A 115,343-nucleotide genomic window follows, 5' to 3' on the forward strand; every position below is an offset into this window, starting at 1 on the left:
ACGGCCAACTACCGCACCATCAACGCGGCTGGGGTCGGTTATTTCGATCAATTCGATTCGCGTCGCCAGACGTTCATTGGATCCAACTGACAGAGCCCCTTTGCCCTGTATAACAAAAACCTGCCTTAAGGAGATATCAGTGAAAAAGTCTATTGCCCATGCAGCGTTGCTCGCTACCCTGCTGGCGGCGCCGGCTGCGTTCGCCCAGACGTGTGCGGCACCCGGTCCAACGATCACTGGCCCGGGTACCTTCAATGCCACTTGTACGAGCGCGGATGAGTTCAACTCGATTTGTTCTGGCAGTGTGACTGCGGTCGGCACCAGTGCGGTGTATCCGGTCCAGGTTGGTAATCCGAACAATTTCAGCATCACTGTTACGCCATCGGTTAACACGTACGATCACGCGATCTTCCTGATCGGCCCGAACAGCTGCTTGCAGACGACTCCGTGCGTGGCTGAGGATGACGCTGCCCCCGCCGGGCAGCCTGAAACCATCAACATTCCCGCGAATACCCCGTCCGGCACGTACTATCTCGTGATCGATTCGACGGCCTCCGCTGTTGGGTGTGTCCCGTCGTCTATCGTTGTAACCGGCACGGTTCCGGTTTCCCTCAAGAACTTCAGCATCGAGTGATTCACTGGCTAGATTGCTGATTCCGGTGCCAAAGAAGGCCTGCCTAGTGCAGGCCTTCTTTTTTCGACCCCTGGAAATGAGCCGATGAGTAGTCGGAAGGCTAGGAAGTTCGCCTCTGGAAAGAGAATCTGCTTGTTCGGATGACGGCGATTCTCGTGCACCACGTGGATTGCAAGGACGAGTCCGTGAGCTGACGCTCTTCGGTCATCATTGCTCGTCCGGATTTTTTGCCTGCAAGCGAAGATGAAGAGTGAGTTCGTCCCAGAATTTGCGAATCGATACGCTGGGGCGGATCCATTGCTTGGGTGCGTCTTTTCAAGGCGGCGACCGAATAGCGCGACGCTTCGTCGACACCGCGTTCAATAAAAAGATTCTCGTGTGTTGAGTCGGGTGGCGTTGTCGCAGTCGTCGTGCCGCGATGTCGTCAGGGAGTTGGGGCCCGATGCAGTCTCGGCAATCGGAGCACCCGCTGTTGGAACTTCCTCCAGGTTTTCGCGTCTGTGCAGATGCGTTAGATTTCAGAGCGTGAGATCGACGACGGAGCGGTTGAAATCGATCGCGAGAGACGGCAACGGTTCCTGTCGAATGGCAACGGGTTAGGAAGGGGACTGATGTCGTTCCGCTTCCCGATGCTCGACTCGTTATTCAATGTAAGGACTGATGATGCTCAAACTGATCGGTTGGTGGCTCTGTTTGCTTTGGCTGCCAGGACTGTTCGTGTTCCACCCCGCTGCGTCCTTCGCTGAGGACTCCGCGCAGAAAGGCGCGGTTGTCATGGATTCTCAGGCAATCGATGCGGGCGTTGTGTTTCCATTGGCCGATCTGGAGGTAAGCGGCCGATTGATCAACACGACCACCACGGCTATCAAGATCGTTCGCATAGCTCCGAGAACGGCGTCGAGGGGAGATGAGGTCGTGTTTACCCCTGCTCTTCTGCAGCCAGGCCAGTCGATGGACCTGAAAGTGAAGACGAATCTCGGTGAACACGTTGGTCGATTCTCGCTTGGCTATTTCGCGTTTTCCGATGATCAGGCAGCACCTGTGGCGAAAGTAGTGGTTCGTGGATTTGTCGATTGGATTGTCGATCCTGAATCCACACGATTCGATGCCGGCATCGTCAAGGCAGGCGCTGAGGTTCGTCACGAGTTTGCACCGGTAGCTAGGCCTGGTGTCGACGTTCGGTATACGGAAGTTGATACGACAGCGGGCACATTCAGTGCGACCATAAGCGCAGACGGTCGATCAGTCACGGTCTTTTCGGTGCGGAAGTTGCCGTGGGGACCATTTGATGAGCGCGTTGTGGTGCGCACTGACAATCCAAGCCAGCCAAAGGTTTCATTCAGGGTTTTCGGGCAAATCCGAGGCGCGGTAGTACCAAGCCAGGAGTCGATTCAGTATGGATTGATTCGAGAGGGTGAGACGACCGAGCAAATCGTGAGATTGACCGACGCCACGGGCCGTGCACTTGAGGTTGGCAACGTGTCCGTAGCCGGAGCGCATGCGCAGGTAAAAGTCGAGCAATGCGTCCCCCCCAACGATTCGTGTCGGCACGTCCGTGTGTCGATGCTGGGGCCAAAAATTGGCACATCCGAGCTGCGCGGTGTTGTGAAGATCGAGTTCCCTGACTACGGTGAAGTTCTCCCCATCGCGTTCGGCGCGGCTCTAATCGGGAAAAACACGGTGATTCAAGACCCCAGCAAAGCGATGGAGGAGTCGAGAACTCCTCAATCGGGTCTTTCATCCTTGCTCCGCGCATCCACGGTCCGGAGTCGCCCGGTCGAGATGCCTGTGCCCGAAGGGCGTGGCCCACTGCTTTCGTGGGAGACTGTGGATGAGGGCGATGTGTACGGATATGAGGTATATCGTTCGTCGTCCGAACGCGGGGTGTTCGAGCGTGTCAACCGGGAAATCATAAAAAAAATCAGCGAAGATCCAGCGGTCGGTTCGATCTATCGCTGGCGCGATACGCAAGTGGGCCCGGGTATTTATTGGTACTACATTGGCACCATCAAGTTGAACGGCAGCAAGGCGCCGTTGAACTCACCGAGCAAGGTTATCGTTCGCGAGTGACACCCAGATGCACACCTGAGCACGTGGGTGCCGAGGCTTAGACCGCCAGCCAGCTTTCCTGTTCGTACCAGTCGCCGAGCACGATGCGTTCGGCCGGCTGGCCATCGAGGTCGAAGCGGTGGGTGGCGGGACGATGGGTGTGGCCGTGGATCAGGCGCAGGCAGCCGTGCGCGCGCATCGCTGCCTGCACGGCGACTTCGCTGACGTCCATCAGGGCCGCGTTGCCGACGTCGGTGGTGTAGCGGCGGCTTTCGGCGCGGGCCTGGCGGGCGAAGGCTTCGCGTTCGTCGCGCGGGCGCGACAGGAAGCTGCGTTGCCAGGCAGGCGTGTGCGATAGCGCGCGGAAGCGCTGGTAGGCGACGTCGTCGGTGCATAGCGTGTCGCCGTGCATGAGGAGCGTCCTGCGGCCGCCGATCGTGATGACGGCGGGATCGGGCAGCAGGGTCAGGCCGGCGCGACGCGCATAGTCTTCGCCGAGCAGGAAATCGCGGTTTCCGTGGATGAAGAAGCAGGGTATGCGCGCATCGCGCAGGGGCTTCATGCCGGTGATGAAGCGCCGGCCGGCTTCGTCGTCGGTGTCGTCGCCGATCCAGGCCTCGAAGAGGTCGCCGAGGATGTAGAGCGCGTTGGCGCGCATGGCCTCGCCGACGATGAAGCGGTCGAAGGCGTCGAGGATGTGCGGGCGTGCGACATCGAGATGAAGGTCGGAAATGAACAGCGTCGGCATGCGCATTGACCGTCTCGCGTGGACTGCCTCACTGGTGCGAGGCAGTCCACGGCAGCGTCACTCGATCACCGAAACCTTCTCGATGACGATGTCGGTCGTCGGCACGTCGCTGCGGAACGGTCCCTTGGGGCCGGTCGGCATGGCCTTGATCTGGTCGACTACGTCCATGCCGTTGACGACCTTGCCGAACACGGCATAACCCCAGGTCTCGGCGCGCTCGTCGCTGACGTAGTCGAGCATGCGGTTGTCGACGACGTTGATGAAGAACTGGGCAGTCGCCGAGTTCGGATCGGGCGTGCGCGCCATGGCGATCGTGCCGCGACGGTTGGACAGGCCGTTCTTGGCCTCGTTCGGGATCGAGGCGCGGGTCGGCTTCTGGCGCAGGTCGGGGGTGAAGCCGCCACCCTGGATCATGAAGTTGCCGATGACGCGGTGGAAGATCGTGCCGTCGTAGAAGCCGTCCTTGGTGTACTGGAGGAAGTTCTCGACGCTCTTCGGTGCCTTCTGCGCATCGAGTTCGACGGTGATGTCGCCGAGGCTGGTCTTGATGAGGACCTGCGGGTTGGCCGCCTTCTCGGCCTGGGGCTCGGCGGGGTTTGCCGTGGCGCTGGACTGGGCGAACGCTGCGAGCGGCAGCAGCAGGGTCAGGAGGAGGGCGCGAGCGATCATGGAAGGACCTCATGGTGGAATGGACTGCGCATGATAGGCGCTCGCGCGCGCGGCAGGAACCGCCTGTGTTTCCGGGAGAAGCTCGCGATCTTCCGAATCACGAATCCTTGGGGATGCTCTGATTCCGCCCTTCGCGACGGAAGTCTGCCCACGAAATCAAGGTCTTGTGGGAGCGGCTTCAGCCGCGAAGGGATTTGATCAGACCTTCCCTGATCGTCCGTCGGAGTTCCATTCAGCCCTTCGCCACCTGCAGCTTGATGTCGAGGTGCTTGAGATAGTCGCGCTCCTGGTCGAGATCGACCCGGCTCAGCGGGTGCTGTTCGAGCCAGTTGCGCGGCAATTCGAGCACTAGCTGGCTTCCGGCAGCGGTGAGGCGCAGCGGCGGCAAGGCGTCATCGCCGCGAGCGCGGTGCAGCAGCACGGCCAGGCGCAGCAGGGCCGTGAGTCGCTGCGCGCCGGGTTGCATGCGCGTCGGCAGTGCGCTCAATTGTTCATTGTCAGGGCGCCGCCGGTGCGAGCGCAGGATTGCGGCGAGCAATGCCTGTTCCTGGTTGCCGAAACCCGCAAGATCGGAGTTGGCTGCGATGTAGGCGCCGTGGATGTGGTGCTGGCTGTGTGCGATGGCGAGGCCAATCTCGTGGATCTGCGCGCACCAGCCGAGCAGGTCGCGCGCCTGCGCATCGAGCTGCCAGGCATCGGCGACCTGGTCGAACAGCAGGGTGGCGGTGCGGCTGACGCGCGCAGCCTGGGCCTGGTCGACATCGTTGCGCTGGGCGAGCGCGCTGATGCTGGTATGGCGCGGGTCGGCTTGACGGGCGCGGCCAAGCATGTCGTACAGCAGGCCTTCACGCATGGCCGTCTCGCACACGCCCATGCGGTCGAGTCGAAATGTGTCGAATACCGTTTCGAGGATGACCACGCCACCGGCGATGATCGGCGCGCGGTCGCCAGCCAGTCCGGGCAGGTCGAGAAGCGTGCTGTCGCCGCAGCGCAGGATCGCTTCGCGCAGCCTTTCGAGCGAGGCGGCGCTGATGCCGCCGTCGCTCCAGCCGTTGGCCTGCACGATGGAGCCGATCGACTTGGCTGTGCCGGAGGAGCCGATCGCCTCGGTCCAGCCGCGTTCGCGATAGTGAGCGCCGAACTGTTGCAGTTCGACGGCTATCTCACCCTTGGCTTGCTGCCAGCGCCGCGCGGTGATCTTGCCGTCACCGAAGAAGCGCAGCGTGCTGGCGATGCTGCCGACCTGGAGGCTTTCGCGTTCGAGCGCGTCGAAGCCGCGGCCGATGATGAACTCGGTACTGCCGCCGCCGATATCGACGACGAGGCGCCTGTGTTCGGCCAGAGGCAGGCCGTGAGCGACACCTTGGTAGATCAGGCGTGCTTCCTCGCGACCGGAGACGATCTCGATCGGGTGGCCTAGCGCGGTTTCGGCAGGCAGCAGGAACGCCTGAGGATGCGCGAGTTGGCGCACCGCATTGGTCGCCACGGCGCGCACGCGCTCGGCGGCAAAGCCGGCGAGTCGCTGGCCGAAGCGGGCAAGGCAGGCGAAAGCGGCCTCGCGCCGCTCGCGCGTGAGCGTGCCGTCGGCACGCAGACCGGCGGCAAGACGCACGTTCTCGCGCAGACGGTCAATGACACGAAGCTCGCCGTGGCTGTAACGGGCGACGATCAAGTGGAAACTGTTCGAGCCGAGGTCGGCCGCAGCGAACAGATCGCCGTCCTTGATCGGCCTGGCAAGGTCAGCGGGCATCAGCCGCAGAGTTTCGTGAGCAGGGCGGCCTGCGCGGAATGCGCGGGCTCATCGTCGTGGCGCAGATGCGCATAACTGCCGTCGGCACCGAGGCTCCATGCCTGTGTATTGTCGGCAAGGTAGTTGTCGAGCGCCTCGTCATGCACGCGCGCGGCCAACTCCGCATCGCGGATCGGGAAACAGGTTTCCACGCGTCGCAGCAGATTGCGGTCGAGCCAGTCTGCGCTCGAGCAGTAGATTTCCGGTTCGCCACCGTTGTGGAACCAGTACACGCGGCTGTGTTCGAGGAAGCGGCCGACGATCGAGCGCACGCGGATGTTCGCGGAGACGCCTGGGATGCCGGGTCGCAGCGTGCAGGCTCCGCGCACGATGAGGTCGATCTGTACGCCGGCGCAGGAGGCCTCGTATAGCGCAGAGATCACTGCCGGCTCGTTCAGGGCATTGATCTTCGCCTTGATGCGCGCCGGGCGGCCGGCGCGTGCGTGCGTGGTCTCGCGCTCGATCTTCTCCATCAGGCCCCTGTGCAGGGTGAACGGAGAATGCAGCAGCTGCTTGAGCTTGATGATCGGGCCAAGCCCGGACAGTTGCAGGAACAACAGATGGGCGTCCTCGCCGATCTCGGGGTCGGCTGTCATCAGGCCGAAGTCGGTATAGGTGCGCGAGGTGACCTGGTGATAGTTGCCCGTCGATAGATGCACGTAACGGCGCAGGCTGCCCGCTTCGCGGCGCACGATCAGCAGCATCTTTGCGTGTGTCTTGTAGCCGACCACGCCATACACGACCTGTACGCCGGCTTCTTGCAGGCGATTGGCCAGACGCAGGTTCGCCTCCTCGTCGAAGCGCGCGCGCAACTCGACGACCACGGTCACGTCCTTGCCCTGGCGCGCAGCCTCGATCAGTGAGTCGACCAGCGGCGAGTCGTGGCCGGCACGGTAGAGCGTTTGCTTGATCGCCAGGACGTCAGGGTCGAGGCTGGCCTGCCTGACCAGGTCGGTGACGATGGCGAACGACTCGAACGGATGGTGCAGCAGGATGTCGCGTTCGCGGATTGCATCGAACAAGGTCGTATCGGCGTTCGCAGCGGGATGCACGCGCGGCGTGAATGGTGCGAACTTGAGGTCCGGACGATCGATCTGGTCGTAGACGGCGCTGCTGCGACTGACGTTGACCGGCCCTTCGCAGCGGTAGATGTCCTGGTCGCTCAGCTCGAAGTTCTGCTTGAGCATCGCGGTGATTGCCTTCGGGCAGTTCGCACCGATCTCGAGGCGAACCGCACGCGCATAGCCACGACCACGCAGTTCCTCGCGCAGGGCGAGGGCAAGGTTCTCGACCTCTTCTTCGTCGACCGACAGCTCGCTGTTGCGCGTCACGCGGAACTGATACGAGCCCTTGACCTGCATGCCTGGGAACAGCTCGTCCATGAACTCGTGCAGCACCTCGGAGAGAAATACGAACTCGTACTGTGCTTCGGCGACTTCGGCCGGCAGGCGGATGATGCGTGGCAGCGAGCGCGGCGCACGCAGCAGGGCCATGTGGCCTTCCCGGCCAAATGCATCCTTGCCCTTGAGCACGACGGCGAGAGTAAGGCTCTTGTTGAGGATGCGTGGGAATGGGTGTGCCGGGTCGAGACCGAGCGGCGACAACACCGGCAGCGTTTCGTTGCGGAAATAGCCCTGCAGCCAGCGGCGCTGCTTGACCGTCCACGCTTCCCGGCGCAGGAACCGGATGCCTTCACGTTCGAGCTCGGGGAGAAGGCTGTCGTTCCAGCAGTCGTACTGCTTCTTGACCAGGGCCAGGGTGCGCTCGCGGATGCGCGCAAGCACTTCACCGGGGGGCATCGCATCGGCTCCTGGCCGCACGTCGCCGAACGAGAGGTGGTGCTTGAGAATAGCCACGCGCACCTCGAAGAACTCGTCGAGATTGGTGCACGAGATGCACATGAAGCGCAGGCGTTCGAGCAGCGGGTTGCGCGCATCCTCGGCCTGAGCCATCACACGCATGTTGAACTCGATCTGGGCGAGTTCGCGGTTGAGGTAGAGCGTAGGGTCGTTGAAATCGGGCAACGTGTGGGCGGCCGCGGATGCCACGACGGCGGATGCTTCGGCATTGGCATCGACATCGAGACTGGCGGCGTGGTTGGTCATGCTCAGGCTTCCTCGCAGAGCGGTTCCGGCGGGAGCAGCCGCTCCGCACCGAAGATACACGCAAACGTGCTGCCGGCGCCGACTTCGCTGTGCACCTCGAGGTGAGCTCCGTGCAGTTGCAGGACGTGCTTGACGATGGACAGGCCGAGACCGGTGCCGCCGGTTTCGCGCGAACGGCTGGTCGAGACCCGGTAGAAGCGCTCGGTCAGGCGCGGCAGGTGCTGGGGCGAGATACCGTGGCCGGTATCGCGCACCGCCAGACGCCCGCCGTTGGTATCGGTTTGCCAGGCGATGGCGATGCGGCCACCAACCGGCGTGTAGCGTACGGCATTGCTGACCAGGTTCGAAAACGCGCTGTAGAGATCCTTCGGCGAGCCGAGCAGATCGTGTTCGCTGGTCGCTTCGATGGTGATCTCGTGGCGGCCGCGGCTCAGGCCCTCGGCGTCGCGCATCAGGGTGCGCAGCAGCGGCCCCATCGCCACGCGCGTTTCGGGCAGGGCGTCCTCGGCATCCAGACGCGACAACGTGAGCAGGTCTTCGACGATCTGGGTCATGCGCCGTGACTGGTTGCGCAGTTCGCGCAGGATCGATTCGTATTCCGGAATCTGCTCGGGTTCGATCAGATCGAGGTAGCCATGCACCACGGTCAACGGCGTGCGCAGTTCATGCGAGACGTTGGCAACGAAGTCGCGACGCACCTTCTCGAGGCGCAGCACCTGGCTGATGTCGCGGCCGAGCAGCAACGCATGGTCGTCGGCGTACGGGATCAAGCGCATGCCGAGGTGCACTTCGGCATCGCCCGGAGCGGTTACATCCGGCAGCGACTCGGCTCCGCCGGATGCGATCCATTCGCGGATCCCGGGGATCGCCACGACCTCGTCGACGCGATGGCCCAGATGATCGGGCCAGGTGAGCCCCAGCAGGCGACCGGCCGCGGTGTTGAACCAGCGGATGCGGCGCTCGTCATCGATGGCGACGAGCGCGTCGGGCAGCGCCGCGGCGGCGTCGCGGAATGCGCGCACCAGGCTGACCAGCGCGGTGCGGCGGCGGGCGGCCCGGGCTTTCACACGTTTGCGGAGAAGCGGTAGCCGGCGCCACGTACGGTCTGCACAAGGCCATCCTTGCCGTGAGGCTCCAGCGTCATTCGCAGGCGGCGGATATGCACGTCGACGGTGCGCTCCTCGACATAGACGCCACCACCCCACACGTGGTCGAGGAGTTGGCTGCGCGTGTAGACGCGTTCCGGGTGAGTCATGAAGAAGTGCAGCAGGCGGTATTCGGTCGGGCCGATCGGCACGGTCTGGTCGCCGGCGAACACGCGGTGTGCAGCGCTGTCGATGCGCAGGCCGGCGATCTCGATGACGCCCTCTGTGTCCGCGCCGTGGGTTCGGCGCAGCACGGCACGGATGCGTGCAATCAATTCACGCGCCGAGAAGGGCTTGACCACGTAGTCGTCGACGCCTGCATCGAGGCCGTTGACGCGGTCGGTCTCCTCGCCGCGCGCGGTCAGCATGATGATCGGGATGTCGCGGGTGAGGTCGTCCTTGCGCAGGCGACGGGCGAAGTCGATGCCGGGAGTGCCGGGCAGCATCCAGTCGAGCACGATCAGGTCGGGGATGCGGTCGCCGATCGCGGTCTGTGCGCTGCGCGCATCAGCGGCGTGGATCGCTTCCATGCCGGCCTTGCGCAGGGCGAAGGCGACCATGTCGCGGATCGCCGGTTCGTCTTCCACGATCAGGACGCGTTTCTGCACGGTATCGTCGGTGATGGCCCCGTCATGGGCGCCTTGTGACGCGATCATTGCAACCCACGATTGTTACGTGGCGATGACATGCCGAGGCAGAGGCGCTCCGGGCAATCCATCGCACTCACACCGTTGTCATCTTTGCCGGCGCCCTTCATGCCGCGCTTGCGCAGGTCCAACACGACCGGCGTCATCGAGGTGATACGTGCCTCGACGCGCGCGCGCTGATAGTAGTCGAGCTCACCATCCTTGGTCAGCGCCTTGAGCTGGTTGAGAGCATCCTCCGGGCGACCGTTGAGGAAGGTCATCTCGGCGAACGCCTCGGCGGCGCGTACCTTGTCACCGCCGAGCTCACAGGCGCGGCCGAAGGCGCGCTGCAACTCCGGGTCGTCGCCGTGGCGCTGCACCAGTGGTCGCAACAGATCCTGCGCCTTGCGTGCCGAACCCTTGTCGGTACCGGCGAGCAGGGCATCCGAATAGGCGAGGGTGATCGCCCGGTTGCCGGGGAAATCGGCGCTGATGCGTGCATAGCGTTCCAGTGCCTCGCGCTTGCGGCCGGCCTGATCTTCGGCGGCGGCGAGGCCGAGTTCGAACACCGACTGGCCTGGATGGGCCGTGACGAGTGCGTCGAATGCTTCGACGGCTTCCTTCGACTGGCGCGCGCGCCACAGCGACAGGGCGTACCCATAGCGGTTCGCTGGTGTGTCGAATGAGGGATTGCTGCGCAGCTCATCGGCGTAGTAGCGCAGGATCGCGTTTACCGAATCGGCGTTGAGCACGCGTGCGCGCTCGCGCATCAGTTCGAAGTAGACCGGTGCTTTCGCATCAGCGCCGCGCGTGCGTGAGCCGAGTGTGCCGGGCGCGGTCGGTACCGCCAGTCTGAGCGGCGCCGGCTGGCAGGCCAGCGTGCGCGTGGGTTCGAGCTCGCCGATGCGGGCGACGCCGGCGCAAGCCTCTGACGCGGCTTGGCCGGTGTGCTCGACGCGACCGAAACTGTTCGCGTGCGCCTTCGACAGCGCTTCCGCGCGCGATTTCGCGTCGGCGATGCGGGTGACGTCGACCGGGTGCGTGCGCAGGAACTCGGGAATGTCGATACCGTTTGTGCGCATGATGCGCTGGAACATGGCGAAGGTATCGGCCATCGCCAGCGGATCATAGCCCGCGCGCGCCAGCGTCTGGATGCCGACGCGATCCGCTTCCATTTCGTCGTAGCGCGTGAAGTTGATCGCGCGCTGCTGAATCAGCGACATGCCGGCCATGATCGCCGCTTCGCCCGTGTCGTCGCTGCGTCCGCTCGCGGCGGCCAGCACGCCGAGCATCGCCAGCGCGATGGGCAGCGAGACCTTTTTCGAATCCTCGAACGCGCGCAGCGTATGCTGCTGTGTGATGTGGGCGATCTCGTGACCCATCACGGCGGCGAGTTCGTCCTCGCTGCCCACCGAGGTGATGAGGCCGATATTGAAGCCGAGATAGCCGCCCGGCGCGGCGAAGGCATTGATGTCGTTGCTGCGCACGACGAAGAAAGTGAACGGCTGACCGGCACCTTCACTGTAGGAAACCAGCCGGTAGCCGAGGGAACGCAAGTAGTCGCTCACCAGTGGATCGTCGAAGATGAGGTTGTACGCGCGCAACTCGCGCAACATGCTGGCTCCATACTCGCGCATTTCGGCAGGCGTCGCTGCACTGGCTGCGGAGCTGCCGATGTCGGGCAGACGCGGCGGTTCCTGCGCACCAGCCAGGCCGGTCAGCAAGCTGGAGAGAACGAGAGGGAGCAGGCGGCGGGCAAGCATGGGACGCTCCGCGATACGGATTGATGGAACAGATGGGCGGTCAATCTATCTGCGGCCAAAGTCGCTCCGATGGAACCAGGGCCTCGCAGGAGCGGCTGCGGCCGCGAATGGGTTCGGTCACGGCGCTCCCGAGTCTAGCGCCACAATCCTTAAGCCGATGTGAGCCGGCTGTGCGCACCGGTTCGGCCCGGGGCGACCAAAGGCGCCAGCGCACGGCATCGATCCTGTGCGCGGCGTCAGCCGCTGATGCCTTGCTGCTGCGAGCCGAATGGCCCTTGCAACATCCTGCCGCGGCCGCATCTCGGGGCGATACCATCACGGCACCTCGGTGCCACAGCGCGAGGTCCGCAATCCATGCCCAAGGTCGAACTCTTCACGACCGCGATCTGCCCTTACTGCGTGGCGGCCAAGAACTTCCTGAGTCAGAAGGGGTTCGACTACGACGAGATCCGCATCGACACCAACCCCGCGCGGCGTGACGAAATGCTGGTCCGCTCGGGTGGGCGGCGCACGGTTCCGCAGATCTTCATCGGCGACACGCACGTCGGTGGCTTCGACGATCTCGTCGCCGCCGACCGCAGCGGCCGGCTCGCCGAGCTCATCGGTAGCTGAAGTCGCAGGTTGCTGGGATGCATGCACCGCGGCTTGAGCGATGCCATCGCCCGGACTTGCCCGTCATTCAGGCAGTCGTATCAGTTCGGCAACGCGCCCCTCGCCGTCGCGCCCCTGCAGGCGGTCCAGTCCGATGCGGTCGAAGTGTGTCGCGGATCGCCCATCGATCCGCAACGTGCAGCGCCGCGGGAACGCGGCGGGGCCATCATCGAGACGGCAGTCGAGTTCTGCCCCGAAGCTGTTGTCGAGCAGGCGGAAACCGTCGGCATCGGACGTGCTTGCGGCGTCGTTGAACTGCATGACTCGGGCGTCGCCATGCACGCCGCCGATCAGCACCCAGCGCCCCTGCCACGCGCTGCCCGCGCGTGCGGTCGAAAATGTCGATCGTGCGAGGGCCAGCGGTTGCAGTTCGATGCCGAGGTCACTCTCGGCCAGGTCGCGCTCGATCCAGGCCTCGGCCTGCGCCGGTGAGGCGAAATGCAGATGCAAGGCCGGGCCGGGCTCGGCGATCGGGGCGGACACGCCTGGAGTGAACGGCGCGTTGCCGCCGCGCATGCGCATGAGCTGCACGTGGGCAACGCTGCCGCGCAACACGCCACTGCCGAAAGCCCATTCCGGCCGGCCGGCATCGTAGCCGAACAGGGTTACGGCGATGCGCTCGCCCTGGCGTTCGAGGCTGATGCCGCTGCCGATGAGTTCCGCTACGCCGTCGCGTTGATTCGCAACCGACCACCAAAAGCCGCTTTCGGGCGTTGCCGGATTGTCAGCCGCGGCATCGAGCCAGCGGAAGGCAATGAGCCTGCCGGAACTGCCGGCGCCGGCCAGAAACAGGCGTACCGCATAGACATCGCGTGGCAGGTGGCTCCAGCCTGAAGCCCGGGCCGGGTTGACCTCGACGGCAAACGCCGTCGGCTCGACCGTGCAGCGGGTGCCGGGCTGGCGCAGGTGCACGTCGATATGTCCCGGCACGATCGTCACCGCCTCGACGGCCGGCAGGCAGGTGTTCGGCCAGGTCGCTTCGATGCGCAGGTCCGGCGGCGCCTGTGGTGCGTGCATTGACGTGGCAACGAGGCTGAGTTTCAGGTCGATGTTGGCCCACGCGAGTGCCGGTGCGACCACAAGAAGGGGCAGCGCGGCGAGGGCAAATCGCCGCAGCTTTGTCGGGATTCTCGTTGTGCGCCGCACGATCATTTCCGCGATAATGCCCTTATTTGCCGCGTGGCGGCAGTCCCTTCATGGAGTCGGTGTTCCTGATGAGCAAGACGATCGCGGTAATTCGGGGTGACGGCATCGGGCCGGAGATCATGGACGCGGTCCTGCGCGTTCTCGACGCCCTGGATGTCGGCTTGGAATATGAATTCGTCGAAGCCGGAATGGCCGCCCAGCAGCACACTGGCGAGCTGCTGCCGCAGGCCACGATCGATGCGATCGCACGTCACAGGATTGCCCTCAAGGGGCCCCTGACCACGCCGATCGGCGGTGGATTCAGTTCGCTCAACGTCGAACTGCGCAAGCGCTTCGATCTATACGCCAACGTGCGTCCGGCAATCACCTTCCCGGGCACGAAGGCGCGCTACGAGAACATCGACATCATCACCGTGCGCGAGAACACCGAGGGCGCCTACGGCTCCGAGGGCCAGACGCTGTCCGAGGACGGTGAGGTCGCACAGTCGCTGATCCGCAATACCCGCCATGGCTGCCAGCGCATCGTGCGCTACGCCTTCGAGATGGCGCGCAGCCAGGGTCGACGCAAGGTCACCGCCGTGCACAAGGCGAACATCATGAAGACGACTTCCGGGTTGTTCCTCAAGACCGCCCGCGATATCGCCCGCGAGTACGAGGACATCACCTTCAACGAGATGATCGTCGACAATACCTGCATGCAGCTCGTGATGAATCCGCACCAGTTCGACGTGATTGTCACCACGAACCTGTTCGGCGACATCATTTCGGATCTGTGTGCGGGCCTGGTCGGTGGCCTCGGCCTCGCGCCGGGCGCGAACATCGGCGAAGGGGCGGCGATCTTCGAGGCTGTGCATGGTTCCGCTCCGGACATCGCCGGCAAGGGCGTGGCCAATCCCTGCGCGCTGCTGCTCGGTGCCGCGCAGATGCTTGGCCACCTCGGTATGGAAGACCGCGCGCGGCACGTGCGCGAGGCGATCCGCGCCACGCTGACCGCTGGCGACCGCCTCACTCCCGACCTGGGTGGCCAGGGCACGACCACGACCTTCACCGACGCGCTCATCGAGCGTGTGCGTGGCGGATAGGGATGAAGCATCGCGACTGTGGGAAACACCTTCAGGCGCGATGCTCAATCCTGGAATGCTGTGCAGCCGAGACATCATGGCTGAAGCCGTGTCCTACGGCTGCTGCCTACGGTCCCTTCGGATCGCCTGCCGCGAGCGGGTCGAGCACGGTCAATCCGCCCCTGCCGGGTCGGAATCCGTGCGCAAGTGCGCGATGGACGAACTCGATGGCGGCGGCCACTGCGTCCTCGAGGGCATCACCGCGCGCCAGCCCGGCGGTGATGGCTGCTGCCAGCGTGCAGCCGGTGCCATGCGCCTCGCCACGCAGGCGGGGATGGCGGAACCAGCGGGTTCCGGCCGCCGAAACGAGCACATCCTGTACCGTGCGCCCCTCCAGGTGTCCGCCCTTGACCAGCACGGCATGTGCTCCGGTGTCGAACAGGCGCTGTGCAGCCGTGCCGAGATCGTCGCGCGTGCGCAGTTCGCGGCCCAGCAGTTGCGCGGCTTCGGGTAGATTCGGGGTCAGCAAGGTAGCGCGCGGCAGCAGGTGGCGGCGGATCGCTGCGACCAGCCCTTCGCGTGCGAGCCGCGCGCCCGAGGTTGCCACCAGTACCGGATCGACCACCAGCGGCCGCGCCCTGTGGCGCTCGAGCGCAGCACACACCGCGCGCACGATGCGCTCGCTGCCGAGCATGCCGGTCTTCATCGCGCCGACTGGAAAGTCATCGAGCACGGCGTCGATCTGCGCTTCGACCACGGCGGCCGGCATCATTTCGATGGCGGTCACAGCGCGTGTGTTCTGTGCCGTCACCGCGGTGATCGCGCTGGTGCCGTGCACGCCGAAGGCCGAGAACGTGCGCAGGTCGGTCTGGATGCCGGCACCGCCGCCCGAGTCGGAGCCGGCGATGGTCAGGGCAATGGGGCGGGGGGGAGATCGGCTCATGGGTGTTGGCTTTTCGCGACAGTCGAGGCTGCGAGGCGATTCTGAAGGGCATGGCTGCGTCCATACAACACACGCACAAGCCATTTGGACGTGTTGTTGCGTACTTGACCCGCTGTTGCGTTTGCGCCAAACTGCGCCCCGCAACAGCAGCACTCCTTCCACCGCGGCAACCAGGGCAATGCAGCGGGTATCCACAGCAACAGCACGCATGTTTGCGGGAGCGATCGGCCTTGCGCTGGCGCTCCCGGCTTCTTTTGCGTCGGCGGCCACTCCCGATCCGAATGAGGCGTCGATGCCGGCGCGTTGGCATGCCTATGCGCTGGCGAGCATCACTCCCGGATTCTCGTGGGCGCTTGTGCAGCAAGCGAGTGCTCCACAAGTGTTCGATGCACCCACCGACGTACGTGCGCTCGCCTTCGCCCTGTCCGCGGCGGGGCAGGAGCCGTCGGCCTATTTCGGTGTCACGTTCGCACGTCGCGCGCTCGACGAGCGGCCGTTGAATCTCTCCCTGCCTGCACCTGATGTGGCCGGTGACCTGCCGCGCCCGGGCTTGCAGCGGCTCGTCGTTACGCCATCCTACATTCGCCCATGGGGCCGGTCCGGTTCATTGGGCGTCACCGCGGTGCTCGCTTACCAGCGTTTCGTCACGCTCGGCTTCGGCGAGGTGGCGGCAACCGATGGCATGCCGACCTGGTCGAGCCTGCCGAGCGAGGGTTCGTCCGGCGGTGGTCTGCGCGTGGATGCCGGGAACCGCTTCGGCGAGCGTCTCGGCTGGAACGTCGCCTACCAGTCGCGCGTCAACATGGACGCCTTCAAGAGCTATCGCGGCGTGTATTCGGAACCGGGCCAGTTCGACATCCCGGCCAGCGCAACCCTGTCGCTGAGTTATGCGCTGACACCCTCGCTGTCGTTCGATGTCGGTGCGCAGCGCGTCATGTACAGCCACGTGCCCACATTCACGAATCCTGCCCTGCCGCGCCGCTTCCTGGTTTTGCTCGGCAGTGGCATAAGCCCGGAGTTCGCCTGGCAGGATCTCGACGTCTACAGTGCCGGCTGGACCTTCCGTCGCCCGGCCTTCGGTGAGCTGGAGTTGCGCTACACGACGCGCCAGCAGCCGCAACCAACCTCGCCACTGCTGCGCAATGCGCTCGACCTTGATCCCGCCGACCACACCGTTGCACTCGGTTACGCGCGCGCGTTCGGTCAGCGCTCGCGTTTGAGCATGCAGGCGGTGTACTCGAGTTCGCCGTACTTCCTCGGTGTCCCAGGCCATCGCGCGCAGGACACCACGACCGGCGACAACGTCGAGTTCGAGGCACTCTGGGCCACGCGCTTCTAGGGATGCTCCGATCATCCCGCAATGACGGGGTGACATCCGCAAGGCCCGCAGCGCGGCGTGCGCAGCTCGCCCAGGCAACCAGCCTGCACTTCGGCACGCCCACCCCGCCGCGAACCTTGCGGATGTCATGACGCCGTTGTGGGATTGATCAGAGCATCCCTCGCCCCAGGGCGCAGGCAACAGGCTCCACAGGGCTGTGCGATCGGGCGGAACGGATTCCGTCCCGATCGCATCTTGTTGCCGCGACCCGCGAAGGCGAAGGCAGGCGCGTTCCACTGCAGGAACCCCTTCAGGGGCGATGCTTCTCCTTCGTTCGTCACCACGCCCGATCGCCCGTGAACGGGCTCCTGCGGCGAGGTGTCGTTACAGCACCTCGGAGGCGAAGTCGGCCAGGCGCGAGCGTTCGCCGCGGCGCAGGGTCAGGTGGGCGGAATGGCCCCACTGCTTGAAGCGGTCGACCGCGTAGGTCAGTCCCGACGTGGTTTCGGTGAGATACGGTGTGTCGATCTGTTCGACGTTGCCGAGGCAGACGATCTTGCAACCCGGGCCGGCGCGCGTGACCAGGGTCTTCATCTGCTTCGGGGTCAGGTTCTGCGCCTCGTCGAGTATGACGTAGCGGCTGAGGAAGGTGCGGCCACGCATGAAGTTCATCGAACGGATCTTGATCCGCGAGGCGAGCAGGTCATTGGTTGCAGCGCGGCCCCATGCGCCGCCTTCCTGTGGCGAGGTCAGCACTTCGAGGTTGTCGGTCAGCGCGCCCATCCATGGCGTCATCTTTTCCTCCTCGGTGCCGGGCAGGAAACCGATGTCCTCACCAACCGAGACGGTCGCGCGGGTCATGATGATCTCGCGGTAGCGCTGCTGGTCCATGACCTGGGCGAGACCTGCGGCCAAGGCGAGCAGGGTCTTGCCGGTGCCGGCGGTGCCGAGCAGGGTGACGAAGTCGACCTCCGGATCCATCAGCGCGTTGAGCGCGAAGTTCTGCTCGCGGTTGCGCGCGGAGATGCCCCACACGGTGTGCGATCCACTGCGGTAGTCGTCGACGATCTGCAAGAGCGCCTTGCCGTCGGCGACGTCGAGGACGCGCAGTTCGACTTCGTTGTCGCCGGGCAGATAGAGGAACTGGTGCGGATGCCAGTCCTCGTCCTTGCCGAGGGTCACCTCATAGAACGTGCGGCCGCGCTCGGACCACGAACGCAGTTCAGCATGGCGATCCCAGAAATCGGCCGGCAGTTCGTTGTGACCGGCATAGAGCAGGCTGAAATCGTCGAGTGCGCGGTCGTTCTCGTAGTCCTCGGCGGCGATGTTGAAGATCGACGCCTTGATGCGCAGGTTGATGTCCTTGGTGACGAGGACAACCGGAACCTCCGGATGTGCATCGCGCAACGCGATCACCGAGGCGAGGATCAGGTTATCGGGGATGCCGCGCTTTCGGCCGTTGGCCGATGGTGCATCGGCGGCCTGGGTCTGGAAATAGAGGCGACCGACTTCGGGCGAACGGTCGAGTCGCAAACCCTGCGGCAGGCGCAGGTCGAGCCCTTCATCGATGCGGCGGTTGCGATCCTGTTCGATCAGCTCATTGATGAAGCGACTGACCTGGCGTGCGTTGCGTGAAACTTCCGATTGCCCCTTCTTCGCCGCATCGAGTTCCTCGAGCACCGTCATCGGGATGAAGACGTCATGTTCCTCGAAACGGAACAGCGAAGTCGGGTCGTGCATCAGCACGTTGGTGTCGAGCACGTAGATGCGCTTGCCTCGGGTCATGCACGGGCCTCGGTGGGTGGGAAACGGGGTGGAGCGGCAACGTCGCGTGCTGGCGCGGGTCGCGGGGGCATGTCGTTTCGGGAAATGGTCGTCACTTCCGAGCCAACCACTCCAGCACTTCTGCGGCGTGGCCGGGTACCTTGACGCCACGCCACTCTGCGCGCAGGACTCCTGCGGTGTCGACCAGGAAGGTGCTGCGCACGATGCCCATGTGGCGCTTGCCGTACAGCACCTTCTCGCGGATCACGTCGAAGGTCTTGCACCAGGTTTCGTCGACGTCGGCGACGAGCGGAAAAGGCAGGGACTGCTTCGCGCAGAACTTTGCATGCGAGGCGGCGGAATCACGCGAGACGCCGACGATTTCGCAGCCGAGCGCCTTGAACTTCGGGTAGAGGTCGCGGAAATCCTGCGCCTCGAGAGTGCAGCCCGGCGTCGCATCCTTTGGATAGAAATAGATGACTACGTGTTTGCCGCGCAGGCCGGACAGGCGCAGCGTCGAACCGTCGGCGGTGATGCCGGCCAGCGCAGGTACGCGCTTGCCGATCGCGGTCGTCGGTGTGTCCGTCATGGAGTCGGCTGTTCTCGTCACTTCAGAACTTCATCGGGTCCATGATCGCGTCGAGGTTGAGCCCGTCGCAGAACTCGAGGAAATCGTCGCGCAGCCCCGCCAGGTGCATCGAGCTCGGGATGCCGATCGTGATCTGCGCGGAGAACATGTCGGCGCCGGTCTGCATTGCGCGGTAGCGCGTGGAGTGCAACTGCTCGATGCTGATGTCGTGCGAGGCGAAGAATTCGGCAAGCTGGAACAGCACGCCGGGCTTGTCGGCGGCGATCACTTCGACCACATATGGCAGAAGGTTGGACTGTTGCTGCTTGGCGCTGGTGCGGAAGTGCGAGAGGCGCAGGCCGCCGTCGCGCTCGAGCTTGGCCAGTGCGTTCTCGAGCTTGGCGATCGCATCCCAGGAACCCTGCACGAGCACCTGCACGCCGAGTTCGCTGCCGAGCGAGGCCACGCGCGCCTCGACGACATTGCAGCCGCAGTCGTTGACGCGCTTGCTCACGGCGATGAGCGGCGAATGCTCGGGCGCCGCATAGGCGCTGACCACCAGGTGGTTCTCGTTCGTGGTCGGACGCGGCGCGCGATCGTTCAAGACCTGCTTTCCTGCCTGCTTCACGGCTTCACCGGCGCCCTGCTCGCAGACTCGGCGCCTGCGTCGGCGAGAATACGCGGCACGTCCGAGGGTCGCAAGCGAGCTTCCCTGTGTATCCGGAGTGGCCCCATGAATTCCCGCCTTCGATGGACTTCCGTCCGGGGGCGCCCTACCATCCCGAGTCCCTGTCACGTACGCCGATTGACGCCTTGAAGCTCACTGGAAGCCTCTGCGCACTGGCCACGCCGTTCACGGCCGATGGCACGGCGCTCGACCTCGATGCGTTCGGGCGGTTGATCGACCATCAGCTCGCCGGCGGCACGCGCGCGCTCGTTGTCGCCGGCTCGACCGGCGAAGGCGCCGCGCTCGAAATCGAGGAGTTCGGCGCCTTGGTCGCGCTCGCCGTCCAGCGTGCCGACCGGCGCATTCCGGTGATTGCCGGCACGGGCCTGCAATCGACGGCGAAAACGATCGCGCAGACCCGCCGTGCGGCCGACGCCGGCGCCGACATCGCCCTGGTCGTCACGCCCGCCTATGTGCGGCCGACCCAGGAAGGCCTGTATCGACATTTCAGCGAAGTCGCAGCACACGGCGGCATGCCGGTGCTGCTCTACAACGTGCCGACGCGCAGCGCCTGCGACCTCCTGCCCGAGACCGTGGCGCGCCTGCGTGCGCAGGCCGGCATCGTCGGCATCAAGGAAGCGGTCGCTGCACCGGAGCGCATGCAGGCCTTGCTTGCCTTGCGCAGCGATGGTTTCGTGGTCCTCTCGGGCGACGATCCGACCTGCTCGCGAGCGATCGCCGCAGGCGCCGACGGCGTGATCTCTGTGGCTGCGAACCTGGTGCCGGCTGCCATGCAGGCCCTGTGCGAACGTGCTGCAGCGGGCGACGGAGCCGGTGCCGGTGAGATCGACCAGCGTCTCGGTCCACTTTTCGATCTGCTCGGTGCCGAACCGAACCCGATTCCGCTCAAATGGTGCCTGCATCGCATTGGCTTCGGTGGCGCCGCGCCACGCCTGCCATTGACCACGTTGTCCGCCGCGCGCCAGTCGCAGGCGGACGCGGTGCTGGCGGCGCTCGGGCTCGTCGAGGCGATCCGTGCCACTGCCTGACCGTTCATGTCCACACCTCCTGGAATCCATTCCGTGAAGCGAATCCTCACGCTCGCCACCCTCGTTGCGCTGACGGCGTTCCTGCTTGGCGGCTGCAGTTTCATCCGCAGCAAGTTCGGCAACAAGCCCGATGCCTACAAGTCCGCTCAGCAATCGCGGCCGCTGGAAGTCCCGCCCGATCTGGAAGCGCCCAACACGAGTGGTGCGCTGGCAGTCCCGCAGCAACGTGTCGCGACGAATGTCACGCCGTCGAGCGCGCCGATCGATGAAGTGGCCGCACCACCGCAGGCTGCCCTGGTTGCCGGTGGGGCGCAGCTCGGTGACGAGGGCCTGCGCATCACCGACACGCCAGCCAGTGCCTGGCGGCGAGTTGGTCTCGCCCTCGAACGTTCCGGCGCAGCCGTGATCGAGTCGCGCGATGATGCGGCCGGCACCTACCAGGTTCTCGCCAACGCAACGGTCAGTCAGCGTCCGGGCTGGTTCAAGCGTGCGATCACGTTCGGCCGGGCGGCCGATCGCAAGGTTGGCACACGTGTGCCTCTCCTCGTGCGTGTGCGCGCGGACGGCGAGGCCAGCATGGTGGTGGTTGAGGGCACCAACGACGCCGCCAGCACGAAGGCCGCGCGCGACCTGCTCGCAGTGCTGCGCCAACGCCTGTTGTGAGCACGGCCCGACATTGGGAATCAAAAGTTCGGCGGTGGCGCGTTCCGTTCCCGCGAGGCCTGCAGCGAAAACGATCGGTCCAAGGCCTGTTCAGCGTTCGAGATACTTGAGCTTGTCGGGCTTCCCATCCCAATCCTTGGCATCGGGCGGGGCGTCCTTGCGCTCGGTCAGCACCGGCCAGCCCTTCGAGAGCTCGGCGTTGAGAGCGATGAAGCCCTCCTGTCCGGCGGGCACGTCATCTTCGGGATAGATTGCATTGGCCGGACACTCCGGCTCACACAGGGTGCAGTCGATGCACTCCTCGGGATCGATCACGAGGAAGTTCGGCCCTTCATGGAAGCAGTCGACCGGACACACCTCGACGCAGTCGGTGTACTTGCACTTGATGCAGTTCTCGGTGACGACGAAGGGCATGGTCAGATCAATCTGGGGTCGTTGCCGGGAGATTCTCGGGCGACAGCAAAATCAGGAAACGAAGTCAAAACCAGGAAACGAAGTCCCTACACTACGAAGCCGGATGTTCATCAAAAGTGCAGCCAAGGATGGCCGCTTCTGGAATCCACCCAGGAAGAAACGCCGGAGGATTTCAGTTCCTTGCACTCTCAGCGATCACGGACGATCGCACCAATAATTGGCGCTCCCTACGAGGTTCGAACTCGTGTTCCCGCCTTGAGAGGGCGGTGTCCTGGACCACTAGACGAAGGGAGCGCTGTATGGGACCGCGCGGGGCGCGTAGTATAACGGAATCCTAACCGCCGACAATCCGCCGGTCCGCCATCGAGCCGACCGCGCGACGTACTGAATGAATCCATCCGAGTCGAACACGCACCACGCCTCCGCCTCCGTGCCGCCGGGCTTGCGCATCATTCCCCGCGCCGAGCACGGCATCTCGCGCAAGAACATTTCCAGTGGTGCGCTGCGCGTGCTCTACCGCCTGCATGAGGCCGGCTACAAGGCCTTCCTCGTCGGCGGTGCCGTGCGCGACCTGTTGCTCGGCGGCCATCCCAAGGACTTCGACGTCGCCACGGACGCCACTCCAGAGCAGACGCGCGCGTTGTTCCGCAACTGCCGTCTCATCGGCCGGCGCTTCCGCCTCGCCCATGTCGTGTTCGGTCGCGAGATCGTCGAGGTCGCCACGTTCCGCGGCACCGGCGAGGAGGGCGACGCCGACCGCCACATCGTCGATGGTCGCATCCTGCGCGACAACGTCTACGGCAGCATCGAGGAAGACGCGATCCGTCGCGACTTCACCGTCAACGCGCTGTACTACGACATCGCCGACTTCAGCGTGCGTGACTACGTCGGTGGCATCGACGACCTGCAGCAGCGCCGGTTGCGCCTGATCGGTGATCCCGAGCAACGCTACCGCGAAGACCCGGTGCGCATGCTGCGTGCCGCGCGACTTGCCGCCAAGCTCGGCTTTGAGATCGCGGCCGAGGCCGCCGCGCCGTTCGCCGAACTGGCGCCGCTGCTCGCCGACGTCGCACCCGCACGCCTGTTCGACGAGTCGCTCAAGCTGTTCCTGGCCGGACACGGTCTCGAAAGCCTGCGCCGCCTGCACAACCATGGCCTGCTGAAGGAACTGTTTCCGGCCACGGCGGTGGCGCTGTCCGGCCCGCGTGCGGCGGAATTCGGTCGCCTGCTCGGCTACACCTTCACCAGCACCGACGAGCGCGTGCGCGCCGACAAGCCGGTCACGCCGGCTTTCCTGTTTGCCGCGTTGCTGTGGGAGCCGGTGCGCTCGACCGCGCAACGCATGGTCGCGGACGGTTCCGATCCCGCGGTTGCCTGGTCGATGGCGGTCGACCGCGTCATGCACCAGCAAGCCGCGCGCGTGGCGATCCCGCGCCGTTTCGCCCTGGGCATGGAGGAGATCTGGGCGTTGCAGCCGCGCTTCGAGCAACGCCAGAAGAAGCGCGTGATGCGTCTGCTCGCGCATCCGCGTTTCCGTGCGGCCTTCGATTTCCTGGTCCTGCGCGCGCATGACGAACCTGAACTCATGCCGCTCGTCGAGTGGTGGACGGAGGCGCAGCATCTCGATCCACAGGTGCTCGGTGAGCGTCTCACGCCAGCGCCTGCGGTACCGGCGGAGCAGGGCGCGGCGAGCAAGCGCAAGCGTCCGCGTCGGCGCCGCAAGTCCGCCGCCGCATCGACGGGTACGGAACCGACAGCGGCGCCACAGTGACGCGCGTCCTCGCCTACATCGGCCTGGGCAGCAATCTGGACTCTCCCCGGCAGCACATCCTGCGTGCCTTCGGCGAGATCGACGCGATCACGATGACACGCCTGTGCCGGCGTTCTCGCCTGTACCGCACGCCGCCCTGGGGTGGCATCGTCCAGCCCGATTACGTCAATGCGGTCGCCGAAATAGAAACCGGCCTGGCGCCGCGTGCGCTGCTCGATGAACTGCTCGCGATCGAACGCCGTCACGGCCGTGTCCGTGATGGTGGGCGATGGGGCCCGCGCACGCTCGATCTCGATCTGCTCCTGCACGGCGCTGGTGCTGTGCGCGAGGCTGGTCTCGAACTGCCCCATCCACGCCTGCACGAACGCGCCTTCGTGATCGTGCCGCTGCTCGATATCGATCCAGCGATCGAGATTCCGGGACACGGGGCGGTCGGCGTGCTTGCGGCGACGTTCGACGCCCAGGCCTGCGTTGCGTTGTGAGGCCTCGCCACTGCGGGATTGATCAGAGCATCCCTCACTTGATCCGCCGCGCTACGATATCCGGCCGCGCGACATTCCTGGACGCTCCGCATGTACCCCACACCGCGTGCCGCGCCGGCACGAGCTCCGTTCACCGTGCCACAGTTGCGTCAGCGCAAGCAGGCTGGCGAAAAGATCGTCGCGCTGACTTGCTATGACGCGAGTTTCGCCGCCTGCCTCGATGCCAGCGGCATCGACCTTGCACTGGTCGGTGATTCGCTGGGCATGGTCGTGCAGGGTCATGCGAACACGCTGCCGGTGACGGTCGATGCCATGGTCTACCACTGCGCGGCGGTGGCGCGCGGCCTGTCCAGCGCGCTGCTCGTCGCCGACATGCCGTTCATGTCGTTCCGCGACGTGCCGACCGCACTGGCGACGGCGGCACGGCTGATGGCCGAGGGTGGCGCAGCGATGGTCAAGCTGGAAGGAGCCGGCTGGGTCTGCGAAGTGATCGCTGCACTCGTTCGCCACGACGTGCCTGTGTGTGCGCATCTCGGCCTGACGCCGCAGTCGGTGCACCGCTTCGGCGGCTATCGCGTGCAGGGGCGTGCAGACGACGAGGCGGAAAAGCTGGTCGAGAGCGCCCATCGTATTGCCGAAGCCGGTGCCGAGGCGCTCGTGCTCGAATGCGTGCCGGCCGCGCTGGCCGCACGCATCACGCGCGAGCTGGCGATCCCGACCATCGGCATCGGCGCCGGCCCCGCTTGCGATGGCCAGGTGCTCGTCGTCCACGATCTGCTTGGCCTCACGTCGGGCAAGCGCCCGCGCTTCACGCACAACTTCCTTGCGGGTCGTGATTCGATCGCGGCGGCCTTCGCCGCCTATCGCGACGCCGTGCGCGACGGCAGTTTCCCGGCCGTGGAGCATTCGTACTGATGGATACCGTCACCACCATCGCCGATCTGCGCCAGCACGTGCGCGCGGCGCGTGGGCGCGGCCTGCGCATCGGTTTCGTGCCGACCATGGGCAACCTGCATGCCGGCCACGAGTCGCTGGTTGCGCTTGCACGGGAGCGGGCCGGTTTCGTCGTCGCCAGCGTGTTCGTCAACCCGACCCAGTTCGGCCCGAACGAGGATTTCGCGCGCTATCCACGCACACCCGAACAGGATGCGGAAAAGCTCGCGCGCGTCGGTTGCGACCTGTTGTTCCTGCCCGACGTCGCAACGCTGTATCCGCTCGGCACCGGACGTGCCGTGCGCATGTCGGTGCCGGGCATCACGGAAGTGCTCGATGGTGCGAGTCGGCCGGGGCACTTCGACGGTGTGGCCACGGTGGTCGCGCGCCTGTTCAATCTGGTCCAGCCCGATCTCGCCGTGTTCGGCCGCAAGGACTACCAGCAGTGGCTGGTCGTGCGCGCGCTGGTCGCTGATCTCGGTTTCCCGATCGACATCGTCGGCGCACCGATCGTGCGAGAGCCGGGCGGTCTGGCGATGAGTTCGCGCAACCAGTATCTGGATGAGGCGCAGCGCCGGCAGGCGCAGGTGCTGCATGCAACCCTGCAGTGGATGGTTGGCGAAGTCCGCACGCGCCCATCGGCCTGGCGGTTGATCGAGGAGGAGGCGGTCGCCCGCCTGGGTGCGGCCGGATTCGAGCCGGACTACGCGGTGCTGCGCGATGCCGCCACGCTCGACTTGCCGGATTCAGGTTTCCCGACCGGCGGGGTGGCCCTGTTGGCGGCACGCCTGGCTGGAGTCCGCCTGATCGACAACCTCGAGTTCGACCGCCCCTGATTTGCCGCATGTGGCTTGTCTTCCCTCTCCCATCGGGAGAAAGACCGGAGGTGTGTTCCTACGGCGGCGGATCGAAGCCATTGCGGAAGATGCGGTCGTCGGGCAGGCCGCCGACGGGCCAGTAGCCGGCCTTGGCGGTGAAGTCGCCGCCGCTCATCGCGCCGGTATCGTGCTGGCCGACGGTGGCTGCGACGCGAAAGTCGCTGCCCTGCGCTTCCGCGCTGCCGGCGGCGATGACGGATTTCCGCACCGCGAAATCGCCGCCGCTGGATTGCGCCAGAGCCGCGCCTGCGGCCAGTACGATCAGCACCGGCATGAGCCATCGCGCCGCGCGTTTCATCGCGGTGTCCTCGTCGCTTCCAGCGCGCGCAGGCGTTCGGCCAAAGCGGTCAGTTCAGCGCTGAACACGTCCTTCTGCGCGGCCAACTCTTCGCGCAAGGCCGCGGTCTCGGCTTGCAGTCGCGCGTTCAAGCCCTGGATCGCGGCCAGCGCCACGCCGTCGGCATCGACGGTGCTGATTGACGCAGCTTCCGCACCCAGTCCGAACGCGGCGGCAAAATCCTCGGCCATCGGCCCCAGATGCCGGCCTTCTTCCGCTGAATCGCGATAGACCCAAGTGGTCAGCGGCAGGCGCAGCACGCGAGCGAGGGTGCCTTCCACATCGACCGGAACGAAATCGGTCTTGAGATCGACCGAGGAAGCGTTGGCCCAGGTGCCGCCGCCGGTAAGTGATGCGCCGGTCGAGGTCGTAATAAGGTGACCAGGGTCGAAGGTGGGTTGCCCCGATTTGCCGAACCAGAAGCCGAATTGTGCTTTGACGATGAAGCGATGACTGTAGTCGCTGACCACGTTTTCGGACTCGTGGCCATTCCAGATGAATGTTTTGTGATCCCCTTGTCCTCCCGGATAGGACAGGCTGGAGCACGGTCCGCTTCCCCCCGGATTGCTTCCCGGACGCACCTTGGCGTTGTTCCCGCCAGCGAAGCTGTAGTTGGCGCCGGCACAGTTTTGGGCACCACCGGCTACGAACGAGGCAGTGCCAGCCGCATGGTTGTCGCTGCCGCCACCCACCGTGCTGACGCTGCCATTGGCGCGATTGTAGGTGCCACCAGCCACCGTGCCTCTGCGGTCGGCCACGTTGTAGTAGCCGCCACCTATCGTGCTGAAGTCATAGGCGGTATTGGCGAGCCCACCCGCGACGGTTGCCGCAAGGCCTGGCGCGGAGTTGGATATACCACCGCCGATAGTGCTCCAGTGCCCGCCGGCTACGTTTCCGCCCGAACCGGCATCATCCGCACCACCGCCGCCGATCGTCGCGCGGTCGCCGGTAGCACGGTTGCCGGAGCCGCCGCCGATCGTCGTATGGGCACCTGTGGTCTGATTGTTGTAGCCGCCACCGATCGTGCTCCAGTTGCCGTCGGCACTGTGTCCGCCGGTGGCCACGGACTCTCCACCGCCGCCACCGATGGTTGCGTGGTCGCCGGTGGCGAAATTGCCGGAGCCGCCGCCTATCGTCGTGCGCGGGCCACCCGCCCTGTTGTTGTAGCCGCCTGACACGGTGGCATGCAGGCCCGGTGCGAGATGGCCCTGGCCGCCGCCGACACTCGCGTAGTCGCCCAGCACGTTGTTGTTGGCGCCGCCGGCCACCGTCGATCGCAGGCCTTGTGCCCGGTTGTTCGACCCGCCGCCCACGGTTGCGCTTTCCTGGGTGGCCTGGTTGCTCGTGCCACCCCCGATGCTCGCATTGGCCCCGGACGCCGTGTTGCCAAGGCCACCGCCGATCGTGCCGAAATTGGCGGACACCCTGTTTGCGGAACTGGATACGAATCCGCCGCCGCCGATGGTTGCGCCCGACACGCCGGCCGCTGCCGTGTTGTCGAGGTGCCCGCCGATGATGTTGTTGGCGCCGAAATAGCTTGGGTCGGTGCCCGGAGCGAGTCGCAGGGTACGACTGTTGCGCGCAAACATGTCGAACGGCTGGTCGTCCAGCGTGCCGATGAAGTTCGTCGGCGGGCTGGTGCCGGAATTGCCGCTCAGGCCCCAGCCGGGTGATGCGGTGGGGATCGCTTCGCAGGTGACGGCACCCGACTGATCGACGCCACGGATGGCCTCGCCAGCGGGGCAGGTTCCGCTGACGCGGCTCTGCACCGAAGCCGGATCGGTCTTGGCGGCTGTGACCGCGCCGTTGGCGAGTTTGGCCGTGGTCACGGCGCCATCGGCGAGCTTGGCCGAACCGACCGCGCCATCGTCGAGCTTCGCGGCTGTCACCGCTGCATCGGCAATCTTCGCGCTGGTGACGGCGTTGCTCGCGAGCTTGACGCTCAGCACGGCGCCGTCGGCCAGTTTCGCCGCGGTGACCGCGCCATCGATCAGTTCGACCGTGCCGATGCTGTTGGGCGCGACCTGGGCGGCGAAGTCGGCGTCGTCGGCGTGTTGGGCATAGGGCGTGGGGTGCAGTTTCTGACGCGGCTCGAGCGTGGTGAAGTCGCCGCTTTCCGGGCCACGCCGCACACGCAGTTCGAGCCAGCGGTCGGGACCGATGAAGACCGTGTCCGGTGCATCGATATCCAGCAGGAAACGGCCTTCATCGAGAACGACGTCGTTGAACGTAAACGGCCCGGCCAGCAGGGTGCCATTGTCGGCGGCATCGAACAGGCGCACCTCGAAGTCGTAGCTCGCGGCGGGGTTGGTGCTGACGGTGAGTTCACCCTGGTAGGTGAAGGGCTTGGCATGGACGCCGGGCACGGCGAAAGCCAGCGCCAAGGCGGCGACCAGCGGGTGGAAGCGGCAATGACGGATGGACATGAATGATCCCCTTGGCGAGTCCGACGGAAGGCCGGGACCTGAGGGGATACGCCGTTTCGTGCGGCGAGCAGACAGGCGTTTCTTCAGAAATCGATCCGGGGCATGCCCAAGGAACCAGAACTGGATCACAGGTGGGTGTGTGAAACCTGTGGCACTTCGCAACAAGCTGTGGTATGGTCGCAACCGTGCTCGGGGTTTATGCAACGCGGGGCGTTGTTCACCCAGGCACACCAGGGCGCATTGCAGGTAGTCGTCACTCCAATCTGGACCCTCGCGCGGTTTCGCAGCGAGGGTTTTTTTTGTCCATGCGTTTCCATCCGCCGAGAGCGTTCGTGTTTTATTTCAACAACTTGGATGCGTGCCGCTGCCACGACACGTGGCGGTATCGGCGCACGGGAACGGCGGCGTCGTCGATTCTTGCTGCACTGCGATCTGATAAAATCGCTGCCCGTTGTTTTTCTGCAACATGAGTCGGTGCCCCATGCAGCTCAACATGCTCAAGGCCAAGATCCATCGTGCCACGGTCACTCAGGCCGAACTCCATTACGAGGGTTCCTGCGCGATCGACGGCCGTCTGCTCGATATCTCGGGCATCCGCGAGTACGAACAAATCCACATCTACAACGTCAACAACGGCGAGCGGTTCAGTACCTATGCCATCCGCGCCGAGGAAGGTTCGGGCACGATCTCGATCAACGGCGCCGCTGCGCATCGTGCCGGTCCGGGAGACATCATCATCATCTGCGCCTATGGCGTCATCGCCGAGGCGGAAGCGGCGGCTTTCAAGCCAAGCCTGGTCTATGTCGACCGCCACAATCGCCTGACCCACACCAGCGATTCGATTCCGCAGCAGGCGGCCTGAACGCGTTTCAGGTGGTTGTGGCAGCAGCCTTCGCCGCCTGTTCGGCGAGGGCCCAGGCGACGTGCTCGCGCACCAGTTCCGAGGGATGCGAGCGGCGCGCTTCGAGTGCAGCAACGATTGCCGGCGAATGCGGCGCATTGCCGAGCGCGACGGCGATATTGCGCAGCCAGCCCGTGTAGCCGGTGCGGCGGATCGCCGAGCCTTCGGTGCGCTGGCCGAACTCGGCCTCGCTCCAGGCGAACAGGTCGACGAGCGCGCTGTCATCGAGGCCGTGGCGCACGGCGAAGCCCGACTCGCCGGTTGGCCGCGCGTACTTGTTCCACGGGCAAACGAGCTGGCAATCGTCGCAGCCGAAGATGCGGTTGCCGATCGGGCGGCGCAGTTCGGGTGGGATCGGTCCGGATAGTTCGATCGTCAGATAGGAAATGCAGCGCCGCGCATCGACCTGGTACGGCGCGACGATGGCCTGGGTCGGGCAGATGTCGATACAGCGCGTGCAGGTGCCACAGTGCGCGCCGACCGGCGCGTCGACCGGCAGGGGCAGGTCGGTGTAGAGCTCGCCGAGGAAGAACCACGAACCGGCTTCGCGGCTGATCAGGCAGGTGTGCTTGCCGATCCAGCCGAGTCCGCTGTCACGCGCCAGTGCGCGTTCAAGCACCGGCGCGGAATCGACGAAGGCGCGATAACCGAACGGGCCGATCGCTTCGGCGATGCGCTCGGCGAGTTTCTGCAGGCGGTTGCGCATCAGCTTGTGGTAGTCGCGGCCGAGTGCGTAGCGCGCGACATAGGCACGACTTGCATCGCCGAGCACCTCCCAGCCCTCGCGAGCATCCGCGGCGAGATAGTCCATGCGCACCGAGATCACGCGCAGCGTACCGGGTTGCAGCTCGGCCGGGCGGCTGCGACGCGTGCCGTGCTTTTCCATGTAGGCCATTTCGCCGTGGCGACCGGCGGCCAGCCAGTCGAGCAGGTGGACTTCGTCGGCATCGAGTTCGACGCCGGCGATGCCGACCTGCTGGAAACCCAGTTCGCGCGCCCAGCCGCGGATGCGCTTGGCGAGATCGGTGTAGTCGGTCGGGGGCTGAGGCATCGGTGCTGACATGGGAATGGGAGGATAGCGGCGCCGGTTGGAGGAATCGCGCCCGAAGGCGCTCCTGCAGGAATCGCGAGTCACGGCATCCCTATAATCCCGCCCATGCCAGCCGACACCTCCGCGACCGACCTGTTGACCGTGGCTCAGGTGCGTGCCCTCGATTGCGCGGTCATCGCCGCGGGTATCCCGGGGTTCGAGCTGATGAGTCGTGCGGCGCGGGCCGGTTACGTGGCATTGCGCAGGCACTGGCCGGCGGCGCAGCACGTGCTGGTGCTGGCCGGGCCGGGCAACAACGGTGGCGATGCCTTCCTGCTGGCCGCACTGGCGAAGTCCGATGGGCTGGAGGTCATGGTGTGGTCACCGTTCGGCGCAGCGCAGGGTGCGGATGCGCAACGTGCGCGTGCGGCCTGGGTCGCGGCGGGCGGTGCGTTCGCGCATGGCGACGCGACCGATGAACTGGCTGGAGTCGATGTCGTCGTCGACGGCCTGTTCGGTACCGGCGGTGGCCGCGCCCTCGATGGGGTTGCGCGCGAACTCGTCGCTCGCATTGCCGCGCGCGGGCTTCCGGTATTGGCGCTCGATGTGCCGTCGGGGCTTGATGCCGATACCGGTGTCGCTGCCGATGCCGCCGTGCGTGCCGAGGTGACGGTCAGTTTCATTGCATGGAAGCGCGGCCTGTTCAGCGCCGACGGCGCCGACTGCTGCGGCCGGCGCGAGCTGGCGACGCTGGACGTGCCGGCAGCTTCGCGCATCGCCATTGGTCGCGACGCGGAGTTGTTGACGCGCGCCGCGCTCGACGTGCTTTCGCCTCGTTCAGGCAATGTGAACAAGGGGAATTTTGGCCACGTGCTGGTCGTCGGCGGCGACGATGGCATGGGCGGCGCGGTGCGTCTTGCCGCGGAAGCCGCGTTGCGCACGGGTGCCGGTCTGGTCAGCGTGGCCACGCGCGCGCAGCACGTCGGCGCGTTGAACGCGGCGCGTCCGGAACTGATGGCGCGCGGTGTCGAATGCCCGCAGGCGCTCGCGCCGATGCTCGAACGCGCCAGCGTCGTTGCGCTCGGTCCGGGCCTTGGTCAGGGCGCGTGGAGCCATGCGCTGTGGGACACGACCCTGCGCAGTGCGCGTGCAGCGGTGATCGATGCCGATGCGCTCAACCTGCTCGCGCGCACGCCGATCGACCTGCCGGCGAGCACAGTGCTGACACCGCATCCCGGCGAGGCCGGGCGCCTGCTCGGCAGCGATGCGGCGAGCGTGCAGCGCGACCGTTTTGCCGCCGCGCGCGAACTCGCGCGCCGTTGCGCCCGTGTGGTCGTGCTGAAAGGCGCCGGCAGCCTCGTCGCCGCGCCGGAGGGGCGCATCGCGGTGTGTCCATTTGGCAATCCGGGCATGGCCACCGCCGGCATGGGTGATGTGCTGAGTGGCGTGATTGCCGCTCTGCTTGCGCAGGGCCTCGATGCCTGGGAGGCCGCCTGCGCCGGCGTCGTCGCGCACGCGCTGGCCGGTGATGCCGCGGCCGGATCGAGCCCGCGCGGGCTGGTCGCCGGCGACCTGTTCACGCCGTTGCGCGCGCTGGTCAACGGGTCGACCGCGTGAGCCAGGTCTTCGCACGCAAGGCGATCGACGAAGCCGGCCTCGTCGCTATCGCGCGAGCACTGGCGCAGACGGCGCCACCGGGCATGGTCGTGTACCTGCATGGCGAACTTGGCGCCGGCAAGACGACCTTCGCGCGGGCCTGGCTCGGTGCCGCAGGTGTCGATGGCCGCATCAAGAGCCCAACCTACAGCCTGATCGAGTCGTATCCACTCGGCACGACCGCGGCACACCATCTCGACCTCTACCGTCTTGCCGATCCCGGCGAACTCGAGTGGCTTGGCCTTGCCGATCTGGTCGATGGTCGCAGTTTCATGCTCGTCGAATGGCCGGAGCGGGGCGGCGATGCCGTGCCGCCAGCCGACCTGCACGTTTGCCTGGATCATGCCGGCGAAGCACGCGACCTGCGCATCGTGCCGGCATCGGCCGCAGGGGCGACCTGGGTGGAAGCCGCAAACCTGCCCTGATCCCATTCCCCAGCGGAAACAACTGCAGGAAGCGGCCTGGGCCGTGATGCTCTTTCCATGCGGGTTGCACAGGCGCGGCATCACGGCCCAAACCGTTTCCAGCAATCCATTCCTGTCGCCCCTTCCTGAATCGACACCTGAAGAACATCTCGCAGGCCACGGATTCAAAAGGGAAAACACTTGAAATTCCCTGACGATCTGCGTTTGAATGTGCGCCCATGCACACACGGTGGGCAAAAACGGGTGTAGGGACGGTCCTGCTGGCGGGCTTGCTCGCCTGCCTGATGCCCGTCCAGGCCGCCGAAGTGAAGGCCTTGCGGGTCTGGGCGGGGCCGGAATACACGCGCGCCGTGTTCGATGTCTCCGGCCCGCTCGACTACAAGCTGTTCGACCTTGCCGATCCCGCGCGCCTGGTCCTCGACCTGCGTGCCAGTTCGTTCGCCAACGGGTTCGGCGCGCCCGAGGCCAAGGGCCTGCTCAAGGCAGTCCGCAGCGGCCGCAATGGCGGCAAGGACGTGCGCGTGGTCTTCGACCTCACCGAAGGCGTGCGTGCGAAGAGCTTCCTGCTGCCGCCAGCCGAGAAGTTCGGCTACCGCCTCGTGCTCGATCTCTATCCGCAGACCAAGCCGGCCCCGATCAAGACCGTGCAGGCGGCGTTGCCGGCCGGTGCGCAGCGCGACGTGCTGATCATGATCGACGCCGGCCACGGAGGTGACGATCCCGGCTCGATCGGAGCCGCCGGCACCTACGAGAAGAACATCACCCTGGCGGTTGCGCGCGAACTTAAGCGCGTGATCGACAAGGAACCTGGCATGGCGGCGATGCTGACACGCGATGCCGATTACTTCATTCCGCACAAGCAGCGCTACCAGAAGGCGCGCGATGCCAAGGCCGACCTGTTCGTGTCGGTGCATGCCGACTCGTTCACCAACAGTTCGGCGCGCGGCAGTTCGGTATGGGTTTTGTCGCCACGCGGTGCGACCAGCGAAGCCGCGCGCTGGCTGGCTGATCGCGAGAATCGTGCCGACCTCGTCGGTGGTGTTTCGCTCGACACGCGTGACGACACGCTCGCGGCGGTCCTGCTCGACCTCTCGCAGGGGGCGACGATGGAGGCGAGCAACGCCGTGGCCGGCCAAGTGCACGCAGCGATGCGCCGTGTCGGGCCGACCCACAAGCCCCACGTCGAGCGCGCCAACTTCGTCGTGCTGCGTTCGCCCGATGTGCCGTCGATCCTGGTCGAAACGGCGTTCATCTCCAATCCGGCGGAGGAGAAGCGCCTCAACGACCCGAACGAGCGCACCAAGCTCGCCGAGGCGATCGTCGAGGGTGTCCGCAACCATTTCCGCATGGCTCCGCCGCCCGGTACGCTGTTTGCCGCAAACGCCCGTCGTGACCGCGCGAGTCGGCATGTGGTGTCCAGGGGCGAGACGCTGGGCGTGATCGCCGCCCGTCATGGCCTTTCGGTCGGCGCCTTGCGCAATGCCAACAAGCTCGCCAGCGACAATGTGCGCGTCGGCGACGTGCTCGAGATTCCCCAGGGCTGATCCGCACGGCTGCGATCGGGCGATCCGCTATGATGCGGTGCTTTCCCGGCCATGCTTCCGATGCCGCGCATCCGCCCGCTTCCGTCCGAACTCGTCAACCAGATCGCAGCCGGCGAGGTCATCGAGCGGCCGGCTTCGGTCGTCAAGGAACTCGTCGAGAACAGCCTTGACGCTGGCGCACGGCGCATCGAGATCGACATCGAGCAGGGCGGTGCGCGCCTGATCCGCGTGCGTGACGACGGCGGCGGCATCGAGGCCGAAGATCTGCCGCTGGCGCTGTCGGCGCATGCAACGAGCAAGATCGCGAGTTTCGAGGATCTCGAGCGCGTCGGCACGCTCGGCTTTCGCGGCGAGGCCCTGCCGTCGATCGCCTCGGTGGCGCGTTTCGCACTGACCTCGCGTCCGGTCGCAGCCGAACATGCCTGGCGCATCGAGGTGGACGGTGGCAAACCGCAGCCGCCGCGTCCGGCCCAGCACGCACCGGGCACCACCATCGAAGTGCGCGACCTGTTCTACAACGTGCCGGCGCGGCGCAAGTTCCTGCGTGCCGAGCGGACCGAGTTCAACCACATCGACGATCTGGTCAAGTCGATCGCGCTGGCACGCGGCGAGGTCGAGTTCCGCCTGTCCAGCGACGGCAAGCCGGTGCGCCTGTACAAGCCGGTGCGCGATGCCGCCGATGCCGAACGCCGCGTCGGCGACGTCCTTGGCGAGGCCTTTGTTGCCGATAGCCTGCGCATCGACCATGCCGGCGCGGGCTTGAGGCTCAGCGGTTGGGTCGGCCTGCCGACCGCCTCACGCGCACAGGCCGACCAGCAATATTTCCACGTCAACGGTCGCCTCGTGCGTGATCGCGTCGTTGCCCACGCGGTACGCCAGGCGTATGCCGATGTGTTGTTCCATGGCCGTCATCCGGCCTTCGTGCTGTTCCTTGAACTCGATCCTGCCCTGGTCGACGTCAACGTGCATCCAGCCAAGAGCGAAGTGCGATTTCGCGAGGCGCGCCTGGTCCACGATTTCCTCTATCGCACGCTCAACGAGGCGTTGGCGGCCACGCGCGCCGGCAGCGCGCCGCTGGCAGCAACCGCAGCGTCGTCGCCGGCCATGCCGATGCCGGCCTGGCGCGGGCAGGGCGGGCTTGGTCTCGGCGTACGCGAACCACTGGCCGACTATGCGGCGCTGATCGGTGGCGGCGCAGCGGCGGTCATGCCTTCCATGTCTGCCGACGCAAGCGCTGCGCCTTCGCCGCGCACGGCGGAAGGCAGCGAGATTCCGCCGCTCGGTTTCGCCCTCGCGCAGTTGCACGGTGTCTACGTGCTCGCGCAGAACGCGCACGGCCTCGTCATCGTCGACATGCATGCCGCGCACGAGCGCATCACCTACGAACGCCTGAAGCAGGCCCGTGAAGGCGAGGGCATCCGCTCGCAACTGCTGCTGGTGCCGGTTGGCGTTGCACTCAGCGAGCGCGAGGCCGCAGTCGTCGAGGAGCACGGCGAACGCTTTGCCGAGCTCGGCTTCGATGTCGTGCGCAGCGGGCCGCAGGCGGTGACCGTGCGTCGCGTGCCGACCCTGCTCGCCGACGGCGACGTCGCCGGACTGGTGCGCGACGTCATTGCCGACCTCGTCGCGCACGGCAGCTCGCGCCGCGTCGAGGAAGCCGGCAACGAACTGCTGTCGACCATGGCCTGCCACGGTTCGGTGCGTGCGAACCGGCGCTTGAGCCTGCCCGAGATGGATGCCTTGCTGCGTGAGATGGAAGCCACCGAACGCTCCGGCCAATGCAATCACGGCCGGCCGACCTGGGTCCAGCTCGGCATGGCCGAACTGGATCGCTTGTTCCTGCGCGGTCGCTGACCGTGCACCGATACGGAGTGCCTGTCATGTCGAAGACGAGCCTGTGGCTGGCCGCACTGATCGCGGCGAATGTCGCCACCGCTGCTGCACCGACGCCGGCTGAACATGCGCAGGACGTCGAGGCCTGGCGCGCGCAACGTCTCTCACGCCTGACGGCGCCGACCGGCTGGCTGTCGCTGGTTGGTCTGGACTGGCTCAAGCCGGGGCGCAACACGATCGGCAGTGCGAAGGACAATGACATCGTCATCGCCAAGGCGCCCATGAAGCTCGGCACCGTGCTGCTCGACGGCGATGTGGTGACGATCGAACTCGAAGCCGACGCCGTGGCGACGATAGACGGCGGCAACAGCGCACGCGCAACCCTGCTCGATGATTCGCACGAGAAGCCGACCATCGTCGCGTTCGGCACGGTCAGTTTCTATCTGGTCGATCGCGGTGGCCGCAAGGGTCTGCGCATCAAGGACAGTGAAGCGCCGACACGCACGGGCTTCAGCGGGCTCGACAACTATCCGTTCGACGATTCATGGCGCATCGAGGCGGACTGGGTCGCCTTCGATCCGCCGCAGTCGCTGGAGATACCGAACGTGCTCGGAACGATCGACGCGATGCCGGTGCCCGGCAAGGCCGTGTTCGAGCGTGACGGCAAGCGCCACGAATTGCTGCCCGTGCTCGAAACGCCGGATGCGACCGAGTTGTTCTTCATCTTCGTCGACCGCACCAGCGGCAAGCAGACCTATGGTGCCGGTCGTTTCCTTTACGCCAAGCCGGCGCAGGATGGCAAGGTCGTGCTCGATTTCAACCGCGCCTACAACCCGCCGTGCGCGTTCACGCCCTTTGCCACATGCCCGCTCGCGCCGCCGGAGAACCGCCTGCCGATCGCGGTCACCGCCGGCGAGAAGCGCTATCGCGGTGGGGGTCACTAGACACCGGTGCGTTGTAGGAAACGCCTTTAGGCGTGATGCCTTGTTGTAGACATCAACGCTGTAGGAAACGCCTTCAGGCGTGATGCCTTGTTGTAGGCATCAACGTTGTAGGAAACGCCTTCAGGCGTGATGCCTTTCCGGACATCGATGCGTTGTAGGAAACGCCTTTAGGCGTGATGCTTTTTCGGATATCGATGCGTTGTAGGAAACGCCTTTAGGCGTGATGCTTCTTCGTTGGGGGTTGTACGGCAGGGGCATCGCGGCTGAAGCCGCTTCCTACAGGCGCTTCCTGCGGGGTGGGGTGGGTTTGGTGGCTGTAGGAAACGCCTTCAGGCGTGATGCCTTGTTGTAGACATCAACGTTGTAGGAAACGCCTTTAGGCGTGATGCTTCTTCGTTGGGGGTTGTACGGCAGGGGCATCGCGGCTGAAGCCGCTTCCTACAGCCGCTTCCTGCAGGCGCTTCCTACGGCCGGTTCCTGCGGCCGCTTCCTACGGCCGCTTCCTACAGCCGCTTCCTACGGCCGCTTCCTGCAGGTGCTGCTTTGCGGGCGTTTGTGAGTGCCTACGTGCCGGTAAAGGCCGGCTTGCGGCGTTCGAGGAAGGCGCTGGTGCCTTCGCGCATGTCGGCGGTCGAGCAGCACAGGGCGAAGGCCTTGGTTTCGTAGTCCAGCCCTTCATCGAGCGGACATTCGCCACCGCGCACCACGGCATCGAGGATGCCGGCCAGCGCATGCGGGGCCGAGCCTGCGAGTTGGCTGGCCAGGGCTTCGACTTCGGTATCGAGCGCTTCGGCGGCGACCACGCGGTTGACCAGGCCAAGCGCGAGCGCGCGTGCCGCATCGACCGGCTGACCGGTCAGGCACAGTTCCAGCGTCGCCGCCCGGCCGGCAAGGCGCAACATGCGCTGGGTGCCGCCGAAGCCCGGCAGCAGGCCCAGGGTGATTTCGGGCAGGCCGAGGCGCGCCTTCTCCGAGGCGATGCGCAGGTGGCAGCACATGGCCAGTTCGAGGCCACCGCCGAGGGCGAAGCCCTGCACGCGCGCAATCACCGGTTTGCCGAGCGTCTCGATCGCGCGCATCAAGCGCTGGCCGGCGCGCGAGAAGACCTGTGCCTGCACCGGCGTCAGTGTCGCCAGCTCACCGATATCGGCACCGGCGACAAACGCCTTCTCGCCCGCTCCGGCCAGCACGACCACGCGCACCGCCTCGTCGTCGCGGACGGCCTCGAAGGCGAGCCGCAGTTCGTCGAGGGTCCTGGCGTTGAGCGCGTTCAGCTTGTCCGGGCGGTTGACGGTGACGGTACGTACGCCGGCGCGGTCGGCGATGAGCAGGTTCTCGAAGGTCATCGGAGGGCTCCTTGGGCGATGAACGCCGGTTCAGCAAGGGCGCGGATGATAGCAATGCCCGACCGGGCCACCGGAGCGAACTTTCCGCGCTGCCAGGGTTCAGAATCCGCTGGCCGCAATGGTGGATTGGTGACACGGGCCCGCTCGGTTACACTTGCCGGCCTTTTTTCATGCCTGCGCACGTGCTTCGGCCGTTGCCGCAGTTCCGTTCGTTCCATCGTTTTCTGGAGGCAACATGAATTTGCGTGCGTCTATCGCCCTGGCGGCGTTGCTCGTGACGGCACCCGTCCTGGCGCAGGACACGACGTCCGAGAAGGGCAAGCTGTCGTACTCGATCGGCTACCAGATCGGCAAGGATTTCACCGAGCGCAAGATGGATGTGGATATCAACACGGTCATCCGCGCACTGCAGGACGCCTACGCCAAGCGCAACCCGGCCCTGTCCGAGGAGCAGATGCGCGACACGCTGGGCAAGTTCCAGCAGAAGATGATGACCGAAGCCAAGGCCGAGTTCGACAAGGTCGCTGGCGCCAACAAGACCAAGAGCGATGCCTTCATGGCGCAGAACAAGGCCAAGAAGGGCATCATCGCGCTGCCGTCCGGTGTGCAGTACCGCGTCATCGAGGACGGCACCGGCCGCCAGGTGACGCCGACCAGCGAAGTGACCGTGCACTACCGCGGCTCGCTTCACGACGGCCTCGAGTTCGACAGCTCGTTCGCACGCGGCGAGCCGGTCAAGTTCAAGGTCAATGAAGTCATCAAGGGTTGGCAGGAAGTGCTGCCGCGCATGAAGGTGGGCGACCATTGGCAGATCTTCGTGCCGGCCGACCTTGCCTACGGCGAGCGTGGCCAGGCGCCGCGCATCGGCCCGAACCAGGCGCTGGTGTTCGACATCAAGGTCATCGATTCCAAGTAAGCCTGCCTCGCCAGGCACACCGAACGCCGCGGCTTGCCGCGGCGTTCGCGTTTCAAGGCAGCGCGGCGAGTTCTTCGAGGGCGCGTTCCATGTCGAGTTTGATGCGGTTGATGATGCGCATGGCCGGTTCGGCGCTGGCATCGTCGGCGTTGCCGCCGGTTGCGCTGGCCTGGCCGCGGGCGACGAGATCGGCTTCGTCGTCGGCGACGAACTGGGCCAGGTAGACATAGCCCTGGCGCAGGCCTTCCTTGACTTCCGGGTGGCCGTGCCCAAGGTTCCTGAGCAGGGTGACGATGGCGTAGCGGATCGTCGCGCGCGGATGTGGCAGCAGGCTCTCCGGCAGTCCGTAGACGCCCGGCTCGACGCGCGCGAGCACCTTGCCGTAATCGCTGACCACGCGCGTCGCCATGCCGAGCATGCCTGCTCCCGTTCGAGGATTCGGCGCTAATGTAGCAGCAGCAGCCGCGCTGCCAAGTCGGCACATCGAGGTAATGCGATGCAGATCGAGTTTCCCGCGCCCGTGTTGAGCCCTTGCATCGGCATCTGCCACCTCGGTGACGATGGACTCTGCGAAGGTTGCCTGCGCAGCGGCGACGAGATCGCGCGCTGGCTGGCGATGTCGCCGGCCGAACGCCTGTACCTGATGGATGTGGAACTGCCGCGACGCGAAACGGAGCGCGCGCAATGACGCGCTCGATCGATCTCGGACACCTGCGCCGCGCGCTGCGCGCGATCGACGATCCACCGCAACCGCCGGGCTGGAACGCGAGTGAATTCCCCGAACTGTGGGGTGACGACGTGCCCCTGCGCCGTGCCGCCGTGCTGGTGCCGATCGTCGAGCGCGTCGATGGTTTTGGCATGCTGTTCACGCGCCGCAACGAGCGCATGCGTCACCACGCCGGCCAGGTCAGTTTTCCCGGCGGCGCGATCGAGGCCGGCGATGTCGATGCGGTCGCTGCCGCCCTGCGCGAGACCCACGAGGAAACCGGCATCGCCGGTGAATTCGTGCAGCCGCTCGGCTATCTCGATTGTTTCGACACGATTTCCGGCTTCAGCGTGTCGCCGGTGATCGGCATCGTGCGTGCCGGCTATACGCTGGTGCCGAATCCCGATGAAGTCGCCGAAGTGTTCGAGGTACCGCTCGACTACATCCTCGCCCCGCAGCGCCTGCAGCGGCAGGAAGTGCTCTGGCACGGCCGCCCGCGCGAGATCTTCGAGTTCGACTACGACGGCCGGCGCATCTGGGGCGCGACCGCGGGCATCCTCAAGAACCTGCTGCGCCGTCTGGAGATTCCCGAATGAGCCACTCCACGCTGGTGTCTGCGGACACGCTGGCCGCACGGATCGGTGATCCTGACCTGCTCATCATCGACTGTCGCGCCGACCTCGCCGATCCGGCGCGCGCACGCGCCCTGCATGCCGAGGCGCACGTGCCGGGTGCCGTGCATGCCGACCTCGAACGCGACCTCGCCGACCTTTCCAGGCCGGGCCTCGGCCGTCATCCCATGCCCGATGCAGCGGCTTTCGCGGCGACGCTGTCACGCTGGGGTTGGCGGCCCGGCATGAACGTGGTTGCGTATGACGATGCGCAGGGCGCGCTCGCCGCGGCGCGTTTGTGGTGGATGCTGCGTCTGGTCGGCGCGAGCGATGTCGCCGTGCTCGATGGTGGCCTTGCCGCTTGGCGTGCGGCCGGCCACGCGCTCGAAGCCGGTGTCGTCGAAAGGGCAGGGAGCAAAGTCGCGGTCGACTATGATGGCAGCGCCCTGGTCGACTACGCCGGGCTGGAAGCAGGGCTCGCCGCGGGTTCGCTGTTGCTCGTCGATGCGCGTGCCGAAGCACGCTATCGCGGCGAGGTCGAGCCGATCGACCGCGTGGCCGGCCACGTGCCGGGCGCGCTCAACCGGCCATTCACGCTCAATCTCGATGGTGCGGGCCGCTTCAAGCACGCCGACGCACTGCGCGCGGAATTCGCAGCGCTGATCGGCGGGCGTGATCCGCGCAGCGTCGTGCACATGTGCGGCTCCGGCGTGACCGCCTGCCACAACCTGCTGGCGATGGAACATGCCGGCCTTGCCGGCTCGCGCCTGTTCGCGCCGTCCTGGAGCGGCTGGATCGGCGATCCGGCGCGGCCGGTTGCGTGCGGCTGAAGCGGCTCGCACAGGGTTGCCACACGACAGGCCGCCACGTTCTATACTCCCGCCGCGCCGATGCGTGCGCGCACGCCTGCCGAGGCCGGTTTTCCCTTGACCACGACGAAGAAGCCCGTCCGTACCACCCGCACATCCGCCGCCGGCAAGGCGGTGAAGAAGGCCGCCAGCAAGCCGGCCGCCAAAGCCGCGAAGAAGGCCGGCGCCACGCGCAAGGCAGCGGCGAAGAAGGTCGCCGCCAAGCCCGCGCCGCGCCGCACGAAACCCGCCGTCGAACTGGCCCTGCCCAAGGTTCCGCGCAAGCGCGCCAAGCCCAGCGTCGAAGCCGACGTCGTTGAGCGTCTGCAGCGCGTCGTTGCCAAGGCCCTCGACGACCTCAAGGCCAGGGACATCAGCGAGATCGACGTGCGCGGCAAGACTTCGGTCGCCGACATCATCTTCATCGCCAGCGGCACCTCGACGCGCCACGTCAAGTCGATCGCCGACGAAGTGGTCAAGGCGGCCAAGCAGGCCGGCCTGCCGCCGCTCGGCGTCGAAGGCCAGCGCGAAGCCGAATGGGTGCTGGTCGACCTCGGCGACATCATCGTCCATGTCATGTTGCCGCGTACGCGCGAGTTCTACGGACTCGAACGCCTGTGGACGGTCGGCGCGGACGCCGAAGCACCGCTCGCGGTGTGAACCCGGCGCGGGCATGCGCACGCGCCTGATCGCCGTCGGCGAGCGCATGCCGGGCTGGGTCGCCGAAGGCTTCGCCGAATACCGCAAGCGCCTGTCGCGTGACCTTCCACTCGATCTCGTCGAGATTCCCCTCGGCAACCGCGGCACGCAGCGTGAGCCAGCGCGTGCGATGGCGGTCGAAGGCGCAGCCGTGCTCGCGGCCATTCCGAAGGACGCCCATGTCGTCGCCCTCGACGGCGGCGGCAAACCCTGGAGCAGCGAACAGCTCGCCGCACAGCTTGCCGACTGGCGCATGCAGGGCAGGGACCTCGCCCTCCTTATCGGCGGCCCCGATGGCCACGCCCCCGACGTGCTCGCCCGCGCCAACCAGCGCTGGTCACTCGGCCCGGCCACCCTGCCGCACATGCTGGTGCGCCTGATCGTGGTCGAACAGCTCTATCGCGCCGCGACGATCGTCGCAGGGCACCCCTACCATCGCGCGTGAGGTGCGTGTGCGAAGCCCGCAATCCCCGGCAGGAAACGCCTTCGGGCGTGATGCCATGTTGTAGGCATCAACATTGTAGGAAACGCCTTTAGGCGTGATGCCTTGTTGTAGGCATCAACATTGTAGGAAACGCCTTCAGGCGTGATGCCTTGTTGTAGGCATCAACGTTGTAGGAAACGCCTTTAGGCGTGATGCTTCTTCGTTGGGGGTTGTACGGCAGGGGCATCGCGGCTGAAGCCGCTTCCTACAGCCGCTTCCTGCAGGCGCTTCCTACGGCCGGTTCCTGCGGGCGGTTCCTGCGGGGTGGGGTGGGTTTGGTGTCTGTAGGAAACGCCTTTAGGCGTGATGCTTTTCCGGACATCGATGCGTTGTAGGAAACGCCTTTAGGCGTGATGCCTTGTTGTAGGCATCAACGTTGTAGGAAACGCCTTTAGGCGTGATGCCTTGTTGTAGGCATCAACGTTGTAGGAAACGCCTTTAGGCGTGATGCTTCTTCTTCGTTGGGGGTTGTACGGCAGGGGCATCGCGGCTGAAGCCGCTTCCTACAGCCGCTTCCTACAGCCGCTTCCTACAGCCGCTTCCTACAGCCGCTTCCTACAGCCGCTTCCTACGGCCGCTTCCTGCGGGTGGTTCCTACGGGCGCTTCCTACAGGCGGTTCCTGCGGGCGGTTCCTGCGGGGTGGGGTGGGTTTGGTGGCTGTAGGAAACGCCTTTAGGCGTGATGCCTTGTTGTAGGCATCAACGTTGTAGGAAACGCCTTTAGGCGTGATGCTTCTTCTTCGTTGGGGGTTGTACGGCAGGGGCATCGCGGCTGAAGCCGCTTCCTACAGCCGCTTCCAACAGGCGCTTCCTACGGCCGGTTCCTACGGGCGCTGCCTGCGGGCGTTTGCTGCTTTCATTTCGGGATCTGCCATGCTCTACCTCGCTTCGCAATCGCCGCGCCGTCGCCAGTTGCTCGAACAGATCGGTGTTGCGTTCACCGTGCTTGATGTCGATGTGCCCGAGCGGCGTGGTGCTGGCGAATCGCCCGAGCACTACGTCAGCCGTGTTGCGCGCGACAAGGCGCGGGCCGGGCTGGCGCTGGTCGGCGACCGGGCAGGTGCGGTCGTGCTCGGTGCCGATACCGAGGTGGTGCTGGACGATCGCGTGTTCGGCAAGCCCGCCGATGCCGACGATGCGCGCGCGATGCTGGCGGCGCTGTCGGGTCGCACGCATCGCGTGGTGTCGGTGGTGTGGTGCGTGCGCGAAGGCGCCGAAGCCAGCGAGGTGTCGATTTCCGAAGTGCGCTTCGCCGCGCTCGACGAGCCCACGCTGGCCGCCTATGTCGCCACTGGCGAACCCTTCGGCCGCGCCGGTGCCTACGCCATCCAGGGCCGCGCCGCGGCCTTCATCGAGCACCTGTCGGGTAGCTACTCCGGCGTGATGGGCCTGCCGCTGTATGAGACGGCCCGCCTGCTGGGCCGGTTCCGGGTGCTTCATCACGGCTGATTCAGCCACCGAACCCCCGCCTCGGCCGGGGCGGCTGGCGCCCCGATGCGCGGCAGTCCGCTTCGGCGGCGGGGCGAAGCGCGCGGCCCGGCTGATTTTTACCCTGCCTGTCAGCATGTGACGCAGTTCACATTGGCGGCGTGGCGATGGCGGTGCTCGCTGGGGCTGTTTTCCAGCAGCCGTCACCCGGCCATGCGCTTGCGCGGCATTTGGCCCCGATCTTGCTGACGTCGTCCGTGTGCCTGCCGGGGAGCGGGCGCAAGGGGGGCGTGCCGTCGGCACTGCGGCAGCCGCATAGGGCAGGAAGGGGACCCATGGAATGCGAAGCATCGCCAGGACCATCGTCGGTTGCGACACGGCAGACCGCCACGCGCGCGCCGTGCGGGATCTCCGCGCCGATCTCCGGTCCGGAACGATCGTGTCGCCGTTGCCTCGGCGCGCGGCGCGCGCCGGCCTCGCAGCGGACGCCGGCCGGGGCCCATGCCCGCGCTCATCCAAGCCTCGTCAGTGCCTTTCCATCGGGCCGGGCCATCGCCTGCCCGCGCCGTTCTCGTCCATCACCAGGGAGCTTGCCATGCCTGTTGTCCGGAACCCGTTTCTCGCATCCGCCCCGCGCCATGGTCGCGTCGTCCCGGCGGGCCTGCTCGCGCTGGCACTGACCGCCGCCACCGCCACGGCGCAAACGCCCACGCACCCGCTCAACGACACCGGCCAGGTCACCTGCTACAACGCCAGCGCGGCCACCGGCACGGTCAGCCCGGGCACGCCCGCGCCTGAAGCCACGGGTTTCAAGGGGCAGGACTGCACCCAAGGGCGCGCCGCGGCGGATGCACTGGGTACTCTGGTCAAGGTGGGCGCCTCCAGCACCAAGGGCCGCGACTACACCAAGATCGCCAATGACGGCAGCGTGCTGCCCGCCAGCGCCACGCTCGGGCCGAACCCGGGCGATTGGGCCTGCACCCGCGACAACGTCACCGGCCTCATCTGGGAAGTGAAGGTCAACAACGCCACCCACCTGCGCCATTCCGGGCACCGCTACACCTGGTACGACACCAATGGCGTCATCAACGGCGGCAATGCCGGTACCGTGGGCAACACCAGCACTTGCGCAAACACGCTGGGCGGCCAGCCCTGCAACACCAGCAATTTCCGCAATGCGGTCAACGCGCTCACCGGTGCCAACCGCCTGTGCGGTGCCACCGACTGGCGCCTGCCCACCGCCAACGAGCTGCAATCGCTGGTGGACTACCAGGCGCAGAACCCGGCCATCGACACCACCTGGTTTCCCAACACCCCGGCGGCCCTCTACTGGAGTGGGGAAAATTATGTGCCCGGTGCGCCCTACGCTTGGGTCGTCGACTTCTACGGCGGCGGCCTCGGCGCCAACGGCAAGGACAACGGCCGTCAAGTCCGGTTGGTGCGAGGCGGACAGTGAATTGACCCTTTATTGACGAGGCGATGCCGCATGGCCCGCTGTGAACATCTGCCGATCTGGCGCTGCGCGATGGATTTGGCCCTGCATATGGAGGCTGCGGTGGCCGGCTTCCCGCGCGTGCATCGGTACGCACTGGGTGCCCATCCCGCCCGGCCTGTTCCTTTTTATGCTCAGCGTGGCACCGGCCGCGCGTTCTGTCTGTGAGGTGATGTCATGATGCTGCGAACCTTCCTGATCCTGCTGCTTGCGAGCCTTGCCGCGCCGCTGGCGGCGCAGATCTGCCCAGCGGGCAACCCGCGCGTGGCACCGGACAGCCGCTATGTGGTCAGCACGCCGGATCTATCAGGCCGCCCGAATGAGCGCGTGGTGCGCGACCTGCGCACCGGGCTGGAATGGAAGCAGTGCAGCGAAGGCCAGACCGGCACGTCTTGCACCGGCCCGGTCAGCTACATGAACTGGAGCGCGGCGCTCGGCGCCGCGCAGACCGCCACCTGGGCCGGCCACACGGACTGGCGCCTGCCCAACATCAACGAGCTGCGCAGCCTCGTCGAAACCGGCTGCCACAGCCCGAGCATCAACACCACGATGTTTCCGGGGACGCCGAACGGTTTTTACTGGTCGTCCACCACCTATGTGCCCTATGCGTCCGTCGCTTGGTACGTCGACTTCAGCAACGGCTACCTCAGCGCCAACAACAAGGGCAGCGGCCAACAAGTCCGGTTGGTGCGAGGCGGACAGTGGCTTGACCCTTTGCATACTCTGCACTACAGCGCAGGCGCCAACGGCAGCCTCACCGGCGACACCAGCCAGACGGTTGTGCATGGTTCTGATGGCACCGAAGTAACCGCAGTGCCCAACACGGGCTACCACTTCGTCAACTGGAGCGATGGCGTCACCGCCAACCCGCGCACCGATACCAATGTGCAGGCGGATATCAACGTCACCGCGAACTTCGCCGCCGATCCGGTGATCGGCTCCATCACCTGGGTCGCCAACTCCGCCACCAGCATCGTCTATGACGGCAACGCGCAGAGCGCCAGCGCCAGCGTGGACAGCGGCTACAGCCTGAGCTTCAGCTACAACGGCAGCCCGACCGCGCCCAGCGACGCGGGCAGCTACACCGTGGTGGCGAGCGTGAACGAACTGCCGGGCATCACCCGCAGCGAAACCCTCACCATCACCAAGGTCGCCGGCACGGTGACGTGGGGCACGCTGAACTTCGATTACAGCAACACCACGCACACGGTTTCCGCCACGCATGGCGGCACCAGCGGCCCCTGCACGGTGACCCCCGCCAGCATCGGCCCGGCGGTGGGCAGCTATGCGCTGAGCGCCAACTGCGCGGGCGATGCCAACCACGAGGACGCCAGCGGCATCGCGACCGCCACCATCGGCGGCAGCAAGGCCGTGCACCGCGTGCGCGATCACGCCTACTTCGCCAGCGTGGCCGACGCGCTGGCCGATGCGGGCACGCAGGATGGCGACACGCTGGAACTGGCACCGGGCATCTACAGCGGCGGCATCGAGCTGACCAAGGGCGTGCACCTGGTCGGCAGCACCGGCTTCACCCCGCTGGCCGGCCCCACCGCGCCGCCTTCGGTGGTGATCGACGGCGGCAACATGGTGCAGGACGGCATCACCATTGCGGCAAACGTGACCGGCGCGAGCGTGAGCGGGCTGGAAATCCGCAACTTCACGCGCTACTGCGTGCATGGCGTCAGCGGCAACGACAACCTGACCATCACCGAAAGCGTGCTGCACCACTGCGCCGACAGCGGCGTGTGGATCAATGGCGATGTGGACGATGTCACCATCGACCACAACGAGGTGTACGACTTCGGATTCGGGCCGGGCGCTTTCGGGCGCGGCATCGTGATCTGGAACGGCGTCAAGCGCGATATCACCATCAGCAACAACTGGGTGCACGATGGCGCGGGCTGCTGCGGCATCGAGCTGCAGGACGGCACCGCCACGGGCGCCTGGATCACCGACAACGTGGTCGAGAACGTGGGTGATTCGGGCATGGGCTTCGTGCAGCTCACCTCCGGCTCGCCGACGCCGCGCGCCAACATCATCTCCGGCAACCAGATCACGAACACCGGCCGCTTCGGCATCGAGCTGAAGATCCCCAACGGCACCGGTGCCGCCAGCGGCGATGGCGCGATCATCGTCGAGAACAACACCGTCAATGGCGCTGGCCTGAAGAGCCTGCGTGACCGCGCCGGCATCGCGGTGTTCCGCCGCGCCTTCGCCAGCCTGCCGGGCCAGGTCGATGTGACCCAGGGCGTGGTGGTGCAGGACAACAGCGTCAGCGGCTTCCGCACCAGCCTCACCGGCTACGAGGGCTACGGCATCGTGGTGGAGGGTGCAGGTTCGGTGATCGAAGGCAATGCGCTGGACGACAACGACTTCGGCCTGCAGATCCAGCAGGGCAACCCGGATGGCCTGCCACCCGGCGACGCCAATCAGAACGCGAACAACGACTGGTTCGGCCGCGGCAACGCGCTATCCACCTGCGTGGGTGTGGGCACCAATACCTTCGGTGCCGGTGTTCCCAATGGCACGGACACGCGCTCGATGCCGGTCAGCGCCAATCTCGTCGGCGGCGTCTACAACGAGAACAGTGGCGTCTGGCACTGCAGCATCAGCGCCGCGGTGGCCGCGGCCACCGCAGGCGACACCCTGCGCGTTTCCGCCGGCACCTATGTCGAGAACGTCAACGTCAACAAGGCGCTGACCATCAACGGCCCGTTCGCCGGCGTGGAGGGCAACGATGGCTCTCGCGGCACGGGCGAGGCGGTGCTCAAGCAGACCGTCGCCGGGTCGCCGGGAATCGGCTGCGATGCAACCGCGCCGCTGACCATTAACTCGGCAGATGTGGTTGTCGATGGCATCGAACTGAACGACAACACCGGCGGCTGCGTGGTGCGCTTCAATGCCGGTCCGGCCAGCGGCATCCGTTTCGTCAACAACCGCGTGATCGATTTCACTTCGACATCGGGTTCCGGCGGTGGTTTGTACGTCAGCAGTACCGATGGCGTGGAGATTGCCGGCAACTTGCTGCGCGATTTTGTCAGCAATACGGGCAGCGGTTATTGGGCCATGGGCATCAAGCTCATGAACAGCACCAATGCGCAGGTGCACGACAACGTGTTCCGCGACGTGAGCAGCGTCAATATCCAGTTGTCCTCGACGACGAACGCCTCGGTGCATCACAACGATATCGATGCCGCGGCGCGCGCTGGTATCGGCAACGCCGGCGTCCAGTTGGCGGCCACCAGCAACTCGCTGGTGCGCGACAACACCATCTCGACCATGGATACCGGCATCCTGTGGACGCCGGGCAATGACACCAGCTCGGCGAGCGTGTGCAACACGATCAGCGACAGCACGCGCGGCATCTTCGCGATGGGGCCGCCCTGGCCGGGAACGCGCACCCATGGACCGATCCTGCACAACGCGCTGAGCGCGAACTACAGGGATATCCGCAGCACCTGGAATCTGGATGAACTGGTCATCGGTTCCAACTGGTACGGCGGAGCATCGGCCACGGTGGACGGCCCGGCGCTGGTCGCCGACGCGCTGCCGGCCAGCCCGATCGGCAGCCCCTGTGCGGCAACAATGCTGCGCATGAAATCGTGGCCTATGCCGGCAGCGGCGCGCAGTCCACGCCGGTGGATACCGCGTTCAGCCCGCTGCGCGCCCGCGTGCAGGATCAGCTGGGTGGCGCGGTGGCCGGGCAAACGGTGAACTACACCGTGCCAGGTAGCGGTGCCTCGGCGGTGCTTGGCACCGCGAGCGGCACCACCAACTACAACGGCGAGCTGATCAGCACCGCCACGGCCAACAGCATCGCCGGCAGCTATGCCGTGACCGCGAGCAGCGGCAGCCTGACGCCCGATGCCAGCTTCGCGCTGGAGAACACCCAGGGCACGGCCACGATCACACTCATCGACCCGGCGCCGACCTACGACGGGAACCCGCACGCGGTCGCCGTGACGACCACGCCCTCCGGTCTGGAAGGCGATGTGCAGATCGTCTACACCCAGGGCATGACCACGGTGGCGACCTGCGCCGCGACCAATCCCGCCTGCGGCCCGGTCAACGCCGGCGTTTACACCGCCACCGCCACCATCGTCGGCAATCCGAACTACACCGGTTCCGGCACGGGCACGCTGACCATCCAGCGTGCGGCCACCACGATCGAGTTCCTGCCCAACGCGCCGAGCTTTGTCTATGACGGCAACGCGCACGATGGCGATGTGAGCGCGCGCCTCGCGGCCGAGCCGGGCACGAGCTGCCCGGTCACCGGTGCGATCGGACCGAACGTCGGTTCGTATCCCGTCAACGCGGCCGCCTGCACCGGCACCAACTACGAGGCGCCGGCCGCGGGCACCACCGCCACGGTCACGCCGCAGCCGACCACGATCAGCTTCTCGTATCTGACCCAGGCCTACGACGGTTCGCCCAAGTCGGTGGTGGCAACCACCGCGCCGAGTGCAGGCGTGCCGCTGGCGATCACCTACAACGGCAGCCCCACGCCACCGACTGCGGTGGGCAGCTACAGCGTCGTGGCGACGGTCACCGACCCGAACTACAGCGGCAGCAACAGCGCGACCCTGCAGATCGTCAACGGCCTGGGCGACATCGCGCTGGTGCTCAACGGGCCGGTGGATCCGATCCACGTCGGCGACACCGCGCAGTACGCGGCCACGATGCTGGCCAACCCGGCGCTGCACACGGGCGAGCTGTACGGCTACCACGTGGTGCTGTCCAAGTCCGGCGGAGACCCGCTGGCGCTGAGCGATATCGCCACCATGGAGGTGTACTACGGCGGAGCGTGGGTCGACGCGACCAGCCTGTTCGGCTCGATCCCGTTCACCATCGACGGTGGCGGCAACCTCGTGTACGACTTCCCCGACGGCATCCCGGGCTACCCGGGCGGCTTCCCGATCCTCGATGCAAGCTGGACCTGGAACGTGCGCCTGAGCTTTGCCACGCCGGGTACCTACACGCTTTCGACCACGCTGACCGACGGCATCGGCGGTCCGGCCATCGTGCCGACGGTGGCCGCTTCGATCGCCACGGTGGTGCTCGATGCGCTGCCGGCGACCGACATCCACCTCGCGCTGGGCGGCCCGGCCGAGTCGATCGAGGTGGCGCAGGTGGCCGAGTACACCGGCACCCTGATCGCGGACCCGAGCCTGCACGTGGGCGAGGACTTCTTCGTCAAGGTGTCGATCAGCAAGAGCGGCGGCCACCCGCTGGTGCCGGCCGATCTGGCGACCATGGAGATGTACTACGGCGGCGTCTGGACCGCGCTGCCGCCGGGCGAGATCACCCAGCCGGGTGGGCCGGGCACGGAGCTGCTGTACCACTTCCCGAAACCGGCGATGCCGGGCGGCTTCGAGATCACCAGCCCGACCTGGACCTGGAACTTCCGCTTCGGCTATGCCGACGTGGGCGTGTACACCGCGGTGGCCGAAGTGATCCACGCGGCCGACGAGGGCAATCCGCTTGCCCATGTGTTCGCGACCGCGGCGGTGGCGACGACCGTGGTGGATGCGACGCCGCACCTGCCCGATGTCGGCCTGCTGCTGACCGGCCCGCTCGATGACATCGAACTGGGCGATGCAGCGCAGTACACCGGCACGCTGCTGGCCGAGCCGGCGCTGTACACCGGGCAGAACTTCTGGGTGCGCATCCGCATCAGCAAGTCCGGCGGCAGCCATGCGCTGGTTCCCACTGACCTGGCGATGATGGAGCTGTACCAGGGCGGCTGGCAGGATCACACCGCCACGCTGCAACCGCTGCTCGTGGCCGATGGCGCGGACCTGGTGTACTACTTCCCGCAGCCGTTCGGTGCGTTCACGATCGACAACGCGATCTTCAGTTGGAACTTCCGCTTCACCTACGGTGACACCGGCGTGTACACCGCCACCGCCGACCTGATCGACGCCGCCGACCCGGTGCCGCTCACGGCGCCGGCGCTGGCCAGCGCGAGCGTGGAGACGACGGTGATCGACACGCCCGACATCCACCTGGATGTGCAGGGCGCGGTGACGGGCATGGTGGGCACGCCGGTGCAGTACGTGGGCACGCTCACGGCTGATCCGCTGCCCGATCCCGCCAACCGCTACTTCGTCGAGGTGCGCATCCAGCGCGATGGCGGTCTGGCCGATCCAAGCGACATTTCCAAGGCGGAGATCTTCTGGGGCGGCATGTGGGTCGATCCGGTGGCCGACCTCGGCCTGACGATCCCGTGGACAGTCGATGGCAACGAGCTGGTCTACCTGTTCCCGCAACCGGTGATGCCGACCGGCTTCCCGATCGATGAGCCGACCTGGACCTGGCAGTTCCGCTTCACCTACGCCAACGCCGGCCTCTACACGGCGACCGCGACGGTGGTGACCGCGGACGGCAGCGCCACGCCGGTTTCCAATACCGAGTCGATCCAGACCGCCGTCAGCGTGCTGGCAGAGGACATCCATTTGACGCTGAATGGCCCGGTGGCCGGCGTGGAAGTGGAGTCGCCCACGGCCTACATCGGCCGGCTGCAGAACCTCGGCGGTGACCTGGCCGAGAACGGCTACGTCCACGTGCGCATCGAAATGGCCAGCCAGACGCTGGTGACGGCCGATGTGACGCTGGAGGTGTGGGATGGCAGCGCGTGGGTCACCGGCCCGGTGAGCGAAGTGGCTGGCGGCCTGGAAGTGGCGTTCCCGGATGCCTTGGGCTTCGCCATCCCGGCCGGCTTCGACTTCACCCACCAGTTCCGCATCACCTACCACCGTACCGGCGTGTTCCACGCCACGGCCACGGTGGTTGGCGCGACCAGCGGCGACAGCTACGCCTCGGCGGAGATGTTCACCGAAGTGGTGCCGCAGGCGATCGTGACCGCGAGTGTGCTGTTTGATCCGGCCTCGCTGCTCGCGACGTACAATGGCAGCCCGCACGCGGCCAGCGCGACCACGGTGCCGGCGGGACTCACGCTTGCCTACACCTACAACGGCAGCAGCACGCCGCCGACGGCAGCGGGCAGCTACGTGGTGCAGGCGACGGTCGATGATCCGCTGTTCCAGGGTTCGGCCACCGCGGTGCTGGTGATCGACAAGGCCAACGGCAGCGTGAGCCTCGCGCCGCTCAGCGGTGTGTACGGCAGCGCGCACGCGGTCACCGCGATGCTGGTGGAAACCGACACCAACGTGAGTTGCTCGGTGGCGGGCGTGCCGGCGGCGAATGCGCCGGTCGGCAACTACCCGCTCGTGGCCGAATGCGCGAGCGACAACTACACCGCGACAGCGAGTGCGACCTACGTGGTGACGCCGGTTGCGGCGGGCAACACCGGCATCCTGCTGACAGGCGGCACGTACACCTACGACGGTGCCGCGCATGCCGCCGGCGTGAGCAATCCCAATGGCGTGGCCTATGTCCTGGCCTATGCGCCGGGCGGCGCCGTGGTGCCGGTTGATGCCGGCACCTACGATGTGACGTTGACCATCACCGATGCGAACTACGCGCCCGAAACGCTGACCGCGCAGGTGGTGATCGCGCCGGCCAGCGTGACGCTCGCGTTCGGCAACCTCGCCCAGGTCTACGACGGTGCGCCCAAGGCGGCGAGCGTGACGGCCACACCCGACGTGGGTGGCATCAGCCTGGCCTACAGCCAGGGTGGCGGCGCGGTCACGCCGATCGATGCCGGCAGCTATGACGTGGAGGCCAGCCTGGCCAACCCGAACTACGTGCTCAGCGGTGCCACCACGGCCACGCTGGTGATCGCCAAGGCCACCGGCACGGTCACGTTCGGGCCGACCAGCTACACCTTCGACGGCAGCGGCCACACGATGACGGCGGTGATTACCCAGGAGTCGGGCAACCTCGCCGCATGCGTGTTGACGCCGGTCGGTGATGATCCGCGCGTGCACGCCGGCAGCACCACCTACAGTGCGGCATGCACGGGCGACAACCACGTCGCCAGCGGCAGCACCACGCTCACTGTCGCGCCCAAGCCGGTGACGATCGCGCTGTCCGATCTCGGGCCGTACGTCTACGACGGTGCCGTGCATGCGGCCAGCGCCAGCGTCAGCGGTGAGGTGGCCGGTTTCCCGGCTGCGCTCAGCCTCAGCTACAACGGCAGCCCCGGCGCGCCATCGGCCGTTGGCAGCTACAACGTGGTGGCGGCACTGGATGCGATGGTCACCGACTACGTGGCCACGCCAGCCAGCGGCGTGCTGGTGATCGGCGAGCAGAATGCGAGCGTCACGCTCGGCGACCTCGCGGTGGTGTACGACGGCAACCCGCATGCGGCCAGCGTCGTCACGACCCCGGCCGGGCTCGCGGTTGACGTGACCTACGACGGCGACCCGACCGCACCCACCGACGCGGGCAGCTACAGCGTGGTGGCCACCATCACCGAGGCCGGCTACAGCGGCAGCGCCAGCGGCACGCTGACGATTGCCAGGGCGCCGGCGACGCTGACCATCAGCGACACCACGCAGCCTTGGGATGGCACACCGCGTGCGGTGACGGTGGTGACCAACCCTGCCAGCCTCACGGTGGACGTGACCTACGACGGCAGCGCGACGCCGCCGACGGCGGTCGGCAGCTATGCGGTGTTCGCCACGATCACCGACCCCAACTACGAAGGCAGCGCCACCGCGACCCTGCACATCACCAACGGCGCCGCGGGTCTGATCCAGGCGAACGGCACGACGGTGTTCAGCGGCACTGCCGGTGCACCCTTGACCGGCGCCATGCCCTCGGTGCTCGTGACCGATGCCGGCGGCAATCCGGTGGCCGGTGTCGAAGTGAGCTTCGCGCCCGGTGTCGCCAGCGGCGTGTTGAGCGGTGCCGTGCAGACCACCAACCAGAACGGCATCGCCACCCTGGGCGGCTGGACGCTCGACCCGGTGGCTGGCGCCAACACGGTGACCGCGACTGCGGCCGGTGTCACCGGCGAGGTGGTGTTCACCGCGACCGGCACGACCTCGACAACCGGGCTCAGCGTGACCATCAGCGATGGTCGCACCTACGCCCAGTTCGATCGGTTGCTGACCTGGGCGATCACGGTCGGCAACGCCGGTCCGTCGAGCCTGCAGGACGTCGAGGTCGAAGCGATCCTGCCGGCCGAGTTGTCGGTGCCCGGCGCAAGCTGGCAGTGCATCGCTCTGGCCGGCGCGAGTTGCACGGCAACGGGCACGGGTGACCTGGTCGACAGCGTGGACCTGCCGGCGGGCAGCAGCGTGGTCTACCTGCTGAATGCGATGACCACGCGTGACGGCAGCGACCGCATCGAGCTGACGGTCGAGGCGACCGGTCCGGCCGGCGTGGTCAGCGCGACCGACACGACGGACCTGCTGTTCTTCCGTGACGGGTTCGAGGTTGGCGGCGACGGTATCAGCTGGATCGGCCAGGTCGAGCCGCTCGGCGCGGCTTCGTTCAGCGAAGAGGTCGTGCTCATGCTGGATGTGGCACCGGCTGCATTGAGCCAACTCCAGCGCGTGGTTCTGGCACAGGCCGTCGACCGCTCGTTCCAGGTCGAGGCCATGGCAATCGGCAACGTGGTGCTGGTGCGGCTGCTCGCCGACGACACGGTCAGCGCATGGACCGTGCTCGACAGTGAGCGCGTGGCGCTGGTGCTGGTGGATACGCAACTGGCACTGGTCGGTGCGCGCGACGACGTGGCGGTGGACGTGCGTCGGGGTGGCTCGTTCACCGTCGAGCTGTTCACGCGGCACTGAAGGAACGCGGCGCGGCGGCAGGGGCCGCCGCGCCGGCTGTTCGCTGGATCAGGTCATGCAATTCGTCATCGGTCGCGCCAACGGACCGGTGCCAACCAGGGGAAAGGATATGGGCAGCAGCAGGAACCGGATCGGGATGGCGCGACATGCGCAGGCTCCCGGCCAGACAGCACAAGTGGATCACTGCGTCACGCGGCAGCCGCGGCATGAACCGGCATTGCGCCGGACCCGGTTCGCGCGCGTGCTGCGCCTCGCAATGGGGGGCGCGGTTCTGGCCTGCGCCGGCTCGGCGCTGGCTGCCGACTGGTATGCCGCGCCCACCGGTGGCGGCAGTCTCTGCAGCCAGGCTTCGCCTTGCACGATCCAGGGCGCGATCGACGTGGCCGCGCCGTATGACACCGTGCATGTGGCGCCGGGCGACTACACCTTCACCAGCAACCGCATCCTGATCCAGACCGAGGGCCTGCGCCTGATCGGCGACAACAGCCCGTTCGCCCAGCCTTATGCGACGCCGCCCGGGCCGGGCCAGGTCGCCCACGGCACCCTCAACAACAAGGCGGCCAATGCCTCGGTGCTCAAGGCTGCCAGCGCCAATGTCGCCAGCGGCACCAGCGGCATGATCTGGGTGCGCAATGTGCAGAACGTGCGCATCGAAAACCTGTACATCGAAATGGCGCAGGCGCGCGCCAAGGAAGGCATCGTCGCCACCGGCACGGTGCGCGGCCTGGAGCTGGTCAACAACTACATCAAGACCGTCAGCGGTGCATCGGGCGTGGGCATCAGCATCAACATGGATGCGGGCACCAACAGCTCGGTGCCATCCGGCGAGTCTCGCGGCGCCGGCGAGTTCGTGACCGTGGACGGCAACGTGGTGGAGCCCACGCCGGGCAACATCTTCACCGCATCGGCACCCAAGTACGCAATCGGCATGCAGAACAGCGTGGGCCTGTACCTGCGCAACCAGACTGCGGCCAGCACGATGGACATGACGCTCAAGCCGTACACCAATGCTGCCAATCCGTCGGCGCAGCGCGTGTTCAGGATCGAGGAAAACTGGACCTTCGGCCGGCTCGGCCTGTACATCTCCGGTGGCGCCAACCTGTCCGAGCCGACCCGGATCGCCAACAACCATTTCGTGATGTCGCAGACCTTCGGCGATGATTCGGATACCCATCTGGTCAGCGTGAAAAGCCCCAGCGCGGCGGGCACGGTGATCGAAGGCAACGCCTTCACCGGATTCCGCCAGCAGTACAGCGGCCTGTGGGTGCAGAGCCGTCCGAACGTCACGATCCAGGACAACACCTTCGAGCCGCTGGCCAACCAGAGCGACTTCCGCGCCATCGTGGTTGGCAACTGGGCCTTGCAGACCGGCGTGCCACCGGCACCGCACCCGTTCGACGTCACCATCCGCGCCAATACCTTCCTCGCCAATGGCGCGCCGGTGAACAACAAGGGCAAGGCGATCCTGTTCGTCAACGACAACGATGCCAGCGGCACCTCGAGCTTCACCAAGGCCATCGTCGGCGGCAGCCAACTGGCCGACGCCAATGACTTCGCCGCCGGCATCGGCTGGTACATCGCGCTGGATGACCGCACCTGCACCGGCCGCAATCACGCCAGCACCGGTAGTGGATGCAATGGCGGCACCGGATACGCGATCGGCCAGGGCATCAACTACACCAATGGCACCAACGGCAGTTCGATCAGCCAGAAGCGCCCCTTCCGCTGGGACGTGAATGCAGTCGGCAACAGCTTCGGCGGCATCTACATGCCGAGCATGAGCCTTGCCCAGTTCAATGCGGTCTGGGCCAAGACCTACGACAAGCACAACGCCAGCGACACGGCCGTGGGCAACGTGCTGTACGGCTATCCGCCCATCACCAGCGGCACCATCACGTTCACGCCGACCGCGTTCACCTATGACGGCAACGCCCATCCGATCAGCGCCACGCTGGTGGAGGATCCGGGCGCGACCTGCATCGTGACGCCCGCCACCCTCACCAACGCCGGAACGCACAGCGTATCGGCCACCTGCGTGAGCAGCACCCACTACGTGACCGGCAGCGGCAGCGTGGTGGTGGCCAAGGCTGCCGGCAGCGTGGTCTGGGGCACGCTCAGCTTTATCTACGACGGCAGCACGCCGACGATCACAGCGACGATGAATCCGGGCAACGTGGCCTGCACGGTCACGCCGTCCAGCATCGGCCCGGATGCAGGCAGCTACGGCGTGCACGCCGACTGCGACAGCACCAACTATGCAGCGAGTGACGATACGACCGCGACCATCGCCAAGGCTGCGGGTGCAGTGGTATGGGGCCCGCTGAACTTCACCTACGACGGCAGCACGCCGACGATCACCGCGACGATGAATCCGGGCAACGTGGCCTGCTCGGTCACGCCGTCCAGCATCGGCCCGAATGCAGGCAGCTACGCCGTACATGCCGATTGCGACGGCACCAACCACACCGCCAGCGACGATGCCACCGCGACGATTTCCAAGGCCGCCGGCACGGTGGTGTGGGGCACGCTGAGCTTCACCTACGACGGCAACACGCCGACGATCACCGCGATGATGAATCCGGGCAACGTGGCCTGCTCGGTCACGCCGTCCAGCATCGGCCCGAATGCAGGCAGCTACGGCGTGCACGCCGACTGCGACAGCACCAACTACGCAGCGAGTGACGATACGACCGCGACCATCGCCAAGGCCGCCGGTGCGGTGGTATGGGGCACGCTGAGCTTCACCTACGACGGCAGTACGCCGACGATCACCGCGACGATGAATCCGGGCAACGTGGCCTGCACGGTCACGCCGTCCAGCATCGGCCCGAATGCAGGCAGCTACGCCGTGCATGCCGACTGCGACAGCACCAACCATGCCGCCAGTGACGATACGACCGCGACCATCGCCAAGGCCGCCGGTGCGGTGGTGTGGGGCCCGCTGAACTTCACCTACGACGGCAACACGCCGACGATCACCGCGACGATGAATCCGGGCAACGTGGCCTGCACGGTCACGCCATCGACGATCGGCCCGAATGCGGGCAGCTACGGCGTGCACGCCGACTGCGACAGCACCAACTACGCAGCGAGTGACGATACGACCGTGACCATCGCCAAGGCCGCCGGCACGGTGGTGTGGGGCCCGCTGAACTTCACCTACGACGGCAGTACGCCGACGATCACCGCGACGATGAATCCGGGCAACGTGGCCTGCATGGTCACGCCGTCCAGCATCGGCCCGGATGCAGGCAGCTACGGCGTGCACGCCGACTGCGACAGCACCAACTATGCAGCGAGTGACGATACGACCGCGACGATCGCCAAGGCCGCCGGTACGGTGGTATGGGGCCCGCTGAACTTCACCTACGACGGCAGCACGCCGACGATCACCGCGACGATGAATCCGGGCAACGTGGCCTGCACGGTCACGCCATCGACGATCGGCCCGAATGCGGGCAGCTACGGCGTGCACGCTGACTGCGACAGCACCAACTACGCAGCGAGTGACGATACGACCGCGACCATCGCCAAGGCCGCCGGTGCGGTGGTATGGGGCCCGCTGAACTTCACCTACGACGGCAGCACGCCGACGATCACCGCGACGATGAATCCGGGCAACGTGGCCTGCACGGTCACGCCGTCCAGCATCGGCCCGAATGCAGGCAGCTACGGCGTGCACGCCGACTGCGACAGCACCAACTATGCAGCGAGTGACGATACGACCGCGACCATCGCCAAGGCCGCGCAGGTGATCACGAACTTCGAGAGCAGTCCGGCCGCACCCGTGTTCATCCTCAATGGCACGTTCACGCTCAGCGCGGTCGGCGGCGGGTCGGGCAATCCGGTCGTGTTCGGCAGCCTGACGCCAGCGCTGTGCACGGTGTCGGGCAACACGGTGACGATGCTCGCGGTCGGCACTTGCGTGCTCAGCGCCGACCAGGACGGCAACACCAACTACGATCCGGCGGCACAGGCCACGCTGAACGTGGAGCTGGTACCGGCGCCGGCGCCCGATCTGGCGGTTTCGATCGACGATGGACGCGACTACGTGCAGTACGGCAAGCCGCTCGGCTACACGATCGTGGTCAGCAATGTCGGCAACACCAGCGTGACGGGAGCGAGTGTGAATGCGCTGCTGCCGGCGATCCTGCAGGGGCAGACATGGAGCTGCGTGGCCAGCACGGGTTCGGCCTGTGGCCAGGCCAGCGGCAGCGGCGACCTGATCGACAGCGGCGCCGCACTCGCGATCGGCGGCAGCCTCACCTATCTGCTCGACACCGTGGTGGTCGACGACCAGCAACTGGCCAGCGACGAGATCCAGCTCAGCGCCGGCGTGACGGCCAGCGGTGACGTCAACGGCGCCAATGATTCGGCCACCGACCTCACCCGCGCGGTTCTGTTCCGCAACGGCTTCGAGCAGGGTGGGGACGGCGCGCAGGCACTGCCGCTGGAACTGCAACTGGTCACGGTGGGTGCACTCACCCAGGCCTCGGCGATGACGTTCGCGACCGACGCGGCGCCAATGCAGCCGTGGCAGCGCACCACGTTGGCGCAGGCCAGCGATGGTGCGTTCCAGATCGAGGCGATCCGCATCGGCGCCATGCTGCATGTGCGCCTGCGCAGTGGTGTGCAGGCGAGCGCGTGGAGCGTGGTCGATGACGAGGCGATCGCACTGGTGCTGGTCGGAACGCAGCTCGGCCTGGTCGGGGCGCGTGACGAACTGGAACTGGCGCTGCCGCACGCCGGACCGTACGAGGTCGGACAGCCGATGGCGCATTGAACGCCGGCGGCATGCCGACACGAAGCCCGACCACGGAAGGTCGGGTGCGGCCCGCCACGGAGCACATGCATCCGGACGGAGCGTGCAGGGTGCCCCCGACAGGGCGCAGGTGCCCGCCGTTGGGAATCAAAAGGTTGACATCCGCAAGGTTCGCAGCGGGGTGGGCGTGGCGAAGTGCAGGCTCCTGGCGCCCCAGACCCCGCGCAAGCGCAGCGACCGCAGCGAGCCGGCCAGCCGGGCCGGCCGCAGGGTTGGTCCGGTCGTTTTCACGGAGAATCGCGACTGAAGTCGCTCCCACGGGAGAATGATGGGCGGTTGCAGGAGCGACTTCAGTCGCGATGCTGCTCGCCGCCAATCGACAAGACGCCGTCCGGCCAGCTATAAACCACTTCGACTTTTCGCGCCAAGCCGTTGTCGTGACCGAAGAAATCCTGATCAACGTCACCCCGCGCGAAACCCGCGTCGCCCTCGTCGAAAACGGCATGCTGCAGGAGTTGCATGTCGAACGGGCGAGCCGCCGCGGCTACGTCGGGAATGTCTACAAGGGGCGCGTCAGCCGCGTCATGCCCGGCATGCAGGCCGCCTTCGTCGAGATCGGGCTCGATCGCGCGGCGTTCCTGCATGCCTCCGACATCGTCCGCCCGCATTCGCCGCTGCTCAACGAGAACGGCGATGCGTCGCCGTCACCACCGCCGCCGATCACCGACCTGCTGCGCGAGGGGCAGGAGATCGTCGTGCAGGTGGTCAAGGATCCGATCGGCAGCAAGGGCGCGCGCCTGACCACGCACCTGTCGATCCCGTCGCGCTACCTGGTGCTGCTGCCGTACAGCAAGGTGCTTGGCGTGTCGGTACGCATCGAGGACGACACCGAGCGCATGCGCCTGAAGGAGATCCTCGCCGAATCGCTCGGCGAGGATGCGCCCGGCTACATCGTGCGCACGAATGCCGAGGGCCAGTCGCGCGATGCGCTGGCCGAGGACATCGCTTACCTCAACAAGTTGTGGAACGCCCTGCGCGTGCGCATGGGCGAAGCCAAGGTCGGCACACGTGTCTACGAGGACCTGCCGCTCGCACTGCGTGCGCTGCGTGACCTCATGCGCCCGACCATCGAGAAGGTGCGCGTCGATTCGCGCGAGACGCTCGAGCGCGCCCAGGACTTCACCCGCCAGTTCATGCCCGAACTTGCAGACCGCCTCGAACACTATCCGGGCGAGCGACCGATCTTCGACCTGTACGGTGTGGAGGACGAGATCCTGCGCGCGTTGCGCAAGGAAGTGCCGTTGAAATCGGGCGGCCACCTGGTCGTCGACCAGACCGAGGCGATGACGACGATCGACGTCAATACCGGCAGTTTCCTCGGCGCGCGCAATCTCGAAGACACGGTCTACCGCACCAACCTCGAGGCCGCGCAGTCAGCCGCGCGTCACCTGCGCCTGCGCAATCTCGGCGGCATCATCATCATCGATTTCATCGACATGGTCGACGAGGACCACAAGCGCCAGGTCATCCGCCAGCTCGAGAAGTCGCTGGCGCGCGACCATGCCAAGACGACGGTCTACGACATGTCGCCGCTGGGCCTGGTCGAGATGACGCGCAAGCGCACCACCGAGAGCCTCGAACGCCAGCTCTGCGAACCGTGTCCGGCGTGCAGCGGGCGCGGCTCGATCAAGACCGCCGAAACCGTCACCTATGAAATCTTCCGCGAGATCACCCGCGCGGTACGCCAGTTCGATGCCGAGAAGCTGCTCGTGCTGGCTGCGCCGCAGGTTGTCTCGCGCATCCTCGAGGAGGATTCCGCCGCCGTTGCCGAACTGGAGGAGTTCATCGGCAAGACGATCCGCTTCCAGCCCGAGGAGCACTACTCGCAGGAACAATACGATGTGGTGCTGCTGTAGGGCCCTGCGCGGATGAACACGCGCCGACGCCTGCGTCGCCTGCGCTTCGCGGTCGTCGGCACGCTCGCGGGTCTGGTCATCCTCGTTGCGATCATGGTCGGCGTGATGCGCCTGGCGTTGCCATGGCTCGCGCACAACCCGGAACGCGTCGCCGCCTGGCTGTCGGCGCGCCTCGATCGCCCGGTCACGCTGGCCCACGTCGAGGAGCACTGGACACATGCCGGTCCGCGCCTGGCGCTGAACGGCCTGGTCATCGGTGCCGGTCGCGCCGGCGAGAGCGAAATCCTGCTGCCACGCGCCGAGCTTGCGCTGAACCTGTATGCGCCGTTCCAGCGCAACCGCGCCTGGAACGAGTTTCGCCTGATCGGCCTCGACCTTGCCCTCGAACGTGGCAGTGACGGGGCATGGTCGGTCAGCGGCCTGGCCGCTCCGCGTGAGGGCGCCGATGACAACCTGTCGATGGGCGTGCTCGGTGCCATCGTCCTGGTCGACTTCAAGCTCGTCGTGCGCGATCCGGCGCGCGCCCTCGATGCACGTTTCGAGATTCCCGAGCTGCGCGTGGTCAACCTTGGCCGCATGACACGCGTGCTCGGCCGCATTGGCCGGGCCGGCGCGACCTCGCCGCCGTTCGCCCTGGTCTCCGACTTCGACCTCGAGGCGAAATCGGGCAGCGCCTGGCTGGGCGGCAGCGGCGTCGATCTCGCCGAAGTCGGTCGTGAACACGGCGTGGCCGGTCTCGCGCTGCCGGCCGGGCAGGGTGACATCGAGATCTGGCTCGACTGGAAAGCGAGCGTGGTCGATGACGTGCGCGCGCGCATCGATCTGCGCGACGCCACACTCGCGGCGACGACGGCGGTGGCTGCGGCGCCGGGCGTCGACGTCGAGCCGCGTGCCCTGTTCGATCGGCTGGCCTTCGTCGCGCGCTGGCAGCGCAATGCGGATGGCTGGACCTTCGACCTCGCCGACGGTCGCTTTTCCCGGCGTGGCATCGAAACCGAAGGGCTGCGCGTGCAGGCCGTGCAGAGCGGTGGCGAAGCCGCGCGCGAGTGGCGTTTCGCCGCCAGCGCAGTGCCGATCGAGCCCCTCGGCAGCTTCGCCATGCTGCCGGCAGCGGTGCCGGCAAAACTGCGCGAGTGGTTGTACGCGGCGAACCCAGGCGGGCAGATCACCACGTTCGAAGGGCGCTGGCGCGCCCCCGATGATTTCGCCATCGATGCGCGTGTCGAGGGATTCGCCGCGGAGGACGCGCGCGTGATCCCGGGTGTGGATCATCTGGACTTCCACCTGCGCGGCGATGCAGCCGGCCTGTTGCTGGAACTCCCGCGCCAGGCGGCACGCTTCGATTATCCCTACGCGTTCCCGACACCGTTCGACTTCAGTGCGATCGAGGGTGACATCATCGCCTGGCCCGATGCGGATGGCTGGCATCTGCGTACTCCACAGGTTGCCATCGAAAGTGCGCGCTATGCGATCGACCTGCGCGGCGGCCTGCACTTCGCCGATGACGGCAGCCGTCCGCTGCTCGATGTGCAGGCCTTGGTGCCGCATGCAGAAGTGCCGTCCGCCAAAGGCTTCTGGCCGATCCGCGTGATGCCGCCGCCAGCACGCGCCTGGCTCGACCGTGCCCTGGTCGACGGGCGCGTGCGTGAAGGTCGTGTGGTGTTCCGTGGTGACCTCGACGACTGGCCGTTCGAAAAGCCGACCGGACGCTTCGAGGCCAAGGCCGATCTCACCGACCTGCTGCTCGACTTCCTGCCGGGCTGGCCGCGCGCCGAGCGCATCGATCTGGTCGCGCGCTTCATCAACGCCGGCATGCTGGCCACGGTCAGCGCCGGTCAGTCGAAGGCGCTCGTCATCGACAGGGCCGAGGCCAGCATCGCCCGCTTCGGTGATGCCGTACTCGACCTCAAGGTGCAGGCACACGGCCCCGGTCCGGTGCTGATCGACTACCTGCGTGCGACACCGATCGGTGCGACCTACGTCGATGCGTTGCGTGGGCTCTCGGTCGGCGGGCAGGGCAAGGTCGGCTTCACGCTGCGCGTGCCGTTCGCGGATGTCGACACGCTCACGCTCGATGGCAGCGCCGACCTCGTCGATGCCGATCTCGGCGAAAGCACCTGGGCCCTGGAATTTGCCAAGGCGAGCGGCCGGGTCGCCTTCAGCCAGGACAGCGTGCATGCGGAGAAACTGGCCGTGCAGGTCGATGGCCATGCGGCCGAACTTGCGCTCGCCATCGGCAGCGCGACGAAGGATCGCGACAACGTGCTCGAAGCCGCGCTCGATGCCGCGCTGCCGGTGGCAACGGTGTTCGCGCGGGTGCCGGAGCTTGCGCCGGCGTTCGTGCGCTTTCCGGGCCAGGCCCAATGGCAGGCCAGGCTCGCGGTCGGCGCCGAGCGGGGTGCGGCGCCATCGCGGCGCCAACTCGATCTGTCCAGCGACCTGCGCGGGATCGCCATCGACCTTCCCGCGCCGCTCGCCAAGGCTGCCGCCGATGTTCGGCCGTTTTCGTTGAGCCTGGACATTCCCCCGCTGGACCGGCCGTTCACCGCTTCGCTGGGCAACCTGCATGTGCGCGGACGCATTCCCGGCCCGACCAGCACGCTTGCAGTGCGTGCCGATTTCGGCGATGCGCGGAACTCCGTCGTGCCAGACCACGGCATCGCCATCGGCGGACTCGTGGCCGAGCTCGACCTCGGCGGCTGGATGGACCTCGCCCGTGCTGGCGCGAGTGGCGACAGCAGCCTGCGCGGCGTCGATCTGGAGGTCGGAACTCTCATTCTCGGCGGTCGCGACCTCGGCAGCACGCGCCTGGCCATCGAGTCGGGCGACGATGCCATGCACGTGCGTTTCTCCGGTGCCGCGATCGACGGCACGGTCCGCGTGCCTTCGGCCGATCTCGCCCGCAGCGGCATCACCGCCGAACTGAAACATCTGCACTGGCCGGATCCGCCGCCGGGGCAGGAGAACGCGCCCGGAGCACTCAGTGGCGTCGCCCCCTCCTCGCTGCCGCCGCTGCACCTTTGGGTCGGCGAACTGCGCCTCGGCGCCGCCAACCTTGGCGAGGCGCGCTTCGAGAGCCGGCCGAGCCAGGACGGCATGCACATCGACTTGCTCGAGACCGCTTCAGCAGCACTCGACATGCGTGCACGTGGTGAATGGACCGGTGCTGCCAGCGACAGTCGTTCGCATCTTGTCATCGACATGACCGCGCAAAGCCTCGGGCGCATGCTCGACGCCTTCGGCTTCGCCGGCATCATCGACGGCGGCAAGACGCTTGCGCGCATCGACGCGCAATGGCCCGGCGCGCCGGCCGCGTTCGCCCTCGCCAACCTCGACGGCACGCTCGAACTGTCGGTCGACAAGGGGCGCATCCTCGAGGTCAATCCCGGTGCCGGCGGGCGCCTGTTCGGGCTGCTCTCGCTGACCGAGATTCCACGCCGCCTGTCACTCGACTTCAGCGACCTGTTCCGCTCGGGCATGAGCTTCAACGAGATCAAGGGGCGCTTCGTCCTGCGCGACGGCAATGCCTTCACCGAGGGCCTGCACATCGACAGCCCGGCTGCGAGCATCGATATCACGGGCCGAACCGGCCTGCGCGCGCGCGACTACGACCAGCAGATGGTCGTGACGCCACGCGCCGGTGCGACCCTGCCGGTGGTCGGCGCCATCGCCGGCGGCCCGGTCGGCGCCGCCGCTGGCCTCGTCGTGCAGGGCCTGATCGGCAAGCAGATCAACGAGGTCGCGCAGTCGCGCTACCGGGTCGGCGGTAGCTGGGACAAGCCTGACATCACCCTGCTCGCGCGCGAGCGTACGCCGGCGACGAAACGCGGTGCCGGCGAAGTGTCAGGGCCGCAGCCATAGGGAAGAGGAGTGGCCACGCACCACGCACTCCCGTGCCAGTTGAAGCGTGCGAGCCCGTCACCCTGGTGCGGACGCACGTGCACGGGAGGGCAGATCGCAGCGTCATCCCACGTTCGGGCGCCGATGCGGCGCGCGCCATCGCTTCAGCGGTTGCGTACGAGAACCACGGTGATGTTGTCGGCACCGCCGCCATCGAGGGCGGCCAGCACGAGTTGGTCAACGCACTCCTGCGCCGAAAGCTCGGAACGGGCGAGGACCGCGGCGATCTCGGCGTCGCCGACTTCCTCGGTGAGGCCGTCGCTGCACAGCAGGATCTGCGTGCCGGGGTGGAACTCGCCGCGTACCGTCTCGACACGCAGCGCCTGCGGATCGGTCACGCCGAGCGCCTGGGTGACGACGTTGCGGTGCGGATGGCTGCGCGCCTGCTCGACCGTGATCGCGCCCTGGTCGATCAGTTCCTGCACGTAGGAGTGGTCCTGCGAAATCTGCTTGAGCCCGCCGTTCCACAGATAGATGCGGCTGTCGCCGACCCAGGCGATCTCGAACTCGCGCTCGCTGATCAGGCGCATGGTGGCGATCGTCGTGCCCATCGGCAGGGCTTCGCTGCGGCGGTTCGAGTGCCTGATGATTTCCTCGTCGGCCAGTTGCACGGCACGCACCAAGGGCGTGCCCTTGCCGACCTCGGCGACAAGGGTGTCGCGCGCGATTGCGCTGGCGACTTCGCCATGTTCATGTCCGCCCATGCCGTCGGCGACGAGCCACACGCCGAGGTCGGCATCGGCGTAATACGTGTCTTCGTTGTGCTCGCGGCGCAAACCGACGTGCGTGCTGTGGCCGAATTCGATCATGCGCGCTCGATCAAGAAATCTGGTGGAAGAGTCCGGGTTCCCTGCACGCGACCCGACCCCAGCGGGTGCCGCCGAACGCCGGCATGATGCCGCGTGCCTCGCGGCGGGGCAAGCCGCAGCATCGAAGCCGATGCTGCGTTTCGCCATGCGGGCCATGCGCAAAACGGCAAAGGAAGCCGCAAAGGGCCAGATGGGCCGTTACGACCTCACTCGAAGCCGTCGCTGAAGATCCGGTCCCCGGGCCCGTCAGCCGGCGGGCCGGCCGGCCAGAACCCGCCGCGCGCGGTGAAGTCGCCGCCCTGCATCACCCCGGCATCATGCTGCCCGGCCGTGGCCGCGAGCTGGAAATCCCCGCCGCCGGCCGTGGCCGAGCCGCCGGCGATGACAGATTTCTTCAGGGTGAAATCCCCGCCTGTCGATTGCGCCACCGCTGTGCCGGCCACGGCCAGCATGGCGGCGAGCACGGCGACGCGCAGTCCCGCAGGGCGCATTCGCCAAAGGCGGAATGCGCCGGATGTCGGTGCATGGAGGAGAGCATGCGGCGCAATTGCATTGCGCCCTGTGGCGCTGCACATGTCAGTGCTCCTTGCGCGTCAGCAGCGCGCGCAGTTGCGCCAGTTCCGCGCGCAGCGCATCGACATCGGCGCGCAGGGCTTCATTGCTTTCACGCGCCAGGCTTTCGCGGGCGGCCAGTTCCTGCACCGCGCCGGCCAGCACGGCAGTGAGGCGTTCGTAGCGCACGCCTTCGATCTCACCTTCGGCGTTGCGCGTCACCAGACGCTCGTCAAGTTCGGCCACTTCCTCGGCGATGAAGCCGATGTCCGGCATGCCCGAATCCCTCCATTCGTAGCCCACCGGGCGCAGCCGCAGCACCGCATCCAGGCCCAGGTCGAGCGCCTCGATGGCCTGCTTGTAGCGGGCGCTGGAGGAGCAGGTGGCGATCTGGTTGGAAGCGTTGCGGCACAGCGAGGTGCTGCCTGCGCTGCCGAGCGTGGGCAGGCTGAGCACGCCGCTGCTGCTCAGGGACATGCGCGTGATATTGCCGTTGGTGCGGAACAGCATGCTGTGGGCGGGGGTGTAGTGGATGCCGCCCTGGTTGGCATTGTCGGCATCGCCGAAACGCAGGGCCTTGTTCTCGCTGCCACCGGCGATCAGGTAGAGGCTCGCGCCGTTGTCGTTCTCGAACACGGCCACGGCGGAACTGTTGATCGGGTTGTCGGCCAGCGGCAGGCCGGAATCCCCGCGCACCACATTGAGGTACGCACGCGGGTTGCGCGCTGCCGTGCCTGAACGTTGCAAGGTCATGCCGTCCTGAGCCCGCACCAGGAAGCGGTTGGGGCCGTTGCTGACGAAGTTGCTGAACTGGCGATCGGCCCAGACGAAGGTGCCCGCGTCCCCTGAACTGCTCGGGGCGTTCTCCACGTTGTCGCATCCCGACCCCTCGGGATCGGTGCCGGTGCCGAAAGGTGGCCGGACCTTGGCGCCAGATCCTCCTGCCCAACTTCCGCTAGCGCCCGCGCAGTTGTTTTCGCCACCGCTCACGGTGCTCGATGAATTGAGTGCCGTGTTGTCGCTGCCGCCGCCGACGGTGCTACCTGAAGCGCCGGCCGTGTTGCGGATGCCACCGCCGACAGTGCTATTTGAACCGAGTGCCCTGTTGCCGAAGCCACCGCCGACGGTGCTTCGACTTCCGCTCGCGGTGCTGCCGAAGCCGCCGCTTATGGTGCTATCAGACCCGCTCGCGGTGCTGCCGAAGCCGCCGCTTATGGTGCTATCAGACCCGCTCGCGGTGTTGTCGCCGCCGCCGCCGACGGTGCTTCGTAGTCCGCTCGCGGCGTTGGCCTCGCCACCACCAATAGTGCTTCCAGTCGCGCTCGCGATGTTGTCGCGGCCGCCGGAGACCGTCGCGTGTTGCGCGTCATTGACCGTCCCGGCATCGTCGCCCGCACGATTGCGCTGTCCACCGCCGATGGTGCCAAAGCTGTCGGTGACACGATTGGGGCCACCACCTCCTCCGATCACTGCACCCGCCACGCCCGCAGTGATCGCGTTGATGCTTCGGCCCAGCAGCACATTGACCTCTCCTCCGGCCGTCACCTCCCAGCGCGCCACACGCTGGTTGTTGCTGCGCAGCTCCAAGGGCTGTGCGTTGGTGGTGCCGAGGAATTGCGCCGTGGTCGCCGCATTGCCCGAGGTGGACCAGAAACCGCTGGTGCCGGGTATCGCTTCGCAGGTTGGCGCGGTGCCGGTCTGATCCACGCCACGCATGGCGGAGCCGACAGGGCAGCTGCCGCTGATGCGCCGCTGCACTTGGGTTGCGTCGATCTTGGCGGCGGTGACGGCCGCATTGGCGATGTTTGCCGTGCCCACCGCGCCCGCCGCCAGTTGGGGCGCACCGATGCTGCCGGGCGCGACCTGCGCGGCGAAGTCCGCATCGGAGGCGTGTTGTGCGTACGGCGTGGCGGCGATCTTCTGGCGCGGCAGCAGCGTGGTGAAGCTGGTCTCGCCCGCGCGCCGCACGCGCAGTTGCAGGAAGCGCTCCGGCCCGGTGAACACCAGCGGGCCGGGGTCGATGGAGAGCAGGAAGCGGCCCTCGGTCAGCACCGTGCCGGGGAACAGCAACGGCGCGGGATTGAGCGGCGTGCCCGGGCAGGGCTCGGCCGTGCAGGGATCGGCGAACAGGTCGGCCTGGAAGTCGTAACTGGCCGCCTGCGTGCCGCTGACATCCAACTGCCCCTGGTACGTGAACGCTGTCTGCTGCGCTGCCAATGGCGGTGCCGCGATCAGCCATCCCATCAGCCAGACCACCCGGAACATCCCCGTTTTCTTCGACTTGCCACGCATGTCCTGCTCCCGTGATGGCCATGTTTTGCAGCCTCCTACTTCACATCACGGAAAACGGCGGCGGGTTTTGCCATTCGCGCCGAAAATTTTTCTTCCTCCCGATGTGGCGCGCAGAAAACGCCCGCTTGTCTCCCTCCTTCGCGTGCGAAGGAGGGCCGGGGTGGATGGCGCATCGAGCAACGGGGCGCTGCTTTGGGCTTCGAGGGGATTGCGACTTGAAGCCTTCGAGTCGTGGTGCTGCGTATTGCGTCGCTTGAAATTGCGTAAAATACATATTTTACGTATTCTTCGGGCCACCATGCCGACCATCACCGCCACCGATCTTGCACGCAATACCCGCGCCATCCTCGACCAGGTGGCTGGCGGCGAAGCCGTGGACGTGGAGCGTAACCAGCGCATCATCGCCACGCTTGTTCCCGCCGTGCGCTCGATGACGGCCCAAGAAGCACTGGCCGGCCTGCGCCCCATGCTTTCCCGCACCTGGGCCGGTCAATGGCTGAAAGACAGCCGTACCGGATTCGACGATGGTGTGCGCAACCCGTGGGGATGATCTTCGACAGCAGTGTGTGGGCGGCACTGGCATCCGCCGACCTCGAGCATGAGGCAGTCATCGCCGTTGCCGGCGACATGCAGGTATTCGCGTCAACGGTTTCCCTTGGCGAGCTTCGCTTCGGCGTCGAAATCTGCGAAGACCCGGCGCAGCGCGCCTTGCGTGCGGCCTTCCTGCGCCAGGTCGAGACCCGCCCGGTGCTCGACCTCACCCGTCATACCGCAGCCGCCTTCGGCATGCTGGCCGCCGCCGTGAAGCGCACGGGCCGCTCGCCCCGGCCCCGTTACAACGATCTGTGGCTCGCCGCCCAGGCCATCGAACACGGATATGCCGTGCTCACCCGCAACGCACGGGATTTTGCCGATCTGCCGGGGCTGCGGATCATCGCGATTTGACCGCCGCCATGCCCATCGATCCCAACCAGTTTCAAACCGGCGGCGCGCTGCATGGCGCAGTCGCCGCCTCGCTCGTGCGCGAGTGCGAGGCGGCGGCGGAATTGCAGGTGGGCGATGAAGTGGGCAACTTCCGCGTGCTGCGCGAACTGGGCCGGGGCGGCATGGCGGTGGTGTATCTGGCCGAACGCAGCGATGGCGAATACGAGCAGCGCATCGCGCTCAAGTGGATGCAGGCCGGGCAGAACGATGCCGCCGGCGAGGCGCTGTTCCGGCGCGAGCGCCAGGCGCTGGCCGATCTGGCCCATCCGCATATCGCGCGCCTGCTCGATGGCGGGCGCGGTGCGCAGGGCCAGCCGTGGTTTGCGATGGAATACATCCATGGGCAACCGCTGGATGCGCACTGCATTGCCACAGGGTTGCCGCTGCGGCAGCGCCTGGAACGCTTCTTGGAGGTGTGTTCGGCGGTTGCCTTCGCGCACGCGCATGGCGTGCTGCATCGGGACATCAAGCCCTCCAACGTGCTGGTGGATGGCGAAGGCGGCGCGAAGCTGCTGGATTTCGGCATTGCGCAACTGCTGGGTGACAACGATGCGCTGGCCACACGCGCTTTCACGCCCGGCTACGCCAGCCCCGAACAGGTGGCAGGCGAACCGCTGACGGCGGCCTCGGACGTGTACCAGTTGGGTCGCCTGCTGGCTGCCGTGCTGAGCCGCGATGCCGATGAACGCGACACCGTGGCCCGCGTGCAGGCCACACGGGTACTGGCAGCCGCGGTGGAAGGCACGTCAGAGGCGGGCATCCCGGCCGACCTCCCGGCCGACCTGGCCGCGATCCTCGCCACGGCCTGTCATCTCGAACCTGCACGGCGCTACGCCACGGTGGAGGCGCTGGCTTCGGACGTGCGCGCCTTTCTCGATCATCGGCCTGTCGCGGCGCGGCCGCGCACGGCGACTTACCTGGTCACGCGCTACACGCAGCGGCATCCGCTCGGCGTGGCGCTCGGCGCGCTGGCGTTGGCGGTGCTCATCGTGGCCACCCTGGCCTTCACCCATCGTCTGGCACAGGAACGCGACATCGCCCAGGCCGAACGCGATACCGCACAGCGCGAGCGTGATGCCGCCGAGCGTGCACGCGCGGCGAGCGAGGCGATCAATCGCTTCCTCAACGAGGATCTGCTCGATGCCGCCAATCCGCTGCGGCGCGCGCCGGGCGCGCCCGATGTGACGGTGCGGCAGGCGCTGGATACGGCGGAAGCACAGATCGGGAAGCGCTTTGCCGCCGCGCCGGACGTGCACGCGGAGGTACTGGTCACGCTTGGCGTGGTGCGTTACGAGTTCGGCGAGTACGAGCGCGCCCGCAAGCTCTACGAGGCCGCGTTGCAGGCTGCCGCCACGCTGGAACCCGCACATCCGGCACGGCTGCGGGCCCAGGCGGAGATGGGCGCGCTGGACATCAGCGAACAGGACTTCGCGCGCGGCATTGCGGCGTTCCAGGCGCTGGCCGAACTGGGTGCACGCGAACTGGCGCAAGACGATCCGCGCCGGTGGAACTGGCGTCTGCGCCTGCTCGAAGCACGCTCGCGCCAAGGGGCCGATGTGGGCTTGCACGGTGAGTTCGAGGCATTGGCGCAGGAGGCCGACGCCGCGCTGGGGACACCCAATGCGGTTTCCGGCGAGGCGCGCCTGTTTATCGCTCAGGGCCAGCGCATGAACGGCACGCCGGCGGATGGCGCCGCAGCGGCGCAGCGCGCCCACGACGATCTTTCCGCATCCCTCGGGGTGGATCATCCTTCCACGCTCAAGGCCTTGTCGGTGCTGGCGCACGGGCTTCAGGCGCGCGGCGAGTACGACGGGGCCATCGAGGCCGCGCGGCGTGCCTTCGAACTGCAACGCGCGCGCTACGGCACCGACACCATCGACACACTGTTCCTGCAGAACGAGTACGGCTTCCTGCTCAGCGCCGTGGATCGGATGGACGAGGCCGAACCGGTGTTCGCGGATCTGGTCGAACGCCGCGCCGCGATGTGGGGCGAGAACGCAATCCAGGCGGTGCCGCCGCTGAGCAATCTGGCGCACGCGCGCATGCGGCTGGGGCGCCCTAGCGAGGCGCTGGGCGATTTCCAGCGGACGATGCGCATTCTCGACGGGCTGCCCGATGCGCCTGCGACCATCCGCAGCACCGTCCTGCGCGGCTTGGGCGATTGTCTGCGCGAGCTGGGCCGCTATCGGGAGGCGATGAGCGCGCTCAATGCGGGCGATGAAGTCGCCACCGCCCTCGGCCCGGACGACCTGCGCCGCTTCGCGTTGCAGGCCAGCCGTGGGCGTCTCCTGATCGCGATGGGCGAGCGCGAGCGCGGCCTGCGCTTGCTGGACGAGAGCATCGCCGCCATGCAGGCCCGCACCACCGACGACAATCCCACGCTCAAGCCATTGCTCGCGGCGCGGCGCGCGATGGTCGACACGCCGTAGGTCGGCTCAAGCCGCGAAGCGGTGGAGCCGACGTTTTCCTAACCGACGTTCTCCGCCAGCCACGCCCGCGCCGCATCCCAGTCCCGATGCACGGTGCGCGGCGAGGTGCCCAGCGCCAGCGCGGTATCGGCATCGTTGAGGCCGCCGAAGTAGCGGCATTCGAACACCTGGGCCTGGCGCGGTTCGACTGCGGCGAGGCGGTCGAGCGCCGCGTCGATTTCCACCAGCAGGACGAACTGGCCGGTGTCGGCGACCTGCACATTGGCGACGTCCGTGGCGGGCGCACCGCCGCCGCGCTTGGCCGCGAGCCGTTTGCGCGCATGGTCGATCAACACCTGGCGCATGATCCGCACCGCCAGCGACATCAGATGACCGCGATCGCGCGGCGCGCCGTCGGCACGCTCCAGGCGCAGGTAGCACTCGTGTACCAGTGCAGTGGTATCTAGGGTGTGGCTGTTGCGCTCGGTGAAGGCATTGCGCGCCAGCCGCTTGAGGTCGGGATAGACCAGCTCGACCAGCCGGTTCCACGCCTGGCGGTCGCCACCGCCGGCGAGATCGAGCAATCGGGTGATGTTGGCACCTGGCATGTGCATGTTCCATGCGTTGCGCAGGCTTGCCGGGCCGTCGCGGCGAGCCTTGGTGCCGAAGGTGGGACTCGAACCCACACTCTGTTGCCAGAAACGGATTTTGAGTCCGTCGCGTCTACCATTCCACCACTTCGGCGTGGGGCGTGGAGTATAGCGGACCAGGGGCCGCTCAGTGCGTGCGGTCGAGCGAGAGCTGGCGTTCGTCGCGGTCGTACCAGTTGTCGCCGGCCGGCTTGAACACCGAGCAGCAGGTCATCGAGCCGCGGTAGATGTGCAGGGAGACGGCGACGCCTGCGTCGCTCGGGTTGCGGATGGTGTGGTACTCGTGCGGCGGGATCAGGCTGCCGGCCGAGCCGGGGCCGGCCAGGGTGGTGCCGCGCGGTTCGAAGCGGAATCGTTCGCCGCTGCTTTCGACCAGTTCGTAGGGCGTCACCTCGATCTGGCCGTGCCAGACGCCCTCGACGCACCACATGCCGGCGTGGTCGTGGATCGCCGTGCCCTGGCCGGGGCCCCAGGTCATGGCGATGACGCTGTAGCCGAACTCGTCGCTGCGGTAGATCTCGCGGCGCGCATAGTGGTCGGCGACCGGTTCGAACACGCATTCCGGCAGGCGCACCTCGGGGTCGCGAATCAGCCGGCACAGGCTCGCGCGCAGCGCGTCGGTGATCTTCTCGGGGCAGTCGTTGCGCACGGCGGCGTCGATCTCGTCGACGAGGCGGCGGCAGCCGGGGAATTCGAGGGCGAGCATGGGGGCTCCCGGGTGGGCGATATGACCTTGGATTCTAAGGCGGTGGAGCCGGGAATGGGGAATAGGGAATGGGGAATGGTTGAAGCAGAGCGGTGAAGCGCGCGTCGGTCTTTTCGCTCTGACTATTCCCTAATTCCCAAGGAAAGCGGCAATCGCCCCGCCGAAGCGTTCGATGTCGACGAGGAAGGCGTCGTGGCCCTGCGGGCTGTCGAGCGGGACGAAGTCGACCTGGGCGCCGCCGGCATGCAGGCCGTCGGCGATTTCCTGCTGCTGCGAGAGCGGGAACAGGATGTCGGTTTCGACGCCGAGCACGAGGGCGCGGGCGACGTCGATGCGCGCCAGTGCGGCACTCACGCTGCCGCCGCCGTGTTCGGCGAGGTCGAACCAGTCGCTGGCGCGTGACAGGTACAGGTAGGCGTTCGGGTCGAAGGCGCGGATGAAGCGGTCGGCGTGCTTCTGCAGGTACGACTCGACGGCAAATTCGACGGCGAACGGATCCTCATCGCGATCATCGGAATCGAGGCGGATGCGCGCGAAACGGCCGACCCATTCCATCGCCGAGCGGTAGGTGATGACGCCGAGCTTGCGTGCGATGCTCATGCCTGCGGCCGGCCAGTGGTCGTCGTCGTAGTGCCCGTTGTTCCAGTTCGGGTCGAGACGGATCGCCTCGCGTTGCAGCGAGCGGATCGCGATCGCGAACGGCTGTGCCTGTGGCGCGGTCGACACGCTGACATGCGCGGCGGCACTGCCCGGATGCTGGATGAGGTAGGCGAGTGCGGTCATGCCGCCCATGGAGTTGCCGATCAGGCAGGCCAGGCGTTCGATGCCGAGCCCGTCGCAGATGAGTGCATGGGCGGCATTGGCCGCGTCCTCGAGGGTCAGTTCCGGGAAATTCAGGCGATACGGCTCGCCGCTGGCTGGGTCGATCGAGGCCGGGCCGGTCGAGCCCTTGCAGCTGCCGAGCGTGTTGACGCAGACGACGAACCAGCGACGGGTGTCGATCGGCTTGCCGGGACCGAGCATCTCCTCCCACCAGCCCGGCGAGGGATCTTCGGCATTGGCGGCGGCATGCGCGCTCGGCGACAGGCCGGTCAGGATCAGGATCGCGTTGTCGCGAGCGGCCGAGAGTTCGCCCCAGGTTTCGTAGGCGAGGCGCGCGCCGACCAGGGCGCCGCCGCGCTTCATCGCGAACGGCGAGGGCAGGTCGAACCAGCGGCGCGCGTCGCCCGTCACGGCACCACGCTGTCGATGACGAGGTCGATCGGTTCGCGCCGCTGCGAGTCGACCGGCGCCGACAGCGCCTGCAGGTCGCCGCTCTGCGCGGCGGCGTTGCCGCTTGACGACAGGCGCGCGCCGACGATGACCTTCTCGAACATCGACAGCTTCATGGTCGGCATCATGCCCATCGAATCGTCGAGGGTGACGGTCAGCGGCAGTTCGCGCGCGCCCGCGCGCTGGATCGCGAGCGGCATCGTCGGCCCTTCGGCGGCGCGTGCGAACACGTAGAGGGTGGCGTTCGGGTCGAGGCGCGCGGCGAGCTTCGGATCGAGGCTGACCTTGACCGTCAGGCGCGGTCCCTGGGCGCCGGTGGCCGGGGGAGCCGCAACGGGTGCTGCCGCAGCCGTTGCCGGAGCAGCAGCGGCAGGTGCTGCCGCCTCGCCGAGCAGTCGCGTCGCATCCTCGATCTGCGTGCGCACGCTTCGTGCGATGTCCGAATCGGGCGGCAGGTTCGGCAGCAGGCGGTTCCACGCGCCGATCGCGGCGGCGTAGTCGCCCTGCTGGTAGTCGCTGATGCCGATCAGCCACAACGCGCGCTGATGGTCCGGATCGGCCCTCAGCACGCCTTCGATCAGCGCACGCGGCTCGCCGATGATGCGCCGGCCTTCGCCGGCAAGGGCGGCAGCCTGGGCATATTCGATGGTGATGTCGTGGTTGTCCGGCAGCAGGTCCCGTGCGCGCTTGAGCGCGTCACGCGATTCGGCGAAACGACCCATCGACTGGTAGGCGCGGCCGAGCAGGGCCCAGCCGTCGGCATTGCCGGGGTCGGCTTCGAGCTTGGCAACGAGGCCCTGGATCGCCTGACTCATGTCGATGCCGTGGCCGTCGGCATTGCCGGCCGGAGCGGCGGCCATGCGCGCGGGATCCAATGCGGCGGGTTCGCCAACCTGGCGGTAGAGCAGGATCGCCGCGGCGGGCAGCAGTACGGCGACGAGCACCGCGGCGCGGCGTGCGGCGCGTCCGGCCGGCGCGGCGACGGCGGCATCAGCTTCGTTGCCGAGCGCGGCGCGCTTGGCCGCGTATTCCTGCGCGTCGATGATGCCGGCGGCGAGCGCGTCGTCGAGCGCCTGCAGGCGGCGGTCGCCGCGTGCACTGCCGGCCGTACGCAACGGCAGCAGGGCAAAGGCCAGGGCGATCGCCAGCAGGAGGCCGGCGAGCAGCACGAAGGTCGTCATGTCCACTCGTCCTCGGTGGGGGCGTCGGCGGCAGGTGTGGTGGATCGCGCCCGTCGGCGCACGATCCCGGCGACGATGGCCGCACCGATCAGCAGCACGACCAGCGGGCCGAACCAGAGCACGGCGGTGCCGATGCGCAACGGCGGGTCGTACAGCACGAAATCGCTGTAGCGGTCGGTCAGGTAGCGCTTGATCTGTTCGTCGTCCTTGCCCTGGCGCATCTGCTCGAACACTTCCTGGCGCAGGTCCTTGGCCAGGTCGGCGCTCGAATCGGCGAGGTTTTCGTTCTGGCAGACCAGGCAGCGCAACTGGCGGGTCAGCTGCTGGAAGCGCTGTTCTTCGGCGCGATCCTTGAACGGCAGCGCGTCGATCGCCGCCGCAGTGAAGGGCGCGAGCATGGTGAGCGCGAGCACGGCGAGGCGCACCAGCATGGCGTTCATCGGGCCTCCTTCGCCATCGCGGCGAGACGTGGCTTGATCTCGTTGGCGAGGATGGCCGGCGTGATCGCGCCGATGCGCTTGTAACGAACGATGCCGTTGGCGTCGATGAGGAAGCTCTCGGGCGCGCCGTAGACGCCGAAATCGATCGCCACGCGACCGTCCCGGTCGACCACGATGGTCGAATACGGATCGCCGAAGCGCGCCAGCCAGCGCCTGGCGTCGTCGGCCTCGTCCTTGTAGTTGAGGCCGACCAGGGGCACGCCGAGCCGCTTTGCCTCGGCCATCAGCAACGGATGCTCGTCGAGGCAGGCGAAGCACCAGCTCGCGAACACGTTGAGCAGGTAGGGCTTGCCGGCCAGATCGCGCGAGCCGAACGTGCGTTGCGGGTCGTCGAATACCGGCAGGGCGAAGGTCGGCGCAGGCTTGTCGATCAGCGGCGACGGCACCTCGTTCATGGTGCGGCTGCGCATCAACACGATGCCGAAGCCGAGCAGCGCGACAAGCAGCAGGAAACCGGCGAGTGGGAGCAGGCGGGTGTTCATGCGGTGGCGCCGGGAGTGGAGGATGGATGCGGAGGAATGGAAGTGGCAGGTGTGCCGGAACCCGGCGTGCCTTGCCCTTTGCCCAATGCCGGTTCCGCATTCCCCGTGCCGGCGCGTGCGCCAGCCCGGAACCGCCGGTCGCTCGCGGCGACGAATCCGCCGGCCATCATCAGCAGTGCGCCGAGCCAGATCCAGCGGATCAGCGGCTTGTGGTAGATGCGCACCGACCACGCGCCGTCGTCGCCGAGCGGTTCGCCGAGGGCGACGTAGAGATCGCGGGTGAAGCCGGGGTCGATCGCCGATTCGGTCTGGATCTGCGTGTTGCGCCCGTACTGGCGCTTCTGCGGATGCAGCACGGTGATGTCGCGGCCGTCGCGCGAAACCGTGATCGTGCCCTGGTCGGCGCGGTAGTTCGGACCTTCGGTGTGCTCGACGCCGTCGAAGCGGAAGGTGTAGGCGCCGACCGTGGCGGTTTCGCCACGGGCCAGGCGCAGGTCCTTCTCGACGCTGGTCGCCTCGGTGACGAGCACGCCGGCGACGAACACGCCGATGCCGAAGTGGGCGAGGATCATGCCGAGCGTTTCCGGGGTGTAGCGGCGTCCGGCCGGCGCATTGCGCCAGCGTGCGAGTGCGTACAGCAGGATGCCAGCGCCGACCCAGATCGCGCCGGCGATGCCGGCCAGCCCCTTCAGCGGGATGTCTCCGCCGAGCAGCCAGGCGGCGAGGCCGGCGACGATGGCCAGGGCGAGCGCCGGACGCAGTGCGCGCATTGCTTTCGCTGCGTCGCCGCGCCGCCACTGCACGAACGGGCCGAATGGCAACAGCAGCACCACCGGCAGCATCAGCAGCACGAACATGAAGCCGAAGTACGGCGGTCCCACCGAGATGCGGCCGAGGTCGAAGGCTTCGCCGATCAACGGATACAGCGTACCGAGCAGGACCATCGAAGCGGCCACCGCGAACATCAGGTTGTTGACCAGCAGCAGGGTCTCGCGCGAGACGCCGGCGAATGGTTCGCCGCCGGCAACCTTGGGCGCGCGCAGCGCGTAGATGAGCAGCGAACCGCCGACCGTCGCGCCGAGGAAGGCGAGGATGAACAGGCCGCGCTCGGGGTCGCTGGCGAAGGAATGCACCGAAGTCAGCACGCCCGAACGCACGAGGAAGGTGCCGAGCAGGGACAGCGAGAACGCGAAGATGGCCAGCAGCAGGGTCCAGGCACGAAAGCTGCCGCGTTTCTCGGTCACCGCCTGCGAGTGGATCAGCGCGGTGCCGACCAGCCATGGCATGAACGAGGCGTTCTCGACCGGATCCCAGAACCACCAGCCGCCCCAGCCGAGCTCGTAGTAGGCCCACCAGCTGCCGAGCGCGATGCCGAGCGTGAGGAAACCCCAGGCCACATTCGTCCACGGCCGCGACCAGCGCACCCAGCGCAGGTCGAGCGAGCCGCCGAGCAGGGCGGCGATGGCGAACGCGAACGCGACCGAGAACCCGACATAGCCCATGTAGAGCATCGGCGGATGCACGATCAGGCCGAAATCCTGCAGCACCGGGTTGAGGTCGTTGCCGTCGGCGAGCGCGGGTACATGGCGCGCGAACGGATTCGAGGTCAGCACGGTGAACAGCAGGAAGCCGAGGCTGACGAAACCGAGCACGCCGAGCACGCGCGCGATGAACTCGTCAGGCAGGCTGCGGCTCAGCGCGGCAACCGCCAATGTCCAGATGGAAAGGATCATCACCCACAGCAGCAGCGAGCCTTCGTGGCCGCCCCACACGGCCGAAAAGCGGTAGTACCACGGCAGGGCGAGGTTCGAATGCTGGGCGACATAGGCAACCGAGAAATCCTGGGTGACGAAGGCCTGCGTGAGCAGCGCGAACGCCAGCGCGACGAACACGAACTGCCCCAGCGCCAGCGGTCGCGCACTCGCGATCAGGGCGCGGTTGCCGATATGCGCACCGACGATCGGCAACACGCACTGCACCGCGGCGAGCAGCAGGGCGAGAATCAGGGCGAATTGACCGAGTTCGGGGAGCATGGAGTTGGAGCCGGGATTGGGGATTGGGGATTGGGGATTCGTTCAAGCGGGGATTGGGGATTCGGGATTCGGGATTCGGGAAAGCAGAGGTCGAAGCACGGGCTGTTGCTTTGACCAATCCCGAATCCCTAATCCCCGATCCCGGGTTTCACATGCTTCGCATGCGCCTTCTCCATCGCCTCGGCGACATCGCGGGGGATGTAGTTCTCGTCGTGCTTGGCCAGCACTTCGGTGGCGACGAAGCGGTCACCCTGCATGGTTCCGGTGGCGATCACCGACTGCATCTCGCGGAACAGGTCGGGCAGGATGCCGTCGTATTCGACGCGCATGTCGCCATCACCGTCGGTGACGGTGAAGGCCACGGTCAGCGACTGGCCGCGTTCGATGGAATGTTCCTTGACCATGCCGCCGATTCGGAAGCGGGCGCCGGGCGGCACCTTGCCGGCGAGAATCTCGCTCGGCGTGTACAGATAGGTCATGTTCTGCTGCAGGGCGAACACGGTCAGTACGGTGGCGAGCACGACCGCGCCGAGGACGAGGCCGACGGCGATCAACCGGCGTTTGCGCGTGGGCGTCATGGTGACGGGTTCTCCTGGGTCTTGCGTTGCTGGCGGCGCAGGCGCCCGCGCAGCTCGGCGAGCACGCGCCGGCGACGCAGGCGCGGGGCAATGAAGTCGATGGCGAGCAGGACGAAGAACACCGCGTACGAGGCCCACACGTAGACGCCGTAGCCACCCATGGCGAGGAAATCGCTCATGCGCCGTCCCCTTCGCCGAGTGCGACCTTGCGCGCCCAGTCCTTGCCGGCCTCGAGTTCGACCAGATCGTTGCGCGCGCGCACGAACAGGCTGGCGAAGAACCACAGCTTGGTCGCCAGCGCCATCACCAGCAGCGGCCAGAGCATGCTGGAATCGATCGCCGAAGGCCCGAGCAGGCGCACCGTCGAGCCTTGGTGCAGGGTGTTCCACCACTTCACCGAAAAATGCACGATCGGCACGTTGACCACGCCGACCAAAGCAAGGAAACCGGCTGCGCGCGCAGCCTGGCGGCGGTCTTCGATCGCGTGGTACAGGCCGATCACGCCGAGGTAGAGGAACAGCAGTACCAGCTCTGCGGTCAGGCGGGCGTCCCAGGTCCACCACGTGCCCCACATCGGCTTGCCCCACAGCGCCCCGGTGGCCAGCGTGATCGCGGTGAAGGCGGCGCCGATCGGCGCACTCGTCATGGCGAGGATTTCGGAAATCTTGATGCGCCAGACCAGGGCGATGAAGGCGTTGGCCGCCATGAAGAAATAGATGAACAGGCTCATCCATGCGCAGGGCACGTGGATGAAGATGATGCGGTAGGCGTCGCTCTGCTGGTAGTCGGCCGGCGCCAGCACGAGGCCGCCATAGAGGCCGACGGCCATCAGCACCAGCGCCGCCGCGAACAGCCACGGCGCGAGCAAGCCGCCGATGCGGTGGAACACCGGCGGCGAGCCGAACTTGTGGAACCAGAGGGTCAGCTTGTTCATCAGGTGATCGAGATGCGCAGGGCAGCCGCACATGCGAGCGGGGCAAGGACGAGGGCCAGCACGAGTGCCGCACCGAGCCAGAGCAGTGGTGCGAGATACGGCAGGCCGGCCTGGGCGGCGTCGCAGGCGCCGGCGGCAAAGATCAGCACGGGGACGTACAGCGGCAGCACGAGCAAGGCAAGCAGCATACCAGAGCGACGCATGCCGACCGTCAACGCGACGCAGACCGCGCCGAGCAGGCTCAGCAACGGCGTGGCCAATGCAAGTGCCGCGAGCAGCACCGGCAGCACCGCGTGTTGCAAGTGCAGCATCTCGGCGAGCAGCGGCGCGGCGACGATCAGGGGCAGCGCCGTGGTGGTCCAGTGCACCAGGATCTTGCAGGCCAGCAGCAGCGGCAGCGGATGCGGTGACAGCACGAGCTGTTCGAGCGCGCCATCGTCGCAGTCGGAGCGGAACATCGAATCGAGCGCGAGCACGCCTGCGATCAGGATGGCAACGAAGACGATCCCGGCGGCGATGCGGGCGAGTTGGTTCGGCTCGGGACCGAGGGCGAATGGGAACAGGGTGACCACGACCAGGGCGAACAGCACCGGGTTCAACGCATCGCCGCGTCGGCGCCATGACAGGGTCAGGTCGCGGCGAATCACCGCCAGGCAGGCGGCACCAAGCGTGCCGGGCTTCATGCCGCGCTCCGCAGCGGCAGGCGACGCGGCGTGCCCGAAGTGAAGGCGTAGGCGCCGTGCGAAGTGACGAGGGCGGCGCCACCGCGACGTGCGTGGTCGTCGAGCAGGCGGTTGACGAGGTCGATGCCGCCGCGGTCGAGATTCGCGTAGGGTTCGTCGAGCAGCCACAGCGCGGCCGGTACCAGCAGCAGGCGGGCCAGTGCGACGCGCTTGCGCTGGCCGGCCGAGAGTTGCCGCACCGGCACGTCCTCATAGCCTTCGAGACCGACCGAACCGAGTGCGAGCGACGGCGTGATGCCGGGGCGCATGCCGCCGAGGCCGGTGGCAAAGCGCAGGTTCTCGAGTGCGGTCAGGTCGCCCTTGAGGCCGGTCAGATGGCCGAGCAGGGCGACCTGGTGCGACAGCCGCGCCAGGGTCAGTGGCTCGCCGTTGAGCACGATCTCGCCCGCGCCCGGTTCGAGCAGGCCCGAAAGCACCTTGAGCAGGGTCGTCTTGCCGGCACCGTTGTCACCCTCGATCAGCACGACCTCGCCGGCGAACAGGCGAAAGTCGAGCGGCCCGAACACCGGCTCGTCATTGCGCGCAAACGCGAGGCCACGCGCCTCGAGCAGCGGGATCGGATCATGGTCGGGGGAGGTTGCCATCGAACCGGGGATGCTAGCCAACCCGGCGCGGTCACGCCACGCCTTGCGCGCATCGGCCGCATCACGGTGCAAGAAGCGACTGGCGCAAGCGGGGCGCATCGAAGCGGGCACAGGCGCGAGCCGCGCTGGATGCGCAGGTGGAAGCGGAGTTCAAGCCACCGGCATCGCGCAATGGCACCTCATCACCGGCAGCCGCCAGCTTCATGAACCCTACGGCCTCGTGTCGGTCGGCACGCCGACCCAGGGCCCCGGCTTCACCGGCCACGTCTACGATGCCCAGACCGGCATCTACTACATGCAGCAGCGCTACTATGATCCGGTCGCGGGCAGGTTCCTGTCCGTCGACCCGGTCGGGCCGGAGGCGGCGACCGGGGCGAGCTTCAATCGGTATTGGTATGCCAACAACAATCCCTACACTTTTACTGACCCGGATGGGAGACAAGTACAAGTCATCTATGGAGTAACGCCGGGCCAGGTTCAGGCAGCAATCGGTCAACAAATGGCAGCGAAAGCGTACACTCAGGCAGTAGGAGAAGCTATGCAAGCCGTGGGACACGCGATGCCAAAGGCAGCTTTTATTCAAGCCGGAGCTCATGGCAACGCGGGGAATGGATTAATGGGCGTTGCAGTCCAGGCATCGGGTGGGCTTGCATATAGCAGTGGAATTACTACTGGTACTGTCCCAGTCCCGGATGTGGGCTTCGTAAGCGGAGGCGCTATGGGGCAATTGGGGAGCGCCACTACTTCGACACCGGTACCTACTTCTGGGAATCCTCAGTTCGTTCTCGGCTTGTCGACGGGTGTCGATTTAGCTGTCGGACTTACCAATGATCCCTCAGGGCCATCTTCGGGGTCTGTTCTATCCATCAATACTCCGGTCGGCTCTGTTCAAGGCTCATATTCATCAGAGTCAGGAAATTGGTCGATTTCGGTCGGGATGCCATCAGTTGGTGCGAGTGTTTCTTCTCAAGAAGTCAGTACTCTCAAGAAGGAACTATGATGGTATGCGAGAATGGCAGTTTCGCAAATTTCATATTCTTGCTTGGAGCTATTCTATTCTTGTCTGTTTCCATGCTCCTGATTTTCAGAATCATAACTATCTCTGCTCTTAGCGATATCGGAAGTGCGAAATCAATAATCCCAAGGAGATTGTTCGTTCTTGGGGATATGTTTGCATTCAGGGCTGTAATTTATAGTTTTGGCTCTCGCGAACTTAGCAATGGGAAACGGGTACTGATTTTCATTAATGCCATTTCATACGTCTCCAGTTTTGCTTGTGCAATTGCTTTAGGTGTGGCCTTTTTGAGGGGCTGTAATTAGTTTGGTTACGGGGTCCTTCCCCCGTAGAGTGAGTCCACGGATTTCTGGAAACTTCCCCAAACGGAGGGGTGAATTCAACTCCGAAGTGCACCGCGATTGAAGGATGCTTCGAAGAGGGGCCGGGCTTTGCTTCAGACTTTTTCAAACGGGCGTATGTGAACCTGGAACCGTTTTTGTTCTAGCGTCAGACGGACGGATGGATGGCCAAATGCAAAGCCCGGCGCGGGGCCGGGCTTTGCAAGGTAATTAGATTAGACGAGAAATTCGACTCTGACCACATCTTTTTCAGCCTACGCCTATAGCCCGTCATCTCTTTCTGATAACCATAACGAGAAATGCTCTCTCGCCTTCACCAAACTAAAATGCGAAGAAAATATTAAATCAGCCCCTCCATCATAAGGAGCATAAGCGCTACCAGCTGGCACATTGGCGAATAGGACAGGGCAAGCTCTGTCATTGGCTATTTCAACGACCAATTCTTCATACCTAGCTGCATTCCATACAATGCGAGAAAATATAATTTCAAAATCGCCATGATCATCTGAATTATTAATGTAAGTATTAAAATCAATATCCTTAGGAAAAATTTTAATAAATTCAGATTTCAAGCCTCGATCAAATATAGAGGCGAATAAAATACATTCACTCTGATCACCAAGAACGTAGTTTGAAACACTTCTTTGCCGCAACAATACCTCGTGGCGCTCACAGTCAGTGCTTGCGTATCTTTTGGCGCCTGGAAGGCTATGAATTCTCAGCCATCGATCGGAAAGCAATTCTCTACATGAAAAGCCAATAGGTAGTGAATTGCCGAATGATCGATGCCATTCCTCTTGTAGAGATAAATTATCCATTGGGCGCCTCTGAACCGGCGCCCAAGCTCCAACAGCAGCTCGAGCGCATCAGCGCGCTACCCAAGGCCCGCCAGCGCGTCGTCAGCGAAGTGCTCGACTCGCTGCTCGCTCAGCCGGCCCGCTGAGCGAAATCCAAGCCGCCGAACGCAGCGAGGCCCGCGGATGCGGGCCTCGGCGTTTTCTCGTTTTCTGGGTGTCCTCGATCTTCTCGTTCAACCCGCCTTGCCGCGTTGGGATTCGACATCCACCAACGGATGCTCGCAGTCGACGGTAGCGTCAGGCTCCGCCTGTCGATGCCGCTCGTGACGAACGACCAGGTTAGTACTCGCATCTCCCGCGATGATGTAGACACTGCCGCCGACCAAGAATCGATCGGAGTCTCGCGTCTTGACCGCGACGCGCTTCCCAGTGTCCGCGAAGAAACGAAAGCATCGGTCGTTGGTGAGCGCCTGACGTTCCTGCATCACGTACGAGCCAGGAGCGAGAAAAGATCCCCGATGAAAATGATGAAGCTCTGCATGAATGCAGTGGTTGCCGACGGGAGGACTCGCAGCCTCGACGCAACCCGAAATCTCTGAGGTTGCGTTGCTTCGAGTACTCGCACATCCGGACATGAGCACCGCAGACAAGACAAACACGGCAGCCCTACTGGATTTCATCGCGATTCCTCAACAATGCCGCTTCAACGATATTAACGTGATTGACGCTCAGGTCCCCGGTGAAGTCTTGGCCGCCGACTGGCACCCCACCGATAGTTACCGGCCTACCAAGAAATGGATTCAGTCCAAAAATGCTTGTTTGCGGATTTCTCTGGAAGTAGTTCAGCGCATCGGCGACGTTTCCACCACGCACCGCGATGGTCGCGTCATTCAAGTCATGTGGATCGAAGGTCGTAAGAGTCGCGACACCGACTCCCTTCTTGCCAAGGTTGTTAGCCACCTCGACGGCAGCTCGCCCGCCTCGACTGTAGCCAAGAAGGTGAACTTCGCCGTCCGGGTGCTTCTTCTTGAACTCAAGGATGTCCTTGGTCGCCTGGGCTCTACCTCGCGGCCCATGCGCATAGACCTTACCGGTAAGCTCCTTCTCAACGAACGGCACAAACGTCTGGTTGTCTCCGCCGGCATCGCCAACCTGAGCGCCGCGAAATCCAACGACGATCTTGCTGTGATCTCCCTCGCGACAAATTCGAGTGCCCGTTGGTGCCGCACATCGACCATCTGGGTCTGTGTAGCGGTAGGGGTTGTTATTGGCATACCAATACCGATTGAAGTTCGCCCCGGTCGCCGCCTCCGGCCCGACCGGGTCGACGGACAGGAACCTGCCCGCGACCGGATCATAGTAGCGCTGCTGCATGTAGTAGATGCCGGTCTGGGCATCGTAGACGTGGCCGGTGAAGCCGGGGCCCTGGGTCGGCGTGCCGACCGACACGAGGCCGTAGGGTTCATGAAGCTGGCGGCTGCCGGTGATGAGGGTGCCGGTGGCGTCGGTCTCGGCCGTAGGGCTGCCGACGCCATCGGTATGCTGGTAACGCACCGTGGTCGTGCCGCCCGCGCCGGTGATCCGCTTGGCGACCAGGTGCTTGCCGAGATAGACGTACTGCTCGGTGCCGACGGCACCGGTCGCGCCGACCTGCAGTAGCTGGCCGCCCTGGCTGTAGATCTGGTACTTCTTCGGGCCTGTGCCGAGCTGGATCGTCGTGCGGCGGCGGTGGCCGTCGTAGCTGTAGGTCTCGTTGAAGGTGCCGGTCACCTGCAACACCCGGTTGCCGAGGTCGTAGGTGAAATGGCTGCTCGGCGAGGTGTCCCTGATCCGGGCGGTCACGTTGCCGCGCTTGCCGGCCGCACCGGTGTACTGGTACTGGAACTTGAGCACCTGGGTGTCGGTGTTGCGGATGCCGGTCTGGCGCCAGGTCGCCGGGTCGTATTCGTGGAGGTAGGGTCGATAGCCCGTGGTGTAGCTGCGCAGGTTGTCGAGCGGGTCGTAGGTGAAGGCCAGTGGCGCCCCGCCGAGGGTGCTGAAGTAGGTTTCCGTCAGGCGGTCACGGCCGTCGTAGGCCATGGTCCGCGAGCGCAAGTCGCCCGGCGCGGTGCTGGTGATGGCGACGACGTTGGCGTTCTCGTCCCAGTCGTAGTTGTCGGCGAGGATCGTCGTGCCGCCCTTGGTCTCGGTGATGACGTCGGGCAGGCCACGATGCAGGGTTTGCGTGCTGTCGTGATAGACGCCGTTGCCGTAGCTGAACGCCTTGAGGGCGCCGTTGACGTGGCGCTGGACGCCGGTGGCGTAGCTGCCCGACTTCGTCGGTTCGCCCAGGCCGTTCGGGGCGAAGTCGACGCTACTGCCATCCGGATAGGTCAACGAGGCTTCGTGTCCGTTGGCGTTGTAGGCGTGGCCGATCGAGAAGCTCGAGGTGCCGCTGCTCAGCAGCTCGCTCGTCAGCAGGCCGCGGCCGTTGTAGCCATAGGTCCAGGTGTGCCCGCCCGAGGCGACTGTCCACGGCAGGCCGTCGGCGTGATACGTCGTGTTGATCGGCGAACTGCCGTCGCCGAACGTGGTGTCCTTCAGGCGGTTGCGCGTGTCGTAGACGTACGAGGTCTTTTGCGCGGCCGGCACGTTGGCCTGATGGCACTGGTTGGTCAGGCCGTAGCCACTGAAGTCCTGGCCGGATGCCCGCCATTCCACGTTGCCCGCGGCGTCGTAGCCCACGATCGTCGCGTAGGTCTCGGGATCGATCGTCTTGCACAGGCGCTTGTTCGAATCGTAGACATAGCTGCGCATCGACGAGATCGTCGTCCCGCCGTACGGGCCGTAGCGTTGCATCGACACCGGCAGGGCGAACTCGTTGCGCGCGATCACGGTCGTGGTCGACAGCGGTTCTGAGATCTTCGTCGGCCACTGCTCGGTCGGCTCGTCGAAGGCCATGTACTCGGTCGTGGTCTTGTAGTTGCGGGCGTTCCAGAACTCCGTCTTGAAGCCGGTCACGTAGTGGGTTGCGGTGTTCAACGCACCGAGTTCGCTGTCGAGAGAAGTCCACGTCTGGCGGCCGAGGGCGTCATAGCCGGTCGAGAGGCCCGCGGTGATCGTGCTGATCGTGCCCGACGCCTTGGGGTGCGAGGCGAAGATCTCGCGTCCGGCATGATCGAAGTTGCGTACGGTGATGCGCTGCGTGCCGTCGCCGGGCTCGACGACGGTGACGCGGGGTTGCCAGAGGGCATCGAGCACGGTGCGCTTCGTGCCGGTGCCGGTAGTCACGGTCTGGGTCCAGTGGCCCGCCGCGACGCCGTACTCCGCGCCGGCAGGCTGCAGGGCGATCGAGGTGGTGTTCCAAGCCTGCGTGTCGCCCAGCGGGTGGCGGATCTGGTAGAGCCGCCCATCGCCGCGATAGTCGTAGTTCGTCGTGTAGCCGCGTTCGGTCGTCACGGCGGTGATCTGGCCGTGATCGTTGACCTGTGCGCTGGTCGCGCTCGAGTCCGGATACGTGATCGATTGCGGGATGCCACGGTGGAACACGCCCAGGTTGGTCTGGTGCGTGGTCAAGCCGGCCTGACGCACCCACTGGAGAGTGCCATCCGTTCGATACTGCATGGTGCGCACGAGGCGCCCGAAGCTCCACTCGCCCGTGCGCGCCAGGGTGGTCGGGTGATCACTTGGGCTACCTCAGCCCGGAAGAGTTCGAGCTGTCCCATGTCGCTTAGCAGGGTGTCCGCGAAACGGGGGCAAGATCAGGGGGCCAGTCGCCCCCATCAATCGAAAAACGAACCTGACCCCTATTCGGATTTTTCAGCACCCTGCTAACAGGGTGCTGAAAAACTCGGACATGAGCCCCAAGGGTGAAAAACTGCGGCGGACCGAGACGCTAAACCACTGATTCTATTGGTGCGCAACAGAGTAAACATATACGACATTCGTCAAGATTCAAGGTAACGCGGGTTTTTCAGCGCACTGCTAATCCTTTCTCTTGTTCGTTCGACCTGAAATTTCCTCCGGCGTTCCAGAAAGATATTTATCTTCCGGAGCTTCCGGCCGAGGCGAAAGCGGATATGCATCGATAAGCACTGAAATATAACCAATCCCCGGTTGATCACCAATTATTTTGTATTTGAATAATCCTACTATTCTAATATTCTTACGATTAAAATCTCTCGCCAGATTTTTGCGCTCATCAAATGGTATCTTTATATTAAGTGAGTCCTGTGAGATTCCGAAATCATAAGAAGATTGGGTTGGGTATACAGCAAGCCTACCATTATCTATAGCCATATATCCTTTTACGGAAATATATTTTCCATCGTACCTGCTCGGGCTGGCAAGTAACTTGTAAAAAGATATTTCACACACGGCAACCGAGCCAACGGTAAATGAGCACTCCTCATCTCGCGCATGACTTATGGTGGCCATCGAAGATAGAAGCACTGCCAGTAAAAAATGCCCGTGGCTGATGAGCTTAGAACTCATAGGAACTCTGGTTTTTGTATGCATCACTTGGTGCCACTCTATTGTGGCGATACTTTCCATAATCAAACGATCTGGAAGTCTCGTCGGGAAAAATTACGTATCCGTTCGTCTGGCGATCTATGAGCATTTGTATATCAACTCTACTAAATCCACCATCATTTGCCCAGTGCGTATGTACGAAACCCCAATAAGATGGGTCCCCGGGCCTCCCAGGGATCGGAACTCCGGCTCCGTACCCGGCGAACTCACCTGATAGAAGAAACTGCGCAGAAATTTGGAAATCGGTTAATACATACGCCATCCCCTTAGACGCGATCTGCGTAATTATATTAGCACCGAACTCCACACCAAGTTCTTTGGATTTTCTCGCAAAGGATCGCCCAAAGGCTTTCTTAGCATCTCCGGAAGTGGAATATGGATTAGAAAGCTTCGCTTCTTGACTGCGCATATAGGTTTGAGCCTGCGCGAATCTTTCGCCCGCAGTCGCCGGATTGATAGAAAGAGTTCCGCCTCGCTCGCCTTGAGCTAGTCTACAAGTAGTGTCTTTTCCACACGCGCGCCTGCCATCCGGATCAATGTTTTTGTAGGGATTGTTATTGGCATACCAATACCGATTGAAGTTCGCCCCGGTCGCCGCCTCCGGCCCGACCTGGTCGACGGACAGGAACCTGCCCGCGACCGGATCATAGTAGCGCTGCTGCATGTAGTAGATGCCGGTCTGGGCATCGTAGACGTGGCCGGTGAAGCCGGGGCCCTGGGTCGGCGTGCCGACCGACACGAGGCCGTAGGGTTCATGAAGCTGGCGGCTGCCGGTGATGAGGGTGCCCGAGGCATCGGTCTCGGCCGTAGGGCTGCCGACGCCATCGGTATGCTGGTAACGCACCGTGGTCGTGCCGCCCGCGCCACCAGCTGGGCAAGACACGCAGAGTGTGCTACCGAGGTGAGGGCGTCGACCGTTCATGCCGGGAAGACCGCTCGGCAGGAACTGCGGACGCACCGCCGCCGCCCGCGCCACCGTACGGAACAGCGCGCAGCCCTTGTACGCGTTGCATCGTCCGGGGTCGTCGCTCAGGCACTGGTCGGCAACGGTGGCAGGGATTTCCTCACGCGCGCATCGAGGGTGTCGGCGTCGATGCCGTCGAGCGAGCTGCGCCCCGATGCGGCCTCGCGCAGGATCGTCGCCTGGATTTCGCCGCGCGCGAATGCCTCGGCATACGCGACGCGCGTGAACGTGACCATCGCGTAGCGCGGCACCCAGCGGCCCGGATGGCGTTCGGCGAGGCGGCGGTCGAGTTCGCGCAGCAGCAGGTAGTCGCTGTCGTCGACGCGGTCGCGCATCTCTACGTAGTTCTCGAGCGCCATTGCCGCGATCGCGTCGCTGTTGGGCTTGCGCCGGCGTGCGAACTCGGCGAACACGTGCTCGCTGCGCTCGGGCTCGGCGGCGAGCAGGTCGGCGAGTTCGACCGCATCCTCGAAGCCGGCATTCATGCCCTGGCCGTGGAACGGCACGATCGCGTGTGCGGCGTCGCCGAGCAGGACGGCGCGGCCATCGAGGTGCCAGCGTTCGAGGTAGAGCGTGCCGAGCAGGCCGGTCGGATTGCCGTCGAAGTCGGCTTCGAGGTCGGGGATCAGCGCCGATGCATCGGCGAAGTCGCGCGCGAACAGCGCGCGCGCATCGCTGCCGGTGCGGATGTCGGTGAAGCTCGGCGAGCCCTCGTTGGGCAGGAACAGGGTCACCGTGAAACTGCCCTCGGCGTTCGGCAGGGCGATGCACATGTAATTGCCACGCGGCCAGATGTGCAGGGCATTCGCTTCGATCGCAAAGCGCTCGCCGCGTGCGGCGGCTTCCACCAATGCGGGCGGCAGCTCGTCTTGCGGGAAGGCCGACAGCGCAGGGATCTCCAGTTCCTTGTAGCCGTGGCCGAGCGGTTCGAAGCGCTCGCCGAGGTCGATGATCTGCCCCATCGCCGCGCGCAGCGCGGAACCCGCGCCGTCCGCGCCGATCATGAGCCCAGCCGCATGCGTGTGCGTGCAGCCATCCTCGCCGGCGAGATGCAGGGTGGAAGTATCCCAATCCACGCGATCGAGGCGGCGGTCGAAGTCGATGCGCGCGCCGGCTTCCTCTGCGGCATCGAGCAGCACCATGTTGAGCGCGCCGCGGTTGACTGACCAGATCACTTCGGAGTCGTCGCGGCCGTAGCGTTGCAGATTGGTGCGGCCGTCGAGGTCGTGGACCATGCGTCCGCGCATCATGACCGCCAGTGGCTGCATGCGCGCGGCGAGCCCGGCGACACGCAGGCCATGCCAGCCGCGTTCGGCGAGGGCAAGGTTGATCGAGCGCCCGCCGAGGAAGCCGGCGCGGCGCGGGTCCTGGCGCCGTTCGAACACTTGCACGGCGAAGCCGCGCTGGGCGAGCAGTGTGGCGAGCAGGGCGCCAACGAGGCCGGCACCGACGATCGTGACCTTCGCTTTCATCGCGTCGCACGGCTCCAGGCGACGATCGACTCGACCAGGCGCAGGCAGTCGATGTGGCGGTTGTAGAGCGGTGTCGGCGCGGCGCGGATCACATCCGGTTCGCGCCAGTCGACGACGATGCCGTCGTTCTGCAGGTGCTCGAACAGCGCACGTCCGGCGGCGCGCGGACCTTTCACGCGCAGCGAGAGCTGACAGCCTCGGCGGCCGGGTTCGGACGGCGTGGCGATGTCGATGATGTCGGCGGCATGTTCGCGCAGCAGGCCTTCCAGATACGCGGTCAGGCCCAGTGACTTGGCGCGCAGGTGTGCCATGCCGGCTTCGCGGAACAGGCCGAGCGAGACGCGCAGCGGCGCCAGGGCGAGGATCGGCGGATTCGACAATTGCCAGCCGTCCGCGCCGGGCGTCGGCACGAAGTCCGGGCCCATGCGGAAGCGCGTGCTCTTGTCGTGACCCCACCAGCCGGCGAAGCGCGGGTGCGAGGTGCGCGCGTGGCGCTCGTGCACGAAGGCACCGGCGACCGCGCCTGGGCCGGCGTTGAGATACTTGTAGCTGCACCAAACGGCGAAGTCGCAATGGCTGTCGTGCAGGGCGAGGTCAAGGTTGCCGGCGGCGTGGGCGAGGTCGAAACCGACCACGCAGCCCTTGCGGTGCGCGGCCTCGGTGATCGCGCGCAGGTCGAAGGCCTGGCCGCTCAGGTACTGCACGCCAGGCATCATGACGAGCGCGATGCGCGCTCCGTGCTCGTCGAGCACGCGCTGGATCGCCGCGTCGGAGATCGTGCCGTCGGCCGCGTCGCCCTCGAGTTCGATCAGCGCCGTGGCCGGATCGAACCCGTGGAAACGGATCTGCGATTCGACCGCGTAGCGATCCGAGGGAAACGCACCCTTCTCGATCAGGATGGCCGGACGCTCCGGGGTCGGCCGGTAGAAGCTGACCATCAGCAGGTGCAGGTTGACGCTCAGCGAGTTCATTGCCACGACTTCGGACGGCAATGCGCCGACCACGGAGGCGAGGTCATCGCGCACGAACTCGTGGTAGTCCATCCATGGCAGCTTGCCGCGGAAATGGCCCTCGACGGCGAGCTTTGCCCAGTCGTCGAGTTCGGCCTCGAGCGCCGCGCGCGTGTCGCGCGGCTGCAGGCCGAGCGAGTTGCCGCAGAAATAGGCGATCTCGCCGTCGCCGTGGCGCGGGATGTGGAAGCGCTCGCGGAAGCCGGCGAGCGGATCGGTGGCGTCGGCGGCGAGGGCGCGCTCCTCGCGCGCGGCGAACGTGGTCACGCTCAATGCACCGATGCCGTGACGCTGCTGCACCCGCTGTCCCAGGCGGCGGCCCAGTCTCGGCTCGTTGCATCGAGCAGCGGGCGCTGGCAACGCACCTGGGCAGCGATCGTGCCGATCAGCACGAAGCGGTCACGCACTTCGTAGCGTGTCTTGCCGCGCAGGACGTAATAACGATGGTTACCGCTGCCGTCGGAACCCGGCTGCACTTCGTAGCCCGCCTGGGATTTCGACAGCAATATCTCGTTCTGCACGGCCTCTGGGTAGTCGGCGGGCGACTTCAACTGGCGGGTCTTCACCGTGATGGTGGCCGCGTCGTCGGTGCCCTGCGCGGCCGGATCGTGCACCTGGAACACGATCGCCTGCGGATTGCCGTCGGACTTCTCCATGATCGCAGTCCATGCCGACGGCACGCTGAAGTGCACGCTGCCGTCGTTGAGCGTGAACATGTTCTTGTCCTGGGCAGCGATGGTGCCGGTGCAGAGCAGGAGGAGCAGGGGGAGGGATTTCATCGGGTCACTCCGGGTGGGATGTGAAGCGTGTCATGGGCAGGCCGAGCCATTCGAGCGCGGTGCCGTGGAACAGGCGGGCCTCGGCTTCGGCATCGAGGCCGAGCGCACGGATGCCGGCGCCGGGTTCCTGTTCACCGAGCGGGAACGGGTAGTCGGTGCCGAGCATGACCGTGTCCGCGCCGGCCACCTCGATGAGGTAGCGCAGCGCTGCGGCGTCGTGCACGCAGGAATCGAAATAGATGCGGCCGAAGTATTCGCGCGGATTGCGCGCGTTGTCGGTGGCGACGAGGTCGGGGCGCATGCGGAAACCGTGCTCGATGCGGCCGATCGAGTACGGGAACGAGCCGCCGCCGTGGGCGAAGCACACGCGCAGCTTCGGCAGGCGTTCGAGCACGCCGCCGAAGATCAGGCAGCAGGCCGCGCGCGACTGTTCGGCCGGCATGCCGACCAGCCACGGCAGCCAGTATTTCGGCATCGTCTCGCGGCCCATCATGTCCCAGGGATGCACGAGGATCGCCGCGCCGAGGTCGGCGGCGGCCTCGAAGAACGGGAACAGCTCCGGCGCGTCGAGGTTCCAGCCCTCGATGTGCGAGCCGATCTGCACGCCCTGCAGGCCGAGCTGGTCGACGCAGCGCTCGAGTTCGCGGATGGCCAGTGTCGGTGATTGCAACGGCACCGTGCCGATGCCGGCGTAGTGGCGCGGATGGTGCCGACACAACTCGGCGGTGTGGTCGTTGAGGAAGCGGTGCAGTTCGAGTGCCTGGCTCGGCTTGGCCCAGTACGAGAACAGCACCGGCACGGTCGAGACGACCTGCACGTCGACACCGAACTTCGCGTAGTCGGCAATGCGCACTTCGGCGTCGAAGGCGTTCGCCCAGACCTCACGGAAGAACTTGCCGTCCTTGTAGATGCGTCGCCGGCCCTCGGCGTTGACCATGACCGGGAAGCGGTCGTCGCCGTACTTCTCGGCAAGGTTGGGCCACTGCTCGGGCAGGATGTGGGCGTGGGTGTCGATCTTCAGCATCCGGCGATTGTAGCGCGCCGTCGCTTGTCCGCCGGCCCTGCTTTCGTGGGAGCGGCTTCAGCCGCGATCGGCCGAAGCAAGGGTATCCGTCGCCTCGGCATAGCGTGCCGGTGCCGGGTTGAGGTGGCCGCAGGCCTTGCAGGTGCGCGCCTCGCGCGAACCGTAGAAGCGCGCGAACACGGCCGGGAAGTCCTGCTCGATGTCGATCAGGGTGAAGAACTCCTCGTAGAGCATGTGGTTGCAGGTCTCGCAGAACCAGAGCAGGCCGTCCAGCTCGCCGTCGCGACGCTTGCGTTCGATGACGAGACCGATCGAGTCCGGGCCACGCTGCGGAGAATGCGGCACGCACGGCGGCAGGTAGAACATCTCGCCGGCGCGGATCGGCACGTCGCGCACGCGGCCGTTCTCCTGGATCTTCAGCACCATCTCGCCCTCGAGCTGGAGGAAGAACTCCGGACCCTCTTCCCAGTGGTAGTCGGTGCGCGCGTTCGGTCCGCCAACCACCATGATGATGAAGTCGCCGTCGACGATGCACTTGTTGCCGACCGGCGGCTTCAGCAGGTGGCGGTGCTCGTCGATCCATTGCTGGAGGTTGAAGGCGGGCGTCAGCATGGGCGGCTCCTGGGGCAAGGCGTTGGACGGGTGATCAATCGCCGCGGAGATCGCGCGGCGGCGGCTGCACGCGGCGGGGCATGACGACCGAGGTGAGCCGGGCGAGAAGTTCAGATCCGCTGCTCCAGTTGCCATGACGGATCGCGTGCACGAGCATCCGGATGATGACGATGCCGATGATGAGCAGACCGCCAATCACGAAGCATGCGAAGGCCAATCTCCAGGAATCGCCTCCGGACATCAAGCGTTCATCCTCGTATGGGCCCCTTCAGGGGCGATGCTGTTCATCCTGAATCGGTTGTCCGTTTACGCGCTCCCACGACGAACGATCCGGGAACATGGTGCTCTCGATCATCGTGGCGGTGCAGGATGCGGTCAAGCCGGCGGCTGGTCGATGAAGCGCGCGGCGTGTTCGGGGTCGGGCGGAAAGCAGATATCGTGGCGGCCGAACCAGCGTTTGCGGTTGCGCGATCCAGCGGTACAGCGCATCGCGCAGCGGGGCCGGGGTCGGCCACAGCAGCCGGGGGAGCCGCCACGCACCGCCGAGGGTGTTCAGCACTTCGCTGACGGCGCGGCTTTGCGTCTAACAACGGTCGCCGTCGACGAACAGCCATGTATCCGGTGTGAGCGCGTCGATGCCGGCCGCTTCGAGCAGGCGGTGGCCGACGTCGCCCTGCACGGTGGCGGAGCGCAGGCGTGCGCGGCGGTCATGACGCAGCAGGAACTGCACGGACGTGCTGCACAGCAGGCATTCGGCGTCGAACACGACGATCATCCCAAAGGCTTCGCGAGGTCCAGGCGCAGGTATCCGCGATAGGCGACCAGCGTGCCGAGCGCGCCGAAGCGCACCTCGATGTCGAAATGGAAGCGCTCGCCGTCGCCGTGCTCGCGCGCGTGCACCGTGGGGAATGCGCTGCGCGGCCAAGGCAGGCCGAACACGCGGACGCCGTCGAGTTTCATCGAAAGGGCGCCGTCGTCGACGTCGAGACGGAAGCGCAGGCGTGCCGGACCGAGGCGTTCGCCGAGCTGTCCGTCCGTGCTGGCGACCAGGCGCGAACGCATCGTGCGGTCGGGAAATCGGCGCGTCCAGGTTTCGCCCTCGGGTCTGGCTTCGAGGTCGAAGCGAAGTTTCGCATCGGCACATCCGCGCGGCAGGCCGAGCACGCGTGCGAGCAGGCGTGCGAGCGGATGCGTGGCGCCGGAGATCGTGCAGCGACCGGGAATGCGCCATGCGCCATCCAGGCGATGGAATCGCTGCACGGCACGGTCGAGGCGGTCGAAGCGCGCGCCGAGGAGGCGTGGATAGAGCGGGGTCGTGTCGTCCCGCTCAGGCATCGTCATTGACGACGGCGATGCACTTGAGTTCGATCGCGATCGGCGTCGGCAGCGCGCTGATGCCGAGCGTGGTGCGGCAGGGCTGGGCGTCGGTGAAGTGTTCGGCGTAGAGGCGGTTGTAGGCAGCGAAATCGTGCTGCATGTCGGTCAGGAACACGGTCACGTCGACGAGGTCCTGCCAGCGCGCGCCGCAGGCCTCGAGCACCGCGCGTACGTTGGCGAACACCTGTCGGCATTGCGCCTCGATGTCGTAGGCAATGAGCTGCCCATCGATGTCGTACTCGTTGCCGGGGATGCGGTTGCTGCCGGGTTCGCGTGGACCGACGCCGGAGAGGAAAAGCAGGTTGCCGACGCGGCGCGCATGCGGATAGGCGCCGACCGGGGCGGGCGCCTTGTCGGTGGACACGCTGCTGGTCATCGATTGCTCCGTGGTTCGCGCACGGTGATGGTGCGGCGGTTGCGCTTCTGGTCGGTGATGTCGCGGGAGATGACGCGGTAGCGTCCGGGCCGCAGGTACAGCTCGGCCAGCGGGATGTTGTCGCTGCTCTCGCGCACGATGTCGCTGGCGACGGAATGCCTACCCATCCATTCGATGAATACGCGGTCGGCGGGGATCGCGTCGTCACCCTCATTCTCGTAGCGGGCTTCGACGAGGCAGGGATAGGTGTCACCACAGAACGAGCCGGTGACCAGGTAAGGTTGACGCAGGCCGCCGATCGAGGCCCAGGTCGGTCGCCCGCGCCGTCGCGTTTCCTGTGGAAAGACCACGCTGAGATCGTAGGCGTCCCTCTTCAGCGACCACGGTCGGCCGCTGCGGTCACGGAACACGATTGGCTCGGTGGGGGACTGCGCGGCGATGATCGCGGTGTAGTACGGGTGGTCGCTGGCCGGCTTGTCGTGCGGCACCATCATGGTCTGCTCGATCGTCAGCGGATCAATGCCGGTGAGGCGACGGAAGTGCTGGGCCATGGCCACGCCACTGAAATAGCGGCCCGATTCCTGGATGTGCGCGTAGCCGGCATTGAGCACGAGACGCGCATCGGGATGGCTTTTGAATACTTTGCGATGCAGATTGCGCGCCTGCTCGGCTTCGCGTGCGTCGCCGGTCGCATCGGAAAGAGCTTCGTAGGCGACGATGCGGTAGCCGAGGCGGAGCGCCTCGCGCACCATCTCCGCGTAGATTGGCTCCTCGGTGTAGAAGCCGGTTCCGGCGACCGGATAGCCGCGTGTCGCAAGCGCGCCCTCGACATCGTCGTCGTAGAGCGTTTCTGCGGCAAAGGTGTCGAAGCCCTCGGCGCGCAGCGTGGCCAGCATCCGCACGGTCAGCGTGCGGGTCAGCGCATGGCTGTGGTTCTCGTTGAAGAACACGGCCTGGCGGCCCTTGGCAAGTTCGGCGATGGCTTCGCTGGCCGATGACGCGGTGTAGTCGTTGCCCAGCGGCGAGGGCGCATCGTCGGCCGCACTTGGCTGGGCGATCGAGAATGCATCGCGTGCGGCCACATAGTCGCCGATCCATGTTTGGTACCAGCTCAGGTACTGGTTGAAGATCAGGCGGAACGGCACGCTCGCGTCGGAGGTATAGGCGTCGCGCATGTGGAGGTATTGCGCGACCAGACCGGGCCGCTTCTGTGCCTCGGCCATCACGCGTTCGGACTTCTCGACGGCGGCGCGCTGCTGGGTGATCGCATAGCCCTTCGGCATCGTCAGGTCGCCTTGGGCGATCGCGCCAGTGCCGGCAAGAGCGAGTCCTGCGAGCAGCGCATGCGCGGTACGGCGGTGGATTCCGTTCATGGCGTTTCCTCCGCAGGAACGAGGGGTCGATGGTAGTCGTGCGTGAGGTGGTGCGGAAGCCGCCATCGAAGATTCATGGTTCAGGGTTCGTCAACGGCATTTGCGCCACCCCTGCCGGGGGCGACCACCCATCGCCAACCAGGCCGCGTTCTCCCTGTCTCGCTTCGATGCCGGCGGCATCGAGGCCGGTCGGCATGCTGTGCTGCCGCGGGGCAAGCGCGCATTCGTGCAGGGTCGTGGCTGTCAGGGTGCGTGCCTTGGCAATGCAGGGATGACGGGGCGGCGCGATCGTTCGCTGGTGACGGCGGCAAGATCGATGATCAGGCCGGTGGCGCGATGCATACGTTCTTGGTTTCGGTGAAGAAGCGAAGGGCATCGACGCCGCCTTCGCGGCCGATGCCGGAGTGCTTCACGCCGCCGAATGGCGTACGCAGGTCGCGCATCATCCAGCCGTTGATCCAGACGATGCCGAATTCGAGGCCGGCGGCCATGCGTTGCGCGCGGCCGAGGTCGCGCGTCCACAACGAGGCGGCCAGACCATAGCGGGTGCCGTTGGCGATGGCGAGTGCCTCGGTTTCGTCCTCGAACGGGATCAGGCTGACCACCGGGCCGAAAATCTCGTCCTGGTTGGTCGCGCAATCCGTGGCCAGGCCTTCGATCACGGTCGGTTCGACGAACCAACCGCCGGCACAACGCCCGGCCATGTGCACGATGCTGCCACCGCAGGAAATTCGGCCGCCTTCTGCTTTCGCTCGTTCGATCGCGCTGACGACCTTGTCGAAGTGTGCCTGCGAAACCAGCGCGCCGAGATCGCTGGCCGCGTCGCGCGGGTCGCCGACGCGCAGCGCGCGCACGCGTTCGAGGTAGCGCCCGCGGAACTGCGCGTAAATCGAGCGCTGCACGAGCAGGCGCGAACCGCACAGGCAGATCTCGCCCTGGTTGGCGAAGCCCGAGCGCACGATCTCGTCGAGACTCACGTCGCTGAAATCGAAATCGTCGAACACGATGGCAGGATTCTTGCCACCCATCTCGAGCGAGAGCTTGCGGAATCTTGGCGCGGCGACGGCGGCAATCGCCGCGCCGGTGCGCGTGCTGCCGGTGAACGAGACCGCCTTGATGCCGTCATGTGCGACCAGAGGGGCACCTACGTCCGCGCCTGTGCCATGCACGATGTTCAACACGCCGGGCGGGAAGCCGGCCTCGGCGCACAGCGCGCCGAGGCGCGCAGCCGTGCACGGCGTCACTTCCGAGGGCTTGGCGACGACCGCATTGCCGGCGGCGAGGGCTGGCGCGATCTTCCAGGTGAACAGGTACAGCGGCAGGTTCCACGGCGAGATGCAGGCGACCGTGCCGAGCGGCTGGCGCAGGGTGACGTTGAAGCCGGCATCGCCAGCATGCGCCTCGCTCGACCATTGCGTGATCGCCGCGGCGAAGAAACGCAGGTTGCTGATTGCGCGCGGGATGTCGACGCGGCGCGCGAGCGCGACTGGCTTGCCGCTGTCCTGCGATTCGAGTTCGGCGAAGGCGTCGAGATCGGACTCGATCAGGTCGGCGAGTCGTTGCAGGCAGCGTGAGCGCTCCGCGATCGGCGTCGTCGCCCAGCCGGGCGCGGCGCGATGGGCCGCGGCGACCGCGGCATCGACGTCGCGTGCGTTCGAGGCCGGGCAATGCGCGAACACCTGGCCGGTGGCCGGTTCGTGCACCTCGAGCCTGTCGCCGTCGAGCGCGGCGACGGGCCTGCCGTCGATCAGGTTGTCGATGTCCATGCGCGGAGCTTAGCAAGGCCCGGCATGGGCGCGCTCGATCGTTCCGGGCGTGCGTGCTTTCGTGGGAAACGCCTCCAGGCGTGATGCTTGTCTTCGTTGGGATTTGTACAGAAGGTGCATCACGTCTGAAGCCGTTTCCTGCGCTATCTCAATGTTTGACGTTGAGCCCACGCCGTTCGAGCAGCGTCTCGACGTTGGGCTCGCCGCCGCTGAAGTCGCGGAACAGGCTGAGCGCGTCGGCGCTGCCGCCGCGCGAGAGCAGGGTGTTGCGGAAGTGGTCGCCGTTCTTGCGCGTGAGGCCGCCATTGGCCTTGAACCATTCCACGCTCGTGGCGTCGAGAACCTCACTCCAGATGTAGGCGTAGTAGCCCGCCGAGTAACCACCCATGATGTGCGAGAAGTACGTGGTGCGGTAACGCGGCGGCACTGGAGCGAAATCGACACCGGCCTTCTTCAGCGCGTTTGCCTCGAAGGCAAGAATCGAATCGGCATCCGGTGCCTGGCTTGCGTCGATCTGGTGATAGGCCTGGTCGAGCAGGGCGGCACCGAGATACTCGGTGGTGGCGAAGCCCTGGTTGAACTTCTCGGTTGCCTTGACCTTGTCCACCAGCGCCTGCGGCAACGGCGCTCCCGTCTGGTAGTGCTTGGCGTAGTTGGCCAGCACTTCCGGCCAGGTCATCCACATCTCGTTGACCTGCGACGGATACTCGACGAAGTCACGCGGCACGCTGGTGCCGGCGAAGCGCGGATATTTCACGTTCGAGAACATGCCGTGCAGGGCGTGGCCGAACTCGTGGAACAGCGTGTTGGCTTCGTCCCAGGTCAGCAGGGTCGGCTCGCCGGCCGGTGGCTTGGGCACGTTGAGGTTGTTGCTGATGACCGGCTTCGTGCCGAGCAGGTGCGACTGCGGTACGTAGGCATTGGCCCAGGCGCCGCCGCGCTTGCCGGCGCGGGCATACAGATCGAGCAGGAACAGGGCGAGGGGCGAGCCGTCCTCGTTGAACACCTCGAAGACGCGCACCTCGGGCGCGTAGCCGGGAAGGTCCTTGCGCTCCTTGAACGTGATGCCGTACAGCTTCGTGGCGGCGAAGAACACGCCGTTCTTCAGCACATTGTCGGCCTCGAAGTAGGGGCGCAACTCGGCGGTGTCGAAGTCGTACTTGTCCTTGCGCACCTTCTCCGTGTAGTACGACCAGTCGGCTGCGGCGACCTGGAATTTGCCGCCTTCGCGGTCGATGATCTTCTGGATGTCGGCGGCTTCGGCGCGTGCATTGGCCACGGCAGGCGGGGCGAGCTGGGCGAGCAGCCTGTTGACCGCGGCAACCGAGCCGGCCGTTTCATCGGCGAGCACGTAGTCGGCGTGGGTGGCGTAACCGAGCAGTTTGGCGCGCTCGGCGCGCAACTTGACGACCTTGGCGACGATTGCGCGGTTGTCGAACTCGCCGCCCTTGCTGCCGCGCGTCAACGAGGCGTCCAGGAGTTTCTGGCGCAGGGCGCGATCCTCGAGCGAGGCCAGCGCCGGCTGGCCGCTGGTGTTGAGCAGCGGAATGACGTACTTGCCGTCGAGGTTGCGCGTCTTGGCCGCTTCGGCCGCGGTCCTGATCGCCCCGTCGGACAGGCCCTTCAACGCATCCTTCGAATCGACCACGAGCGCCGCTGCATTGGTTTCCTTGAGCAGATTGTTGCTGAACTGCGTGCCGAGCGTGGCCATCTCTGCGTTGATAGCCTTGAGCCTGGTCTTGTCCGCATCGGCGAGCTTGGCGCCGGCGCGCACGATATCGGTGTAGTAGCGCTCGACCAGGCGCTTCGACTCGGCGTCCAGACCGAGCGAGTCACGCTTGGCATGGATCGCCTCGATGCGCGCGAACAGCTTGCCGTCGAGCACGATCTGGTCGTTGTGCGCGGCCAGCTTTGGCGCAACCTCGGCCTGGATCTTCTGCATGGCGTCGTTGGTATTGGCGCCGGTCAGCCCGAAGAACACGCGCGAGACGCGGCCGAGCAGGGCACCGCTGCGCTCCAATGCGACGATCGTGTTGTCGAAGCTCGGCGCTTCGGGATTGTTCGCGATCGCTTCGATCTCGGCGCGGTGTTCGGCCATGCCCTTCTCGAAGGCGGGCAGGTAGTCGGCGTCCCGGATCTTGTCGAACGGCGGGAATTGGTAGGCCAGAGGGCTCGGCTGGAACAACGGATTGGCCGTGTTCTTCACGGCCGTTTCGACCTTGGTATCCGCGGCGGCGGGCAACGGCTGGGCGAGGCCGAGGGTCACGGCGATGGCGGCGGCAAGGGTGTAGGCAGGGCGCATGGGCAGAGGTTTCCTGGCGGGTCGAGGCCGGGCAGGGTAGGCGAAAACGCCGGCCCGCGCCCCTGACGAAAGTCAGCGCGGGCAGGCCGGGGTGCGGGCACGAGGAGGGCGTCCCGCTCAGCACGGGCACCCGGAACGGGCGCGATGATTCTGCCGGTGCGCGGCGAATGCGGGCCTGCGGTTGCTCAGGTTTCGAATCCGTGCGCGAAGATCGCGTCGCGCTCGATGATGGCGCCGATCGTCGGCGGTGTCTGCACGGGACGCGTGAGGGCCGAGCCGGGCGCGATCCACTGGCGGATCGGCGGCAGGAAGGCCGGCAGCAGGGTCGGCGCCGGGAATGGCCAGGCAGGCGGACTGGTCGGGTTCGAGTTGCCGGCGCCGAGCAAGGGACTGCCGGCGGCCGGGCGATAGTCATGCGCGGCGGCATTGACGAAGCCGGGCGCGCTGCCGCTCAGCGTACCGGTCCACTCCGGCGGCACGACGCTGGCGCTGGCGTTGATCCAGTTGTTCGAGCCGGCGACGCGCCGGCCGGACACCCATTCGGCTTCGACCGTGCGTTCGATATTCAAGGTGCCGTTGCTGCTGCGCCAGATGACGTTGTTGTGCGCCTCGACCGATTCGATGCCGGAGAACAGACGGAACACCGTGTAGCTGGAGCCGGTGCCGTTGACCACGATCGTGTTGTTGGCGACGCGGTAGCGGCCGCGCGACTCGCCGGTGCCGTCACCGCCGAAGCGCATGACCGCGCCGAACGTGCCCGAGTGCACGATGACGTTGCCGAGCACCTCGGAATCCTCGCGCTTGAGTTCGACCGTCCAGCCCGGCTGCTGGGTGTACTGGTCGGGGCCGATCAGCTCGAGCTCGTGGTAGAACGCGCCTTCGAACCAGTTGTAGTGGATCTCGTTACGTTCGAACCGGCTTTTCAGCAGATTGCCGCCGACACCCGAGTGCACGTAGTTGTAGCGCATGCGGAATACCGAGTCGGGGAAGGCGACCTCGTCGGACTGCATGTACAGGGCATGCCGGCCGCTGCCCTCGCCGGAGTTGCGGATCTCGCTGTACTCGAGGGTGATCGAGCCCGAAAGCTGGTCGGCGCTGAGGATGCCCATCTGCGGACAATCGCGCACGAGCAGGTCGCGCAGGGTGATGAAGGCGGCCGGAATGAACACGCAGCGCGAACTGCCGCCAGTGATCTCGAAGCCTTCGAGCACGACGTGGTTCGATTGGCGGAACTCGATCGTGTTGGTGCCGCCGGCGAGCACCGGGCGCTGGCCGTTGACGCGCAGGCCGCGCACCGTGATCGGCTGAGCGGCCGTGCCGGACTGGCGCAGGATCACGCCGCCGGGATAGGTCGCGCCGCCGTCGACTTCGACGACATCGCCGGGTTGCAGGGTGACACTGGTCAGCAGCGCCTGCAGGCTCGCATAGGGGCGTCCCGATCCCACGGCGTAGGTGGTGGCATCGGCGAACGGAGCGGCGGACGACAAGGCTAGGCAGGCAAGGGCAGGCAGGACCTTCAAGAGCAAACTCCCCGATGGTTTCGGTGGCGCGCAGCCTGCGGGTTCGTACCCGGAAAGTCCGCGACGGTTGTCGCAGATGACGATGTGCAGCGGCTCGTGTCAGCATGCGCCCGGCCACGATCCGCGACAGCTTGCCCGACACCCATGCGACTCAACAAGCACATAAGTGACAGCGGGCTCTGTTCGCGCCGCGAGGCCGACCGCCTGATCGGCGCGGGCCGCGTCAGTGTCAACGGCCGGCGCGCCGGGATCGGTGACAGCATCGCCGAAGGGGACGAGGTGCTGGTCGATGGCGAGGCCCTGCGCCAGCGCCCGGTGACGCGGCCCGGCGCACGCCGTCACGTCTACATCGCCCTCAACAAGCCGGTCGGTATCACCTGCACGACCGAGCATGCAGTCAAGGGCAACATCATTGACTTCGTCGACCATGCACAGCGCATCTTCCCGATCGGCCGCCTCGACAAGGATTCGGAAGGCCTGATCCTGCTCACCAGCAACGGCGACATCGTCAATGCCCTGCTACGTTCGGAGAACGGGCACGAGAAGGAGTACCTCGTCGCGGTCAACAAGCCGGTGACGCCGGAGTTTCTCGCCGGCATGGCGCGCGGCGTGCGCATCCACGGCCAGATGACCAAGCCGTGCCGGACGCAACGCATCGCCAAGTTCGGCTTTCGCATCGTGTTGACCCAGGGGCTCAACCGGCAGATCCGCCTGATGGCCGCAGCATTCGGTTATCGCGTCACCCAGCTGCGGCGCGTGCGCATCGTCAACATCCGCCTTGGCTCACTGCGCGTCGGTCAGTGGCGCAACCTCAGTGACGCGGAACTGCGTGACCTGTTGCCGGGACGGACCGATTGGTGAGGCAGCGGATCAGCCGATCGAGCCGCGGTCGAGCAGCCAGCGCGCGGCAGCCGCCCCGGCGATACGGCCGCTGGCCATCGTCGCGGTGAGCAGATAACCGCCGGTCGGTGCTTCCCAGTCGAGCATTTCGCCGGCACAGAACACGCCGGGCAGGGTCTTGGCCATCAATGTATCGTCGAGCGCCTCGAGACGTACGCCACCGGCCGTGCTGATCGCCTCGGCCAGCGGGCGGGGCGAACGCAGAGTCAAGGGCAGGGCCTTCAGCAGGCCGGCCAGCCGATGTGGATCGGTGAGTGCTTCGGTCGGGGCGAGTTCGCGCAGCAGCGCGGCCTTGACGCCGTCGATGCCGGCGCGGCGACGCAGGTGTTCGGCCAGCGAGCGGCCGTTGCGCGGCGCTGCAAGCGCGTCCCGCAGGGTGGCTTCCGCACGCGTCGGTGCAAGGTCGATCAGGACCGTCGCCTCCCCGCACGCGGCGATCGCATGGCGCAACGCCGCCGAGCAGGCGTAGACCAGACTGCCCTCGATGCCGTCGGTACTGACCACGAATTCGCCCTGGCGGCGGATCGTCGTGCCATGGACATCGCGCCAGGTGAGCGCCACCGGCTTCACCGCTGCACCGGCAAAACGCGTGCGCAGGTGCGCGCTCCAGGCAACGTCGAAACCGCAGTTGGAAGGCGCCAGCGGGGCGATCTCGATGCCGAGACGTTCGAGCTCGGCGGTCCAGGTGCCGTCCGAGCCGAGTACCGGCCAGCTCGCGCCACCGAGCGCGAGCACAACGGCGCCGGCACGGATGCGTTGTTCGCCGCTCACGCCGCTGAAGCGCAGCCTGCCATCGGCAGCGAACCCGAGCCAACGCGATCGCACGTGAAAGCGCACGCCATCGGCGCGCAGGCGTGTGAGCCAGCGGCGCAGCAAGGGAGCGGCCTTGAGGTCGAGCGGAAACACTCGCCCCGATGTGCCGACGAAGGTTTCGATGCCGAGTCCCCCGGCCCAGGCGCGCAGTGCCTCGGCGTCGAGGGCTTCGAGCCAGCGTGCGACGGCGTCGGCACGTGCGCCGTAGCGGGCAAGGAACGCCTCGCGAGGTTCCGCATGCGTGAGGTTCAAGCCACCCTTGCCGGCGACGAGGAACTTGCGCCCGACCGAGCCCATGGCATCGTGGACTTCGACCTCGACGCCGCACGCGCGAGCGGCCTCGGCTGCCATCAGGCCGGCCGGGCCGCCACCGATGACGACGAGGGGGAGCGCTTGTGCGGTCATGCCGAGGGATGCTCTGATCAATCCCGCAATGGTGTCATGACATCCGCAAGGTTCGCAGCGGGGTGGGCGTGGCGAAGTGCAGGCCGGTTGCCTGGGCGAGCCGCGCACGCCGAGTTGCCGGCCTTGCGGATGTCACGCCGCAATTGATTGGGAATGAAAAGGACGGTGACGCCGTTGCGGGATTGATCGGAACATCCCGAGATGCTCGCATGTATCGGCTGTGGCAGGTGGGTGCGATACTCGCTGCCCCGCATACCGAGGAGCGTGCCATGGCCCATCGCGGCAGTTGCCATTGCGGTGCGATCGCGTTCGATGTCGATGCCGACATCGAGGGCGTCATGGAGTGCAATTGTTCGCTGTGCAGCAGGCGCGGGTACCTGTTGTGGTTCGTGCCGCGCGCGCAGGTCCGCTTCGTGGCCGGCGAGGAGGCATCGGGCGTGTACCGCTTCAATCGCATGCACATCGGCCACCATTTCTGCCCAACTTGCGGCTGCGCGCCGTATGCGGCCGCCGACGGCCCGGACGGCACGCCGATGGTCGCGGTCAACGTGCGCTGTCTTGAGGGCGTCGACCTACATGGCCTGGCGATCACCCGGATCGACGGTCGCAGCCTCTGATTTTCATACCGTCATCGGAATCCATTTCGCATGATCGCCACGTTCGCCATCATTCTCGCCACCTGTGTCGTCTCGTTTGCCGGCTTCGGCAACCCGCAAGTCATCGACAAGCTGATCCTATGGCCGCCGGCGATCAAGCGTGGTCGACAGTACTACCGTCTGCTCAGCCACGGCTTCATCCACGCCGACGGCATGCATCTCGCGTTCAACATGATCACGCTGTATTTCTTCGGCCGCTACATCGAGACATTCGTTGCCGGATACATCGGCACGCTCGGCTTCATCGCGTTCTACCTGTCGGCGATCATCGTGGCGATCCTGCCGACCTACATGAAGAATGCCGACAATCCGTCCTACCGCAGCCTCGGTGCCTCGGGTGCGGTCTCGGCGGCGCTGTTTGGCTTCGTGCTGATCAACCCGTGGGCGAAGATCCTGATCTTCTTCGTGCCGTGCCCGGCGATCATCTACGCGGTGATCTACATCGCCTATTCGATCTACATGGACCGGCGCGGCACCGACAACATCAACCACAGCGCGCACCTGTGGGGCGCGGCCTATGGCGTGCTGTTCCTGGCGGCGATGGAACCGAGGCTCGTCAGCGCATTCCTCGGCCAGTTGGCGAATCCACGTTTCGGGCTCGGCTGACGCTTTCGCGAAACGGTCATGTGAAACCGCCGTAGGAAACGGCTTTAGCCGTGATGCCTTGGCTGTGCAACCCCTCAAAGAAAGAGCATCACGGCTAAAGCCGTTTCCCACGGAGCTTCTCTCGATTCGGGGCGACCGACAAGGCGTACGGGCGCAGCCAGGTGGCTACGGTCGCGGCTCGAAGCCGTTGGCAAAGATCGTGTCGGTGATGCGCGGCGCACCAAGCATGATCCAGTCGTGGATCAGTGCCTGTTCGGCGAGCGGCAGGGCCGGCCGCAGCCGCGGCATGCGCAGGCCATGCTCGGGCGTGTTGCAGTTGATCTTCTGGAACAGCACGCTGGAAAGCGGGTTGCCGGGTACGACCAGGATGCCTTCCACGGCTGACGGCCCGTTGACGAGATTGTCGTAGGACCATTTTGGGTCGAGGTCGAGATCGCCGGCCGGGGTGCCCCCGTGGTCGACATGGCAGTTCGAGCAGCGGTTCGCGAACAGCGTCTGGATGTCCTTGTCGTAGTCGATGTTCCAGGTGATCGGAACGCTGGCGATGCTGTCACAGCCGGAGGGTTCTGCAGCAGCGGTTGCCGCCAGCAGCGCAGATGTCAACAGAACCAGGCAGCGCGCGGCCACGGCCGCGCGGTGCCTGTGCGGGGCAAAAGCGTTCATGCGATCCCGTCGACGACTCACGCCTGCATGAAGCCGAGATTGTTGGTGGAGAAGTTCGGCAGGTTCGGGAAGATCGTGTTCAGTTCGGCGTCCGAGGTCACGCCCATCCAGCGGGCCAGGGTAGCGCCCATCTGGTCGACGCTGGTGGAGGGAATCGTCTGTCCGCGCGTGAAGCTGACAGGGCCGTTGAGAGTCTGGTCGGGCCAGGTGCCGTAGAAGCGTCCGCCCTGCACGGCGCCGCCCATGACGAGCTGGATGCCACCCCAGCCATGGTCGGAGCCGTTGCCGTTGGTCGACAACGTGCGGGCGAACTCGCTCATGGTGAACGTGGTGACTTCATTGGTCGCACCGATCGCTTCCAGCGCCTTCCAGAAACCGTTGAGCGCCTGCGAGACGCGCAGCAGCAGGTTCTGGTGGCCGTTGTTGGTGATCAGGTTGTCGTGCAGGTCGAAGCCGCCGTAGCGCACGTAGAAGATCTGGCGCTTGTGCTCGACGCCGGCGCCGATCGTGCGACTCAGCTTGATCATGCGCGCAACCATGCGCAGTTGGTCGCGCAACGAGCTTTGCGTGACGCCGTTGAACGGCGTGTCGAAGAACGCGTTTGCACCTGCCCCGCCAGTGCCAAGCCCGACGTTGAGGGTGTTGTAGAGTTCGCGCGAGCGCTTGAGGATGGACGCGTATTCCTGCTGATACGGCGAGGCGTAGCTGGCGTCGAGCAGCTGGCCCAGGGCGATCTCGCGCTGGGCATTGGCGCCGGTGGCGTTGATGCCTGACAGTGCCGACACCCCGCTGCTCGACATCTGGTACGGGAATGTCTGCACACCCATCTCGAAGCGGTTGGCGCCACCGATCGAAATGCAGGGCGACAGCGCCTGGTAGAGGTTGTCGCCACGCACACGGTCGGCGACGAGGCCGCCCCAGCCGCGGTTGTGTGGTGCGGCACGACCAAGGTGCCAGAAGTTTTCCTGGTCGTTGTGCGAATACAGTTGCGGTGGCCGCAGCGACGCATTGGCGTTGTACTCGGCCTTGGTGATCGGCCGTACCAGGGTGCCGATGTTCGGCAGGAAGGCAAGCCGCCCCTGGTTGTACAAGGTGCGCAACTCGGTCAGGGCCGGGTGCATGAAATAGGTACCGCTGCCGCCGGCATCGGTGATGTTCATGTTGGTGTTGCCCGGGCGGGCGAGGGCGAGGCCGCCGGTGTTGTTGTTTGCGTTGTAGACGCCACTGCGCGAAGCAGCGTAGACGTCGTAGCGGGCCTGGTCATAGGGCACGACCATGTTCCACGAATCGTTGCCGCCGGCGAGGTAGACACATACGAGGGCACGGTAGCCGCCGACGCTGCCCTGGGCAGCGGCCGAGCTGATCAGTTCGAGCTGGGGCAGGAAGGCCGAGGCTCCGCCCGCGCACAGCGTGCACGAGAGCTGACGCAGGAAATTGCGGCGTGAATCGGAATGCTTGCTCATGATCCTGGCCCTCAGCGCTGGACGGCGTATTCGGGCGAAATCGCCACGAGGTAGATGATCGAGCGTGCGCGCTCGGAGGCGCTGACATCGCTGGCCATGAAGGTCACCGCGTTGATCAGCGAGGTGCGCATGCCGGCCGACATGGAACCGTAGAGCATCCGACGGTTGGCCTCGTCTACCATGGCGGTGTAGTTCGTGCCCAGGTTGGTCAGTGGTGTGATGTCGAGCAGTGGCCGCGTGGTCGGCGGGTTGGTCATGCCGATCCAGCTGTTGAAGCCGTAGGTGTACAGGCTGTTTGCGGTCGTGGTGATCGTGCTTTCGTTGAGGATCTGGTACTCGGGCGAGTAGAGCCCGGCATCGGCCACCGCGCCGGGTTGGCTGTAGTCGGGTTCGTAGAAATTGAACACCGAATCGGCACCGAGCGGGCGCTGGCCATAGGTACCGGTCGGGTTGGTCATGCCCATCGGAATGTTGCCGAAGGCATCGGCTGCCGGTGCCTGCGCGCCCCAGGCGCGCCACAACGCGGTCAGCTTGAGCAGCGGCTCGCGCGGTTTGCCGCTGTTCGGGCCCGGGGCGTTGCGCGCTTCCGGGTCGAGCAGGATCTGCATGATGACCGCGCCGAGATCGGCGCGCTCGCCCCAGCCGTTGTTGTTGTATTTCTGCGCGACGCGCTGGATGTAGGCCGGCGAGGGCGTGCTGCTGGTGAAGCGCTGGATCAGCTGGCGCGCCACGAACGGGGCGACATTGTCGTGCAGGGACAGCACGTCGAGCACATAGGAAACTTCGTTCAGGCACTGCTGGCCGGCGGCGATCGGGATCGGCGGGTCGAAGATCTGCTTGGCGGTGACGTCGTGCTCGTTCTGGATGCAGGTCATCGGCAGGTGGTTGTTGGTGCCGTTGCTGATCGTCGTCGCGTTGTTGTAGTTGAAACCGGTGAAGACCTTGGCCAGGTTGGTGATGTCGTTCTGGTTGTAGGTCGGCACGCTCTGGCCGCCGATCAGGATCGGCGAGAAGTCCAGGTTGCGCTCGACCAGGCCGATCGTGAACAACTGCATGACTTCGCGCGCGTAGTTCTCGTCGGGCTGGCGCGTGCCGTCGGCGGAAGCCTTGCGGTTGCGGAAGTGGCTGAGGTACTTGCCCATGGACGGGTTCAGCGTCACGTGCTGCAGAAGGTTGCGGTAGCTGTCGAGGCCGAACGTGCTGAGGATGTCGTAGTAGTGGCTGATCTGGCGCGGCTCGCCGGAGAGCGTGCCGTTCTGATCCGAGATGACGACGATCTGGCTCAACGCGAACGCCATGCGCTGACGCAATTGATCCGGTGCGGTCATCGCCGTGTGGAACCAGCGGTCGAGGCGCTGGTTCTGGCTGACGCTCTGCTGCGGCGTCGCCGCCTGCATCGCCGCATGCACCTGTTCCATGTACGGATGGACCAGGGTCGGTGGCGCGATGAGTTGCTGCTTGATCCAGCGCGAGTAGCCGACTTGGCGCAGATACGCGATCTCGGCGGGGGTCGGCCCGAAGGTCGCCTGGGTCAGGAAACGCGCCGCCTCGGCATCATTGGCCGGCAGGTCGGTCGCGGCCTCGAAGTTGTGGTCGAACAGGCGGTCGTTGAGGAGGCCGTGCGCGGGTTGCACGGAGAGCGTGCTGGCGCAGAGGGCCAGCGGCAAAAGCCATCGCTTGGTCATGACACATATTCCCCGGGAGCCGTGGCGAGCCTAGGCGCGGATCATAGCCATGAAATGTGAACGACGGCGAGATTCTGCGATGTCGTGGAAACCGGGCCGTCGAACCTGCGAAGCGGTTCTCGCTTCCGCGGGACGCTGGCGGGGCGCAGCAGCATCCACGCGCTCGCTTCAGCTCTTGCCGTGGAACAGTTCGCGGCCGATCAGCATGCGGCGGATCTCGTTGGTGCCGGCACCGATTTCGTACAGCTTGGCGTCGCGCAGCAGGCGCCCGGCCGGGTATTCGTTGATGTAGCCGTTGCCGCCGAGGGCCTGGATCGCCTCAAGGGCGACGCGCACGGCGTTTTGCGAGGCGTTGAGCAGGCATGCGGCCGGGTCGATGCGCGATTTCACGCCGGCATCGAAGTCTTCGGCGACCCGGTAGGCGAAGGCGCGCGAGGACTGCAGTGCCGTGTACATGTCGGCGATCTTGGCCTGCATGATGCCGAAGGTGCCGATCGGGGCATTGAACTGCTTGCGTTCGCGCACGTAGGGCAGGGTGAGGTCGAGTGCCGCCTGCATCAGTCCGATCGGACCGCCCGAGAGCACCAGGCGCTCGGTGTCCAGTCCGCTCATCAGCACGCGCACGCCCTCGTTGACCTGGCCGACGATGTTCTCGGCGGGGATCTCGCAGTCCTCGAACACGAGTTCGCAGGTGTTCGAGCCACGCATGCCGAGCTTGTCGAGCTTCTGTGCGGTGCTGAACCCCTTCATGCCCTTCTCGACGATGAAGGCGGTCATGCAACGGCTGCCGGCCGGCTTCGGTGCGGTGCGCATGTAGACCAGCAGCACGTCGGCGTCGGGACCGTTGGTGATCCACATCTTCGAGCCGTTGGCGACCCAGACGTCACCCTTCTGCTCGGCGCGGCAGCTCATGCAGCCGACCACGTCGGACCCGGCACCCGGCTCGCTCATCGCCAGTGCGCCGACCCACTCGCCGCTGCACAGCTTGGGCAGGTATCTGCGCCGCTGGGCGTCGCTGCCGTTGTTGCAGAGGTTCTGCACGCACAGGTTCGAATGTGCGCCATATGACAGGCCGACCGAACCCGAAGCGCGCGAGATTTCCTCCAGTGCGATCACGTGGGCGAGGTAGCCGAGGCCGGCACCGCCGAATTCCTCTGGTACGGTGATGCCGAGCAGGCCGAGGTCACCGAGCTTGCGCCAGAGGTCGGCCGGGAACGCGTTGTCGCGGTCGATCAGGTCGGCGCGAGGTGCGATTTCCTTGTCGGCGAAGGCCTGCACGGCCTCGCGCAGTGCGTCGATGTCCTCGGACAGCTTGAAGGGTCGCATGGCGGTTCTCCGTCAATGGCGGACTTGCGGGAGGCGTCAGTTGCCGCGGCGGCCCTGGAAGCTCGGCGGCGGTACGCCAAGATGGGGCAGGCGCAGGCGGCCGATCGCGGCGATGCGCTCCTCGGCCATGCGGTCGGCGGCCTTGTAGGTCGGGATGTCGTCCCGCCGTGCGATCTCGAAGATGCGCCCGACGTTGTGGTAGATCGTACGCATCATGCGCATCGCGCGCTCGCGGTTGTAGCCGTCGATCTCCAGCGAGATGTTCATCACGCCGCCCGCGTTCACTGCGTAGTCCGGGGCATAGAAAAGGCCACGGCGCTTGACTTCATCGCCGATCGCATCGGAAGCAAGCTGGTTGTTGGCGGCACCGCAGATGACCTTGCACTTCAGGCGGTCGAGCGTCTTCTCGTTGACCGTGCCGCCGAGCGCGCAGGGACTGTAGACGTCGGCGTCGACGTCGTAGATCTCGTCGATACCGACCGCGGTGCAGCCGTGCTCGTCGACAGCGCGGTCGACCAGTTCCCTGTTGATGTCGGTGACGAATACCTTCGCGCCCTGTTCGCGCAACAGCTTGATGAACTCCATGCCGACATGGCCCGCGCCCTGCACAGCGTAGCTGTACTTGCCGACGTCCTCATCGCCGAAGCGCGCGTTGAGCGCGGCCATCAGACCCTGCAGGGTGCCGAAGGCGGTGAACGGCGAGGGGTCACCGGAGCCGCCGTGGACCTGGTGCACGCCGGTGACGAACGAGGTCTCGCGGAACACCCATTCCATGTCGTTGACGTCGATGCCGACGTCCTCGGCGGTGATGTAGCGGCCATTGAGCGATTCGACGAAGCGGCCGAAGGCGCGAAACAGGGCCTCGGACTTGTCCTTCGCCGGGTCGCCGATGATGACTGCCTTGCCGCCGCCGAGGTTGAGGCCGGCGACCGCATTCTTGTAGGTCATGCCGCGGGACAGGCGCAGCACGTCGTCGAGTGCATCCTGCTCGCTCTTGTACGGCCACATGCGCAGGCCACCGAGCGAAGGGCCGAGCACGGTGTTGTGGATCGCGATGATCGCCTTGAGGCCTGCATCCTTGTTGTGGCAGTACACGACCTGTTCGTGGCCGGTCGTGGCAAGCGTCTCGAAAAGCATGAACGGACTCCGCGGAAGGGATGGACGGGCGCCTGGCCGTGGAGGGAATTCGCGATTGGCCGGCGCTTGGGGGCGCGTAGTCTAAACGAAGTCCGCTGTGGTGCTCGCGGCCGGCGCCGTGATGGGAGGCAGGTGTGGCCGGTCGTACGGTGACCCTGGGGATGCTGATCAATCCCGCAATGGCGTCATGACATCCGCAAGGTTCGCAGCGGGGTGGGCGTGGCGAAGTGCAGGCTGGATGCCTGGGCGAGCCGCGCACGCCGCCCTGCGGGCCTTGCGCATCTCACCCCGTCATTGGGAATCAAAAGCTTGCGGCCGTCCAGTGCGCGCGCAGCTTGGCCTTGCGCCGACTCGACAGACGGCCAGTCCGCCTTCGTCGTCGCGCCTTGATCTGCGCCGGCACAGGCTGGTGACGCCGTTGTGGGATAGATCAAGTACATCCCTAGCCGCGGTCCAGCGTGCTGCGCGCCAGCAACCCTCTGGCCACCATCGCGTACTCGCGCCGGCGCAGCAGCAGGCGCCACTGGTTGCCACCGACCTGGCGCCACAGCACCGCGGCGCGCACCGCGGCGAGGAGCAGGGCGCGGATCTGTTCGACCCGACGCGCATCGCCGAGATGCAGCGGGTTGCCATGGACGATGATGCGCGGGGTGATCTGCGACAGGGTTTCGCCGTACAGGCCGGCGAGTCGGGCCTGCACCGTTGCGTGAGCGAGACCGAGGTGGTCGACTTGGCGCTGGATCGCCTTGATGCCGTCGCCGAGCTGCCTGAGCATGGCACCACGGCGTGCGAGCTTGCGTTCCAGGCGCAGCACGCCGATCGCCAGTTGGGCGACGCCGGTGTCGGCCGGTTGGCTGTCGAGGTTGGCGAGCAGCACCTCGAGGCCATGCCGCACGCCTTCGAGCCCACCGAAGACGTCGGCGGCGCTGTCGCTGTCGATGCGGAAGATGCTGGCGATGCTGGCTTCGACGACTGCGGCATCGGCACGCCCCTGGGTGGCCAGTTCGCGCACCTGCGAGCAGGCCTGGAACACGCCGGCGAGAGCGATTACGCGTGCTTCACGCATGGCCTTACTTCCATCCTCCGAGGGGCGCGTCGCTGCATTCGATGACTCCGCCGCCGAGGCAGGCGTCCCCATCATAGAACACCACCGACTGGCCCGGCGTCACCGCGCGTTGCGGCTCGTCGAACGCGACGTGCAGCGTGTCGCCCACGACCGCGACCCGGCAGGCCTGGTCGGGCTGGCGGTAGCGTGTCTTGGCCGTGCATGCGAATTCGGTGGCGGGTGGTCCGCCATCGATCCAGGTTGCCGAACGCGCGAGCAGGTGTCGCGACAGCAGCCATTCGTTTGCATTGCCCTGCACGGCGTAGAGGATGTTGCGGGCGACGTCCTTGCCGACCACGTACCAAGGTTCGCCGCTCGAGTCGCTGCGCCCACCGATGCCGAGTCCGCCACGCTGGCCGAGCGTGTAGTACCAGACGCCGGCGTGCTCACCGACCACCTGGCCATCGGGCGTGCGGATCTCGCCGCGGCGGGCCGGAATGTAGTGGCCCAGGAACTCGCGCAGGTCGCGCTCGCCGATGAAGCAGATGCCGGTCGAGTCCTTCTTGGCGTGGGTCGGCAGCCCTGCATCGAGAGCGAGCCGGCGCACCTCGGATTTCTCCAACTCGCCGATCGGGAACAGGGTGGCAGCCAGCGCCTCCTGGCCGAGTGCGTGCAGGAAATAGCTCTGGTCCTTGCCGGCGTCGCGTCCGCGCAGCAGGCGCCAGCGGCCGTCGACGCTATCGATGCGTGCGTAGTGGCCGGTGGCGATGCGTTCGGCGCCGAGCGCGCGCGCGTGCTCGAGGAAGGTCTTGAACTTGATCTCGCGGTTGCACAGCACGTCCGGGTTGGGTGTGCGTCCGGCACGGTACTCGGCGAGGAAGTGGCTGAAGACCTGGTCCCAGTACTCGGCGGCGAAGTTGCGCATATGGATTGGCATGCCGAGGCGTGCACA

At 66.1% G+C, this 115,343-nt stretch carries 96 protein-coding genes, 2 tRNA genes and 1 pseudogene (2 of these 99 cut by a window edge); 38 read left to right on the top strand and 61 right to left on the bottom strand.

Annotated features, from left to right (window positions below; genetic code table 11):
• The 3 genes from KF907_RS09905 to KF907_RS09915 all read left to right on the top strand — a co-directional run.
• Positions 1-90, top strand: the final stretch of a protein-coding gene (locus tag KF907_RS09905) for a hypothetical protein (RefSeq protein WP_291219978.1). 666 nt of this gene lie to the left of the window's left edge; the window shows 90 of its 756 coding nt (coding positions 667-756); the start codon falls outside the window, past its left edge; the stop codon is at positions 88-90.
• Positions 91-139: 49 nt separating this feature from the next.
• On the top strand, positions 140-634 hold the full coding sequence (locus tag KF907_RS09910; protein ID WP_291219979.1) for a hypothetical protein: 495 nt from the start codon (positions 140-142) through the stop codon (positions 632-634).
• A 663-nt stretch (positions 635-1,297) separates the two neighbouring features.
• Positions 1,298-2,704: a hypothetical protein gene (locus KF907_RS09915; protein WP_291219980.1), complete on the top strand. Its 1,407-nt coding sequence runs from the start codon at positions 1,298-1,300 to the stop codon at positions 2,702-2,704.
• A gap of 37 nt (positions 2,705-2,741) precedes the next feature.
• On the opposite strand, the gene KF907_RS09920 is transcribed toward KF907_RS09915, so the two are convergent.
• From KF907_RS09920 to KF907_RS09950, 7 genes are all read right to left on the bottom strand, one after another.
• Entirely contained in the window at positions 2,742-3,431 is a 690-nt protein-coding gene (locus KF907_RS09920; protein ID WP_291220301.1) for a UDP-2,3-diacylglucosamine diphosphatase, read from the bottom strand.
• A 57-nt stretch (positions 3,432-3,488) separates the two neighbouring features.
• The gene (locus KF907_RS09925; protein ID WP_291219981.1) at positions 3,489-4,100 is read right to left on the bottom strand and encodes a peptidylprolyl isomerase; all 612 of its coding nucleotides are present in this window, start codon (positions 4,098-4,100) and stop codon (positions 3,489-3,491) included.
• Positions 4,101-4,332: 232 nt separating this feature from the next.
• On the bottom strand, positions 4,333-5,850 hold the full coding sequence (locus tag KF907_RS09930) for a Ppx/GppA phosphatase family protein (protein WP_291219982.1): 1,518 nt from the start codon (positions 5,848-5,850) through the stop codon (positions 4,333-4,335).
• A complete protein-coding gene (ppk1, locus tag KF907_RS09935) occupies positions 5,850-7,994 on the bottom strand; it encodes a polyphosphate kinase 1 (RefSeq protein ID WP_291219983.1) in 2,145 nt (714 codons plus the stop codon). Before ppk1 ends, KF907_RS09930 begins: the two co-directional genes overlap by 1 nt.
• A gap of 2 nt (positions 7,995-7,996) precedes the next feature.
• A complete protein-coding gene (gene phoR, locus KF907_RS09940; RefSeq protein ID WP_291219984.1) occupies positions 7,997-9,061 on the bottom strand; it encodes a phosphate regulon sensor histidine kinase PhoR in 1,065 nt (354 codons plus the stop codon).
• The gene (gene phoB, locus KF907_RS09945; RefSeq protein ID WP_291220303.1) at positions 9,058-9,747 is read right to left on the bottom strand and encodes a phosphate regulon transcriptional regulator PhoB; all 690 of its coding nucleotides are present in this window, start codon (positions 9,745-9,747) and stop codon (positions 9,058-9,060) included. Before phoB ends, phoR begins: the two co-directional genes overlap by 4 nt.
• Positions 9,748-9,791: 44 nt before the next feature.
• The gene (locus KF907_RS09950) at positions 9,792-11,528 is read right to left on the bottom strand and encodes a M48 family metalloprotease (RefSeq protein WP_291219985.1); all 1,737 of its coding nucleotides are present in this window, start codon (positions 11,526-11,528) and stop codon (positions 9,792-9,794) included.
• 354 nt (positions 11,529-11,882) lie between these two features.
• Here KF907_RS09950 and grxC point away from each other — a divergent pair, with 354 nt between their 5' ends.
• Positions 11,883-12,140: a glutaredoxin 3 gene (gene grxC, locus KF907_RS09955; RefSeq protein ID WP_291219986.1), complete on the top strand. Its 258-nt coding sequence runs from the start codon at positions 11,883-11,885 to the stop codon at positions 12,138-12,140.
• A 63-nt stretch (positions 12,141-12,203) separates the two neighbouring features.
• Here grxC and KF907_RS09960 read toward each other — a convergent pair whose 3' ends face one another.
• Complete coding sequence (locus KF907_RS09960; RefSeq protein ID WP_291219987.1) at positions 12,204-13,325, bottom strand: hypothetical protein; 1,122 nt, start codon at positions 13,323-13,325, stop codon at positions 12,204-12,206.
• 68 nt (positions 13,326-13,393) lie between these two features.
• Between KF907_RS09960 and KF907_RS09965 the strand changes: the two genes are divergently transcribed.
• On the top strand, positions 13,394-14,407 hold the full coding sequence (locus KF907_RS09965) for an isocitrate dehydrogenase (protein WP_291219988.1): 1,014 nt from the start codon (positions 13,394-13,396) through the stop codon (positions 14,405-14,407).
• A gap of 106 nt (positions 14,408-14,513) precedes the next feature.
• Here KF907_RS09965 and thiD read toward each other — a convergent pair whose 3' ends face one another.
• A complete protein-coding gene (gene thiD, locus KF907_RS09970) occupies positions 14,514-15,329 on the bottom strand; it encodes a bifunctional hydroxymethylpyrimidine kinase/phosphomethylpyrimidine kinase (RefSeq protein WP_291219989.1) in 816 nt (271 codons plus the stop codon).
• Positions 15,330-15,621: 292 nt separating this feature from the next.
• Between thiD and KF907_RS09975 the strand changes: the two genes are divergently transcribed.
• Positions 15,622-16,668 (top strand): hypothetical protein, encoded by a 1,047-nt coding sequence (locus KF907_RS09975; RefSeq protein ID WP_291219990.1) that lies wholly within the window; start codon positions 15,622-15,624, stop codon positions 16,666-16,668.
• A gap of 363 nt (positions 16,669-17,031) precedes the next feature.
• On the opposite strand, the gene KF907_RS09980 is transcribed toward KF907_RS09975, so the two are convergent.
• From KF907_RS09980 to KF907_RS09990, 3 genes are all read right to left on the bottom strand, one after another.
• Positions 17,032-18,432 carry a PhoH family protein gene (locus tag KF907_RS09980; RefSeq protein ID WP_291219991.1) on the bottom strand — a complete coding sequence of 467 codons (1,401 nt, stop codon included), beginning with the start codon at positions 18,430-18,432 and terminating at the stop codon, positions 17,032-17,034.
• A 91-nt stretch (positions 18,433-18,523) separates the two neighbouring features.
• A complete protein-coding gene (locus KF907_RS09985) occupies positions 18,524-19,000 on the bottom strand; it encodes a peroxiredoxin (protein WP_291219992.1) in 477 nt (158 codons plus the stop codon).
• Between the two features lie 22 nt (positions 19,001-19,022).
• Positions 19,023-19,583: a glycine cleavage system transcriptional repressor gene (locus tag KF907_RS09990; protein ID WP_291219993.1), complete on the bottom strand. Its 561-nt coding sequence runs from the start codon at positions 19,581-19,583 to the stop codon at positions 19,023-19,025.
• A 209-nt stretch (positions 19,584-19,792) separates the two neighbouring features.
• Between KF907_RS09990 and dapA the strand changes: the two genes are divergently transcribed.
• Both dapA and KF907_RS10000 read left to right on the top strand, forming a co-directional pair.
• Complete coding sequence (gene dapA, locus KF907_RS09995) at positions 19,793-20,695, top strand: 4-hydroxy-tetrahydrodipicolinate synthase (protein WP_291219994.1); 903 nt, start codon at positions 19,793-19,795, stop codon at positions 20,693-20,695.
• 33 nt (positions 20,696-20,728) lie between these two features.
• The gene (locus tag KF907_RS10000) at positions 20,729-21,358 is read left to right on the top strand and encodes a hypothetical protein (protein ID WP_291219995.1); all 630 of its coding nucleotides are present in this window, start codon (positions 20,729-20,731) and stop codon (positions 21,356-21,358) included.
• A 90-nt stretch (positions 21,359-21,448) separates the two neighbouring features.
• Here the strand turns inward: KF907_RS10000 and fdxA are convergent, their stop codons facing one another.
• Together fdxA and KF907_RS10010 are read right to left on the bottom strand one after the other, a co-directional pair.
• On the bottom strand, positions 21,449-21,772 hold the full coding sequence (gene fdxA / locus KF907_RS10005) for a ferredoxin FdxA (RefSeq protein WP_291219996.1): 324 nt from the start codon (positions 21,770-21,772) through the stop codon (positions 21,449-21,451).
• Between the two features lie 218 nt (positions 21,773-21,990).
• A tRNA-Glu gene (locus KF907_RS10010) sits at positions 21,991-22,066 on the bottom strand.
• 94 nt (positions 22,067-22,160) lie between these two features.
• Here KF907_RS10010 and pcnB point away from each other — a divergent pair.
• The 4 genes from pcnB to panC all read left to right on the top strand — a co-directional run bounded on the left by pcnB (position 22,161) and on the right by panC (position 25,794).
• Positions 22,161-23,543 (top strand): polynucleotide adenylyltransferase PcnB, encoded by a 1,383-nt coding sequence (pcnB, locus tag KF907_RS10015; protein ID WP_291219997.1) that lies wholly within the window; start codon positions 22,161-22,163, stop codon positions 23,541-23,543.
• The gene (gene folK / locus KF907_RS10020) at positions 23,540-24,025 is read left to right on the top strand and encodes a 2-amino-4-hydroxy-6-hydroxymethyldihydropteridine diphosphokinase (protein ID WP_291219998.1); all 486 of its coding nucleotides are present in this window, start codon (positions 23,540-23,542) and stop codon (positions 24,023-24,025) included. The genes pcnB and folK overlap by 4 nt, the downstream gene beginning before the upstream one ends.
• Before the next feature lie 90 nt (positions 24,026-24,115).
• On the top strand, positions 24,116-24,940 hold the full coding sequence (panB, locus tag KF907_RS10025; protein ID WP_291219999.1) for a 3-methyl-2-oxobutanoate hydroxymethyltransferase: 825 nt from the start codon (positions 24,116-24,118) through the stop codon (positions 24,938-24,940).
• Positions 24,937-25,794, top strand: coding sequence for a pantoate--beta-alanine ligase (gene panC / locus KF907_RS10030; RefSeq protein WP_291220305.1), 858 nt, complete (start codon positions 24,937-24,939; stop codon positions 25,792-25,794). Before panB ends, panC begins: the two co-directional genes overlap by 4 nt.
• A 58-nt stretch (positions 25,795-25,852) precedes the next feature.
• On the opposite strand, the gene KF907_RS10035 is transcribed toward panC, so the two are convergent.
• Positions 25,853-26,134 carry a hypothetical protein gene (locus KF907_RS10035; protein ID WP_291220000.1) on the bottom strand — a complete coding sequence of 94 codons (282 nt, stop codon included), beginning with the start codon at positions 26,132-26,134 and terminating at the stop codon, positions 25,853-25,855.
• On the bottom strand, positions 26,131-28,599 hold the full coding sequence (locus KF907_RS10040) for a tail fiber domain-containing protein (RefSeq protein ID WP_291220001.1): 2,469 nt from the start codon (positions 28,597-28,599) through the stop codon (positions 26,131-26,133). Before KF907_RS10040 ends, KF907_RS10035 begins: the two co-directional genes overlap by 4 nt.
• A 481-nt stretch (positions 28,600-29,080) precedes the next feature.
• On the opposite strand from KF907_RS10040, the gene panD reads away from it, so the two are divergent.
• A complete protein-coding gene (gene panD, locus KF907_RS10045; protein WP_291220002.1) occupies positions 29,081-29,461 on the top strand; it encodes an aspartate 1-decarboxylase in 381 nt (126 codons plus the stop codon).
• Positions 29,462-29,468: 7 nt separating this feature from the next.
• On the opposite strand, the gene queG is transcribed toward panD, so the two are convergent.
• On the bottom strand, positions 29,469-30,551 hold the full coding sequence (gene queG / locus KF907_RS10050) for a tRNA epoxyqueuosine(34) reductase QueG (protein ID WP_291220003.1): 1,083 nt from the start codon (positions 30,549-30,551) through the stop codon (positions 29,469-29,471).
• Positions 30,552-30,656: 105 nt separating this feature from the next.
• Between queG and KF907_RS10055 the strand changes: the two genes are divergently transcribed.
• From KF907_RS10055 to KF907_RS10075, 5 genes are all read left to right on the top strand, one after another.
• Positions 30,657-32,147, top strand: coding sequence for an NAD(P)H-hydrate dehydratase (locus tag KF907_RS10055; protein ID WP_291220004.1), 1,491 nt, complete (start codon positions 30,657-30,659; stop codon positions 32,145-32,147).
• Positions 32,144-32,611, top strand: coding sequence for a tRNA (adenosine(37)-N6)-threonylcarbamoyltransferase complex ATPase subunit type 1 TsaE (gene tsaE / locus KF907_RS10060; RefSeq protein ID WP_472843839.1), 468 nt, complete (start codon positions 32,144-32,146; stop codon positions 32,609-32,611). The genes KF907_RS10055 and tsaE overlap by 4 nt, the downstream gene beginning before the upstream one ends.
• A gap of 218 nt (positions 32,612-32,829) precedes the next feature.
• Positions 32,830-34,155, top strand: coding sequence for an N-acetylmuramoyl-L-alanine amidase (locus tag KF907_RS10065; protein ID WP_291220005.1), 1,326 nt, complete (start codon positions 32,830-32,832; stop codon positions 34,153-34,155).
• A gap of 60 nt (positions 34,156-34,215) precedes the next feature.
• On the top strand, positions 34,216-36,009 hold the full coding sequence (mutL, locus tag KF907_RS10070; protein ID WP_291220309.1) for a DNA mismatch repair endonuclease MutL: 1,794 nt from the start codon (positions 34,216-34,218) through the stop codon (positions 36,007-36,009).
• A gap of 26 nt (positions 36,010-36,035) precedes the next feature.
• A complete protein-coding gene (locus tag KF907_RS10075) occupies positions 36,036-36,932 on the top strand; it encodes a DUF1684 domain-containing protein (protein ID WP_291220006.1) in 897 nt (298 codons plus the stop codon).
• Between the two features lie 563 nt (positions 36,933-37,495).
• Here KF907_RS10075 and KF907_RS10080 read toward each other — a convergent pair.
• The gene (locus KF907_RS10080) at positions 37,496-38,278 is read right to left on the bottom strand and encodes an enoyl-CoA hydratase/isomerase family protein (protein WP_291220007.1); all 783 of its coding nucleotides are present in this window, start codon (positions 38,276-38,278) and stop codon (positions 37,496-37,498) included.
• A gap of 235 nt (positions 38,279-38,513) precedes the next feature.
• Between KF907_RS10080 and KF907_RS10085 the strand changes: the two genes are divergently transcribed.
• Positions 38,514-39,194, top strand: coding sequence for an FKBP-type peptidyl-prolyl cis-trans isomerase (locus KF907_RS10085; protein WP_291220008.1), 681 nt, complete (start codon positions 38,514-38,516; stop codon positions 39,192-39,194).
• 52 nt (positions 39,195-39,246) lie between these two features.
• Here the strand turns inward: KF907_RS10085 and KF907_RS10090 are convergent, their stop codons facing one another.
• Entirely contained in the window at positions 39,247-39,612 is a 366-nt protein-coding gene (locus KF907_RS10090; protein WP_291220009.1) for a hypothetical protein, read from the bottom strand.
• 78 nt (positions 39,613-39,690) lie between these two features.
• Between KF907_RS10090 and KF907_RS10100 the strand changes: the two are divergent.
• The 8 genes and pseudogenes from KF907_RS10100 (at position 39,691) to KF907_RS10135 (ending at position 55,166) form a co-directional block, all read left to right on the top strand.
• Positions 39,691-40,496, top strand: a pseudogene (locus KF907_RS10100) (CoA pyrophosphatase).
• On the top strand, positions 40,493-41,341 hold the full coding sequence (locus KF907_RS10105; RefSeq protein ID WP_291220012.1) for a sulfurtransferase: 849 nt from the start codon (positions 40,493-40,495) through the stop codon (positions 41,339-41,341). Before KF907_RS10100 ends, KF907_RS10105 begins: the two are co-directional and overlap by 4 nt.
• Positions 41,342-41,617: 276 nt before the next feature.
• The gene (rsfS, locus tag KF907_RS10110; protein ID WP_472843863.1) at positions 41,618-42,019 is read left to right on the top strand and encodes a ribosome silencing factor; all 402 of its coding nucleotides are present in this window, start codon (positions 41,618-41,620) and stop codon (positions 42,017-42,019) included.
• Between the two features lie 13 nt (positions 42,020-42,032).
• Entirely contained in the window at positions 42,033-42,503 is a 471-nt protein-coding gene (rlmH, locus tag KF907_RS10115) for a 23S rRNA (pseudouridine(1915)-N(3))-methyltransferase RlmH (RefSeq protein ID WP_291220013.1), read from the top strand.
• A gap of 912 nt (positions 42,504-43,415) precedes the next feature.
• Positions 43,416-43,991, top strand: a complete 576-nt coding sequence (locus KF907_RS10120; RefSeq protein ID WP_291220014.1) for a Maf family protein — start codon at positions 43,416-43,418, stop codon at positions 43,989-43,991.
• A gap of 574 nt (positions 43,992-44,565) precedes the next feature.
• Positions 44,566-45,426, top strand: coding sequence for an Lcl C-terminal domain-containing protein (locus tag KF907_RS10125; RefSeq protein WP_291220015.1), 861 nt, complete (start codon positions 44,566-44,568; stop codon positions 45,424-45,426).
• 213 nt (positions 45,427-45,639) lie between these two features.
• Positions 45,640-49,176 (top strand): Lcl domain-containing protein, encoded by a 3,537-nt coding sequence (locus tag KF907_RS10130; RefSeq protein WP_291220016.1) that lies wholly within the window; start codon positions 45,640-45,642, stop codon positions 49,174-49,176.
• Complete coding sequence (locus KF907_RS10135) at positions 49,065-55,166, top strand: MBG domain-containing protein (RefSeq protein WP_291220017.1); 6,102 nt, start codon at positions 49,065-49,067, stop codon at positions 55,164-55,166. The genes KF907_RS10130 and KF907_RS10135 overlap by 112 nt, the downstream gene beginning before the upstream one ends.
• Here KF907_RS10135 and KF907_RS10140 read toward each other — a convergent pair.
• Positions 55,153-55,314 (bottom strand): hypothetical protein, encoded by a 162-nt coding sequence (locus KF907_RS10140; protein WP_291220018.1) that lies wholly within the window; start codon positions 55,312-55,314, stop codon positions 55,153-55,155. The two genes, KF907_RS10135 and KF907_RS10140, sit on opposite strands and share 14 nt — an antisense overlap.
• A 93-nt stretch (positions 55,315-55,407) precedes the next feature.
• Here KF907_RS10140 and KF907_RS10145 point away from each other — a divergent pair, with 93 nt between their 5' ends.
• From KF907_RS10145 to KF907_RS10155, 3 genes are all read left to right on the top strand, one after another.
• The gene (locus KF907_RS10145; protein WP_291220019.1) at positions 55,408-59,949 is read left to right on the top strand and encodes an MBG domain-containing protein; all 4,542 of its coding nucleotides are present in this window, start codon (positions 55,408-55,410) and stop codon (positions 59,947-59,949) included.
• A gap of 416 nt (positions 59,950-60,365) precedes the next feature.
• A complete protein-coding gene (gene rng, locus KF907_RS10150) occupies positions 60,366-61,844 on the top strand; it encodes a ribonuclease G (RefSeq protein ID WP_291220020.1) in 1,479 nt (492 codons plus the stop codon).
• 12 nt (positions 61,845-61,856) lie between these two features.
• Positions 61,857-65,705 (top strand): YhdP family protein, encoded by a 3,849-nt coding sequence (locus tag KF907_RS10155; protein WP_291220021.1) that lies wholly within the window; start codon positions 61,857-61,859, stop codon positions 65,703-65,705.
• Between the two features lie 143 nt (positions 65,706-65,848).
• Here KF907_RS10155 and KF907_RS10160 read toward each other — a convergent pair whose 3' ends face one another.
• The 3 genes from KF907_RS10160 to KF907_RS10170 all read right to left on the bottom strand — a co-directional run bounded on the left by KF907_RS10160 (position 65,849) and on the right by KF907_RS10170 (position 69,397).
• A complete protein-coding gene (locus tag KF907_RS10160) occupies positions 65,849-66,553 on the bottom strand; it encodes a PP2C family protein-serine/threonine phosphatase (protein ID WP_291220022.1) in 705 nt (234 codons plus the stop codon).
• A 206-nt stretch (positions 66,554-66,759) separates the two neighbouring features.
• The gene (locus tag KF907_RS10165; RefSeq protein ID WP_291220023.1) at positions 66,760-67,017 is read right to left on the bottom strand and encodes a hypothetical protein; all 258 of its coding nucleotides are present in this window, start codon (positions 67,015-67,017) and stop codon (positions 66,760-66,762) included.
• A gap of 112 nt (positions 67,018-67,129) precedes the next feature.
• Positions 67,130-69,397: a tail fiber domain-containing protein gene (locus tag KF907_RS10170; protein ID WP_291220024.1), complete on the bottom strand. Its 2,268-nt coding sequence runs from the start codon at positions 69,395-69,397 to the stop codon at positions 67,130-67,132.
• Between the two features lie 160 nt (positions 69,398-69,557).
• Between KF907_RS10170 and KF907_RS10175 the strand changes: the two genes are divergently transcribed.
• The 3 genes from KF907_RS10175 to KF907_RS10185 are packed head-to-tail and all read left to right on the top strand — an operon-like array spanning position 69,558 to position 72,810.
• Positions 69,558-69,947 (top strand): type II toxin-antitoxin system Phd/YefM family antitoxin, encoded by a 390-nt coding sequence (locus KF907_RS10175; RefSeq protein WP_291220025.1) that lies wholly within the window; start codon positions 69,558-69,560, stop codon positions 69,945-69,947.
• A complete protein-coding gene (locus tag KF907_RS10180; protein WP_291220026.1) occupies positions 69,944-70,342 on the top strand; it encodes a PIN domain-containing protein in 399 nt (132 codons plus the stop codon). The genes KF907_RS10175 and KF907_RS10180 overlap by 4 nt, the downstream gene beginning before the upstream one ends.
• Positions 70,343-70,350: 8 nt before the next feature.
• A complete protein-coding gene (locus KF907_RS10185) occupies positions 70,351-72,810 on the top strand; it encodes a serine/threonine-protein kinase (RefSeq protein ID WP_291220027.1) in 2,460 nt (819 codons plus the stop codon).
• Positions 72,811-72,848: 38 nt separating this feature from the next.
• On the opposite strand, the gene KF907_RS10190 is transcribed toward KF907_RS10185, so the two are convergent.
• The 13 genes from KF907_RS10190 to ccmA all read right to left on the bottom strand — a co-directional run bounded on the left by KF907_RS10190 (position 72,849) and on the right by ccmA (position 82,551).
• Positions 72,849-73,397, bottom strand: coding sequence for an ECF-type sigma factor (locus KF907_RS10190; protein WP_291220028.1), 549 nt, complete (start codon positions 73,395-73,397; stop codon positions 72,849-72,851).
• Between the two features lie 50 nt (positions 73,398-73,447).
• Positions 73,448-73,533 (bottom strand) — tRNA-Leu (locus KF907_RS10195).
• A 33-nt stretch (positions 73,534-73,566) separates the two neighbouring features.
• The gene (locus tag KF907_RS10200) at positions 73,567-74,145 is read right to left on the bottom strand and encodes a cysteine dioxygenase family protein (RefSeq protein WP_291220029.1); all 579 of its coding nucleotides are present in this window, start codon (positions 74,143-74,145) and stop codon (positions 73,567-73,569) included.
• Positions 74,146-74,274: 129 nt separating this feature from the next.
• Positions 74,275-75,378: a homoserine O-acetyltransferase MetX gene (metX, locus tag KF907_RS10205; protein ID WP_291220030.1), complete on the bottom strand. Its 1,104-nt coding sequence runs from the start codon at positions 75,376-75,378 to the stop codon at positions 74,275-74,277.
• Positions 75,375-76,598, bottom strand: coding sequence for a tetratricopeptide repeat protein (locus KF907_RS10210; RefSeq protein WP_291220031.1), 1,224 nt, complete (start codon positions 76,596-76,598; stop codon positions 75,375-75,377). Before KF907_RS10210 ends, metX begins: the two co-directional genes overlap by 4 nt.
• The gene (locus KF907_RS10215) at positions 76,595-77,038 is read right to left on the bottom strand and encodes a cytochrome c-type biogenesis protein (RefSeq protein ID WP_291220032.1); all 444 of its coding nucleotides are present in this window, start codon (positions 77,036-77,038) and stop codon (positions 76,595-76,597) included. The genes KF907_RS10210 and KF907_RS10215 overlap by 4 nt, the downstream gene beginning before the upstream one ends.
• Positions 77,035-77,580, bottom strand: coding sequence for a DsbE family thiol:disulfide interchange protein (locus tag KF907_RS10220; protein ID WP_291220033.1), 546 nt, complete (start codon positions 77,578-77,580; stop codon positions 77,035-77,037). Before KF907_RS10220 ends, KF907_RS10215 begins: the two co-directional genes overlap by 4 nt.
• The gene (locus KF907_RS10225; protein ID WP_291220034.1) at positions 77,577-79,613 is read right to left on the bottom strand and encodes a heme lyase CcmF/NrfE family subunit; all 2,037 of its coding nucleotides are present in this window, start codon (positions 79,611-79,613) and stop codon (positions 77,577-77,579) included. Before KF907_RS10225 ends, KF907_RS10220 begins: the two co-directional genes overlap by 4 nt.
• A gap of 128 nt (positions 79,614-79,741) precedes the next feature.
• Positions 79,742-80,191: a cytochrome c maturation protein CcmE gene (ccmE, locus tag KF907_RS10230; protein WP_291220035.1), complete on the bottom strand. Its 450-nt coding sequence runs from the start codon at positions 80,189-80,191 to the stop codon at positions 79,742-79,744.
• Entirely contained in the window at positions 80,188-80,370 is a 183-nt protein-coding gene (gene ccmD / locus KF907_RS10235; RefSeq protein WP_291220036.1) for a heme exporter protein CcmD, read from the bottom strand. The genes ccmE and ccmD overlap by 4 nt, the downstream gene beginning before the upstream one ends.
• Positions 80,367-81,125 (bottom strand): heme ABC transporter permease, encoded by a 759-nt coding sequence (locus tag KF907_RS10240; RefSeq protein ID WP_472843840.1) that lies wholly within the window; start codon positions 81,123-81,125, stop codon positions 80,367-80,369. Before KF907_RS10240 ends, ccmD begins: the two co-directional genes overlap by 4 nt.
• The gene (gene ccmB, locus KF907_RS10245; protein WP_291220037.1) at positions 81,125-81,808 is read right to left on the bottom strand and encodes a heme exporter protein CcmB; all 684 of its coding nucleotides are present in this window, start codon (positions 81,806-81,808) and stop codon (positions 81,125-81,127) included. Before ccmB ends, KF907_RS10240 begins: the two co-directional genes overlap by 1 nt.
• Positions 81,805-82,551 (bottom strand): heme ABC exporter ATP-binding protein CcmA, encoded by a 747-nt coding sequence (gene ccmA / locus KF907_RS10250; protein ID WP_472843841.1) that lies wholly within the window; start codon positions 82,549-82,551, stop codon positions 81,805-81,807. Before ccmA ends, ccmB begins: the two co-directional genes overlap by 4 nt.
• Between ccmA and KF907_RS10255 the strand changes: the two genes are divergently transcribed.
• Entirely contained in the window at positions 82,496-83,452 is a 957-nt protein-coding gene (locus KF907_RS10255; protein WP_291220039.1) for an RHS repeat-associated core domain-containing protein, read from the top strand. The genes ccmA and KF907_RS10255 overlap by 56 nt on opposite strands.
• A 616-nt stretch (positions 83,453-84,068) precedes the next feature.
• Here KF907_RS10255 and KF907_RS15440 read toward each other — a convergent pair.
• The gene (locus tag KF907_RS15440; protein WP_291220790.1) at positions 84,069-84,626 is read right to left on the bottom strand and encodes a DUF3885 domain-containing protein; all 558 of its coding nucleotides are present in this window, start codon (positions 84,624-84,626) and stop codon (positions 84,069-84,071) included.
• On the opposite strand from KF907_RS15440, the gene KF907_RS10265 reads away from it, so the two are divergent.
• Entirely contained in the window at positions 84,587-84,751 is a 165-nt protein-coding gene (locus tag KF907_RS10265; protein ID WP_291220041.1) for a hypothetical protein, read from the top strand. The genes KF907_RS15440 and KF907_RS10265 overlap by 40 nt on opposite strands.
• Positions 84,752-85,271: 520 nt before the next feature.
• Here KF907_RS10265 and KF907_RS10270 read toward each other — a convergent pair.
• The 16 genes from KF907_RS10270 to KF907_RS10345 form a co-directional block, all read right to left on the bottom strand.
• Positions 85,272-88,208: an RHS repeat-associated core domain-containing protein gene (locus tag KF907_RS10270; protein ID WP_291220042.1), complete on the bottom strand. Its 2,937-nt coding sequence runs from the start codon at positions 88,206-88,208 to the stop codon at positions 85,272-85,274.
• A 360-nt stretch (positions 88,209-88,568) separates the two neighbouring features.
• The gene (locus KF907_RS10275; protein ID WP_291220043.1) at positions 88,569-89,078 is read right to left on the bottom strand and encodes a hypothetical protein; all 510 of its coding nucleotides are present in this window, start codon (positions 89,076-89,078) and stop codon (positions 88,569-88,571) included.
• A complete protein-coding gene (locus KF907_RS10280) occupies positions 89,068-90,075 on the bottom strand; it encodes an RHS repeat-associated core domain-containing protein (protein WP_291220044.1) in 1,008 nt (335 codons plus the stop codon). The genes KF907_RS10275 and KF907_RS10280 overlap by 11 nt, the downstream gene beginning before the upstream one ends.
• A 71-nt stretch (positions 90,076-90,146) precedes the next feature.
• On the bottom strand, positions 90,147-91,553 hold the full coding sequence (locus KF907_RS10285) for an FAD-dependent oxidoreductase (RefSeq protein ID WP_291220045.1): 1,407 nt from the start codon (positions 91,551-91,553) through the stop codon (positions 90,147-90,149).
• Positions 91,550-92,830 carry a kynureninase gene (kynU, locus tag KF907_RS10290; RefSeq protein ID WP_347252734.1) on the bottom strand — a complete coding sequence of 427 codons (1,281 nt, stop codon included), beginning with the start codon at positions 92,828-92,830 and terminating at the stop codon, positions 91,550-91,552. The genes KF907_RS10285 and kynU overlap by 4 nt, the downstream gene beginning before the upstream one ends.
• A gap of 2 nt (positions 92,831-92,832) precedes the next feature.
• The gene (locus KF907_RS10295; protein WP_291220046.1) at positions 92,833-93,342 is read right to left on the bottom strand and encodes a hypothetical protein; all 510 of its coding nucleotides are present in this window, start codon (positions 93,340-93,342) and stop codon (positions 92,833-92,835) included.
• 4 nt (positions 93,343-93,346) lie between these two features.
• The gene (locus KF907_RS10300) at positions 93,347-94,366 is read right to left on the bottom strand and encodes an amidohydrolase family protein (protein ID WP_291220047.1); all 1,020 of its coding nucleotides are present in this window, start codon (positions 94,364-94,366) and stop codon (positions 93,347-93,349) included.
• Between the two features lie 57 nt (positions 94,367-94,423).
• Positions 94,424-94,978, bottom strand: a complete 555-nt coding sequence (locus KF907_RS10305; protein ID WP_291220048.1) for a 3-hydroxyanthranilate 3,4-dioxygenase — start codon at positions 94,976-94,978, stop codon at positions 94,424-94,426.
• A gap of 34 nt (positions 94,979-95,012) precedes the next feature.
• Complete coding sequence (locus KF907_RS10310) at positions 95,013-95,177, bottom strand: hypothetical protein (RefSeq protein ID WP_291220049.1); 165 nt, start codon at positions 95,175-95,177, stop codon at positions 95,013-95,015.
• 384 nt (positions 95,178-95,561) lie between these two features.
• Positions 95,562-95,753: a DCC1-like thiol-disulfide oxidoreductase family protein gene (locus KF907_RS10315; RefSeq protein ID WP_291220050.1), complete on the bottom strand. Its 192-nt coding sequence runs from the start codon at positions 95,751-95,753 to the stop codon at positions 95,562-95,564.
• Positions 95,750-96,319, bottom strand: coding sequence for a DUF4166 domain-containing protein (locus tag KF907_RS10320; RefSeq protein ID WP_291220051.1), 570 nt, complete (start codon positions 96,317-96,319; stop codon positions 95,750-95,752). The genes KF907_RS10315 and KF907_RS10320 overlap by 4 nt, the downstream gene beginning before the upstream one ends.
• A complete protein-coding gene (locus KF907_RS10325; protein WP_291220052.1) occupies positions 96,306-96,731 on the bottom strand; it encodes a RidA family protein in 426 nt (141 codons plus the stop codon). The genes KF907_RS10320 and KF907_RS10325 overlap by 14 nt, the downstream gene beginning before the upstream one ends.
• A complete protein-coding gene (locus KF907_RS10330) occupies positions 96,728-98,104 on the bottom strand; it encodes a hypothetical protein (RefSeq protein WP_291220053.1) in 1,377 nt (458 codons plus the stop codon). The genes KF907_RS10325 and KF907_RS10330 overlap by 4 nt, the downstream gene beginning before the upstream one ends.
• Before the next feature lie 320 nt (positions 98,105-98,424).
• Complete coding sequence (locus tag KF907_RS10335; RefSeq protein ID WP_291220054.1) at positions 98,425-99,870, bottom strand: aldehyde dehydrogenase; 1,446 nt, start codon at positions 99,868-99,870, stop codon at positions 98,425-98,427.
• A gap of 148 nt (positions 99,871-100,018) precedes the next feature.
• On the bottom strand, positions 100,019-102,172 hold the full coding sequence (locus KF907_RS10340; RefSeq protein ID WP_291220055.1) for a M3 family metallopeptidase: 2,154 nt from the start codon (positions 102,170-102,172) through the stop codon (positions 100,019-100,021).
• Between the two features lie 185 nt (positions 102,173-102,357).
• Positions 102,358-103,692 carry a right-handed parallel beta-helix repeat-containing protein gene (locus KF907_RS10345; RefSeq protein ID WP_291220056.1) on the bottom strand — a complete coding sequence of 445 codons (1,335 nt, stop codon included), beginning with the start codon at positions 103,690-103,692 and terminating at the stop codon, positions 102,358-102,360.
• Positions 103,693-103,836: 144 nt separating this feature from the next.
• Here KF907_RS10345 and rluF point away from each other — a divergent pair, with 144 nt between their 5' ends.
• Positions 103,837-104,553, top strand: coding sequence for a 23S rRNA pseudouridine(2604) synthase RluF (rluF, locus tag KF907_RS10350; protein ID WP_291220057.1), 717 nt, complete (start codon positions 103,837-103,839; stop codon positions 104,551-104,553).
• A gap of 9 nt (positions 104,554-104,562) precedes the next feature.
• Here rluF and KF907_RS10355 read toward each other — a convergent pair whose 3' ends face one another.
• Positions 104,563-105,810, bottom strand: coding sequence for a TIGR03862 family flavoprotein (locus KF907_RS10355; RefSeq protein WP_291220058.1), 1,248 nt, complete (start codon positions 105,808-105,810; stop codon positions 104,563-104,565).
• Positions 105,811-106,079: 269 nt separating this feature from the next.
• Between KF907_RS10355 and KF907_RS10360 the strand changes: the two genes are divergently transcribed.
• Both KF907_RS10360 and KF907_RS10365 read left to right on the top strand, forming a co-directional pair.
• The gene (locus tag KF907_RS10360; protein ID WP_291220317.1) at positions 106,080-106,427 is read left to right on the top strand and encodes a GFA family protein; all 348 of its coding nucleotides are present in this window, start codon (positions 106,080-106,082) and stop codon (positions 106,425-106,427) included.
• Between the two features lie 30 nt (positions 106,428-106,457).
• Positions 106,458-107,072, top strand: a complete 615-nt coding sequence (locus tag KF907_RS10365) for a rhomboid family intramembrane serine protease (RefSeq protein WP_291220059.1) — start codon at positions 106,458-106,460, stop codon at positions 107,070-107,072.
• A 165-nt stretch (positions 107,073-107,237) separates the two neighbouring features.
• On the opposite strand, the gene KF907_RS10370 is transcribed toward KF907_RS10365, so the two are convergent.
• The 7 genes from KF907_RS10370 to mnmA all read right to left on the bottom strand — a co-directional run.
• Complete coding sequence (locus KF907_RS10370; protein ID WP_291220060.1) at positions 107,238-107,735, bottom strand: hypothetical protein; 498 nt, start codon at positions 107,733-107,735, stop codon at positions 107,238-107,240.
• A 17-nt stretch (positions 107,736-107,752) separates the two neighbouring features.
• A complete protein-coding gene (locus KF907_RS10375) occupies positions 107,753-109,198 on the bottom strand; it encodes a DUF1501 domain-containing protein (RefSeq protein WP_291220061.1) in 1,446 nt (481 codons plus the stop codon).
• A gap of 11 nt (positions 109,199-109,209) precedes the next feature.
• Positions 109,210-110,883, bottom strand: a complete 1,674-nt coding sequence (locus tag KF907_RS10380) for a DUF1800 domain-containing protein (protein WP_291220062.1) — start codon at positions 110,881-110,883, stop codon at positions 109,210-109,212.
• A 168-nt stretch (positions 110,884-111,051) separates the two neighbouring features.
• Entirely contained in the window at positions 111,052-112,209 is a 1,158-nt protein-coding gene (locus tag KF907_RS10385) for an isovaleryl-CoA dehydrogenase (RefSeq protein ID WP_291220063.1), read from the bottom strand.
• 36 nt (positions 112,210-112,245) lie between these two features.
• Entirely contained in the window at positions 112,246-113,346 is a 1,101-nt protein-coding gene (locus KF907_RS10390) for a Glu/Leu/Phe/Val dehydrogenase dimerization domain-containing protein (RefSeq protein ID WP_291220064.1), read from the bottom strand.
• A gap of 442 nt (positions 113,347-113,788) precedes the next feature.
• Positions 113,789-114,412: a high frequency lysogenization protein HflD gene (gene hflD, locus KF907_RS10395; RefSeq protein ID WP_291220065.1), complete on the bottom strand. Its 624-nt coding sequence runs from the start codon at positions 114,410-114,412 to the stop codon at positions 113,789-113,791.
• A gap of 4 nt (positions 114,413-114,416) precedes the next feature.
• Positions 114,417-115,343: the 3' portion of a tRNA 2-thiouridine(34) synthase MnmA gene (gene mnmA / locus KF907_RS10400; RefSeq protein ID WP_291220066.1), read on the bottom strand. 180 nt of this gene lie beyond the right edge of the window; the window shows 927 of its 1,107 coding nt (coding positions 181-1,107); its start codon lies off the right edge, out of view; its stop codon occupies positions 114,417-114,419.

It is taken from the genome of Dokdonella sp., assembly GCF_019634775.1.
GTDB lineage: Bacteria > Pseudomonadota > Gammaproteobacteria > Xanthomonadales > Rhodanobacteraceae > Dokdonella.

Excerpts from the sequence above, each read along its gene's own strand:
- KF907_RS09920 (WP_291220301.1), bottom strand. The coding sequence starts at position 3,431 with ATGCCGACGCTGTTCATTTCCGACCTTCATCTCGATGTCGCACGCCCG.
- fdxA (WP_291219996.1), bottom strand. The coding sequence starts at position 21,772 with ATGCCCTTCGTCGTCACCGAGAACTGCATCAAGTGCAAGTACACCGAC.
- KF907_RS10320 (WP_291220051.1), bottom strand. The coding sequence starts at position 96,319 with ATGACGATGCCTGAGCGGGACGACACGACCCCGCTCTATCCACGCCTC.
- KF907_RS10330 (WP_291220053.1), bottom strand. The coding sequence starts at position 98,104 with ATGAACGGAATCCACCGCCGTACCGCGCATGCGCTGCTCGCAGGACTC.
- KF907_RS10270 (WP_291220042.1), bottom strand. The coding sequence starts at position 88,208 with ATGCAGTATCGAACGGATGGCACTCTCCAGTGGGTGCGTCAGGCCGGC.
- KF907_RS10215 (WP_291220032.1), bottom strand. The coding sequence starts at position 77,038 with ATGAACGCCATGCTGGTGCGCCTCGCCGTGCTCGCGCTCACCATGCTC.
- KF907_RS10225 (WP_291220034.1), bottom strand. The coding sequence starts at position 79,613 with ATGCTCCCCGAACTCGGTCAATTCGCCCTGATTCTCGCCCTGCTGCTC.
- KF907_RS10160 (WP_291220022.1), bottom strand. The coding sequence starts at position 66,553 with ATGATCGAATTCGGCCACAGCACGCACGTCGGTTTGCGCCGCGAGCAC.
- KF907_RS10130 (WP_291220016.1), top strand. The coding sequence starts at position 45,640 with ATGATGCTGCGAACCTTCCTGATCCTGCTGCTTGCGAGCCTTGCCGCG.
- KF907_RS09975 (WP_291219990.1), top strand. The coding sequence starts at position 15,622 with ATGCCGGCGCGTTGGCATGCCTATGCGCTGGCGAGCATCACTCCCGGA.
- KF907_RS09965 (WP_291219988.1), top strand. The coding sequence starts at position 13,394 with ATGAGCAAGACGATCGCGGTAATTCGGGGTGACGGCATCGGGCCGGAG.
- KF907_RS10120 (WP_291220014.1), top strand. The coding sequence starts at position 43,416 with ATGCTCTACCTCGCTTCGCAATCGCCGCGCCGTCGCCAGTTGCTCGAA.
- ccmA (WP_472843841.1), bottom strand. The coding sequence starts at position 82,551 with ATGCGCCCCGCTTGCGCCAGTCGCTTCTTGCACCGTGATGCGGCCGAT.
- KF907_RS10035 (WP_291220000.1), bottom strand. The coding sequence starts at position 26,134 with ATGAAACGCGCGGCGCGATGGCTCATGCCGGTGCTGATCGTACTGGCC.
- KF907_RS10200 (WP_291220029.1), bottom strand. The coding sequence starts at position 74,145 with ATGCTCGCCCTCGAATTCCCCGGCTGCCGCCGCCTCGTCGACGAGATC.
- KF907_RS10185 (WP_291220027.1), top strand. The coding sequence starts at position 70,351 with ATGCCCATCGATCCCAACCAGTTTCAAACCGGCGGCGCGCTGCATGGC.
- pcnB (WP_291219997.1), top strand. The coding sequence starts at position 22,161 with ATGAATCCATCCGAGTCGAACACGCACCACGCCTCCGCCTCCGTGCCG.
- thiD (WP_291219989.1), bottom strand. The coding sequence starts at position 15,329 with ATGAGCCGATCTCCCCCCCGCCCCATTGCCCTGACCATCGCCGGCTCC.
- KF907_RS09930 (WP_291219982.1), bottom strand. The coding sequence starts at position 5,850 with ATGCCCGCTGACCTTGCCAGGCCGATCAAGGACGGCGATCTGTTCGCT.
- KF907_RS10090 (WP_291220009.1), bottom strand. The coding sequence starts at position 39,612 with ATGCTCGGCATGGCGACGCGCGTGGTCAGCGATTACGGCAAGGTGCTC.
- KF907_RS10155 (WP_291220021.1), top strand. The coding sequence starts at position 61,857 with ATGAACACGCGCCGACGCCTGCGTCGCCTGCGCTTCGCGGTCGTCGGC.
- rluF (WP_291220057.1), top strand. The coding sequence starts at position 103,837 with ATGCGACTCAACAAGCACATAAGTGACAGCGGGCTCTGTTCGCGCCGC.
- KF907_RS10220 (WP_291220033.1), bottom strand. The coding sequence starts at position 77,580 with ATGAACACCCGCCTGCTCCCACTCGCCGGTTTCCTGCTGCTTGTCGCG.
- ppk1 (WP_291219983.1), bottom strand. The coding sequence starts at position 7,994 with ATGACCAACCACGCCGCCAGTCTCGATGTCGATGCCAATGCCGAAGCA.
- KF907_RS09980 (WP_291219991.1), bottom strand. The coding sequence starts at position 18,432 with ATGACCCGAGGCAAGCGCATCTACGTGCTCGACACCAACGTGCTGATG.
- KF907_RS10085 (WP_291220008.1), top strand. The coding sequence starts at position 38,514 with ATGAATTTGCGTGCGTCTATCGCCCTGGCGGCGTTGCTCGTGACGGCA.
- KF907_RS10265 (WP_291220041.1), top strand. The coding sequence starts at position 84,587 with ATGATCGATGCCATTCCTCTTGTAGAGATAAATTATCCATTGGGCGCC.
- KF907_RS10055 (WP_291220004.1), top strand. The coding sequence starts at position 30,657 with ATGCCAGCCGACACCTCCGCGACCGACCTGTTGACCGTGGCTCAGGTG.
- KF907_RS09925 (WP_291219981.1), bottom strand. The coding sequence starts at position 4,100 with ATGATCGCTCGCGCCCTCCTCCTGACCCTGCTGCTGCCGCTCGCAGCG.
- KF907_RS15440 (WP_291220790.1), bottom strand. The coding sequence starts at position 84,626 with ATGGATAATTTATCTCTACAAGAGGAATGGCATCGATCATTCGGCAAT.
- hflD (WP_291220065.1), bottom strand. The coding sequence starts at position 114,412 with ATGCGTGAAGCACGCGTAATCGCTCTCGCCGGCGTGTTCCAGGCCTGC.
- panD (WP_291220002.1), top strand. The coding sequence starts at position 29,081 with ATGCAGCTCAACATGCTCAAGGCCAAGATCCATCGTGCCACGGTCACT.
- KF907_RS09985 (WP_291219992.1), bottom strand. The coding sequence starts at position 19,000 with ATGACGGACACACCGACGACCGCGATCGGCAAGCGCGTACCTGCGCTG.
- KF907_RS10385 (WP_291220063.1), bottom strand. The coding sequence starts at position 112,209 with ATGCGACCCTTCAAGCTGTCCGAGGACATCGACGCACTGCGCGAGGCC.
- KF907_RS10180 (WP_291220026.1), top strand. The coding sequence starts at position 69,944 with ATGATCTTCGACAGCAGTGTGTGGGCGGCACTGGCATCCGCCGACCTC.
- KF907_RS10380 (WP_291220062.1), bottom strand. The coding sequence starts at position 110,883 with ATGACCAAGCGATGGCTTTTGCCGCTGGCCCTCTGCGCCAGCACGCTC.
- KF907_RS10075 (WP_291220006.1), top strand. The coding sequence starts at position 36,036 with ATGTCGAAGACGAGCCTGTGGCTGGCCGCACTGATCGCGGCGAATGTC.
- KF907_RS10140 (WP_291220018.1), bottom strand. The coding sequence starts at position 55,314 with ATGTCGCGCCATCCCGATCCGGTTCCTGCTGCTGCCCATATCCTTTCC.
- grxC (WP_291219986.1), top strand. The coding sequence starts at position 11,883 with ATGCCCAAGGTCGAACTCTTCACGACCGCGATCTGCCCTTACTGCGTG.
- queG (WP_291220003.1), bottom strand. The coding sequence starts at position 30,551 with ATGCCTCAGCCCCCGACCGACTACACCGATCTCGCCAAGCGCATCCGC.
- ccmD (WP_291220036.1), bottom strand. The coding sequence starts at position 80,370 with ATGAGCGATTTCCTCGCCATGGGTGGCTACGGCGTCTACGTGTGGGCC.
- KF907_RS10065 (WP_291220005.1), top strand. The coding sequence starts at position 32,830 with ATGCACACACGGTGGGCAAAAACGGGTGTAGGGACGGTCCTGCTGGCG.
- KF907_RS09950 (WP_291219985.1), bottom strand. The coding sequence starts at position 11,528 with ATGCTTGCCCGCCGCCTGCTCCCTCTCGTTCTCTCCAGCTTGCTGACC.
- KF907_RS10325 (WP_291220052.1), bottom strand. The coding sequence starts at position 96,731 with ATGACCAGCAGCGTGTCCACCGACAAGGCGCCCGCCCCGGTCGGCGCC.
- KF907_RS10375 (WP_291220061.1), bottom strand. The coding sequence starts at position 109,198 with ATGAGCAAGCATTCCGATTCACGCCGCAATTTCCTGCGTCAGCTCTCG.
- KF907_RS10360 (WP_291220317.1), top strand. The coding sequence starts at position 106,080 with ATGGCCCATCGCGGCAGTTGCCATTGCGGTGCGATCGCGTTCGATGTC.
- KF907_RS10370 (WP_291220060.1), bottom strand. The coding sequence starts at position 107,735 with ATGAACGCTTTTGCCCCGCACAGGCACCGCGCGGCCGTGGCCGCGCGC.
- ccmE (WP_291220035.1), bottom strand. The coding sequence starts at position 80,191 with ATGACGCCCACGCGCAAACGCCGGTTGATCGCCGTCGGCCTCGTCCTC.
- KF907_RS10275 (WP_291220043.1), bottom strand. The coding sequence starts at position 89,078 with ATGAGTTCTAAGCTCATCAGCCACGGGCATTTTTTACTGGCAGTGCTT.
- mutL (WP_291220309.1), top strand. The coding sequence starts at position 34,216 with ATGCCGCGCATCCGCCCGCTTCCGTCCGAACTCGTCAACCAGATCGCA.
- KF907_RS10305 (WP_291220048.1), bottom strand. The coding sequence starts at position 94,978 with ATGCTGACGCCCGCCTTCAACCTCCAGCAATGGATCGACGAGCACCGC.
- KF907_RS10190 (WP_291220028.1), bottom strand. The coding sequence starts at position 73,397 with ATGCCAGGTGCCAACATCACCCGATTGCTCGATCTCGCCGGCGGTGGC.
- KF907_RS09915 (WP_291219980.1), top strand. The coding sequence starts at position 1,298 with ATGCTCAAACTGATCGGTTGGTGGCTCTGTTTGCTTTGGCTGCCAGGA.
- KF907_RS10300 (WP_291220047.1), bottom strand. The coding sequence starts at position 94,366 with ATGCTGAAGATCGACACCCACGCCCACATCCTGCCCGAGCAGTGGCCC.
- KF907_RS10295 (WP_291220046.1), bottom strand. The coding sequence starts at position 93,342 with ATGAAATCCCTCCCCCTGCTCCTCCTGCTCTGCACCGGCACCATCGCT.
- KF907_RS10125 (WP_291220015.1), top strand. The coding sequence starts at position 44,566 with ATGCCTGTTGTCCGGAACCCGTTTCTCGCATCCGCCCCGCGCCATGGT.
- KF907_RS10080 (WP_291220007.1), bottom strand. The coding sequence starts at position 38,278 with ATGACCTTCGAGAACCTGCTCATCGCCGACCGCGCCGGCGTACGTACC.
- KF907_RS10040 (WP_291220001.1), bottom strand. The coding sequence starts at position 28,599 with ATGTCCATCCGTCATTGCCGCTTCCACCCGCTGGTCGCCGCCTTGGCG.
- KF907_RS10240 (WP_472843840.1), bottom strand. The coding sequence starts at position 81,125 with ATGAACAAGCTGACCCTCTGGTTCCACAAGTTCGGCTCGCCGCCGGTG.
- KF907_RS10355 (WP_291220058.1), bottom strand. The coding sequence starts at position 105,810 with ATGACCGCACAAGCGCTCCCCCTCGTCGTCATCGGTGGCGGCCCGGCC.
- KF907_RS10105 (WP_291220012.1), top strand. The coding sequence starts at position 40,493 with ATGAGCCACTCCACGCTGGTGTCTGCGGACACGCTGGCCGCACGGATC.
- rlmH (WP_291220013.1), top strand. The coding sequence starts at position 42,033 with ATGCGCACGCGCCTGATCGCCGTCGGCGAGCGCATGCCGGGCTGGGTC.
- ccmB (WP_291220037.1), bottom strand. The coding sequence starts at position 81,808 with ATGAAGCCCGGCACGCTTGGTGCCGCCTGCCTGGCGGTGATTCGCCGC.
- KF907_RS10335 (WP_291220054.1), bottom strand. The coding sequence starts at position 99,870 with ATGGACATCGACAACCTGATCGACGGCAGGCCCGTCGCCGCGCTCGAC.
- KF907_RS10170 (WP_291220024.1), bottom strand. The coding sequence starts at position 69,397 with ATGCGTGGCAAGTCGAAGAAAACGGGGATGTTCCGGGTGGTCTGGCTG.
- KF907_RS10210 (WP_291220031.1), bottom strand. The coding sequence starts at position 76,598 with ATGACGACCTTCGTGCTGCTCGCCGGCCTCCTGCTGGCGATCGCCCTG.
- KF907_RS10285 (WP_291220045.1), bottom strand. The coding sequence starts at position 91,553 with ATGAAAGCGAAGGTCACGATCGTCGGTGCCGGCCTCGTTGGCGCCCTG.
- KF907_RS10390 (WP_291220064.1), bottom strand. The coding sequence starts at position 113,346 with ATGCTTTTCGAGACGCTTGCCACGACCGGCCACGAACAGGTCGTGTAC.
- KF907_RS10365 (WP_291220059.1), top strand. The coding sequence starts at position 106,458 with ATGATCGCCACGTTCGCCATCATTCTCGCCACCTGTGTCGTCTCGTTT.
- KF907_RS10315 (WP_291220050.1), bottom strand. The coding sequence starts at position 95,753 with ATGATCGTCGTGTTCGACGCCGAATGCCTGCTGTGCAGCACGTCCGTG.
- panB (WP_291219999.1), top strand. The coding sequence starts at position 24,116 with ATGTACCCCACACCGCGTGCCGCGCCGGCACGAGCTCCGTTCACCGTG.
- KF907_RS10340 (WP_291220055.1), bottom strand. The coding sequence starts at position 102,172 with ATGCGCCCTGCCTACACCCTTGCCGCCGCCATCGCCGTGACCCTCGGC.